The following is a 115,343-nucleotide window of genomic DNA, read 5'->3' as shown; positions in this document are numbered from 1 at the left end:
TGTAACTCCGGCATTCTTTGTTTTTGGAGTTGTGCTTTTTAATCAATTTATTAAAAAACAAACTATATTGTACGGACTGCTATTTGCAGTTATAGCCGGCTATCTCAACTGGATTCATATCAGGATGCTTCCTTTCACAATTATATCTGTGTTCTTCTTGATTTCGCTGGTATATTACAAAAGAATTCCTATCTTCCAGACAGGAATTGCAATTGTAACCATGTTAATTATGATACTACTTGGTATTATAATTGGTGACCATTTGACTTATGCAATTTCAGGTGCCTTGGAAAAAAGTCAGAGAATTACAGTCAGCCTGATTCAGGTTGCTGAAGTCTTGTTAATTTTTATGCTTTTGGGAAGTTCACTTTACTTTATGCTTCGTAAGTATTACCTTCTTATGCTTTTTACAGTACTTGGTTTGCTGGGCGGTATTCTTGCATCAACCAGTTTTTCTTCCTTGTGGCTCTCCAGTACTTTCGGCTTGGCAATTTTGATTTTGTTGATGATGACAAAAAGGGTCAAATTCAAACAGGCGTTTTGGGCTTTTGGAATAATGATGTTTGTAGCATCATTCACTTATTTTGTTTTGCCCGATTTTGGTTATTATACAATTGTAACAGAGCGAATAATGATATGGTTTGTCAACGCTTCAGGTTCATTATTTTATGCACTGTTTTCGACATACAGCTTGTTTTTGATGGGATTGATTTTTATGATTTTCCAGATTTGGAGCAATGCAATTATAGAAGTGCCTGCAGTTGAATATACAGATATATTTTCCGAAGAAAAGACAAGCGTATTTAGTTTTTATAAACTGCTTGATAATCCTACAAGTCTGACATTGCTTTTTATTATATCATCAGCATTTTTGATGATATTCATAACAATATTCCCGTCTAAATTGCAAATATCACATTACCGTGCTGATCATTTATTCTATGGAAGATATGTAGAGGTAGTGCTTGCATCATTTATGGCAATAGGTATATACAAATTAATTTATGCAGATGCTAAAGAATTTCTTGTTTCCACTCTTGGAGCATGGTTATTCTTTATAATTCTGACATTTACAATGATTTTAACTTATGATAATATTATACCTTCGGAGCTGTCATTCAGAAGCGTTCTAAGCTTTTTCCCTTTGCGTGCCGTTCTTGGCAATATTAATATAATGCTGTTTTTCTTAGCTTCATTGATAGTTTCTATTGTAACTGTGTTATTATTCAGATTCAATACCTCTTGGGGTAAATCTGTTCTAGCCCTGGCATTTCTGTCTTTTACTACTTTTACCTATATATATGTTAATTATTATCATCAGGCAGAGAAGAAACAAAGAAATAAGCTCATAGGATTTGTTAATGAGCACTTTCCGGATATTGATTCTTTAAGCTATGATAGAAGGATATTTACTGAAGCATCTCAGAATGGTTTGAGTTATGTATGGCTAATGCCCCTGAAGCGGTTTAACTTCTTTACCTCAAAATCTGCTAAGCCTAAGTCGGATTTGATTATTGCCGGCTCGGATTTCGGCGGCAAAAATAATGCTTTATTACTTGATATTGAGCATGATGGAAATGACCATCTTTGGATTCAGAGGTCAGCTATAAGCAGTAAAATGGAGGAGAATCTATTCCCTTCTTTTTACGATTTACCCCTAAACGCCAAATATGTAGGAGGCGTTCTGAGAACAGGACTTCATAACGGAAAATGGATAAACGGTAAAACTGAAATAATCACAAATCTCAGTAAGCCTGATTCAATTTTTACTGTTGAAATCGAAATTGCATCAAGCAGTACTAAACCGCATAATCTTATTATATGGCTGGATAATAAAGAGTTATTTAATAAAGATATTCAAAATGGCGGTTGGAGATATACATTAAGCATAAAAGCGGATTCATTGATTGATAAGCTGGATTTCAAACTATTCAGCGATTTAACGCGAGACAAATCAAATAACAACAGATTATCAGGGATTGTCATAAATTCATTTGTATTGAAAAGCCCGAAAATATATGAAACTTCAATTTCTGAAAGCCTGCTTCCAAACTATGAGCCAAGCTTATATGAAGACATTGATTATGTGATATATCCAAGACGAAATATTGATTTTTCACTACTTGAATTTTCTCCCGGTGATACAATTATTATTCCTATGAATATTAAAAATCAAGGCATAAAACCAATTGTTTTCGATGATGATGAGGATAATCAGTTATATATCGGGTATTTTTGGCACGATTTTGTATTGAAAAGTGAAAAGTTTCAGTACATTCATCCTGAATTTCTGAGCGGAGTAATTCTGCCCGGACAGGAAAAAGAGGTATGGGTTAAAATTATTGCTCCTGATTTTCCGAAAAAGTTTTTTATGGAATTCAAGCTTCTAAGTAAAAAACAAGTAATAATAAACCCAAAACTGAAACGTAACTACCTTTTTGATGTAAAAAGTAATTTTTTGTAGAATAAATCAGGAAAGAAATATAAGATATTTCTACATAATCTAAAATGCTTAAAAACAAAACAATTGCAGTTGTTATACCATGCTATAATGAAGAAAAGCAGATTGGGATGGTGATAGAAACCATGCCCGATTTTGTTGACAGAATTATTATTGTTAATGATAAATCAAAAGATGACACTGCAAAAGTCGTAGAGTCATACATAGAAAAATATAAATTTTCTGGTACAGTACTCAGAAAGTCAAAAAGTAAACTAAAGAAAACAAGATTTAACCGAGCGGAATTTGTTCTCGAAGAGCAAAGCAAAACAGAAATCAGCTTTTTTACAGATTTTGAGGTCATAAGCGAAGAAGAAGCCGCCGATACCTGCCGTATAGTTCTTATTAATCATCTACAAAATGGTGGTGTAGGAGCAGCAATAGCAACCGGTTACAAGTGGGCAAAAGACAATGACATCGATTGTACTGCTGTGATGGCAGGCGATGGCCAGATGGACCCTGATGAACTTGAATCAATCTGTATGCCGGTTATTGATGAAGGTGTTGACTACGTAAAAGGCAATAGATTGATTCACAGAAGTGCCCTGTTGGTTATTCCAAAAGTTAGATATTTCGGAAATTCCGTTTTATCAATACTCACGAAAATTGCATCAGGATACTGGCATATTTCTGATACACAAACCGGATATACTGCGATATCGAACAGGGCTTTGAACGCTATCAGACTACATCAGATTTATAAGCGTTATGGTATGCCAAATGATATGCTTGTCAAACTTAATATAGCAATGTGCACGATAAAAGAAGTTGAGATTAAACCTGTTTATGATGTCGGTGAAAAATCCAAAATGAAAATCCATAAAGTAATTCCGACTGTATCCTGGCTTTTAATTAAATTATTCTTCAAACGCCTTTGGTTTAAATATCTGTTCAGGGATTTCCACCCGCTTTTTTTGCTTTATCACTTTACATTTTTGATTGTATTAATCAATATCCCCCTTGGAATTGATATTGCATACAGCTACTTTGTAGAAGGTTCGAGAGTTTCTCCTCAATCGTTGATTGCATTTTTATTTTTCTTTATCAGTGGATTTCAGTCATTGCTTTTTGCAATGTGGATGGATATTCAGGATAACGAACGTTTGTATAAGTCTTAGAAATCAAAAATAAAATATTATTATGAAAAATTTTGCTATATTAGGTGTTGCGGGATATATAGCTCCGCGCCATCTTCAAGCTATAAAGGATACAGGTAACCGGCTTGTTGCTGCAGTTGACCCTCATGATTCAGTAGGCATTTTGGACAGATATTTTCCTGATACAAGTTTTTTCACAGAAATTGAACGATTTGATCGTCATCTCGAAAAATTAAGACGACAATCGCCGGCTGAAGCAGTTGATTTTTTATCTATTTGCTCACCAAACCATCTTCACGACGCGCATATAAGGCTTGCATTCAGACTTCGGGCAGATGCCATTTGTGAAAAACCTCTTGTTATCAAACCTTCAAATCTTGATGCAATTCAGGAATTGGAGGAAGAATATAGCCGGAAAGTATATAATATTCTTCAACTGAGAGAGCACAAAAAAATAATTGAGCTTAAAGAGAGAATAAAAAAGCTTTCGAGTAATTCAAAGCACGAAGTTCTATTAACATATATTACTTCACGAGGACCATGGTATAAATATTCATGGAAAGGTGACATCGAAAAATCAGGTGGAATTGCTACCAATATCGGAATTCATTTTTTTGATATGTTGATGTGGATTTTTGGCAAACCACAAAATTACGAAGTTCATATATATCAGGAGAATAAAGCATCAGGATTTATTGAACTCGAAAATGCAAATATCAAGTGGTTCCTTTCAATAGATGATAATGACCTGCCGGAAGAAGCCAAATCCAAAGGACAAAGAACTTATCGCTTGATTAGTATTGATGGTGAGGATTTTGAGTTTTCAGAGGGATTTACTGATTTGCATACGATCGTATATGATAGAATTCTTAGCGGAAATGGCTATGGAATTGATGAAGCAAGACATGCTATTGAGTTAGTTTATCGTTTCAAAAATTCTCATTCAAAAATTAATCCTGAGACTGCACATCCTTATACTTTATCTGTTTCCGGCTACTAAGCAATGACTGAAAAAAAAAACATTAATTTTACAAAAAGGATTCTGGGGATAGATCCGGGCTCAATTATAACCGGTTATGGTGTAATTGATTATGATGGCAACAAAATGACTCTTGTTGAATATGGAGTAATAAGTGCCGCAAAAAAAGAAGAAACTTTTCCATTAAGACTGAAAGCAATTTACGAAAGGTTATCTCAGGTAGTTGAGCGTACATTGCCTGACGAGAGTGCTTTTGAGGCTATATTCTTTGGAAAAAATGTTCAATCAATGATGAAACTCTCACACGCAAGAGCTGCTGCTATGCTTGCTGTAACTATGAGGGAGATTCCGATTGCAGAATATGCGCCCCGTGAAGTAAAAAAATCAGTTACCGGACTTGGTAATGCCGGAAAAGAACAGGTTCAGTTCATGGTAAAAAAACTTATGTCAATTCAGGAAGACCACCAGTTCCTTGATGCTACCGATGCTCTGTCTATTGCTATTTGCCATTGCCTGAGAAGTGGAATCCGGCGAAATAGCAACAAATCTTGGGAAAGTTTTATAAAAAACAATCCTGATAGAATTAAAAGTAGTTGATTTGTAAAAAATTACTCAGAATTTAGACTGACAAAACTATCCACAATTCAGAATATTTCTTTAAAAGTATAATATTTTTTATTACTTTTGTAAATATGCAATTATATTAACTGCATATACGTTTTTGAATTATTATCAATCAAAATCACAGCATAAAATGAATGAATTTGTAGTTACAGCAAGGAAGTGGCGTCCCTTATTCTTTAAAGATGTAGTTGGACAGGAACATATAACCCAAACCCTTAAAAATGCGGTTCTCAAAAACCGTATTCATCATGCATATTTATTCAGTGGTCCTCGTGGTGTAGGCAAAACTACAACTGCAAGAATTTTATCCCGCTCAATTAACTGTCTTAATCCTCAAGATGCTGAGCCCTGCAATGACTGTGATAATTGCCGTGCAGTAATGGAAGGTCGCTCAATGGATGTAATTGAAATTGATGGTGCTTCAAATAATTCGGTTGATGATATTAGAAAATTAAGAGAAAATTCAAAGTACCCGCCTTCAAACGGCAGATATAAAATGTACATAATTGATGAAGTGCACATGCTTTCAAATGCGGCATTTAATGCACTTCTGAAAACTCTTGAAGAGCCACCTCCACATCTTATGTTTGTTTTTGCTACTACTGAGGTTCATAAAGTATTACCTACTATTACAAGCCGCTGCCAGAGATTTGATTTCAGAAGAATGGAAATCGAAGACATCACCGGTCAGCTTGCATATATTGCCGAAAAAGAAGGAATTACTATAGATGAGGAATCTCTGGTAACTATTGCCAAGAAAGGTGATGGCTCTATGCGTGATTCTCAAAGTATATTTGACCAGGTTATATCCTTCTGTGGTAAAAATATTATTTATTCAGAGCTTGCTGATGCCTTGCACCTTATTGATGAAGAGTTTTTCTTCAGCATAACTAATGCCGTTAAAACTAAAGATACTGCTGCTATTTTTGAATTAGTAGGTCAAGTTGTAAGAAAAGGGTATGATTTTCAGGAAACATTACAAGGGCTTTTGGAGCATTTAAGAAATCTGACTGCCGTGAAAGTAACCGGAGACTCGTCAATTCTTGAGACATCAAGTCAGATGCGTGCTAAGTACCTGACAAACTCAGCTGATTTTGCCAAACTTGATTTAATCAGAATGATGAATCACATTGCTCAGGCTGAGCAATCTCTCAAATTTACACCACAACCGAGAATAAGATTTGAGCTTGCACTTCTCCAACTTGCGCATATTGATTCGACTGTTGATATCGCTGAGCTTATTTCAGAATTGAAAGTAGTTAAAAAAACTGGTTTAAAAAATACCGGTACTTTAAATGCAAATGTGCCGACTTTGAGTGCAGGTATAATTGCAGCTCCAAAATCAACTTCTAAGACTACGTCTGTTAATGAACCAAATTCTGTTTATAAAAAAATTCAAAAGAAACTTACCCCTGACCAGTTTTTTAAGGTATGGGATGAATTTATCGCAAGTGAAGAGGTAACCAAATCAGGTTTCAGGCTTGAAAACTGCTTCGTTGAGTTAGATGGCAGAACTATCATTTTAACTTGTAATACAGATTTCGAAAAGTCATATCTTGACAGCAGGTCATCAAGGTTGCAGGAAATTGTAGAAGAAATGTATGATTTATTCATCAAGTTCGAAATCAAACTAAAAAAAACTGCTCCGGCAACAAATACCGGTACACCAATAATCAATCCAAAAAACAACTATGTTTCAATAGAATCGTCTAAAGAAAAACGAAAAATAAACAGCTTAGACCCCAATTTACACCCTGTAGAAAAAATGTTAATTGAGGATTTTGGAGCTGAATTGCTAATGGATAATAGTTCAGAGAGATAAACATGGCACTTGAAATTGGAGTAATAGCACCGGAGTTTACTGCTGAAACAGATGGTGGTAGAAAAATTAGTTTATCTGACTTTAAAGGTAAATGGGTAGTTTTGTATTTCTATCCTAAAGATAATACGTCCGGCTGCACTAAACAAGCATGTTCTTTCAGAGATAATATGGAAAGAATAACGTCACTGGATGCTGTGGTATTAGGTGTCAGTCCTGATAAAGTGAAATCTCATGACAATTTCAAAGAAAAATTCAATTTAAATTTTGTGTTAATTGCTGACCCGGAAAAAGATATTTGTAACAGCTATGATATTATGGGCGAAAAATCAATGTACGGAAAAAAATATTTAGGCGTTGTTCGCTCTACTTATATCATTTCGCCTGAAGGAATTATCGCAGAAGTTTTCTCTAATGTCAAAGTAGATGGTCATGTAGATGCTGTGATAGCAAAATTACAGGAATTAAAAGGCTAATACTTGATAGATACACACGCTCATATTGATGCGGAGGATTTCGCCTCTGATTTGCCGAATGTGTTGGACAGAGCATTTGCTTCAGGGCTCGAATATATTATTATTCCTGCGATAGAGCCGAAAAGATATGATAATTTATTCAAGGTAGCCGATTCGGATAGTCGTATTTATTGTGGTATGGGTGTTCATCCGCATAATGCTAAAGAAGTAGATAATCATATTCTGAAAGTTGTATATGACACTGCGAAAAGCAATGATAAGGTTAAAGCAATCGGAGAAATTGGATTAGATTATTATTATGATTTTGCTCCTCCTGATGTTCAGAAAAAAGCTTTAAGAGAGCAGCTTGAAATAGCAAAAGATTTGAATTTGCCGGTTATAATTCACAATCGTGATTCTGATGAGGATTTAATAAAAATAATTCAAGAAGCTCAGGACGGAAATTTGAAAGGTGTTTTTCACTGTTTTTATGGTGATGTTGAATTTCTGAAACAAGTTTTGGACTTAAATTTCAATGTATCATTTACCGGGAATATTACATTTAAGAAATTTGATGCTCAGGAGACTATTCTTCAGGTACCTGATGACAGGTATATGATTGAAACAGATTCGCCTTATATGACTCCGGTTCCTTATCGAGGGAAACGAAATGAACCTTCATACGTCAAGTATGTAGCTGAAAAAATATCTGAAATTAAAAATATTGAAATTGAGGAGGTTATTAGAATGACGACTGAAAATGCAAAGAAGTTTTTTAGTATTTTAAGTTTAGGTTGCTTAATTTTGTTAGGCAATATAAATCTAAACGCTCAAATTGATGATGAAGTATATGAAGATGAAGGTCAATATTACAACAAGCTAATTGGAATTGGACCTGTATTGGGAACCAATACTATAGTGGAATCATTTACCCCACGCCCTAATAATGTATCTTATGAAGGTATAATTGCTTATGGTGGTACTGTTCACTTTGGGATATTCGATTACTTAATAATTGGCGGCACTTATCTGTATTCCAAGAATACTAAACTTCAGGAAGATTTTGATGATTTAGAGCCGAATATCCATCAACAAATAGAACTGACTGCTAACTTTATCGTCAACCCGTACAGTAGAATAAATTTGTATGGTTTTGTAGGTCCTTCATTCTTGCTCAACAGATATGGTGTACCCGGAAATTTGGGTGGTGGCAGTGAAGATAAGAATTCTTTGGGTTTAAATACAGGATTAGGATTTTATTTTAATTTACCCATCAATGGTGCTGGGGTTCTTACTTTTTCGGCAGAGTGGAAGTTGAACTTTATGTTTCAAAAGCAAAATTTCGAGTATGATTCACGGGAAAGACCGGAAAGTCCAAGAAGAAATGACCCGGTCGAGGTATCAACTTTCTTCTCGATTCCTCGTATGAATATTTTATTTTACCCAAGCTTCTAAGGTTTAAAAATTGTATGATAGAAATTTTGAATCATCCACTTGTGTTGAAAGATTTAACTATACTCAGAGATAAAAATTCCGGGACTGAAGCCTTTCGTAATGCGACGTATCGGATTGGTTTACACTTGGCTATTGCCGCTACATCAAATCTTGCTTTAAAGTCTGTTCAGGTTGATACCCCTATGGAAACTACTGCTGGCGCTGAAATTAGAGGAAAAGTTATAATAATACCCGTTCTTCGGGCTGGTTTAGGCTTGGTAAGTGCCTTTCAAGAGATTTTTCCTGACAGCGTTTTAGGGTACATTGGACTGAGAAGGGATGAGACTACATTCTCTGCAGAAGAATATTATTATTCTATGCCGGAAATACTACCTGAAGATAAGGTCATAATTCTTGAAATTATGCTCGCTACAGGTGGTTCAACCTCATCAGCACTCAGCAAACTTCAGCTTGAAGGGGCAGAAAATATGACGCTTGTCAGCATTATTTCAGCTCCCGAAGGACTTGAGAAAATCAGAACAGAATTTCCAAAAGTCAGCATTATTTCAGCTGCTCTGGACAGAGAATTAAATGATAAAAAATATATTCTGCCCGGACTTGGTGATGCCGGAGACCGCTATAGCGGAATGTGAGTTAATCGTACTAATCTTCTTAAATCAGATTTAAATGAAATTATGATGATTTGAAGAAATTTGTACTTTTAATTTGATTAAAACTTCAATTTTCTTAAAAGGCTCCCCTTGATATCGGAAGCCTTTTTGATTTCTGTGAATTATTATAATCTGATGCCGTGTTGTTCAACTATTGCAGTTCTGATATTTTCGATTCCTGCAATTGGCTCACTGCAGGAAGTTCCGCTACAAATATAAACTGTAACAAGATTATCAATACTTGCCATATTTTGAATATAATCAGGAAATTCAGATTTATCATCACTACCTGATAAAACTAAAATATTTACATTCGGATTATATTTTCTACGGATATTTTTACATAGTTCATTGGCTTCATATTGTTGTTGACCGCTCACAATCACTAAATCAATACTACCATTGAAGTATATGTCCAAAGATTTCAGCATATAAGTGTAAGCGCTTGGAACATTTGTAAGTGCCGAAGCAAACGCCTTGATAGATTTATCTGCAATATCATAATATCGGGCATTATGAGTATAAGCATAAAGCCTTAGCAGAACATCTGTAACAATTGAATTACCCGATGGTAAAGCCCCGTCGTATATTTCTTTCTTGCGTGCTATTAATTTCTCACCAATTGCTGAAGTAAAGAAGAACCCACCATTTTCATCAGCAAAAAGTTTATAAAATTTATCAAATATTTTTTCAGTTAATTCTAAATATTCTCTTTCTCCGCTGTATTGATAGAATTCAAGCAGTCCAAGCATAAAGCAGGCATAATCATCTATCATACCCTCGATTCCGGCTGTTGCTTCTGCATATCTGTGAAGCAGTGAGTAATCTTTTTTAAGCATATTCTTGCGGACAAAATCAATTATACCTGAGGCAATCTGACCATAAGAATCATCATCAAATGCAGAAGCCGCTTTTGTCAAGGTCGCAATCATCAACCCGTTCCAGTCAGTAAGAATTTTATTATCAAGATGTGGTCTGATTCTTGCTGCTCTAACATCGAATAATTTTTTAAGTGATTTATTTATTCTCTCGTCAGCATCTGATTCTGAAATTCCGTATTCATCAGCAATTTGGGATAAGGATTTGGTTAAATGCAAGATGTTTTTTCCGGTAAGAGTACGATGAATTTCATCATAGTAATTTCCTTTGTCGGTTACATTGAAAACATCGCAGAAAAACTCGACATCACCTATGAGAATTTGCCTGATTTCATCTATACTCCAGAGATAGAATTTCCCTTCCTCTCCTTCACTGTCAGCATCTTCAGCGGAATAAAACGCTCCGCTATTATCGAGCATATCACGTATTAAATATTTCAGAATTTCACGGGCAGTTCTCTTAAAGGATTCATCACTTGTAACCTGATATGTTTCAGTATATGCCATAGCGAGAAGTGCCTCATCATAGAGCATCTTTTCAAAATGCGGAACAAGCCATTCTGAATCAGTTGAATATCTGTGAAAACCGTAACCAACATGATCCCAAATGCCGCCACGCCTCATTTTTGTAAGTGTGTTGGCAACCATATCAATTGCTTCAGGCGAACTATTGCGAATTCCGTAATTTAAAAGGAACATAAAATTATGCGGTATCGGGAATTTCGGACGATTGCCAAATCCACCATTAAGCTCATCATAACTGCTTGCCAATTCGTAAAAGCCCTTTCTGAAAATGCCTTGATTGATGGTATCCACTCCAGCTTTATAATTTACAGAATTAAGCTGCTGAGTAATTTCGTCAGCCTGCTCAGTAATATCATCACGGAATTTCTCCCATACTTCTTTAGTTCTTGTGATGATATCCTTTATTCCCGGGCGTTCACCACGCTTATCTTTTGGAAAGTATGTACCGGCAAAAAATGGCTTTCCGTCAGGTGTCATAAGTACAGTGAGGGGCCAGCCACCGCTACCTGTCATCATTTGACAGACTGTCATATATATATGGTCAATATCAGGACGTTCTTCCCGGTCAACTTTAATTGATACAAAAACATCATTCATCAGATTTGCAACTTCAGGGTCGCTGAAAGACTCATGTTCCATAACGTGGCACCAGTGACAAGTAGAATAACCAACTGAAAGAAATACAGGTTTATTCTCTGATTTTGCCTTGCTGAATGCTTCTTCGCCCCAAGGAAACCAATCTACAGGATTATGCTGATGCTGCTTAAGATAAGGACTTTTCTCGTTTGCTAATCTGTTCACTTTCAAATTTTCAGAATTCAAATTATGCTCCAAATTAATAAGATATTTTAAATACGACGAATTAAATCGTATATTAATTTATTCCTCTGCAGTTGATAAATCGCCTGCATCTATACCAAGTTCACGGGCTTTATAGACCCGACGCATAATTTTTCCGCTACGTGTTTTTAGCAATTTATCAACAATTTCAATTTCATCAGGTACGGCAAGACTTCCGAGCTCACGACGGACTTTGAATTTTATATCATTTACAAGATGCTTATCTTGTTCGAATCCATCTTTCAGTACTACAAATGCTTTAATTGATTCACCCTTAATATCATGAGGCTTACCGATTACAGCAGCCTCAGCGACAGAATTATGGGCTACTAATGCACTTTCAACTTCTGCGGTGCCAATTCTGTGACCAGAGACATTTAGTACGTCATCGGCTCTGCCTAATATCATAATATAACCGTCTTCATCTATTGTGGCTAAGTCGCCTGCATAGTAGTAACCGGGTAATTCATTCCAATATTTTTCAAATCTTTGGGGCTCACCCCAGCAGGTTCTTAGTGCTGAGGGCCAGGGTTCTTTAATTACTAATAATCCAACAGAATTTGGTTTTGCCGGCGTTCCGTCCTTATTTATAACCTTAGCTTCAACTCCAAAAAATGGCAGTCCGGCTCTACCGGGCTTCTGAGGGACACTCGGAAGCGTAGTAATCATGTGTCCTCCGGTTTCAGTCTGCCACCAGGTATCAACAACGGAACAATTTTTTCCGCCGATATTTTCATAATACCACATCCAAGCTTCAGGGTTTATAGGCTCTCCGACTGTTCCGATGATTCTCAGAGATGATAAGTCATGCTTTTTAGGATATTCCGTGCCGTATTTCATAAAAAGTCGAATGGCAGTTGGAGCAGTGTAAAGAACATTTACTCTGTATTTTTCAACAATTTTCCACCATCTGTCCGGAGTTGGAAAGTCAGGAGCACCTTCTACAAGAAGTGAAGTTGCACCATTGGAAAGTGGTCCGTAAATCATATAGCTGTGTCCGGTTATCCAGCCGATATCAGCTGTGCACCAGTAAATATCGTCATCTTGAATATCGAAAACTGTCTTCATCGTAAAATGAGTAAAGAGATTATATCCGGCTGTAGTATGCAGTACACCTTTGGGTTTGCCTGTTGTTCCTGATGTATAAAGTATAAACAGCGGATCTTCAGAGTCCATAATTTCAGGCTCGCAAACAGGACTGCTTTCGTTTATTAAAGTATGAAAATCATATTCATTTTCGATTAGCTGATAATTATCACCATCTCTTTGTGCTACGATAATATCCACATTATAATCAAGATGGTCAACTGCTTCATCAACAATTGACTTAATCATTATTTTCTTACCACGTCTTTCAGTCCAGGTCGAAGTTATGACTACCTTTGATTTGGCATCTTCAATTCTCAGTTGCAGGGCGTGAGCGGCAAATCCGCCAAAAACTACTGAATGTATAGCACCAATCCTTGCAACTGCAAGTACCGCAATTACCTGTTCAATGGTCTGTGCCATATTTAATGTTACAGTATCACCTTTTTTCACCCCTAAGGATTTAAGGGCATTGGAAAATCTGTTGACTCTTTCTGAAAGTTCACCGTAAGTGATTTTGCAGTCGTCACCGGCTTCGTTTGTGTAGATGAATGCTACTTTGTTTCTTCTGCCATTTTTGACATGGCGGTCAAGACAATTATACGTAATATTCAGCTTTCCGCCACGAAACCATTGATAATCCGGATACTCCCAATTGCGTACTTCAGTGAATTTCTTAAACCAGTGCAATTCCTTCTCGGCAATATCAGTCCAGAATCTCTCAGGATTTTCGATTGATTCTCTGTACATTTCCTTGTACTTGTCATGACTTATTCTTGCATTCAGTTGAATATGCTCGGGTGAAAAAAAAGTTTCACCTGCTTTTGACAATACTTCATTACTAACATCTGACATAAATTTAAGTCCTGTAATTTGTTTGTATTATTAAGTAATTTATGACGTGTTAATCTTAAAAATAGGGGAAATAAAATAATATTACTTGAATTATTGCTGTAATATTCTATAATTCAATAATTATTTAATGACTGAAAACTAAATAAAAACTATGTATAATTTTTCAAGAATATATTAGAATTGTAAAACTCAGCCAAAATTAATAAATGTTCAAATAAATTATTCACTTCCTAATATTATTATCGTAAATACTTTGGTTTTTAATCAATTTTCCATTTTTTAATTCAAATTTGCATACGGCTAAAGCCGTATGTTTCGAACTCGAGCAACAAAGGGCTTTAGCCCTTTGTAAAATGGTATAGCTGATAAGTTACCATCAAAACTTTCTTTGTCAGCGTGATTTTTGATAACTTTACAAAATGATATAGCTGAATAGTTACACAGAATTTATGATATAAGCTCAAGGCATGTATTTTTATCTAATTTAATTTGATTTTTCAGTTCATCAATACCGGAGAATTTCTTTTCATCACGGATTTTTTTTACGAAATGCAAAGTAATTGTCTCTCCATAAATATCAAGATTGAAATCAAAAAAATTGGCTTCTATAGTCAGAATACGATTACTTGTAACAGTTGGTTTGTATCCAATATTAGCCATTCCGTAATACTTCCTGCCGTGAATAATGGAGTACACAAAATATACTCCCACAGGTGGAAGGAGCTTGTGCTCATCATCCGGTAACAAATTCGCTGTTGGGAAACCGATTGTCCTTCCGCGCTTGAGTCCGTGTATGACTTCGCCACGAAGACCGTAATGATGTCCCAGAAATTTATTTGCCGTGATTAAATCTGAGTTAAGAAGAGCTTTTCTTATAGCTGAACTTGAAATTGAGTGGTCTGCCTCGCCAATCCTTTCTAGTCTTTCAATCTCAAAATTATGGATAGGGGAGAGTTCTTTCAGAAGATTTTCATTGCCGTTTCTGTCTTTTCCGAATAAATGGTCATATCCAATTAAAATCCTCTTCATTCCAACTTTTTCTATAAGATAATCAACAACAAATTCGCGGGCAGTGATTTGAGAAAATTCATAAGTAAATGGGATTATTAAAACATTTTGAACTCTAAATTTTTTGAATAATTCCAATCTTTCTTCAATTGAAGTAAGCAAACTTACAGATGATTTTCCGGTTTTCTTCAGAACAATTTGAGGGTGGGGATGAATTGTAAGAATTAGATTTCGCAGGTGATTATCTTCTGAAATTTTTAACAATTTATTGATAATAAACTGATGTCCAAGATGAATACCATCGAAAGTACCAACAGTCAGTATGGTATCCTTCTGAAAATTTATTTCATCGAAACTACGAAAAATATTCATTATTTGCCGGAATAATTTGAAATAATATCAATAAAATCATTCATTTTGATAGCATCATCGGCTCTAAAATCGCCAATGGCAGTTCTTCTCAAAGATTTTAAGTAACCACCGACTCCCAATTTCTCGCCTAAATCATAAGCGAACGACCTTATATAAGTTCCTTTGGAGCATTTAATATAAAAATCAACGAGTGGTGGTTCATATTTTGCAATGACGTTGAAAAAATCAACTTCATTTGCTTTTAGCTCAATTTTAATATCTTTTCTGGCTAACTCATATAGCTTTTTGCCGTTAACTTTCTTGGCAGAAAACATAGGTGGAAACTGCTTATGCCTTCCGATAAAGCTTCTGGATGACTCAATGACCATTTCATCTGAAATGTGAGAAATGTCTTTGATATTCTCTTCCGGAAACTCAGAGTCATAAGATTTTGTTACAGCACCTATTTTAATTTCGCCGGTATATTCTTTGTATAAGTCCTGGAATTCGTTGATTTTTTTGGTGAATTTACCTGTGCATATTATCAGCAAACCGGTTGCCAAAGGGTCTAAAGTTCCTGCGTGACCAACTTTTTTTACTTTGAGTAAATTTCGAATTTTTGCAACGACATTGAAAGATGTCCAATCAACTGGCTTATCTATAAGAATTGCCGCCCCGGTTGAATGTGAAGCGGCAATAAATTCTTCGATATTATCTGTATTACTTTTTGAGAATATCATTTATAATATTTCAACATTTAATCTGATTGAGTAAAATTATCATCATCAGTGTTGCTGCTTTTTACGGAATTTAAGAGCGATTGAATATGTTCAATCTGGTCTAAAGTATCGTCGAGATAGAATTTTAGATCAGGTACTGATTTTAATCTCATATCTTTAGCGATAATATGTCTCAGCTCGCCTCGTTGATTTTCAAGTTCGTCAATTAGTTTACCCGGCTGACTATTTTTTCCAAAAAGACTTATATAAAGTTTAGCATTTTGTAAATCTTTAGAAATTCTGACAGCAGTCAAAGTAGCAAAACCGGCTTTGATACTATTTGAAATATCTACAATCGGTTGTGCAAGGATTCTTTTTATTTCATTAGCTACTTTTTCTGGTCTGTGTGGCATATTCGCAAATAATAATAATTATTTAAATTTTCTTTTAATTTCAATAAGCTTGAACGACTCAATTATATCGCCTTCCATAACATCGTTAAATCCGGCAAACTGGATGCCGCATTCGAATCCTGTATCAACTTCTTTTACGTCGTCTTTACCACGTTTGAGAGATGAAATGTTTCCTTCAAATTCAAGAAGTCCGTCTCTTAGTACTCGAACCTTGTCATTACGCAAAATCTTTCCGCTTTTGACAAAACATCCTGCAATAGTTCCTATTTTGGAAACTTTGAATGTCTTTCTTATTTCTACTGTTGAAGTAATTTCTTCTTTGTATTCCGGAGTAAGGAGTCCCTCTAAAGCAAGTTGAACTTCATTAATACAGTCATAAATAATGTCATAGTGTCGAACATCAACAAGTTCATTTTCTGCAGCTTTACGGGCTTTACCTGTAGGATTAACATTGAAACCAATTACAACTGCACCTGATGCCGATGCAAGCATGACATCTGTCTCAGTAATTGGACCAACACCCTTATGTAATATTGATACACGTACCTCATCCCGGGATAACTTGAGAAGTGAATCGCTGAGTGCTTCGACAGAACCGGCAACATCACCCTTTATAACAAGGTTAAGTTCCTTAACACCACCAATTTGAATTTGTGCTGAAATCTGGTCAAGTGTAAGATGTCGAACTTTTCTCATATCCTGTTCACGGCGAAGCTGTTTACGTTCATTTGCAATATCGCGGGCTTCGGAGTCAGTATGGGTTACTATGAATGTATCGCCAACTTCAGGTAGCCCGTCAAATCCAATAACCATAACCGGTGTGGATGGACCTGCTTCTTCAATTTTATTCTCTCTTTCATTCAGCAACGCTCTTACCTTACCTGAATGAATACCTGTTACGAATGCGTCTCCAACTTTGAGAGTACCTTTCTGAACAATGATAGTAGCAGTAGAACCCCAACCTTTTTTCATATTTGATTCGATTACAATGCCCCTTGTCATTCTTTCGACAACAGCCTTGAGTTCAAGAATTTCAGCTTCAATCAGTACTTTTTCCATAAGCTTATCAATATTTAATCCCTGTTTTGCTGAGATTTCAACTGATTGATATTTACCGCCCCATTCTTCAACAAGGATAGCATGATCAGCTAACTGTTGTCTTATACGGTCAGGATTTGCATCGGGTTTGTCAATTTTATTAATTGCCACAACAATCGGTACGTTTGCAGCTTTGGCGTGGCTAATTGCTTCAATAGTTTGAGGCATCACGCTGTCATCAGCAGCAACAACAAGTATTACGATGTCAGTTACCTGAGCTCCACGGGCACGCATTGCAGTAAAGGCTTCGTGGCCCGGTGTATCGAGGAAGGTGATAGATTTTCCTGTATCAAGAAATACCTGATAAGCACCAATATGCTGAGTTATGCCTCCGGCTTCACCCGCAACAACATTCGCATTGCGGATATGGTCAAGAAGTGATGTCTTTCCGTGGTCAACGTGCCCCATAATTGTAACAATAGGGGGTCTTTCAGTTAATAAAGTTTCGTCATCAAAATCATCTTCGACGATTTGAATTTCTTTTTCATCAAGGAAATCAACACTAAAACCATAGTCATCAGCGATTAAGGTAATGGTATCCTTATCAAGACGCTGATTAATCGTTACCATTAAGCCTAATTCCATACATTTAAGTATGATATCAGAAGTATTGATATCCATCATATTTGCAAGGTCGCCGGTTGTAACAAACTCGCTGAGTCTCAGCATTTTTGAATCTCTGTCTGCTGCCTCTTTTACTTTAAGTTCTTTTTCCTCACGTTCAATACGTTTTTTCATACGTAATTTAGCTCTTTGCGAAGTAAATGCAGAGCCATCCATACCGGATAAAGTTTCTTTAATTGCTCTGTCAACCTCTTCCTGGCTAATCATTTCACGTATTGATTTTTTGCGTTTTCTTTTCTTCCTGTCTTCTTTTTCGACTTCTTTTACTTTGACTTCTTTATCTTTGAATTTAGCCTTGTTATCAGCATCAGTAGTCTCAGTTGCTTTTAATCTGTCTTTTTCTCGAATTAAGCCGGGAATAACCCTTCCTCCACTTGTAGCCGGAGTTTGAGTTGGAGTTGAAGACTTACTCTGTTCTCCAGGACCATCAGCAGGCTTAATATGTTTTCTCTTTTTGAATTTTGAAGGTTTTGCCTCGCCATCCTTGACGTCGCCTCTGTTTCTTCTTTCAGGTTTAACAGGTTTAACAGGTGCAGGAGGTGTAAGGTCAATTTTTCCTAAAACTGTAAGACCTTTGAGATGATGTGCTTCACCCGGTTCGGTTTCAGGTTGAGCCGGCTTTTTCTTCTTACGCCTTTTTTCACGTCTTTTGTCAACTTGCGCTTGTTCTTGCTCAGATTCGGCAGGTTTATCTTCAGTCTTTGGCTTATCTATTTGGACAGGATCTGTAGTATCTGTTGGTTCTTTAGCTTTATCAATTACAGATGCTGTTTCTTGTTCGTGTTTGACTTCTTTTTGTTCAGATTTTTCTTTAATTTCAATTATTGGTTCTTCTTGCTTAGGTTCAACCTTTTTCTCTTCAGGTTTAGTCTCATGTTTTTTTTCTTCTACCTTAACTTGAGGCTCAGCAGACTTTGGAGTTTCTTTTGTAACTTCTTTTGGAATCTCTATTTCGGGTTGTTTGACTACTTCAACTTTCGGTGGCTCAGGTTTAGTTTCTACTTTAATTTCAGGTATTTCAGACTTAACTTCTTTTGGTTGTTCTATAGGCTTTGCTTGAAGTTCCGATGTGGGCTGCTTCAGTGGTTCTTCTATTTTTATTTCAGCCTTAGCATTTTCAACCGGTTTAATATCAACAACTTCCGGTACAGAAACAGGTAGTTCGGGCTCTGTTTTTATCTGGGGTTCAGCAAGAGGTTTTGCAACTGCGATGCTTTCAGCATGAGTTGTATGCTTTTCTTCTTTCTCATTATGAGGTTTAACAACATCAGCGCGAATTTCCTTATGCTTCTGGATTTTTTCGCGTTGGATTTCAGCAGCTCTTCGCTCCTTCTTGAACTTCTCCATAACAACATCAATCATCTTCTCTGTAAGAGTAGCTGTTGGTTTGTTCTGAATATCGAAGCCCTTTGACTGAAGATACTCTACTATAGCATCTTTGCCGATATTAATTTCAGAAGCAATTCTAAATAATTTGACTGAACCTGAACCCATATTATAATCTGTATATTTTAATTAAATTTAAATTATTAAATTAATTTACTCTTTTTCAAACGCTTTTATTCTATCTACGTATTCTTTGCTTTCTGATTCATCAAACTCAATGAGAATAATCAGTCGCAATTCAATTAATTTCTCTTTGGTCATACCTTCTAATGCAAGTAAATCTTCAGGTTCTGCCTCAAGGAATTCACGGGCTGTTTCAATACCTAAGGAAATAACTGCCGTGAATAATTCATCACCAAACTCTGCCTTAAATTCAGCAAGTTCGATGTCTTCCTCACCTGATTTACTTAGAATAATATTAAAACCGGTAAGCATTGAAGCTAAACGCACATTCTGTCCACTTTTGCCTACAGCGAGTGCAACCTGATCATCACCCACAATTACATTTGCAGTTCGTGTTTCCATATTTACTTCAATATCACTAACTTTCGCTGGTGATAATGCGCGGGATATATAAAGTTTTGGCTCGTCAGAAAATTCGATTAAGTCAATATTTTCATTATTTAATTCTCTGACAATTGAGTGAATTCTTATACCTTTCATACCAACGCAAGCGCCAACAGGGTCAACTCTGTCATCATAAGAAATAACAGCAACTTTTGACCTTTCGCCCGGGTCACGGGCAATAGATTTGATTTGGATAATTCCATCATAAATTTCAGGAATTTCGATTTCAAATAATTTTGCTAAAAATTCATTATTTGAACGGGATAAAACTATTTCGGGCTGACCACCCATTCCGTTGCGTTTAACTTCTTTTACAATAGCTTTTATCGTATGATTTTTCTTGTATTTATATGGCTCATTTGGAATTTGTTCTTCACGGGGAAGACGCATTTCGATTTTATTATGTAAAATAAGTAAATCGTGTCGTCTTATCTGGTATATTTCACCTACAATGATTTCGCCTACTTTTGATGCATACTCACGATAGATATTATCTTTTTCAACATCACGAATACGCTGATTTAAATTCTGAGAAGCAAGAGTAACAAGTCTTCTTCCAAAACTATCGGCAATATTATCAAGTGTGATTTCCTCGATAAAGTCGTCGCCAATCTCAACTGCCTCTTCGCTGTACTTCAATGCTTCATCAAGAGAAATTTGAAGAACGTCATCTTCAACAGTCTCAACAATCTCTCTCATAAGGTAGATTTCGATATCACCCTTGTCCATGTTGACTATTATCTCAAAGTTAGCATCCTGCCCATACTTCTTACGAATAATCATAGATAAAGTCTCTTCAAGAATACCCTGAAGAAGGTCCCTGTCAATGCTTTTATGCTTAGCCATTTCTGTAAAGGCTTCGACAATTACCCTTTTATCAATCTTATGTTTGGCTTTTCCGCGTGCCATAGTTTTGCATCTAAGTTTGTGAAAAAAATACTCTATAACAAAAATGGGCTATATTAGCCCAAACCCGTTTTAAAATGTTTACAAAAATACGTTATTTTTTCCATATAATCAAGAAATTTATGAATTTTAGTCAATTTCAAGCCACATATTAAAATATTGCAATAGAATTATTTGTAATAATTAAGCAACTATTGAAGAAAAGCAATTATTTGTGTCCTGCTAAATAATGAAATTACAATATTCCGTTCACACAGATTTATCAAAAAATTATTAAACCATTAAAATTTGTACAATCTCATCAATGCCTTTTCAAAATCGGATATCAATTTTTAATTATTTATATTTCTTCATTTTTTCTAATTATTCTCGACATTTCAATTTTATGTTAATTGTATTATTTTTAAATTATCATTATCAATAATTAAGCTAAATTGACTTTCACAATTTATTTAATATTTTTTACTAACTATAATTTTTAAACTTTTCGGCAATTTTTCACATTGATAAAATTATGATTGTAAAAAAATCATTATATTTACATTTTTGGAAATTGCATATTACAAAAATATATTATGATTGAAGAAATAAAGAAAGTTCGTCTTGAGGCAGAAGCATCTCTAAACAAGGTGAAGGATTTGAATTCACTGGAAGCTTACCGCATGGAATTTCTCATAAAAAAAGGGAAAGTTCAGGGATTACTTGAAAGAATGAAAGATGTTCCCAAAGAGGAAAAGCCCTTAATTGGTAAAGAGCTTAATTTACTCAGACAATTTGCCGAAGGTGAGTATTCACGTCTTAAAGAAGAATTTGAATCTGCAGCGGAAACAATTGCAGATATTGATTTGACGCTTCCGGGAAGACGTAGTTTCAAAGGCACGTTTCACCCCGTTTTGAAAACAATTGAAGATTTTGTCAAAATATTCGACACTATGGGCTTTACAGTTGCAGAAGGTCCTGACGTTGAAGATGGATTCCATAATTTTGATGCATTAAATTTTGCCCAGGACCATCCGGCTCGCGATATGCAGGATACATTCTTCGTCGAAAGCGATAAAGAACTGCTTTTGAGAACTCATACAACACCTGTGCAGGTTCGAATTATGATGTCACAGAAACCACCAATCCGCTCAATAATGCCCGGAAGAGTTTATCGCAACGAGGCAATAAGTGCAAGAGCCCTTGCTGAATTTCATCAGATTGACGGCATTTATATTGATAAAAATGTAACTTTTGCAGAGCTCAAAGCAACAATGATAGCCTTTGCAAAGCGTATGTATGGAGAAGATTTGAAATTCCGTTTCCGTCCATCATATTTTCCATTTACAGAGCCAAGTGCTGAAGTGGATATAACTTGCTATCTGTGTAGTGGAAAAGGCTGCCGCGTTTGTAAATATTCCGGCTGGCTTGAAATCGCAGGTTGTGGAATGGTGCACCCGAATGTGCTGACTGCATGCGGTATTGACCCTGAAGAATACAGTGGATATGCATTTGGTTTTGGTATAGAAAGAATCACTATGCTTAGAACCGGGATTGATGATATCCGGTATTTATATGAAAATGATTTGCGTGTTTTAAAGCAATTTTAAAAAATAATTTGCACAGAATAAAAAAAAGTATTATTTTTGTATTCTTGTAATTTTACGAATTGCAAACTAACCGGTCCCATCGACTAACGGTTAGGTCACCAGCCTTTCACGCTGGCAGTAGGGGTTCGAATCCCCTTGGGATCACCAAGACATATTTTTAGATATGACGCAAGCCCTTGAGAAATCAAGGGCTTTTTCTTTTTAGGAAAATGCTGAGTCTTTATAATAAGAAAAGTAAGCAGAAAGTTTAATTAATTTCTATTTTTTTGATTAAATTGATACTTTTTTTTAAGATGATATTCTTCATATTCTATTCTGTTGAAAAATACCAGAATGATTTCAAAGTATTCTCAATTTTATCATATACTTTTGGTGATAATTTGTTGTAGAATTATTAATATTTTCTTTTATGATACTAAATAATCAGACCCTTTTTTCGATTGGATACAATGCTTCATAATAATTAACTTAAAATTAATTTATTTTATTTATAAATATATTAAATAATAATACGTTAAAGGAGAAAGAGTTTAAAAATTTGTAATGACTAAAATATTAATTAGAAATATATATGGAGTTTATTATGAAGCATTTATACTGTTGTATTATCATTATCTTGGCTTCAAATTTGCTTGGAGCGCAAGAATATTGGGAGAAAATTTCTCCCGATGGTCAGTTTGTCAATTTCACCAAAGTACCTAATTCAGACATTTGTATTTCAATTACAGATGCCGGTGAAATTTTTAGAAGTACAGATGATGGTTATAACTGGACAAATTCTGAATTTAATCTTAACCATAATGTTTCAGAATTCAGATATATAAACGGAAATCTATATGCTTCAAATCCAGCTTCAACATCAAAATCAACGGATAATGGTATTTCCTGGGCAGGGATTTTTACATCTGATAACGAATCATCCGAATGGCATTTTGAGGGCAATAATAATGGAGAATTGATAAGGACAGTTTCAAAAAAAATTTATTATTCAAGCAATTCCGGTAATTCGTGGAATCTTGTACATACTTTATCAGAGGATTCCCCAACCATTTTAAAAGCTAAAATTGATGACAGCAGCAGAATACACATTTTTTTGCGTTTCAAATTAGGGAATACTTTTTTAAGGAAAATAATTCATTCAGAAGACTATGGAAATACATGGGAATTTCCGATTTTTGAGTACCCGGCAGAATTTTTTTATGATTTTGATTTATCTTTAAATGGTACAAGATATATATTAATTAAAGGTGAAATAAACTCTTATGATGTATTAAAATGGGGAGTTAATGATATAAGCTGGGATTATGTTTTTAATACTGATTTCAAAACTGCAAAAGTGTTTGCAGATGATTTTCATGCATTAGTTGCCGCGATTGCTACTACAGAACATGAATATAAAATATTCCGTACATCGAACAACGGATTAAATTGGGATGAAATACGACATCATTCAATCAGCAATTCAATTTTCAATCCGACTCATTTTGATTATAATTATGATGAAAAATTGCTATCTGTGCGGGATAGTGCAAATATCAAAGTTTTCTTCAAAAAAGCAGGAACCTTATTTGAGCCGGCTTCATGTCCAATATCCAGTTTGCAAAATTCAGTTTATGTTGATAATAACTTAACCCCATTTCGTGTTACCGGCTCATCCTCCGGAGAAGATGGTTCTGGTATCTTAAGATGCAATAAAACTGTAATTTGTAATCCGGTAAACTATATTTCAAATTGGGGGAATTATATAAAGTATATCAATTTTATTGATAGAAATGGAGAAATTTTATTCGGACCTTACAAGTACAAAGGCAACAAAGTATGGACTTTAGACGATTGGCTCGAAAACGTACCTTTGAATTATGCGGGAGGTTATGCAGGAGGTATAACAAATCAATTTTATGTAAATGGTAAATCATTTGTTGCAAGACATCGTGGAATATATATTTCTCATGATAATGGTGCCTCTTATCAAGCACTTCCAATTGAAAATATGTATTTACCAACATTAAATGTAGCACTTGACGAAATTAATAATGATATACTTTCAAGCGGAAATATATTTATCAAATTTTCACATTTGAGCTCATGGCCTCCAAACTCTTACGACAGACAATGGATTGATAATCAGGATACAATTAAGTGGAATGACTTTCCTAATAATTATACGCGATTCACAGACCATACCAAGAAACGTTATCATGTTGCTATATTAGGCTCTGATACAGTTTTTGCATCAGAATTTCCAACAGGTGAAAATTATAAGATGCTTAGAATATGGGATGGAAATTCTTATACTAACAGTGATTTTAAGATTGATGATGATTTTGCAGATATAAAATCAAATGGAGTTGATAAATTTTGGATAACACGTTCCAGAATAAACAATCTCACAGCCGGTTCAATTGTCGAGGTTAATGGAAGATTTAATAGTTTTGAAACTTTACCTGAAATCTATTTCAGAAATTTTTTGCAAAGCATTAATAATTTTGATTTTTTAAATGGGAAAATATATGTGTCGACAGGTAATGGTGTTTATAGAACATCGAAAAATTTAAACCTTCCCAAATTAACTCTGAATGTTAAAGGAAGTGCTGTAACTACTTCTATCGGCGATACTCTAACATTGGAATTTACCTTGTTTTCAGAAAACAGTATTATTGACGAGACAGTAAAAATTAATATTTTCAATCCTTTAATTGACTCAACTTTAAGTATTGCTGTTGATTCAACCGGTAAATTGTTTTATAACTTTATTATTAGTGACAGTGTCGCATTTGGAGATTATCAGCTATCTGCTTTTGCAACCGGTGATAATAATCAAAGCAGTAATACAGTTCCCGTCTTGATAAATGTCGCCGACTTTAATTCAAATCGTTATTATATACATGAAAATGAAGGTTTCAAAATTATATTTGATGCAGGATTAAATAATGAATTTATTAATAATGCAGGTAAATTGTCATTAAAAAATCAGCAGGAAATTCGAATAAATGATATATTGGTTTATAATGGCTCTGTCGAAATTGATATTAATTCATTTACATTTTCAGGTAATGGTGAATTATTTATAGAAAATTCTATTGTTCCCGGAAGTTTATTACCTGAAAAATTTGTATTGTTTAATGGAAATTTCAGTTTGAATTTCTTTAACCCTAATTTATTAATAATTCCACATTCATACAGTTCAGCTTTCGATAATGCTACTAAATTTTTTGGGGCTGTTCTTGAAATTGACAGTTTGGGATTCTTAAGAGACAACAAAGTTGTATCAGGTATCAAGTTTGATGCTGCTGTAAGAGTACCCGGAGTAAAGGGAAGTTGCGAAGCCGGAGTACAGTCTAAGCTCATTTTGAGAGAAATGGAATTTTCTAAGACAGGGATAAATTTAACAAATGCAAGTTTACAGAATATTGGCTTGATTCCAACTGTTTGTATAAAGGATTTATCTGTATCATACGAATCTGAAAAGGATTCACTATTCATTAGTGGTGAACTTTCGACTTCTTTTTTTGAAAGTATAGTTGCAGAATGTGGTTTAATAGGAGGGAATATTAATTTTATTGGTCTTAGCGTAACCACCACCCAACCAATACCTATAATTGGCACTCCAATCGGCTTAAAGTCTATTTCAGGAAGTGTTTCCGGTATTGTAAATCCACCGTTAATAATTGAAATAGGTGCAACATTATCAAGTATAAAAGAAGGTCTTTTTGAAATAAATCTTACTGGAGAATTGGAAATACCCAATCGAATTTCATTTTTAGCTAATGGTAATTTCATTAAAATACCGGGTGATGATAAATGGCAAATTGTGAGTAATATTGGTGGTGAACTGGATGTCCGAAGCCATATCAATTTGTTTGGAAATGTACAGGCACTTACTCTCGGAGGCAGCGACTATTTTATATCAGCATCTGCCGATTTGAATTATGTCTGGTCACCTTCTGAAAGACTTAGTGGGAATCTGAATGGAAATGTTACCATTCAGGAAGTAGAAGATTGGCAAGGAAATATTATTTACGATTTAGTTGATAAGTTTGTTGGTTTGCCTTATCAAATCGCAAATGGCGAATTAGCTTTTGAAGATGAAAGAATTGCAGGTCAATTTTCATCGCAACTGCCAATATTCGGCTCTGTAGATATTTTTATGACAGCTGATTTATCACAAAACTTTCCTGAATGCTGTGAAATAGGATTAGGTTCTGTAAACATAAATGAATTTGTTAAACAAGGAATTCCACCTGCTTTCAATTTGCCTTCGGGTGATGAAGGTTTGATTGACAATAAAAGAGATTCACCAATTGTACTTAAAAATATTCCTTATCTGCTAAGCAATACGAGAAGAGATACCATTCCCGTAGCTTACAATACATCAATGATTATTGCGATGATATCAAGCAGCAACATTCTGCCTGAATCTTCAATTAAGAATCCCGAGGGTAATACATTTACTCAAACTAATCAGGATACAACCATTGTTTATCATGAAAATGTTTCCAAAAAAGTTGCTGTTTGGCTATTAAAAAATCCGCAACAAGGTGAATGGATAATTGAATTTATTGATTCAGATGAAAATGATTCTCTTGATGTGTTTGCTTTTTTCAATCAGGAAATAGCAGATATTAATATTATTAAGAATGATAATGATATTCAATTTTTATGGGATGGAACACCGGCTGAAGATAGCACCGTATATGATTTTTATATTGATAACAACAATGAAGGTTTTAATGGTCTGTTTATTGGTTCCGCTTATGAACACAGCGAATTGTTTGAATTTACATTTCAGGATAATTTCCCCCATTGTGATAACTACTTCTATGTAGTAAAAAAGGAAGGTGGAATTTTAATTAGAAAATATCTTGATACAATAGTTCAGTTTGATAAAAATAATATTCAAGCTCCAAGTGATTTTTCTTTCTCCTATAACAGCACTACAGATTCGCTTACTTTTTCTTGGCAATCAAACATTTTAAATGTTAATGGCTTTATAATAAAGCAAGTAAAAAATTCAAATGACAGCACAATAGCCGTCTTAGACGCACAGACCATGCAATTTTCATTAAAATTGTCTGATTTTGAAGGTGAGTATTTTTATATGTATTCATTTTCAGAATCAGGCGATATTAGCTGTCAATCCAGCTTGTTTAGGTTAGAAAAGCCTGCTTTAGAAATGCATAATATCTCATTAAATCAGGGTTGGAACCTCATCTCCACTTATGTCGATCCGGAGAATACATCTATTCCGGTAGTTTGGGAAGATGTGAAGGAAAACGTGGTTATTATCAAGAATAATGCGGGTGCTACATATATTCCATCATTTGATATAGACGGAATTGTTAATTGGAATGTGATTGAAGGTTATCAGGTTTATGCATCTCAGTCAGATTCACTCATAATCACAGGGCAGCAAGTTGTTCCCGAAGATAATGATATTGCTCTTACTTCGGGTTGGAAAATTGTTTCCTACCTGCGTAACAGCCCGATGAATATCATAGATGCCCTCGTCACTCTTACTGATGATGAAGCACTCGTAATTGCCAAAAATAATTCAGGAGGCACGTATTTGCCTATGTTCGACATCAATACAATCGGCAATATGCAGCCCGGACAAGGCTATCAGATGTACCTGAGCAAAAATTCAACTCTGACTTATCCTGCTAACTCTTCAGGGAAGCGAGCTATGGCTGGTGAACCGTTTGTCAGATTACCGAAAATTCTGAAGCCTGAACACAGTCACACAGGGAATAACTCAACCCTTGTTGTTCTTGCAGATACTCCTGACGGCAATGAAATTGGCATATATTCCGAAAATGATGTGCTTATCGGCTCAGGCATATTCTTCGATGGTAAAGCAGCAGTTACAATTTGGGGTGATAATCCCCAAACGCCTGAAACTGACGGAGCGAAAGCCAATTACGAATTACGAATGAAAAATTACGATGTCAATACTGGTAGAATCAGCGAAGTTGAAATCTCAGAACTTACTGACATTATCAGTGGCGATGGATATTCACAGCTTACTTACAAGCGTGACGCTCTAATACTTGCTAAAGCAAAAGTGGAAAGTCAAGGTAGTGATTTATCGCTTTCGGTACGTCCGAATCCGTTTTCAGATGAACTTGCTATCGAGTTTAATCTGATGAATGAAGAAGAAGTATCAGTCAGAGTTTACGATGTAAGCGGTGGATTAGTTCGCTCACTTTACGCAGGTCAACTGAATGCCGGCTCGCAGAAATTCTCATTAAACGGCTCAAACCTTGCAAGTGGTGAATACACTATAATTCTCACAATCGGAAACGAAAGATTCATGCGGAAAATTGTGAGAGTGAAATAATCTTTCAACAACTAAAACCAGAGATAATTTATAAGCCCGATGCAGAGATGTGTCGGGCATTTATACCGAATGGAAAAAATCACTTGCCGGATATTAAAGTAAGCTCTACTCTCATATTTTTTTGGCGTCCGGCAGGAGTATCATTTGTACTTATAGGTCTTAATGAACCGTAGGCAGTAGAGATTAGGCGGCTTTGATTTATACCTTTCTGCACGAGATAGCCGACTACCTCCTTAGAGCGGCTGTGAGAAATATTAAAATTATCCTCAAGCGAGCCGAAATTATCCGAATGCCCTTCAATTCTCAGTGTAAATTTAGGATTAGAGTTCATAAACTCTGCTACCCTGTCGAGATAGCGTTTCATGCCCGGCGCTAAAAATGTTGTATTTGACTTTTGGAAGAACAGCGGTCTAAGCGTTCCGGGCTTTATCTCATCAGTTATTGCAGGGAAGTCAATCTCAGAGAATGAATCCAAATTGTTAATATTCAAAATTATTTCTTGGTCAGATTTATTTTTAAATAAAATTGTTTCATCAATTATTACTTCATTTTCAATGGAACTTTGTAAATTATCATTTTGTTCAGGACTGTCAACTATGCTTCCCTCAAAATCAAAATCAGAAACAATAAAATCTTTTCCATCGTGAATTTGGGTTGGTTCTTCTTTGTATAATTCAGTAATATTAATTAATTCAAAGTCTAAATTCGAAATATAATCACCGAATTCTGATGCTTTAATTTCAAAATCAATAACTTGCGGATTAGATTTTACTTTTAATATTGCAAGTTGCATGGAATCAATTTGAGCACTGTATTTTCCCGGTAAAAGCCCATCAAAAAAATATGAGCCGTCAGAAAAAACAAACACATTGGACCGGAACTTATTATCTGTACCTGAAATATGAATTCTTATACCGCCCTGACCGCGTAAGCCCGAATCATACTGCCGCCTTACATAACCTTCAATTACACCTCCCTGTTGACAAGGGATATTTATTGATTTATAACTATATGGCTTTGATATAAATGCAAGCTCAGTAATAGTAGGAATTAACGAATTACTTGGCAGTGATTCAGCTTTTACCCTTAAATTATATCTTGTTCCAGGTAATAAATTAGTTACAACATAATAATCTTTCAGCTTTGTCTTCTTGGCTAAAGCATCTAAAAGAACAAAATCAGCATCAGGTATTAAATCTTCATCATCATCTAAAATCCCGTTATAATTTTTATCAACAAAAAACTTAACAGCAACCGAACTTTTACCATTCAAATTAGATGAACCCATTGAATTAATAAATGCAAATGTTGCATTCTGTGAATCAAATTCAAGCGAGCCACTCATATCTGTTGCAAAAACCGGGTCTCTTCCATTCATTATATCTGCTGAGGAGTTACTTCTTAATGATTGTGTATTCAGATTCAACCCAAACCTGAAAGTAGAAGATCCATTGCTTGCATAATAAACATAGTTGCCATTGAAAGTCACATTTCTCATTACCTGAAATTGAAAACCTCCTGAGATTGAATTTATATTTAAATTGGAAGGCTCAATAAATGTAGAGGCATTTAGCGAAATTCTGTTAATGAAATCAATAAATTTTGGAATTCTGTTAATTGAATATGTCGCATTTATTGACATATTTTGATTAATGTTATCAATTTCCAATGCTCTGTCTCTTAGTGTCAGGTTGTGTCTTATTGATAAGTTAAGTGAACGATAGAAGTAATTCAGTGTTGAATAAAAGTTATTTGTGTTCCATTCTTTAAATTCGTCCCTCGAGCCGAATAGAGAAAATGTAAGTGGTATATCGCCAATTCTATTAATCGAACCAATAAAATTAATTGAACTTAACTGATTTGTACTTTGAATATTTCTATCAAAATATGTGTAATATACTTCGAAATTTCCTACTTTGTTATTGGGAAGCTTTATCCCTGCTTCATAAATACCACTATTTGTAGCTGTTAAGTTTAGCAATGTATTATTGAATATATTTATTGATGTTTGGTTTATAAAGTTAACATTGCTTGTTGTTTCTTCCTTAATAGCAGTGAAAGATGTTGAAAGCCAAGTAAAAACCCCACTGTTTAATGTGCCCTCAAGTAGTTTAATTCCGGTGTTTTCATCCTGACCCGCAGCAAAAGAGTACTTTAATTCTCCTGGTACGAGTATTTGATTTGGAATATTTAAAATACGCTCTTCGGTTACAAATTCACCTTTGGTGCCATAAATTTTTACCTTTATATTTGTCATACCATAAGTCACAGGTATCTCAAATCTGTAGTAACCGTTCAAGTCTGCCCTTTTAACTTCATACAACTGGTCAGCTAAATATAACTCGACAGTCCAGTCCGGCTCTATTACATCTTCAATTATATAATCTGTAAATACATTTGGCATTTTATAATTTTCATTTGTTAGCTGAACGCCTCTTAAATTATAAAACGGCCTTCTGAAACCCCGGCTGCCGGTCGTTCTTATGGACATATTCTGAATATTTCCAATGGAAATAGACTCAAGCCAATCAGAATTAATCAAATACCTCCATCGGAATCTATCCTGATAGGTTAATTGGTCTGATGAATGTCGTCCAAATATATTATACTGAAATTCTCCGTTTAGCAATTCAAGACCAAGATTACCACTAAAATTATAACTTTGGTAATTTGCAGATTGAGATGTTCCCAAATTATAATCTAATACACCGCCATTTAGTAGTGTAAATGTATTTGATGATATAAGCGGAAAATTATATACTTCTTTGCTTTTAGAGGTAAATGATTCCATCGTTTGATTTGTTCTAATCGCCCTCATAAATGGTAATTCATAATCCGATTGAACTAATATTGATAAACTATTAAATAACACATTGAACTGCAACTTGAAAATTTTTGCAAATATATCAGTTCTGACATATATTTGTAAGTCCGTTGCAAACCATAATTTATCATTTAAATCTGATTTATTTCCTGAAATATCAATTATTTCTTTTGTTTTAAAATCTATAGCAAATGAGCTGTCAGAGTTATTTACGTAGCCGCTGTATCTACGATTATCATTGACGTTATAGAATATTTTAAAAAATGATAAGGCTTCTTCAAATGGAATGTAAACACTGTCATTTTCCATAAATACTATAAATTCGGACGAGTATTTTTTATGTACCAATCCGAAGATTGCCTCTTCCCTTGATTCTTCAGCACTCAAAAAGTGACTTTGCAGAATTATAAAGGGCAGAAGTATGACAATATATCTGCCCGTTAATTTCATCAGATTCCGGTAACATCAACGGTGAATGTCTCTTTAACCGGCTTAAGTGATACCTTGAAATCACTCGGTACATCTTTGTGTTCGTTTGACATTGTCAGTTCGACGTTGTAGCGCCCATTGGCAAAAAGTTTTTTATCAAATTTGAATGAACGGGTTCCTGTAAAGTAAAATGGGGTCATGTCTTTACTTTGAGCGACTAATTTTCCATTCATATCATAAACTTTCATTTCTGAAGTACCTAAGAATGGAGCATTGCCCTCTTTGTTCACTTCAACCATTATGTTGACTTTTGCTGAGTCAGAATATGATCCTATTGGTTTTACATTTATTTCGCAGAATGTTTTGCCTTTATCTACAATTAAAGCTGAAACCAATGTAAAATGAATATCTATCTTTGCAGTAATTGTCTCTGAATAACTTGTATCAATTTCTTCCGGTGGATTTTTTGAAAGTACATGTATTCTTCCAAAATATGTTCCATCAGGTACATCGCCCATATTACCCAACATAAACTTGACAACCTGCTCTTCATTGGCTTTTAGAAGTAATCTTTTAGGAAACATTCTGACATAAGGTACTGCTGACCATTTAGCTCCGGGAAGTGTGTCTCCATAGACTAACGAATAGTTTCCGAGAGAATCATAATCCGGATATCCGAATTCTAAGTCAATTATTATTTCCTTAGTTTCATTTGTCATATTTAATACTTTCAGGTTACTTGCACGGTTCTTTTGATTCAGAAATACAGCCTGTGGATATATTCCCACTTGTGCAGACATATCACATAACAAAACTAAAAAAATTATCACGCAAAGTATGGATAATTGTTTCATAAAGATAACTCCTTTCAAAATATATAAAATTAATAAATTACTTTATTTGAATCAGTTATAAATCTGCATATTCCACAGCAATATTAGGTGATATTTCGTATTTGCCGGGTTGTGTGTGTTTTTTGACTTCAACTGATTTTATTTTAATTGTTACTAAAAATAAATCTTGCTCACTCTTGTATATTCCGTTGCCTTCAAACTGAAATTCGAATCCTGTAATCGGACCTGTTTTCCATTCTGCATCTATTATCAGAAAATCATTGCCTAATTCGCTGCTCTTTGTTATTCTGATTAATCTGTCCTTTTTGCATTTAATTGCAAATTTGATTATTTGCTCTTCGTAATCAAAATATTTTTTTGTACCAATTGGAATTAAGCCGATGTTTAAATCTAATATTGTATAGATTTCAATGGAATCATCTTTTTCATCATTACTAAAACTAACATATCCCGTTGAGAGATATGTCAGTACAATTAAAACCAATATGTTTTTAAATGATTTCATTTCTTTTTATAATGCACCCATATTGCTATGGGTGCATTAAGTTTAGTGATAGATATTACAGCCCTTGGTATGAATATTCTATACCAAGTTGGAATGTAGTGTTTCCCAAATCGGCTCCGGTAGCATCAATTCCTTCAAGTTCGTAGAATACATCAAAGAATGATTCTGCAGGGTAATCAGGTAATTGGTATGTCCCACTGGTTCCTTGCACAGACTCTTCATCAGGTCCGTACCATTGACCGGTTAGAGTCGGAGGAACACCGGTTTGTCCAACTGCTACAGGTCCCAAAAAATTGATGTTTACCAATCTTCCCGGTTCACCTTCAACAGCGAAAATCCAATAATTTTCATCATCTAATGTGCGTGTCTGATTTTGAATTACATCAAAAGTAAGAGCACTCTGGGGCACAGTTACACTTAATGGTGTAATGACTGTAGTTGACATTGAGCCTGTTTCACCTTCTACCGGATTATGTGTCTGTGCGAAAACACTGCCGGTCAGTAGCAAAACAAACAAAAAATATACTAACTTTTTCATGATTGTACCTTTAAATTAATTATAAACCGGTGTATTTACCTGTTGCTGTAGCTGTAAAAGTTTTCGGACCGGTAGTTACAGTACTTGCAGTAGCATCAATTTCACTTACAAGCAAGGCAATCCAACCTTCAGATTGTACGTCAAACCAATTAAATGTTCCACCAATTGCTTGCTTTGGAACATCTGGCCACGTAAATGTTTGAGGAGGTGCTTCTTCAAGGAAATACCACTGAGCCAACAGCTTAACTCCGCTGACCGGATTTGGTAGAGTTAATGTAAGCGATACAGTATAGTCGCTTTCTTTCTGCATTCTGAATAACATAACAGCACCGGTTGTCATTACATCGCCTGTTTCAGGTGCATCAGGGTTGAAAGTTCTTTTCTGTCCCTTGATTACATCCGCTAAGTAAGGAGTTGCATTTGGAGTAATGTCCCAAATTAGAAATGGCCTGATAACTTTTGCTATCATTTGACCGTCATCTGATACAGGTGTATTATGTTGCGAAAATGCAACTAATGTACCAAACAAGCCTAAAATAACCGATATAAAAATAAACTTTTTCATGATTTTTCTCCAATTAATTTTAAATGATTTTTGTTTTTGGGGGCACTTTTCAGCCCCCGTTTATACTATAAATTATGATATGATGCATTGATGGTTTGAACAAAGGTAACTTGTCCCGGTTCTGCACCATCGTGAGCCCATACCCAGTGATAAATTATATGCAGATAGTACTTACCTGTGGCACTTAAATTAACAATTTCCTTGCTGTCATTAAAATTTAGTTGAGGAATAGCGTTAAGTGGTTGACCGATTTGTGGAGCAGATATACCTCTGAAAGTAAAATATATTTCTACATTATTTTTCATTGTTTCAGTTTCCACATTAATTTCGATATCTCTTGCGGCTTCACCCGTAAATGTAAAGATGCTCCTTTTGTCCGAATCTTCATTACCGTTAGCACCAAATATATATTTTGATCCGACCGGTACAGTGGGCCAATTTAAAAAATCGCCATGCCAATTAGGCGTCACAGACAAAGGAGTAATAACTAAACAAGACAAATTGCCTGATTCTAATACCGGAGCATTGAAATTCATTCCTTGCGAAAGGAGTGTATTCCACCCGCATATAAGTATTATCAATATTACTATATATTTTTTCATATATTTACTCCGGTGAATAATGAGCTATTTTATGCCCATCTGCCAAAGAATTACAATCCTGTATATTTTGCTTCAACATCAAGACTGAATTTGTATGTACCAGTACCGGCATTAGTAGCATCTGCACCTGTGCAAGTCCATGTAACTGTTGCCTGACCACTTCCATCTAATGCTGTAGGAGCAGTTGATATTGTTTCTGCTAAAGTAAGAGCACCCGACGGATTGCCTGCATCAGCAGTAGGACCTGTTATTGTAACATCAATTGGATAATTTACTTCACCGGTGATTGCAAAAGTAAGTGATAATGCGTCCCAAGTACGAACTTGTCCTTGAATCACGTCCGGTAACTTAATAAGACCATTATTATCAACTGCTACTTCCAAAGGTTGAATTACTTTTACATCAAATTGAGCAGTTGCTGTTACAGGGTCATTGTGACCAGCGAAAGCGAAAGTTGTTGCAAGAATAGCAACGACGAGAATAGCTAAAAACTTTTTCATGATAAAACCCTTTTTAAAAATTAATAAAATATAGAAAAACAATTTTTACATCGAAAAACCGAACATGCCCGATTTTTGGCGCCTTCCTTAATGGGCGAAATCAGTTCCCGATGCTACTTGTTGCCGATATATAAATAATAAAAACATAATAAATACGTTTTTACTTGTGCTTTTAAAATTTTCATGATAAAAGCACCCTTTTTATGCCCGAAGTAGCTGCCACTCCTTTGGGCTTTTTATTTTTCATACTTTTCAAAGAACATTTTTAAATTCTGTAAATTTCTGCAGTGCTAAAATAACAAGACTTGATAATCTGTGCAATACCAAATACTACGCAATTTGCATTTTACGTGTTTCTACTGATAGGAATAGATTTGTTTTCATTGCAATTTTTCAAAGAACATTTTTAAATTCTGTAAATTTCTGCAGTGCTAAAATAACAAGACTTGATAATCTGTGCAATACCAAATCCTACGCAATTTGCATTTTACGTGTTTCTACGTATAGATGTATTCTTGAAATTGTATATTCCTGTCCTGCAAAACCCTGAGTTATACTGAGTTTTTCGAGACAAACTACTAAGCCGGAATGTGCAATAGTACAGTCTTCGACTTCGCTCATAGAGATTTATGAAGTATCATAATTCAATAAATCTTTATCAATTACGCATTATTGCATAACGCAGAATTGTATATTTATTTAAAAGATATACACAATTATGTTGTACATAGCCACAAGCGAATTATTTTGAAAACAATATAATAACAGAAAAAATGATAAAAATTTTTTTAAATTTAGAAATATTCTTTAGAAAATTATTATTATTTTGATTGTTAGAATGTTTTTTTGTATTTTTGTAGTCACTTTATTTTGTAATAGGAAAAATAAGATGTTAGCTTTACTTACAGTACTGATGCTTTTGATGTCGCTCTTATTGATTGGCGTTGTACTTTTGCAACCCGGTAAGGGAGATATGCTCTCAGGTATGGGAGGACTTGGCGGACAGTTTTCGAATATGCTTGGTTCAAGACGTGCGACCGACCTTCTTTCGAAGATAACAATCGGTCTTGCAGCAGGTATCCTTGTGTTATCTGTTGTAACCAACAAATTCTTTGTTGGTGGTGGCTCAGATGGTCCAAGACCTGTAACAGAGGGAGTTGTTATACCTAAAACTGTACCAACATCTGCCGAACAAACACAAATTCCTGTTCCTGTTCCACAGGAAGCTCCAGCAGAAACTGAAAATCCTGAGAAAAAATAATTTTTTGAAGAAAAATTTAAAATCAAAAAAGGAGGCTTGCAAGCCTCCTTTTTTTTTCATAATCAAGCATGAGACGGAATGTTATTTATTATTCTTAACAAATTCTTCCATAAATTTTGCAAGTGCCTGAGCAGATTCGATTGGGCTTGCATTATAGACAGATGCTCTGATACCACCAACCAGACGATGCCCTTTTAAGCCAATCATATTTAGAGCTTTGGCTTCATTTATGAATTTTGTTTCAAGCTCGGGTGTAGGCAGATTCCAAGTTATATTCATAAGTGAGCGGTCTTCTTTGTTTTTTACGGCGCCTTTGTAGAATTCCGGATAAGTGTCAATTACATCATAAATAACATTAGCTTTTTTGATGTTATTTTCTTTAATGGCAGCTACGCCACCTTGCTCAAGTATCCATTTGAATGTTCTTCCAACTGTAAAAATCGGAAGGCAGGGCGGAGTATTGAACATTGAATCATTTTCAACGTGAGTTTTGTAGCTCATCATTGTAGGAATGTTGGTCTTGCCTTTTTCTTCAAGCCAGGATTTTTTCAGAATAACAACAGTAACGCCTGAAGGACCGATATTCTTTTGAGCACCAGCATAAATCAAACTGCATTTGCTATAATCAAAATCCATTCCGAGAAAATCAGAGGACATATCAGCAACTAATGGTACATTTCCTGTATCAGGAAGAGATTTGAATTCAGTGCCATAAATTGTATTGTTTGTAGTAATATGAACATAGTCAGCATCCGGTGAGATGTTGAATTCTTTCGGCAGATAGTTAAAATTAGTGTCTTCACTTGTAGCGGCAACATTTGAAGTACCAAAGAATTTGCCTTCTTTGTAAGCTTTTTTCGCCCAAACACCTGTAAGAATATAGTCGGCTTTGGTATGATGAAAATTATAAGGAACCATCAAAAACTGCATACTTGCTCCACCACCAAGGAACAAGACAGTATATTCGTCAGCTGATAAGTTCATGATTTTCAATAAGTCGTTCTTTGCTTCCAAAACCACTGCGTCAAAATCTTTTGAGCGGTGGCTGATTTCCATGATTCCCATACCGAGATTATTGAAATCAATTACTGCTTCTGCAGTTTCTTTTACAACCTGAACAGGTAATATAGCCGGTCCGGCATTGAAATTATGTGCTCTTGCCATTTGAATTTCTCCTTTAAAAAATTATTATTTACCAATTTTAAAATTTATAAATCAGCATAAGAAAACGTTTTTTTCAAAATGCTGTATTACAATTACAAAATTAACTCTTTTAAAGATAATATCATAATTATTTAAGGAAATAATGACTTTTTTATCATTAAGTTTTAAAATATTGCTTAAGATTATTTTTTTGTATAAATAGCATGAATATCACCACCGCTTTGGTCAAATGAAATTAGTTCAAATTCATAAGCATCGGATATACTTTTTAAATCAATAAATTCAAAGGAATTTTTACAATTTCCAAAAATTTTTGGAGCGATAAATATCTGAAGCTCATCAGCTAAGTGTTGTTTAATGAAAGATGAAAAAAGAATGCTCCCACCTTCAACCAAGATAGAACTTATTCCGAAACTTTTCTTTAGCGATTCAACTGCATTAGATAATTCCAATCTACCGTCCTCGCCTGTTTTGACAGTTAGGATCTTGATGCCTGAAAGACCGAGATTTCTTGCTTTTCGGGATTTTGAAGCTTCTTCACTACAGCAAATTATAGTCATAGCATTATCTTCAAGTTTGAATACAGATAAATCAAGCGGTAATGATAAATTGCTGTCGCAAATCACTCTCATTGGGTTTCTACCCGAAACAGACCTGACTGTAAGCAATGGATTATCTTTGATTACAGTATTTTTCCCAACCAGAACTGCATCCAAACCACTACGAAGTTTATGAGTTCTGAGGCGGCTTTCTTCGGATGTTATCCACTTGGATTGTCCGTTTTTTAAAGCGATACAGCCATCAAGAGTCTGACCAATTTTTAATATAATATAAGGCTTTTGAGTTGTAATATTTTTTATAAAAACTCTGTTGCACCATTCTGATTCCTTCATGCAGATATTTGTTATGACTTCAATTCCTGCAGCTCTTAATTTTTCAATTCCCTTTCCGGCAACAATTGGGTTTGGGTCAGTGCAGCCGACAACTACTTTTGAAAACTTTTTCTCAATTATCAAATCAGTACAGGGTGGAGTCTTTCCAAAATGAGCGCAGGGCTCAAGATTTACATAAATTGTACAATCGGAAAAATCAATATCACCAGCATTTTTTATTGCTTCAACCTCGGCATGAGGCATACCGAATTTTGTATGCCAGCCCTCAGCAATAATTTTATCATTTCTTACAATTACAGCACCTACTTTTGGATTCGGACTTACAAAGCCGGAGCCGTTTTCGGCTAATTCGATTGCTCGAAGTATATACTTTTCATGTTCCATATTTACAGCTTGAATGGTAATATTATATGATAATCATCCGGCACGGAAGGTATGCTTAATCTTGCTTTATAGTCACCGGAAGGAACTTGTTTTTTCCAATTGTTTTTCTTGTTCCAGATAAATTCGTATTGGGTACTTTCACCAATTTGTTTAGGCTCGACATCCATTATGACCATCAAATAATTCATTTCAAAATCAGAATTAAAAATTAAATTATTCTTTTCATCAAATATTTCAACTCTGAAATTTTCGGAATTGGGAAGATATTCGCCTTCTCTTGGGCTTAGTCTTTCTGCAGTCATTAGGAATTTTATTTGTTCATTATCAGTAATTTCATACTTGGCTTTAAGTAGCATAAATTCACCCTTGCTTTCAATTTCTTCTGTTTCCTGTACAGATTTGCAGGATAACAATAGAATTGATACAGACATTAACAGCAATATATATCTTTTACAAATAATCATTATTATTTTGTCGAAAAATTAATGTTTGATAATTTACAAAAATAGCTAATTATAAAAATTTTAAGAAATATTATTTCCTTTTTTGATTAATTTAAGTCGAATATTATTATTTACTGCAAAAAAAAGGTTGACTCATTATGACAGCTATATCATATTTATGAGACAACCTTGTATTAATAATCATTTCAAAAAAATCAAATTCTGATTGGTCCTGCATTTATAACATCTTCAGGACATCCATCGGAGAATAACTTGAAGTTTTCTATATAGCGGGCTGCTAAACTGTCGTACTTCTTCCAGTATTCATCTTTATTGCCCCATGAATTTGACGGCTCAAGAACATCGGTCGGTACTTCAGGACAAGATAGTGGCACTTTGAAACCGAAAATTTTATCAGTACGGTATTCGATATTATCCAAATCACCATTGAGAGCTGCATTGAGCAGATTTCTTGTGTGACGTATAGAAATACGCTTTCCGACGCCGAATTTTCCACCGACCCAGCCGGTATTTACAAGCCAGCATTTAGTGCCGTATTTTTCCATTTTCTTGCGTAACAAATTAGCATAGAAAAATGGATGATGTACCATAAACGGCGCCCCAAAACAAGCACTGAAAGCTATTTCCGGCTCAATTCCAAGTCCCATTTCAGTACCTGCTATTTTCGATGTGTAACCGCTTATGAAATGATACATTGCCTGATTTGTATCAAGAAGTGCTATTGGAGGTAGAACGCCCGTAGCATCGCAAGTCAGGAATATAATATTCTTGGGTGGAGTTTTTGCCATCTTATCTTCCACAACATTCGGAATGAAATCGAGTGGATATGATGCACGTGTGTTTTCAGTCAGTTTGTCATCATCAAGGTCAATTTTGCGGGTAGTCGGGTCATAAACTACATTTTCGAGAATTGTACCAAATCTGCGTGTACATTCATAAATCTGTGGCTCATGTTCTCCTGATAAACGAATGACTTTTGCATAACATCCACCTTCAAAATTAAACACGCTTTCATCACTCCAGCCGTGCTCATCATCACCGATTAATCTGCGTTTAGGGTCAGCAGACAGTGTTGTTTTACCGGTTCCTGAAAGGCCAAAGAATAAAGCAACATCACCGCCATCGCCAACATTAGCAGAGCAGTGCATTGCCATAACATCTTGAATTGGAAGGAGGTAATTCATTACTGTAAATATTGACTTTTTAATTTCACCACCGTAACTTGAGCCAAGGACTAAGCCGATTCTTGCCTGAAAATTAAGTACAATTGCAGTTTCGGTACGGGTTCCATCAATGCGTGGGTCGCATTTGAATCCGGGAAGGGCAATCATAGTAAATTCCGGTATATGTTTTTTGTATTCATCACGTGTTTTTGGAAGAATAAACATATTACGTGCAAATAAACTCTGCCATGCTTTATCGGTTACAACTCTGATTGGTAATCTGTAATCAGGGTCAGCACCGGCATAACAATCCTGAACAAATAGTTCCTCGCCCTGCAAATATGACTGAACGCGGCTGAATAAAACTGCAAATTTATCTTCCGGAAGCGGACGGTTATAAACTCCCCACCAGACGTTATCATCAGTGCTGCCTTCTTTCACAATATACTTATCATTAGCGGCGCGGGCAGTCCATTTACCAGTATGAACCACAAGTGGACCACCTTCGGAAATATGAGCTTCGCCACGGAAAATTGCTTCTTCATAAAGCGCACTTGATGATAAATTCCAATAAACTTTATCTAATCCAAGCAAACCCATATTGGCAAGTTTAAAATCGCTTGCAAGTTCTCCGGCTTGCTTCGATGCAGGAGTTTCAAATTCTAAATATTTCATAGCCAATCCCTCACAAGTTTTCTTTCACCAATAAATATTTCGTTTGGAGCATCAGGGTCTAATGCCCATTTAATTCTTTCAATACCTTCAGTAATGTCTTTGACAGTTCCGCAGGTTGATAATCGCAGATATCCGTCCATACCAAATTCTATACCCGGTACAGTCAGAACTCTTACTTTATCGAGAAGCATTTTGCTTAATTTAGTAGAATCCTTTTCGTAGTAGCTGAAATCTGCAAAACAGTAAAATGTGCCATCCGGTTTGTATGCTTTGACTCCATTAAATGAATTAAGCCTGTCTATCATTATATTACGTTGATTTTCAAGAGTTTGCCTTAATGCTTCTACTCCGGACTGCACTCCATTGATTGCCGCCGCTGCTGCAACCTGCGTAATTGCTGAAGGACCTGAAGTCTGATGCGCCTGAATATTTGTCATAACCTCAACTAAAGCTTTATTAGCAACTGTCCAGCCAATTCTGAAACCTGTCATAGCATATTGCTTTGAAACGCCATTGACAACAATCAGTTTAGAACTTTCAGACAAATCTTTGGCATATTTATAACAATTAATTGGCTTCTTGCCGTCAAAAATCAAACGGTGGTATATGTCATCCATTATCAGCCAGATACCGCGTTTTTCGCAGAACTCAACTATTTCGGCAATAAACTGCTCTGAATACATTGCACCGGTCGGATTATTTGGGCTATTAATAATAATGCACTTTGTATAAGATGTTACTCTTTGCTCAATATCCTGCATACGCGGATAGAACGAGCCATCTTCTGCATAGACAGGCACAGGAACAGCACCAAGCATCTTCGCCATTTCGGTATAGCTTACCCAGTATGGAGCGGGGAAGAGGACTTCCTCCTGTGGATTAAGAATTGCCGCCAAAGCAACCATAAGAGATTGTTTGGCGCCACCGGATGCGATAATATTTTCCGGTTCGACTTTTCTGTTATAAAATTCTTCTGTATAGCGGATAATTGCTTTTTTCAAAGCCGGTATTCCATCGGCGGGAGTATATCTTATCTCACCGCTGTTGATTAATCCGGCCGCTGCAATTAATGCTTCAACCGGTGCTTTTGTCTTTGGCTCACCGCCACCGAGATGAATTACCGGCTCTCCTTTTTGCCTGAGAATTGCCGCCATCTCGTTTAGTTTTAGCGTCGCTGAAACACTAATGGACTTTCCGATTAAGCTTAAACTCATAATTTACCTAATTGTTTTTTCAAAAATCAGAGATTTTTTCTCTATATTAAATTATTAATTACTTCTTATTAAATATTGTTATATATATATTTTTCAATATTTGACAAAAACAAAAAGTAAAATTAATAATATTTTTAACTTTATGCAAATAATATTTTAATATTTTCACATAAAATTAACATTTTATGTTACAAAATACATTTAAACTTTAAAAAAGCATCAAATTTGACTGAAAAATATAGTAAACAATGTTTTTATTCGTTTCTAAAATTTTTTGAATTAATTTGATATTAAAATGCTAACAGACGATAATTTTGATGATAAAATGATTGCGGAAGTCGCTGCTTATGCAAGCGTACTTTCAAATCCTATGAGATTAATGATAATCAGAAAAATAGCTCTTGAAAATGAATGTATCACAAGTGACTTACAGTTGGATTTACCAATCAAACGAACAACAATTATCCAGCATCTTCAGGAACTAAAGAATATTGGAATTCTTCGGGGAAATATAAAAGGCAAAAAGCTATATTACTGTATTGACTATGAGAAGCTACATCAAATAAAATTGTTTTTAGATTCGGCACTATCGCTTCCTACTCCCGAATTTAATTGCTGTGTAGATTTGATTGATACAAATTCTATTTTACCTGTAAAATCCTGAAAGTCTCATTAAAATAAGATCTTGCAGATTTGTAGCCATTGTAATTGGAACGGTAAAATTTTGCATCATGATAGAGAAAGAAAATATTTCCCCGTCACCTGATGTTACATAGCCGCAAATTGCTGATACATTATTCATCGAGCCTGTTTTTGCAAGAACACTTTTTTCGGCTTTTGAGCGCGTCATCCTTCGTTTCAAAGTTCCCGGGTCACCCGGTTTTGCTAATGAATTCATGAAGTTCTCGCTGTATGGCGAACGATATATATAATTTAGTACTTTCACTAAATTATCAGGAGAAATTAAATTCAGACGCGAAAGCCCGGAGCCGTCAAGAATTCGGATTGTCTGGGTGTTCACTCCGGCTTTTTGCAAGTAAGACATAACAAATTCACTGCCTGACTCGAATGAGCCTGTTCCCGAGCTCTCTTTCCCCAATGTCTTAAAAAGCATTTCAGCCGCTAAGTTATGACTTTCCTGATTTACTATTGGAATTATATCTTTAAGAGATGGTGAATAAAATTCAATAATTGGATTAATTTGTGTATAATCAATATTTTCATGAAATGACGATTTTTGAAATACACCGCCTGTAAAACGAATATTATGCTCAATCAACTTGTTTTTAAATTGGTCTAATAGAAAATGAGTAGGATTATCAATGGTTATACTTACATTTTGAGATGTTTTTCGGCTTAATTCATAAGGTACTGAGCCTGTAAGATTAAGAATATTCCCATTTGGAGTTCTCGAAATAATAATTTTGTTATAATTGTCAGATACCGTTCTAATCGAATTAATTATCCGATAATAAGATGAAACAGGATATGGAGTCAAGCGTGCTGTAGCTCCGGCGGAATCTCCCGAAAATATATAAAAATCAACTCTGTTATCATTAAATGACAGCGCCGATACTTGTGCTGAGTAATAAAACGTGAAGTCATCCCAGGACCAACCGGGACCATAATATGTATCGTCGAAATAGCTGTCATCACCTATTAAATTACCATTGATGGATGTTATACCCAATGAATCCAACTTTCTGACCCAGCTATCAATTATTTCAAGAGGTTCTTTGTAAAAATATTTTGAAATTGTCGGATCACCAAGTCCGCGTAGGATTAAATTTCCTGCAAAAATGCCGTTTGGACTTAAATTGCCATCTAAATACATTTTAGTTGAAAACCGAAAATCTTCACCAAGCAAATCCAAGCCGGCGGCTGTAGTGATAATTTTCTGAGTTGAAGCAGGAATGAAATTTTTCGATTCATTATGCTGATAAATATATTCTCCTGTTTCCAGCGATTGTACACATATTCCTATATTGGCATTAGCAAAATCAGAACTTGAAATCAACGCATTTAAATCACTTCTCAGTACTTCAACAGGAATTGATTTGATTGAATCAGATTGAGCATTTGCAAGATTAAGTATTGAAAATAAAGAAAATGCAATTAATAATAATGATTTGCTGAGTATTGCAATATTATATCTTTTACCTGATTTCATTTATCTAAATTACTTCAATTTCGTTTTTCTGAATCCATCCAATATCACCATTTTCAACACGGATTTGAAGCCAACTGTCAATGCTTTCCCTGATATAAACTTTCGTGCCTTCATGAAGTATGAATAAGTCTGTCGAGCTTGGGTCAGGTGCACTTTTGACATAAACACTTGGATTAAATATTATTGCTTCGACTTTCGAATTTTCAAAGTGATATGCTTCATAGCCGAAATATACTGATATAAATATTGAGAAGAATGAAATAATTGTGATCAAAGATAAATATTTTCGGAAAGATGGCAAATTTGAGAAAAACAATATTAGAAGCGAAGTAAAAAATACCCATGAACTAATGACTGAAATCGTGCCCCAGACACCTGAATAGAAAAATCTGACAATAACTTCATACCACTCAATGAGAAATAATTTCGGTACCGGTTCAAATTTATCAACTATTCGCAAGTTTGCAAGTTTAAGATTGAAATTAATATCTTCATCGCCCGGATTCAGTTTTCTTGCTCTTTCATAATTCAGTATCGAAAGTGGGATTTTTTCAAGTCGGAAATAAGTATTTGCCAAATTGTAATATACTTCACTTTCGCGATAGCCCTCTTCAATTAACTGATTGTATAATTCAGCTGCTTCAAGAAAGCTGCCTTGGTTAAAAAAGTCATTCGCTTTCTTGAAATCATCGTCAGGTGCAGAAACCAAGAAACTAATACTTGCTAAAAATATTAAATTGAATATAAAAAGTTTAATTTTCATCTTAATACTCCTTCTAAATCAGTAATTGATTTTACTGCTGATTTATAAATTGAATTCATATCGTGATTTGATGCACTTGGAGCGTATCTTGCAAATTCAGCAGAATCGAGTGCATTTAAGAATTCATCAATCATAGATTCACTCACTCCTGATTCATTTAGAATTCTTCTGGCATTGTCTTTAGTAAGCTCGGAGGTATTTATAGCAAGTTTATCGCCTAAATAGCCCCACATCGCTTTGTTGATTTCTTCATAAAATTTATTCTGCTCAGATTTTGCCATATATTTTTTTGCAGTAGAAAGTCTTTTTCTGGATATTTTGGTTGCTCGTTTATTTTTAAATAATAAAATATCTGATTGTAACTTCTTACGTTTTCTGAGCCAGAAGAATATTATAAAAAAGATAAGAAGGGGTAATAAAAGCATAAGCCAAAACAAATCGGAGAACATAAAACTAATACGGTTTTTCTGCAAATTTCCGCTTGTTAACTTTATAAATCTTATGTCTTTTCCGATTAATTGCACTTCTTCTTTTCTAACACCTGAAACCACATTTCCGGAAATAGTTTTCTCGCTTTTGTCAACTGATATTTCAAATTCTGCTGAGCGAACCGAATTATATGAGTTATTGGTTAAATCAAAGTAGCTGAATATAACAGGCTCAATTTTATAAGTGCCTGCATTTCTTGGAATAAATAAATATTCGTAGGTTATGTTACCTGTCACCCCGCCTGCAGAAACTGATATATTGTCAATAGTTTTGGGGTCGTAAACCTCGAAATCGGGTGGAAAATTTACTTTAAGCGGTTCAATCAGTTTCATATTTCCTCTTCCGGAAATTTTGACTTTCAGAGTTAGAGGTTCACCGGCTTTTACACTGGATTTATCCAGCCAGGCATCCATTCCGAGATTACCGACAGCGCCTGCAAAATTATCGGGTTGGTTGCCGGGAAGGGATTTTACGTTAATACTGGAGGATTCTGATTTTGGTTTATATGGAAAGTCTCTGTAAGAACCTCCGAAGAACGGGTCATCAAAAAAAGAACTGAAAGGGTCGTTTCTTCGGCGAGATTGCACTTTCAAACGAGCAATAATATCAAATTCATAAGGTTCAATAGATAATTGCCCCGATCTCTGTGGAAATAAAACAACCTGCTTAATTACTGCAGCATTAAAAGGTACTCCGTTTACAATTTCTCTTTGCCAATTTACTTTGTCAATATTTAATTCCTGAGTCCAAAATCCGTTGAAAGATGGAATTTTAGAGGGATTAATCTGGACAATATTTAATTCCGGATGTATGAAAAGCTTATAAGTCGCAGTAATTTGTTCGCCCTGATAAACATCTCTTTTTGATACACTGAGTTTTACAAAAATATTATCTTTTAGAATTTGCATTGCCTGATCACCAAGAGCTTTCTCCTGATCGAGTTCTTGCTGACGTCTTTGTTTTTGCACGTCAGTTTCCGGAAGTACCTTGACCAAAACAGTATTTGATTTTAAAGTATTTCCATCGCTTGTGATTGTGGCTGAGCCAATAGTGAATTCTCCGGTTTTGTCAGCTGCAAGAACATAACTAAATGCAAGAGAGCGTTTCATAGCTCCATTAATAATTTGTATGTTTTGAGACTGACTTGGACCACTCATTACAGTAAATCCCTTGAAATCAGGTGCTTTGAAATTAGAACCTTCAATATTTAAAGTAAATGTAACCTGAAATCTTTCGCCTACTGTAACAGGATTCTTGCTGACAGTAGCATCGAAATCCTGTGCAATGGCAATGAAAGTGCCGGCAAATATTAGAATTAATGCTAAAGTTATGTTTTTCATATTCGTCTTTCAAATAGTAATACAAAGTAAATACTACCAGTTCCTTTCTATTTTGGCTCGCTCGCCTTTTTGTTTTTTTAGTTTCTTCTGCAATTCTTTTTCGTCTTTTTGTATAGCATTCAGCATTCTTTCGGCATCTTCCTTCGAAATTTGATAAGGTCTCGATTCGCCTTTATCCTTAGGTTGCTTATCAGATTGCTTTTCTTCACCGGAGTCGCCTTGGTTTTGCTGTTGTTTATTATCCTGATTTTGCTGATTATCTTGATTCCGGTTTTTATTTTGCTGCTGTTTATTATCCTGATTTTGCTGATTATCCTGATTTTGCTGCTGCTCTTGATTATTTTGGTCCTTGTTATCCTGATTTTGCTGATTATCCTGATTTTGCTGCTGCTCTTGCTGCTGTTGTAAGTATCTGCGTGCAAGTTCGAGATTATATCGTGTATCGTTATCCTCAGGGTTCAACTTGAGCGCATTTTTAAATGCTTTAATGCTTTCCTCGTAATTACCTTCCATAAATAGCGAGTTACCCAAATTATGGTTAACCGAGGCGAGGGTATTTTTGTCGAGGTTCATAGAACTCAGTTCTTGAAATTTTTGTTTAGCTTCCTCGTAATTGCCTTGTTTATAAAGTGCATCGGCAAGATTAAAGGTTGATTTAAGACTGCTGCCAATTTCCTGTGCCTTACGATACTTAATTTCAGCATCGTTGAATTTCTCTTCCTTGTAAAGCTTATTGCCTTCACGAATGAGGCTCTTTGAATCTTTAGAGCTTGCAAATTCTGTTAAGGAAAATATTAATAATATTATCAATAATAATAATCTCATTTTTTTGCTCCCATAAAATTCACGATTGAACTAAAAATACGATTTTTCTTTTCGGAAATAAAAAATTCAAGAGTCAAAAATATGACAACAATTAGCAAAAATATTTGAAATTTTTCATCAAATTCAGTAAACTTTTTTGTACCGAATTCTTCTTTTTCCATAGATGATAATTTATTGATAAGTTCAGATAAATTAACGTCCGATACATCTGCAAATACAAACTCGCCTCCGCTTGCAACCGCAATTTGCTGTAGGATTTCCGGGTCGAGCTTAGACATAATAGTATTTCCCTGACGATCTTTTCTGTATCCTGACATTCTTCCACCTTCGTAAACAGGTATTGGACCGCCGGAACTACTTCCCATACCAATTGTATGAATTACAATTCCCTTGTCTATAGCTTTGTTTGCTGCTGATATGGCATCATCTTCATGATTTTCGCCATCTGTAATAATAATCAGTGCTTTACTTTTTGTGTCATCATCAGTGAATGTTTCAATGGCAAGTTCTATAGCAGAACCTATTGCAGTGCCCTGAAGACTAACAAGATCAGGGCTGAGAGTTGATGTTATAAGCTTAGCGGCTGAATAATCAGTGGTTAGCGGGAGCTGAAGATATGATTTTCCGGCAAATATGATTATACCAAGCCTGTCATCTTCGAGTTTGTCAATAAGTCGCATGATTGCTTGTTTTGAGCGTTCCATACGATTGGGTTTTATATCTTCGGAGAGCATACTGTTTGAAACATCAACAGCAATAATAATTTCAACTCCCATTCTCTTGACTTCTTCAAGCTTTGTACCAATGCGTGGTCCTGCCAATGCGAGAATTACTCCTGTAAAAGCAACAATCAAAAATAAAAATTTCAATAAAGGTTTAAATCCTGTAAAATCAGGAATTAATGATTTGACGAGCTCCATATTGCCTATCGAAGAAAGTCTTTTACGCCTCCATCGCCTGAAAAGATAATATACGATAAACAAAACCGGTACTCCGGTTAGCCCGTAAAGATATTCAATATTTTCGAATTCAAACATTCATTATTATTTTAATTTTCCTACATCAATTAAAATTAGACGTTTTTTTTCTTTGCAAAGTGTAATTTGAGTATGTTGTTGTTGGGCTGTTTAATGATAGTCAATAAACCAATATTATCATTATAATTTCAAGTGAACTTTGTTATGATATTTAAATATTAATTTCTGTTTCAAAATAAAAGTATTATATTTGTAAAATATAATATTTATTTAAAAAATATTTTTAGCCTTTTGTAACAACAGGTTAAGTACATTTGCAAAGTGGTGTTAATTTTTATAATAATGGAGGGCTGTCATGTATACGGGAAATTTTGATTTTAGAAATTTTTTCAAGATTATATGGATTTTGATATTACCATTATTCCTGATTCCGGTGAACGTATTTTGTGATACTCTGAATGTAACAAGGTATTTCAACGAACTTACAGACTTTACCGGTATATTTGATTCTCCTAAATACGGATTAATAATATCAAACAGCACCGGAACATATATTTTAGATAAAGAAACAGGAAAGTCTGATAAAATACCCGGTTCTAATAATGGAAATTTCAGCAATTCTACAGTAATATTCGAATTCGAAGGAAATTTGTATTTTAATGACAAATGGAATAAATTATATATTTACGATGGAGACTATGCAAGGGAAATATCCTCAGGTTTGAAGTCTTATCTTATTTATAATGATAAACTTTATATGTTGTTTGATTTTGAACCAAGAATTCAGGTTCATACAAAAGATGAGATATTTTATACAAGTATAGGGGAAACCAATGATTCACCCATATCTGAATTAAAAATATTCAATGGGACAGTTTATGGGTATATGTGGCTTAACTGGTCAGGGAATGCGTATTTATTCAAATTTGTTGAAAATAGCCCTGAGTATCTGATTCATCCATCTTTCCAAAATTTTCCAATAAGTGGAAATTATGATATGGTAAGGGATTTTGTTGTTGTTGTTAATAATGAGATTTGGTTTATGTCATTTCAGGGGCTTTTTAAATTTACTCCTCCTGCCGGATTGAATACTGAATTTGATGAAAATATGACACTTGCCCGAATAAGGCATAATTCAATTGAACTGATTGATGAATATTTTGTCGGATATACACAAAACAATATATATTCATTCAATTTGAATACAAAAGAAGAAAAAATATTACTCGAATTCAGTAATTCAAACTGGAGATATAAGAAAATAATGGATTCGATATTCTATTTGATTGATAATGATATTTATAAACTGAATAAAAGCACAATGCAGGTAGAGCAAGTACTGCAAAGTGAATATGAAATCAAAACCTTTCATGTTTCAGATAATGGGTTGTTTGTGGCATATCAGGATAGAATAAACTGGTATTTTGGAAATGGAACTAAATCATTTGGTGGAGATGGCTTATATACAAATACATTTTACAGTTTGGCTCATGACCGTAAAAATGACAAGATTGTTGCACTTGGTAAATCAGGAAATCATTATTTATATCAAAGTTATGAAAATAACAAATGGAGCCACAGTTTTGTGCCTGATTCTGTAGTTCGTACAAGTTATAATGATAAATCAAATCTTGAAATAGACTATGATGGCAGGTACTTTTTCTCATTTAGAAATATTCTTGCTGTTAAAGATGGAAATATCTGGACCAAGCATAGTTTTCTAAGGGACCCGGACAGCGATAATCCTAATCAGAGAGAGAGCTATTATATTATTCTTACTGACTCTGCCGGAAATGTATGGATTAATTCAAATTTATCCGAATATAAATCAGATGGTAAGCATAGTCAAGAAAATTCATTATGGTATTATTCCAACAACAAATTCAATTTCCAAATAACTTCAATTTCAGATAGAACTGCAGGAAGACTTAAAAATGGAATTTGTATGCCAAATGGAACAATATATTTCGATGTATCAGAAAAATATTTTTTGAAATTCATGAACAACAGATTCTTTATTACTAAAGTGTCCGACGGAATAGACAAGCCATTTACCAATGATAGTAGAAGATTAGGGATATCAGCAAGTAACGAGCTGATTACTACTTATGATTATGTTAAAGGGTGGCAGATGGGCTATGGCAATTACACTTTGGAAGCAGGAGTTTCTGCACTTCGTTCAGATGATACCTGGGATCACGATACTTATATGGAAATTGCCCTCAAATACTTCAAAACTGCTGATTGGATGAGTGTACTGACTGATAAATACAATAATACTTGGTTGTACAGGAATGATAAATGGCTTAGGTTTAATGGTAATAATACATTTAAAAAATTTACTCCAAGCATTTCATCTCCTACTTTTAGTCCGGTTGGCAAAAAAGTTATTTTATTTAAAGGTGATATGTGGTTTGCAACAGATGGGAACGGATTATTTAAAGTCGAAGTTCCTGACCCGGTTACTTCTGTAACCGAAAACCATCAGGAATACAGGAAAGTTATTCTCTCTATCGAAGATAATTCAAGTATTCTACGTTTGCAGGATAAATATGAAAAATATTCTATTTGTGGAATTGATGCATCTCCAATTATTACCGGAGAATATAATAATTTAATAAATATTAGCACATTACCAAGTGGAGTTTACTTTATTGTTGTGGAATCGGACAATAATTATATTTTTGAGAAATTTGTTGTATTGAGATAAGTTTAATTAAATCAATAAATTATAATGACTTTTATTTGTGTGTGGCTTTGGCATTAAATCAGAGTTTTAAATTTATGATTTTCTAAATTTTGAGATAAACTTTAATGAGTCATTAACAGAGCGGAAAAGATCTCTAAATCGGAGTTCGACTATTCCGCTTCTGTTTACATAATTAAATGCTAATATCGAAAATGACATGTAAAATGCCACGTATCCAAATGGCATTAAAAACGGATTTCCAATTAAGCCGACTATGATAAATGAAATTACTGCTACAATAAAAGAAACGCTTACAATTTTCATTAAATCAAAGTGTTTTCCTGATGCAGTTATTACAAAATATAGAATATTAAATGGCAAAAACAGCGATGCAATAAGCATTATTTTGAAATATACAGAAGCATCGATGAATTTGGATTTCATCAAAAATCCTATTAGAAAATCTGCAAGTCCAAATGTAAGGATAGTTGACAGAATGATAAAGCCAACTAAAGTAAATGATACTGCTTTGCTGACTATTGATTTAAGTCCTGCTGCATTTTCTTCTGTAACATTTCTCACTGACGCCGGATAAACAAGTCCGTTTACACCATTCATTCCTTCCTCGAAAAACTTGAAAAGCGACTTAGCAGCTGAGTAAACTCCTATCTGGTCTAATGGAAAGAATAATTTCAATATTACTATATCAAGATATTTTGGAATTGTATTTATGGCATTTGTAAATGTAAATGGCAGACTAAAATTTACAATCTGCTTAATTCTGATATTTCCGGACAATGAAAATCTCAATTCTTTCAAAGATAACAACATTGCCACAACCGAACTTGCTGCAGTTCCTTTGAGATAAATTATTATAGCTTCATTAAGTGAAATTGAACTTTGCGAAAATTTATAGTTTAAAATTTCAAAAACCATAACACCAAAAAAAACAAAATTTGATATAAATATTTTGTAAATTTTGTGGTCACGAAGCATTAGTTTCAAGGCGTAAGTGCGGGGTAACATAAAAAGTGATAAGAGTGGCAGATATGGGGTAATCTCCATAAATCTCGGTTCGGACAGTACTGCAGAGAATACACTGCCAAGCATATATACAATCAACGACAAGCCACCTACAATTGCGATATGCAGTATAGCAGCGTATAGATTAACTTTGCTGCGATTCTCCGGTATGAAACCATACTGAATAATAGATTGCAAAGCAAAAGAATCACTTATTACAAATATCCATGTATTAAATGCAATTAAAAAGCCGAAAAGCGCCAAGTCTTCAGTGCCAAGAAGCGAAATTTGTATTAAATATACAAAACCATAAACTACATAAAGCACTTTATCGGCAAGAGTCCAACTTATTTTTCCAATATGATATTGTAATTGCAAATTATACCTTAAATATTCTTTGGCAGAGTGTTTCCGACTTCAATGATAGCTTGACGGAAATTAATTTTCATCAATAATATAAAACCCACTACAAAAAGGATACCAAGTGATAATATAGCAAATCTGTAAGAGCCGGTGAATTGCAATGAAATTCCAAATAGAAGTGGACCTATCCAGCTTGTGCCTCTTTCGCTAATTTCATAAAGGCTGAAATATTCCGATTCTTTTCCTGAAGGAATCAGATGTGAATAAAGCGAACGACTGAGTGCCTGAGTGCCGCCCAGCACTAAACCGATTACTGCACCAAGCCCATAGAATCCCGCTTCGGAATTCAGAAATAAATATGCGTAAGAAACAGCAATTATCCAGATAACAATACTAATAAGCAGTGCATTTTTTGTATTGATTTTTGAAGCCAGATAATCAAAAAATTTTGCTCCGCCAAATGCTACAAACTGTACCATTAAAATAACAGTCGTGAGAGTTCCGATATCCAGATTCAGAGCCTCCTGCCCAAATTGTGAAGCGACAACAATCACAGCCTGAACACCGTCATTATAAAATATATAAGCGACAATAAAAAGTAATGTTTTGGGATATTTCAAAGAATCCTTTATAGTTGATTTAATCTGTTTAAATCCAAAAATAAAGGTATTTTCTCCCGAAGGAATGCTCCTAAGAGGTCGAAATGATTTCAGTCTTAACATTGGAATAATAGTAAACACAGCCCACCACAATCCGGCTGATGCCATTGATATTCTGACAGCCATTCCGATTGTAAGACCGAATTTTTCCGCCTGCATGACAAGCACTAAATTTATGGCTAAAAGTAATCCGCCTCCTACATAGCCTACCGCAAAGCCATTTGATGAAACTCGATCCCGCTCATCGGGCTCTGCAATTTCATTCAAAAAGGCATTATAGAATATCATAGAAGCACCGAATGATAGGTTGGAAATAATCAACAATAACCCGCCTAACAGATAATTTGTCCCTTCTAAGAAATATAAACCCATAGCAGCAAAGGCTCCGATATAAGCAAAAATACCCAAAAGTTGCTTTTTACGGTTTGAATAATCAGCTAAAGCTCCCAGCCATGGTAGAAATACTACTTGTAGAATAACAGATAATGATACACAATAAGAAAAAAAAGATCCTGCAAATATCTCCATACCTAAAATACTGAGGTATCCGTCAATAGCGGCATTATCAGCAATAGTTGTAAGATATGGTCCAATGAAAACTGTTATTACACTCGTAGTAAAAGCAGAGACTGCCCAGTCATACATATACCAGCCACGTTGCTGTTTTAATCTATTTTCCATTTTGAGTATTTGTGATTTTAAAAAACAGTTAACGTAAGGCTAAAATATGAATTGTTACAAACAATGAATTTTGCCTGAGAATTTATTTACAAATCTAAATACTTGCCGTTATCTTTAAGCCATTGCCTCTTTTGTTTGTAGTCCGGAATAATATTCTCAACTATTTTCCAAAATTTATGAGAGTGATTTGCTTCAACTGTATGTGCCAGCTCGTGAATTATTACATAATCAATCACATCTTCAGGTGCCATAACCAGTCTCCATGCAAGATTAATATTGCCATGATTAGAGCATGAGCCCCACTTTGTCTGTGCCGAGGAAATTTTAACTGCTTTAAATTTAAAATTATACTGTTTGGCTAAATAATGTATTCTTGGTGCAAAATGATTCCAGGCAAGGTTTTTGAAAAGTCTTGAAAGATATTCCTTAGCCTGAGGTTGAATATTACTACTCAAATTGAATTTCCCATCCAAAAATTCGGCAGCATACTTGTAATTAGGTAATATATTAATTCGCCTCTCAATTCCTAAAAAGGGAATAGTGTCCCCATCATTAAATAATCTTTTTGGAGCTTGATTTTCTATGATTTTTTGCCGGGTTTTCTCAATCCAGTCTCTTTTCTCATCAATAAAATTATTGATATCCGAAATTGCCATTTTCAAGGGAGCAGATATAACCACATTTGCCTGTTTATCAATTCTGAGAGTTAATCTTGAGCCATTTACTCTCTTAAAGCTACTGACAATAGGGTCTATTTTTCTAACTATCATATTAATTTGTTCGGTAAAGCTCTTGGATTATGCTTGAGTAAAAAAGACTCAATTGTATCTCTAAAATTTGCAAATAACTTCATTTTGCCTTCATCTGACTTAAATTCAGCCACAGAAATTGTATGTTTACTTGAATTAAAGGACATTTTTAAATATTCCTTGTCTTCATTAGTATGCTTTGTACTTCCAAATTTGAATAGCTCAACATCTTCCCATTTAAAAAATACTTCTTTGTTATTTTTGAGATTTTTTTCGAGTATTCCTTCATTGCTAAGAGTAAATTCTGAATCATAAATCAAAAAATATTTCAATAATGACATATAAACAGCTATTATTAACATCAGAATAAAAATTGCAGAGAGTACATAAGGGAAAGCGGAATAAGAACTCAGAAAATAAAAAGTAATCAGGACAAGTGGTATCGCTGTGATTACCATTGCAAAAAGAAATTGGGAAATCCTTTTGTAATCTGCAACTTGAAATCTGAATACGTTCATTGAATTATTTTTTATTAAATACAAAATAATAATTAAAACGAATTGTTATATTAATATTGTTAATAGTTGTTTATTCTGCAATAATATTTATATATTTTAACAAATGAAGTCATCATATCTTCTAATTTTGGTGTTGGTATTAACAAGTTCCGGCTTTGCAAAAAGCGAGACAAAGGATTCTGTTATTTCGGCAATAATAAACTTGCATAGTCCCGCAGGTCTTCCTTATGATACTGACACAACAGATGATTACATTATATATCGGAGTCAGTATATCGTCAGCTATAATCCAAATTTCAATACCACAAACTGGGTTAGCTGGAACCTGAATGCCTCATGGTTTGGAAAATCAGGCAGATTCAGCGGCAAATTTGTTACAGATATGACCTTGCCTGATTTATTTATGCGAATAACACACGATGATTATACAAATTCGGGCTATGACCGCGGCCATCTTGTACGCTCGCACGAGAGAACCGTTAATGCAGATGATAATCGCTCAACTTTCTATATGACAAATATCGTAGCTCAAACCCCTGACTTAAACCGTGGAGTATGGCTAAAATTTGAGCGGTATTGTGAAGAACTTGCTATTAAGGAAAATAAAGAGCTATATTTATATGCAGGTGGTGTCTATAAATCCGACTCGACTATTGGCAGAGGTGTGAGAGTTCCCGACAGTTGCTATAAAATAGTTGTAGTACTGGAGAGAGGAGAAGGCGCCGAATGTATAGATTATAATACAACAATTTATAGTGTAATGATGCCGAACATTCAAGGAATAAGAAACAGTGAATGGGAAGAATTTGCTGTATCAGTCAGCCATATAGAGCAAAGCACAGGTTATAATTTTTTACCGGGGGTTCCTGAAGAAATACAGGGAATAATTGAGCAATATATCCATAAACCAAAATAATTTTCAAAATAATTTCCAAAATAAAAAAAATATTTTGTCAATTCAGAAAAAGTTCTTACTTTTGTAATCTCTTAAGATTCCCAAGTAGCTCAGCTGGTTAGAGCATCTGACTGTTAATCAGAGGGTCGGGGGTTCAAGTCCCTCCTTGGGAGCGTAGAAATGAAAGGGTTTCCGGCTGGAAACCCTTTTTTTATTGATTACAATATGCTTTACTCTCCATATTCTTTAAGGTCTGCGGCTCAGAATATCTCGGAAATTCAGGAGTTCAGAAGCTCCCAATTCCCTTAAAAATTGACAAATCCCGATCCCCGATTTGTGGTGGCTTGGATTTTCATTCTGCTATAAAGATTTAATCTCTTCGAGATTATTTCCTGTAATTCGTAATTGTTTTTAGTCTCTTCGAGATTATTTCCAAAGACAAAAATTTATCCATATTTCTCCTCGTACGAAGTTGTCAATTTGTTGTCGTGGGTATGATTTAGCTATTAATGGTACTCAATTACGTAGCTTTTTCCTAAACTCAGAGCCCAAAAACAATAAAATCTATATTCTGTTAATGACTACAAGTTTTCCGATTTCTGTGAGTTTTTGTGAAATTAATGAAATGATTTTAGCTCTTGGAATAAGTCCTCTTTGTTTGTAACTTATATCGTTGTTAGCCGGATTTATTGCACTACCCATAAAAATATTTACTCTGTCTGCAATCATCAGATAGTCATATAACTGCGTAACGGGGTTAGCGTCATCCATATCCTCGCGGTCTTCATCCATAATATTGAATAGCTGATTTAAAGTAACCAAGCCCTCAGTAACCAGATTTATACCATCAATTGTTGAAGCCGGAGGTGTTATACCATCATAAGAACTATTCTCAATTTTAACCGGCTTTTTTAAAATATCGGCAACGAGCCGTGCCGAAGTTGCACCGCATATTAACTTAATTCCTCTGGAATTGAGAAATGTCATAAGCTTTTCTTTGGTTAAGCTCTTATCTTCAGGTGGTCCTGTAAGCAGATTTACTATTACACCAAGTCTTAACGAAGCGCTGATTGTAGTAACATCATCACTTCTTTTTAAGTCTGATAGCTCAAAAGACTTATCCGTGATAATTTTAGGTAATTGCTTAATTGTGGCTTTCTTATGTAAATTAGAATTAATAAATTTGCAGATATTATCCACTCCCCATCCGTAGTCAAAATTAACTCCTAAACCTGCTTGTGTTACTCCATCGCTATATAATATTATCCCTTCATGTGGCTTCAAATAGCAACTTGATTCAGATATTATTGAAATTTCGCTGATGATTTTTCTCTGTGTTAAAATATTTGCCTGTCGGTTTGAAATAATAATTGACGGAGGCATCTCATAAGATAATATATTAACATAACCATCAGATTTGAACCTTGCAATTAAAAAAACAGAATATGGCAAATCTTCTTTAATGGCATTTTCCATAGTTGCAGCAACTTTTTCACAGCAATTTCTAAGTGAAAAACCTCTGCTTAATAATCCGGCAATTCGGGAGACACAGGTATTTGCGGCGATATTTGCTTTTATTCCGCTTCCTTTACCGTCTGCTATAATCAGGAGAGTTTCATTTTCATTCCTAATAACCTCAATCACATCACCACAAGGCAAACCTGTGTATTTTGGCATTTGGTTTTTTGTTATTTCAACATAGTAATAGTCCATAATGAGTACTTATCCTGCTTTTTGTCCTTTGAATCTTCTGAAATAAAAAACGTTATTAATCATTAGTCAATTTTAGTAAATTGTTTATTAACTCCTCGCTTTGAGCTGTGCTGTCACCAAGCAATTTTGCAATTCTTTGAGACATAATAATCTGGTGGTCAAGTAATTCAGTTGCTTTCAGAATAGTTTCTTTTTTTAGTGAATCAATTTTTTCCTTATTTGATATAACATTTGTAATATTTACAAAAACTCCAACAAGTTTCTTTTCTTCTTTTAGTGAATAGATAATATGATGGCAGATAATATTAAAATTATCATATTTTTTTGTAATTTCAAATTTATCATTCTCAGCTGAATTAAATTTGATGAAGGGCTCCGGGTCCATAATCATCGAAATTGGTTTTCCGATGTTGGAATTTGAGCACATAAACATCTTTCTGAAAGCTTGATTCATAGCAATAATATTATAATTATCATCAACAATTACAATACCATTGGGGCTTTGCTGTAAAATCTTATCAGCTTTAGTTTCGGAACGTTTTCTAATAAATGAAACGCACATTTCAGGTTCAGCCATTCCACTTAGTACAGCAATAGCTTTGTCGCGGCATGAATCGTAACCGCAGGAAGTACAATCAAGTCTGTCTTCAGGATTTGATTTCCCAATTTTTTCAAGAACATTCAAAATCTCATCTTCTGTATAAATTGGCTGCTTGATTGATAAATTATTGTTAAATATGGTTCTCAATTCAGGTTTTTCATGCTCGACACTGTTTAATTCAAATTCTTTTTTATTGAAATAATTAATCAGATTGTTTTTTCTTTGATAAATATTGGTTTTTGTACTGCATCCGGGACCATTGATACAACCATGCTTACAGAATAACGCTTCCACAATTACAGGTTTTTGAGTTTCAGCCACGTAATCAATAATATTTTTTATTTCTTCAATACCGTCAGCACTTAAAAATTCATTTGAAAAGCTTTCAGTTTTCATATTTGCTGCTTTAAGGAAACCGCTAAGAGCAGGGAAAAGTTTTTCATTATCGCCCGCAGTTAAATCAAAACTACTTTCTTCAAAACGTGCCTGTTCAATTGAAAATTCATTGAATAAATCATACATTTCATCAAATGTTAAAACAGCATCAAAAAGATTACGATTTTCAATTCTGACGGATTCATATTTTTTAGCTATGCAAGGTCCGATGAAGACAATATTCCAATTGTTACCTAAATGATTTTTCAAATACTCTGCAGTTGCCACCATGGGAGATTTTACTTTTGCGAGATTTCCAATCGCATGGGGCTGATATTTTTCAACATAACTGACAACAGCGGGACATGATGATGTAATAACAGAAGATTTACTTTCTTTGTGATATTCCAAAGTAGCATAAGCAACATCTGAAGCAAAAGATGCAGCTTCAGCAATATACTTAAAACCGATATACCTTAAAACTGAAGCTAATCTTACAGACTGCCATGGTTCCATTATAGCAGCATAAGCCGGAGCAACAATTACAGCAGTTGGTTTATCTGATTTAAGCAACTCCTGAACAGTAAAAATATCATTTCTGTAGGTTTTTGCTGATTGTGGACATTCATTAACACAATTACCACACACAATACACTTTTCCCAATCAACAAATGCCTGCGAGTTTTTGATTCTGATTGCTTTTACCGGACAAACCCGAACACAACGATTACAGTCAAGACATTTTGCCTTATTTGTATATACTATTTGCAGTGAACTTTCTTTTTCCGATATCATAATAATGCTCCATTTTTTTATAAAAGTCGGCAGGGCTGAACATAAATGACAAACCCTACCTACTTATTTCTTTTATGATTTTATAACAAAAAATTATCTTTGATTTAATGAGCTAATTCAGAATTGCTGATAACCAACTCCGAAATTTGCTTATTCATTACATCAACCGCTCTTTCAAAAGTGCATTTGCCGATAACTTCACTACCTATTGTTACTGTAGGTCCTTTATCGCAATTTTCCATACAGAAACCTGCCTTAACATTCACAATGTCAGTTAAATCATTTTCACTTATGTAATTAAGCATCTTCTTCATAATGCTTTGAGAACCTTTTATAAAACACGAAGTTCCAAAACAAATATGAACATTCACAGTATTTTCGGACTGCTTTAGTAAAGTCAATTGTTCAATTTCAATTCGTTTGCGTTTTCTGTAAGAAGTATGTAACAGGTCATGTACAAGTTTGTGGCTGTCCTTCTGTTTTTCCCATTCCTTATATATTTTATTAATATAAGGATTATCCTGCGATTTGTGTAGTTGCAGCATTTTATCTGTAGCATACAGGGCATTTTTCCTGTTATCCAATGTATCATTATTAAAATAAACCGGTTGTCCTGCTCCGCCGACACATCCGCCCGGACAAGCCATAATTTCAACAAGGTCGTAATTGGCTTTACCTGATTTAATTTCGGAAATAATCTCCTTCGCATTCTTGAGATTCTGAACTACTGCAATTCTTATTTCCTCTCCATCAATATTGATAGATGCGGTTTTTATACCTTTGTTATCTCTGACTTCACTGAACTCCACATATTCGAGTTTCTCTTTTTTCTTAAGCTCATAAGCATATCTTAGAACAGCTTCAGACACACCACCTGAATTACCAAAAATAATACCTGCGCCTGTTTTGAATCCAAAAGGCATATCAAACTCTTCAGGTGTCAGTTCATTAAATTTAATACCGGATTGTGTTATCATTCTTGCCAATTCCTGAGTTGTAATAACAATATCAACATCGGGAATACCATTTACTTTAAATTCATCTCTTGATGCCTCAAATTTCTTTGCAGTACACGGCATAACCGATACCATAACTATGTCCTCACGTTTGCAGTTAAGCATTCCGGGTAAACTGTCTTTTACTACCGAAGCCATCATTTGTTGCGGTGATTTGCAAGTAGAAAGATTATCAAGAATTTCCGGATGATATTGTTCTGCAAATTTTACCCAGCCCGGACAGCAGGAAGTAAATAACGGTAAATTCTTTTGAGATTCTTTTCTTTTAATAAACTCACGGGTTTCTTCAATTACAGTTAAATCGGCACTGAATGCAGTATCAAATACTTTATCGAATCCTAACATTTTCATAGCCGATACCATTTTTCCTGATTCAATTGAACCAGATTCCGAACTAAACATCTCACCGATAGCAACTCTGACGGCAGGTGCTATTTGTGCCACCACGATTTTTTTATTATTATCAAGTTCAGCCCATAACTTATCAATATGACTTTTGGGTACAATTGAACCGGTTGGGCAAACTCTTGCACACTGTCCGCAATAGACACAATCAACCTGCGACAAACTTTTCATAAATGCTGGTTGAACGCTCACATTTGAGCCGCGGGATACAAAATCCAACGCACCAATCCCCTGAATTTCCTCACAAGCTCTAACGCAGTCTCCACACAAGATACACTTATTCGGGTCCCTGACAAGCGATTCAGAAGAGTTATCAATTGGTAACTGTTTGTCAAACTTTTTAAACCGTATTTTATCAACTCCAAGTTTGAAAGCTATATCCTGCAATTTGCAACTTGAATTTTTTGAACAACTTGGGCAATTATGATTATAACTTGCCAATAACAGTTCAATCGTTACTTTTCTCATTTCACGGATTTGTGATGTATTTGTCTTTACAACCAAACCGTCTTCAGGTATTACAGAGCAGGACGATAAAATTCCTCTACCCTCTACTTCAACAAGACAAAGTCTGCATGCACCATATACGCTAAGTTCTGAATGATAGCAAAAAGTTGGGATTTCAATTTTTGCTTTTCTAACTACTTCAAGAATATTTCTTTCTTTATCAAAATTTATCTTTTTTCCGTCAATTATCATACTTTTCATTTTCTATACTCCAATTACTGCGTTAAACTTACAAGCTGACTTACAGGCACCGCATTGAATACAAACTTTTGTGTCAATATAATGCAAAGATTTCTTTTCGCCTGTAATAGCATTTACAGCACATACCTTAATACAGGCACCACAGCCCTTACATTTGTCAGCTAAAATCTCGGGGTCTATAAGCGACAGACATTTTTTCACAGGACATCTTTTTTGCTCAATATGTGCAAAATACTCTTCTTTAAAATTCTTAAGTGTCGAGAGAATCGGATTAGGTGCTGTTTTACCAAGCCCACATAAAGAACCTGCTTTTACGGCATTAGCTAAAACCTCAAGTAATTCTATTGTTTCAGCAGTTGCACGTCCTTCTGTAATATCATCAAGTAAAGCAAGCATTTGTTTAGTTCCTTCACGGCAAAGAACACATTTCCCACAGGATTCATTTTGTGTAAACTGCATAAAGAATTTTGCAATCTGAACCATACAGGTACTGTCATTCATAACGACCAGCCCACCTGAACCAATCATTGCCCCAATAGATGTTAAGGAGTCAAAGTCCAGAGGCATATCCAGTTCTTTTTCTGTAAGACAGCCACCCGAAGGTCCTCCTATTTGCACAGCTTTAAATCCGTTGTTGTTTAATTTGCCTTCTTCATCTGTAACACCACCACCAATATCAAAAATTATTTGTCTTAATGTTGCCCCAAAAGGAACTTCAATAAGACCGGTATTAACAACGTGTCCTGTTAATGCAAATGTTTTTGTACCGGGACTTCTGTCAGTACCCAATCTTCTGAAATTATGGTGTCCATTTCTTAATATATAAGGCACCATTGCTAATGTTTCAACATTATTGATTACAGTTGGTTTTCCATTAAGACCGGATTGAGCAGGAAATGGCGGTTTAGGCATTGGCATACCTCGCTTACCTTCAACCGAACTAATCAAAGCAGTTTCTTCGCCACATACAAATGCACCGGCACCTTCCATTACTATTACTCTGAATGATAAACCTGAACCAAAAATGTTATCACCAAGAAGTTTCATTTCTTCTGCTTTTTTTACTGCCTGCTTGATTCGTTTTACAGCCAAAGGATATTCGGTACGAACATAAACATAACCTTCCTCAGCACCAATTGCTCTTGCAGCAATCATCATACCTTCAATAACAGCGTGGGGATTGCCCTCCATCAAGCTTCTATCCATAAATGCACCGGGGTCGCCCTCATCACCATTACAAATGATGTACTTTTTATCGCTTTCATTTTTTCTTGCAAATTCCCATTTAACACCGGTTAAAAATCCACCACCGCCTCTCCCCCGCAGTCCGGATAATTTAATAATTTCGCAAACTTCTTCAGGATTTAATTCTGTAAAAGCTTGTCTTGCCCCCATATATCCGTTATGTGAAATGTATTCATTAATATCACCGGGAGCGAGCTTGCCGCACTCTTCAAGCACTATTCTGGACTGCTTGTTGTAAAATGAAATCTCCTTTCTGCCTTTACAAAGCTGACCTGTATTAATATCTTTGAATAAAAGTTTATCCACAACCTGATTACTTTTAATTGTACGCTCAATTATAGAATCTACGTCACGTGGCTTTACCTGCATATAAAGAATACCTTCCGGCTCAATATTTACAAGTGGTCCCATTTGACAGAATCCCTGACAGCCACTTTCAGAAAGATACACATATTCACTTGAATTACTTTCGTGCTTTAATTCAATCTGAATATCAATTCCTTGTTCTGCAATTTTGCGTTTTAACTCATCATAAACTATTAGAGCACCATTTGCTACGCAACCTGTACCGGCACAAACAGTAATTCTCTTACTTACTGATTTATAATCATATTCATAAGCTGACTTGATTTGTTCAAGTTCAATTATATTGTTACGCATATTCCACCTCCGACTCCATTATCTTGTTAATTTCTTTAGCAATTTTTTTTGGTGTCATCAATGAATGAACAACTTCATTTATAACAACAACGGGTGCTAATCCACAAGCACCAAGGCAAGACACGGTTTCCAATGTGAACATCATATCGGGTGTCGTTGGTTTTTCTGGAGTTAAGTTTAATTGTAAGCGAATTTCTTTGATAATAGGTTCAGAATTCTTTACATGGCACGCAGTACCGTCGCATACCTTTATCACATATTTGCCTTTTGGCTCAAGAGCAAAATGACTAAAGAATGTTGCTACACCATAAACCTTTGCGGGTGAAATATCGAGTGAAGATGCTATCAATACCATAATTTCTTCAGGTAAGTATCTGTATTCATCCTGTACCGCCTGTAAAATAGGTATCAACTTACTTTTGTCGTAATCATAAAATTCCAAAATTTCACAAACCTTTTGAAATTTTCTTATGTTTTCATTACTACTGTTACACATTTTGATTATCCTTTTTAAGAAAAATATTACTTTGATGTTAATTGTGGCAATTTGTTTGTAAGTAATGCAAGACTTTGCGAAAACTGTGCATGAACTACATAAACGTTTTCAGGTACTTTTATCTGATAGGAAGCAAAGTTCCAAATTGCTTTAATCCCACCTTCTATCATCATATCCGTAACATTCTGAGCGGCAGAAGCCGGTACAGTCAGTACACCGATATGAATGTGCATTCGACTTACTAAATTGCTAAGTTTATCTATATGTAAAACTTTAATTCCATTAATTTCTGTATTTATATTTTGGGGGTCATTATCAAAAGCAACTGCAAATGACAAACCGTAATTTTTAAAACTATCATACATTAAAAGTGATTTACCAAGTTTGCCTGTGCCTGCTAAAACAGCTTCCTGGTAATTATTCCAGTTCATCGTTGTTTCAATAGCTGATTTAAGTTCACTTATACCGTAACCGCTTTTTGGTTTACCATTTATTCCGGTATATTGAATGTCTTTTCTGACTTGAATTGACTCCAAGCCAAATTGTTCTGCTATCCAAGCACTGGATACAGTTTCATTTTGTTCCGACTGAATCCCTTTTATAAGATGGTAGTATCTTACAAGTCTTCTTAGCGATGGCTCCGGTATATTCTGTATTTGTTTCACTTTAATATACAATTTTATATTGATAAAAAATTATCAATTCAAAAATAACAAGTTTTTACCAATTAACAAAATTTAATTGATAAAAAATTATCAATTAGTGTGAAAATTTTAAAATATTTGGGATAATCTTAAATTTATCGAACTGACTTACGAGGAAGTTAAAGTAATAAAGCCGGAGTTTGAAATGACAGAAGAAGAGTATAAAAATTATGAGATACTTTCGCAATAATTACGAATATTGAGGATTTTACGAAACAGCAATAATTGTTAATCATTCATACCTAATACTACATAGTTTAGGTGGTTATAAGAATATTTATAGTTAATATTTTGTAGAATTGCAAAATATTTGTAATTTTGCATATCATTTAATGAGAGTACGTAAATAATTGAGTTAGCAGTAATAGTATGACAGACCAACAAGCGATAGAACTTATTGAAAAGGAATTCAAGGAAAAGACACTTGGAATGACAGAGCAGTATCTTGAAATTCACAGTCCAATTTATTCCGACAACAAATTGAAAGTTGACCGTATTGACCGTGATAGAAAAGACGAAATAATTATTGCCTACTTACCTGTATTTGACGAAAGATTTTATTTTGCAGTTTATATTGACACAAAGAAGAACGAAGTTATTGGTGTTGATACCGAAGCATATCATCGTGTTTATTTCATAGCGACTTCAGAAATATTATCTGCGGACACATTAAAAGCTATGACACATTTGAAACCAACTGAATATTGGAGTAAAGGCGACCTTAGAAAAAGCGGAAAGTCAAATCATACGTTTAGTTGTCTAATATTTTTACCTAATCCAGAACCTGACGAATTTGAAGACAAGTTAAAAAAACTGCTTAGTTTATTGGAGCAAGATATGATTGGCATAAAACAACTTGCTGAAAAAACAAAAGGTTTTATATCGGTTGCAATGGACATTCATAACGGCAACGGAATGATTGGCGGACATACAATTGACATTAACGACATAAGGAGAATGAACGAATTAGGACTTTCAATCAGTTTTGACCTTTATGTTGTTGGAAATAACTTTATATCATAAAACTACTACTGCTAACACGGGTTTTGCGTCAGGCGGGGTGACGTGCAAACTTGGAGCTTTGTGCTTCTATTCAAGTTCAGTGCAGGTTGACAGTTTTGTGCTCCGAAATCCGCTTCTTCGCAAAGCCGCAAAACGTTATCTAATACCATAGGAAATCCAACATAATGGAAGAACAAATATTCATATCAGCTATAACCAATCATTGGTAGAATTAAATGAAATTGAATTCTTGACTGAAAGACAGTTCCAAGAATTATTAGAAAACTATCCGAAACTTATCTCTGGAAGTCAAATTAATCCTGAAAATCCTAGAAATTTGAATTCCTAATGAAGAACAAAGAAATAATATTAGACCATTTATTTATTGACCAAGATGGAATTTCTACACTTGTTGAAGTAAAATGAAGCACTGATACAAGGATAAGAAGTGAAGTTGCTGGTCAAATACAACATTTTTAGCGCCGGGCATGAAACGCTATCTCGACAGGGTAGCAGAGTTTATGAACTCTAATCCTAAATTTACACTGAGAATTGAAGGGCATTCGGATAATTTCGGCTCGCTTGAGGATAATTTTAATATTTCTCACAGCCGCTCTAAGGAGGTAGTCGGCTATCTCGTGCAGAAAGGTATAAATCAAAGCCGCCTAATCTCTACTGCCTACGGTTCATTAAGACCTATAAGTACAAATGATACTCCTGCCGGACGCCAAAAAAATATGAGAGTAGAGCTTACTTTAATATCCGGCAAGTGATTTTTTCCATTCGGTATAAATGCCCGACACATCTCTGCATCGGGCTTATAAATTATCTCTGGTTTTAGTTGTTGAAAGATTATTTCACTCTCACAATTTTCCGCATGAATCTTTCGTTTCCGATTGTGAGAATTATAGTGTATTCACCACTTGCAAGGTTTGAGCCGTTTAATGAGAATTTCTGCGAGCCGGCATTCAGTTGACCTGCGTAAAGTGAGCGAACTAATCCACCGCTTACATCGTAAACTCTGACTGATACTTCTTCTTCATTCATCAGATTAAACTCGATAGCAAGTTCATCTGAAAACGGATTCGGACGTACCGAAAGCGATAAATCACTACCTTGACTTTCCACTTTTGCTTTAGCAAGTATTAGAGCGTCACGCTTGTAAGTAAGCTGTGAATATCCATCGCCACTGATAATGTCAGTAAGTTCTGAGATTTCAACTTCGCTGATTCTACCAGTATTGACATCGTAATTTTTCATTCGTAATTCGTAATTGGCTTTCGCTCCGTCAGTTTCAGGCGTTTGGGGATTATCACCCCAAATTGTAACTGCTGCTTTACCATCGAAGAATATGCCTGAGCCGATAAGCACATCATTTTCGGAATATATGCCAATTTCATTGCCGTCAGGAGTATCTGCAAGAACAACAAGGGTTGAGTTATTCCCTGTGTGACTGTGTTCAGGCTTCAGAATTTTCGGTAATCTGACAAACGGTTCACCAGCCATAGCTCGCTTCCCTGAAGAGTTAGCAGGATAAGTCAGAGTTGAATTTTTGCTCAGGTACATCTGATAGCCTTGTCCGGGCTGCATATTGCCGATTGTATTGATGTCGAACATAGGCAAATACGTGCCTCCTGAATTATTTTTGGCAATTACGAGTGCTTCATCATCAGTAAGAGTGACGAGGGCATCTATGATATTCATCGGGCTGTTACGCAGGTAGGAAACAATTTTCCAACCCGAAGTAAGAGCAATATTATTATCTTCAGGAACAACTTGCTGCCCTGTGATTATGAGTGAATCTGACTGAGATGCATAAACCTGATAACCTTCAATCACATTCCAATTAACAATTCCGTCTATATCAAATGATGGAATATATGTAGCACCCGCATTATTCTTGACAATAACCACGTTTTCCTTCACATCTTCCCAAACTACCGGAATAGATGTATTCTCCGGATCGACATAAGTGGAGATGAGGTTCCAACCGAATGCGAGATTAATAATTTGTGTAACAAAATTAGTTTTACCCATTTTGTACCAAAATCCGGAACCGACAACGTTGTCAAGATTTTCAATTTTGCCAATTGCGGGCTGCCCAACTGTGCTTCTAAAAGTAAATTCGCTATTGGAAACTGTGGCAGCTGAATTACCCATCACGTGATTTTTAATTTGATAGGTTTGAGATTGCAAATTAATTGCAAAAAGTAAGAAAACGAATAATATGTTTTTCATATTTATTTCCTGTTTTACTTGATATTTGAAACTTGTTGAAATAGAATTTCAATTTTTTTCTCTAAGTTTTCTATTCTTTTATTCTGTTCATCAATTATGGTTTGCTGCTCTTTCATAGCTTCAACTAATACTGCAGTCATCTCAGCATAATTAATTCCCATATAGCCATCTGTAGGATTGGTAAAAGCAAGTTCAGGTATGACTTTTTCAAATTCCTGTGCAATAAAACCAATGCGAGTGCCGTATTCGGGATTGCTTGTCCATGTGAAACTTACTCCGCGTAATTGCTTCACTCGCTCAAGACTATTATCTAAAGTTGCGATATTTTCCTTAAATCGTAGATCTGAAGTAGCAGTGGTGAGCGTTCCGTCGGAAGTACGGTTAACAACACCTGAATATGCCCCTGAGCCTATACTGCGAAAACGTGCGTTGCCATTAACATCGAGGTTTTGGGTTGGACTGCTTGTGCCTATACCAATATATGCGTTGGACTGTTTAGCAAACAGAGCAACAGAGTATGCACTGTTATTGATAGAAAGCCCTGCAGCGCTTGAGTTATTAAATATATGCCATTTTACAGTATTTCCTTCATAGAACCGGAAACCTGTATCTTCGTCTTCGTCAGACTCAAGGTAAATAAAGCTACTTGGGTGCAATGAACCTTTAAGGTGCAATCCTGCACCCGGGCTATCAGTTCCAATACCAACACGACCATTTTTTAGTACCGTTAAGGCATTACTTCGGGTAGAATTTCCCGTACCGTTGCCGATTACAAACAAGCGGTCATTTACATTCCATGATACACCGGATGAAGGAGTGTATGTTGTGTTATATCTTCCTATAACAGTTTCATAAGCTGATGGAGATTGTATTTGATTACCTAAAACAAATGAGTAATCACCTGATGATTCAGAATAAATCCCCAAAGCCGTGGAGATATATCCTGATGCTATTGTAGAATACCCCATGGCTAAGGAATTATATCCTGATGCTTTAGAAGAATTCCCCAAAGCCGTGGAGATATATCCTGATGCTATTGTTGAATATCCCAAAGCAGTAGAGTAAACATTTAATGCTTTTGTGTTGTATCCCATAGCGACAGAATAGTCACCTATGCTATCTTTATCCCATTGAGTAGAACTTACTCTTCCGACTCTGAATGATGCCTTATCAGGATACCACATCATGCGGGTACCTGCACCAGATGTCGGCGGGTCACTTGGACCAGAGCCTTTAAATTCACCTTCAAAGAGTATATTTCCTTCATCTGTGTCGGTAATATGGAGAAGAGCAACAGGAGTTGCAGTTCCAATTCCAATTCGACCGTTTTTCAAAATCGTCATTGCATTACTTCGTGAAGTACTTCCGGTGCCGTTGCCAATTACAAAAAGTTGGTCATTTACATGCCAAGCTGAAGGCGTAGTGGGAGTATAATCAACATTCCATCTTCCCAGAACTGTTTCATATCCTGACCTTGCCTTTGTATTTGAACCCATCGCTGTAGAAGCATAACCCGAAGCTGTTGAGTTCTCTCCCATAGCCGTTGAAAATGTACTTGACGCCGTTGTACCTCCACCCATTGCAGTAGAAACATCTCCTGAAGCGATTGTATTCCCTCCCATTGCAGTAGAAATACCTCCTGAAGCAGTATTAGCATAACCTATTGCAGTAGAATAATCCCCATGTGCTGAATTATGACTTCCCAATGTAGTTGAGTTATCCCCATATGCAATTGTGTTATGTCCCATTGCATTGGAAAAATCTCCCGATGCGGTATTATTATAGCCCATAGCTACAGAATGGATTCCAATATTTGCTTTGTCCCATTGAACACCTATTACAGCGCCTGCCCTGAATGCCGCTTTATCCGGATACCACATCATACGTGTACCCGCACCACTTGCAGGAGGGCTACCGGGATCAGTTGATTTATATTCTCCTACAAATAGAATATTGCCTTCGTCTTTTCCCGTACCGTTGGTATGGAGTAGTGCAGTGGGGGTTGAGGTACCAATACCTGTACTACCATTTTTCAGTACTACCAAAGCATCCGTTCTTTCACCTCCTGATGACCCGTTACCAATCACAAACAAACGGTCGCTTGAATTCCACGATGAGATTGATGTAGGAGTATATGTTGTGTTATAAACTCCAATTGCAGTTTCATAAGCAGAAGGAGATGAAACTCCAAATCCCAAAGCAGTAGAGTAAAACCCTGATGCTATTACATTTATCCCCATGGCGGTTGAATAGTTTCCTGATGCTGTTGTACTGGCACCTAAAGATGTTGAGTAATGCCCTGATGACGTTGTGTTAAACCCCAAAGCAGTAGAGTGATTTCCTGATGCATTTGTGTTATAACCCATAGCAACAGAATAATTACCGATGTTATCTTTATTCCATTGGGTACCGGTTACACCGCCAGCCCTAAAGGCACCTTTATCAGGATACCACATCATACGAGTACCTTCTCCTGATGTGGGTGGGTCGCCCGGGTTAGTTCCTTTGTATTCACCTTCGTGCAAAACATTGCCTTCTCCCTGCCCGAGGCCAAGAGTATGCAAAAGTGATGTTGGTGTGGAAGTTCCGATGCCTATATGGCCGTTTTTCAAAACTGTTAATGCATCTCTTCTTGAATCGTTTGCAGTGCCATTACCGATAACAAATAAACGATCAGTTTCACTCCAATCTGCTATTGAATTCGGAGTATAATCTGTGTTAAATCTTCCGATGACTGTTTCAAAACCTGATTTAGCAGTTGTTTCTGAACCTAATGCAATAGATTTCGAACCGGATGCGTCGGTAGAAGACCCAATGGCAGTTGCACTATATCCTGATGCTGTTGAGTACCAGCCCAATGCAGTTGAAGAATTACCTGATGCAGTTGTATTTATACCCATTGCACTTGAAAAATCTCCGGAAGCTATTGTATTTGAACCAATTGCTACGGAGAATTTTCCAATATTATCTTTGTCCCATTGTGTACCAGTCACACTCCCAGCCCTGAAAGCAGCTTTATCAGGATACCACATCATACGTGTGCCTGCTCCTGATGTCGGTGGGTTACCAGGTGTATCTTTGAATACACCCACATGTAGCACATTACCTTCTCCATCACCAAGTCCATGAGTATGTAACTGAGCGGTAGGAGTATAAATGCCGATACCGACATTTCCGAGACGACCGATATTATTTGATACATTGCCACCGTTGTCCCATGTTGGGTCGCTTTCTGAATATTCTGTTAAATATCCTTCTACTGCATGGTCGCCCCATGAGTGGGCTGCATTCCAGTTTGTAATATCAGTATTTAATATGCCCGATGCCGGACTTGCAGAAAATAGCGGGTCTGTTTCATTTACAGATTCAGCCGTCTTTGAATGCAGTGCATAAGGCACAGAACTGAGTTTAATCCTCGGAAGCGGAGTGCCACTCCCTACGGTGATTTCAAGCCAGTATTCGTCACTGAAATTTATACCAAATGGCGTAACGCTACCAAGATTAAGATTAACAAGTCCGTCAGCGATAACTACGCTGCTGTGTGTTTCGTTCCAAATAGCGGTGCCGCCCGTAGCGACATCGTATAATTTGACGGTAATATTATAATTTCCGTCGAGCAAATTGCCTTCTGAATCTTGCAAAACCCCTTGCCAACTAATTTGGTTTGGGATTTGAGCTGTTAAGGTATTAACTGCAATTAAAAGTAGAAATAATACAAAAATGTTTTTCATTTTTCATTTTCCTTTTTATTTATTTTGAATCTCTGAAAATTGTTGCAAAAGTTGTTCAAGTTTACGCTTAAGTTCATCTATTTCTGTTTGTTGAATATGAATTTTGTTGTTCTGTTCATCTATAATAGTATGCTGTTCTTTTATTGCTTCAGCAAGTACAGCAGTCATTTCTGCATAATTAATTCCCATATAGCCATCTGTAGGATTGGTAAAAGCAAGTTCAGGTACAACTTTTTCAAATTCCTGTGCTATAAAACCAATACGAGTGCCATATTCAGGATTGTTTTTCCATGTGAAACTAACCCCTCGAAGTTTTAATACTTTTTCAAGACTATTCTCTAAGGTTTCGACATTTTCCTTGAAACGAATATCAGATGTGGCAGTGGTCAGAGTGCCATCGGATTTACGATTTAGCACTCCATGATAAGCATCAGAGGCAATACTACGAAATCGTGCGTTCCCGTTTACGTCAAGGTTTTGGGTAGGAGATGAAGTGTTTATTCCCACTTGTCTGCCTTTTACAATCATAGCGACAAACCAGTTAGGGTCATAGCCATCACAACGTAAAGTATAACCTGAACCTTCCTGAATAGAAAGAATAGTCCCGTCGCTTGAGTTAGTTGTAGCTCTTAGAGCCAAGCCAGAACCATTTGTATTTTCAAAATAGCCCGTAGAATTGGTTCCGCCTGAGGCGTTTGATACTACCCTGAGCCTATTTCCAGCCGGATTAATTGTACCTATTCCGATATTTCCATTCTTTAAAACAGTCATAGCATTTGCTTTGTTCGATTCATTGATTCCTATACCTATCTCAAATATTGGGTCGGTTGAATACCAGTTTTGGGAATCACCAAATCCAACATTATACTGACCAATTGCTGTTGTGGAAATGGATTTGGCATTTAATTGATACCCAATTGCTGTAGAATATTTACCTGAAGCGGTTGTATATGCACCTAAAGCAGTTGAATTAGGGGCATTTGCGATGTTCCCGGCACCTATGGCGACCGCACTGAGTGATTTTGCTATGGCACTATAACCAAAAGCAACTGAATAATCACCAATACTATCTTTGTCCCATTCTGTAGAGGTTACTCTTCCAGCTCTGAATGCCCCTTTATCGGGATACCACATCATTCTGGTGCCTGCTCCTGTAACCGGTGGACTGCCCTGATTGGCAGTTGATTTATATTCGCCAACAAACAGTACATTACCTCCACCTGTACCAGTGCCACTTGTGTGAAGTAAAGCTGTAGGGGTGCTCGTACCTATACCTGTATTGCCACTCTTCAAAACTGTCATAGCATTGCTTTGCGAAGCGAGAGCTGTACCATTACCAATCACAAACAAACGGTCATTTGCATTCCATTCAGTTGCTGAGACTGGTGTATAATCTAAATTCCATCTACCTACAACAGTTTCAAAAGCTGATTTGGCACTTGTTCTTTCGCCCATTGCAGTGGAGGCATATCCCGATGCAGAATTATTCGCTCCCAATGCAGTGGAAACAGTTCCAGAAGCATTTGCCCAATATCCTATTGCTGTTGAAAAAAGTCCGGAAGCGGTAGTATTTTGTCCTATTGCAATTGAATTAGCACCCTTTGCTTTGCTATTATAACCCATAGCAATAGAATAAATTCCAATACTATCTTTATCCCATTGCGTTCCTGTCACACTCCCAGCCCTGAATGCCGCCTTATCGGGGTACCACATCATACGTGTACCTGCTCCGCTTGCAGGAGGGTCGCCCGGGTCATATACTTTGTATTCACCCTCGTGCAAAACATTTCCTTCTCCCTGCCCTTGACCAATAGTATGCAAAAGTGCAGATGGTGTAGAAGTTCCAATGCCTATATGACCATTTTTCAGAACTGTTAATGCATCTCTTCTTGAATCACCTGCGGTACCATTTCCAATAACAAACAAGCGGTCGTTTGCATTCCATGAAGTGATTGAACTCGGCTCATAATCAGTGTTCCAACCTCCCACTGCTGTTTCAAAGGCAGATTTGGCTATTGTTCCGTGTCCCATTGCAGTGGAATAATTTCCCGAAGCTGTTGTACCGCTTCCCATTGCCGTGGATCTATGTCCCGAAGCGGTTGTTCCGCCTCCCATTGCAGTGGAAGTAGTTCCCGAAGCTGTTGTAATGAATCCCATTGCAGTGGAATAATTTCCCGAAGCTGTTGTACCGCTTCCCATAGCCGTGGAATACAATCCCGAAGCGGTTGTTCCGTCTCCCATTGCCGTGGAGCTCTCTGCCGAAGCGGTTGTGCTGCTTCCCATTGCCGTGGAATACAATCCCGAAGCGGTTGTACTTTTTCCCATTGCTGTGGAATTTTGTCCCGAAGCTGTTGTGCTACTTCCCATTGCCGTGGAATACCATCCCGAAGCGGTTGTAATGAATCCCATTGCAGTGGAACGAGAACCCGAAGCGGTTGTGCTGCTTCCCATTGCCGTGGAATAGATTCCTATACTATCTTTATCCCATTGCGTTCCGCTTACACCACCAACCCTGAATGCTGCTTTATCGGGATACCACATCATTCTTGTTCCTTCACCTGAAGCAGGTGGGTCGCCTGGATTGGAAGTCTTATACACGCCTTCAAGCAGCACATTGCCTTCTCCCTGCCCGTGGCCATGAGTATGTAAAAGTGCTGATGGTGTAGAAGTACCAATACCTATATAACCATTTTTCAGAACTGTTAATGCATCTCTTCTTGAATCACCTGCGATACCATTACCAACAACAAACAAGCGGTCGTTTGCATTCCATTCCAATGCTGAGACAGGAGTGTAATCAGTATTCCAATTGCCTATTACCGTTTCAGAAAATGATTTGGCAGATGTGCCATATCCCATTGCCGTGGAATTACCTCCCGAAGCGGTTGTGTAGCTTCCCATTGCCGTGGAATTACCTCCCGAAGCAATTGTGTTATCTCCCATTGCTGTGGAATTTTGTCCCGAAGCGATTGTGTATCCACCCATTGCGGTAGAAGCCAATCCCGATGCGGTTGTAACCATTCCCATTGCAGTTGCGTACCAATCCGAAGCTGTAGTTCTTTGTCCCATAGCCGTTGAGGAAAGTCCAGAAGCGGTTGTATTGTATCCCATTGCTGTGGAAGCCCATTCGGAAGCAGTAGTACCTTCTCCTAATGCCATAGAAATCCATCCTTTGGCTTTGGTATTGTAACCCATTGCTACAGAATATTCTCCAATACTGTCTTTATCCCAATCTGTTCCGCTTACACCACCTACTCTGAAAGCACCTTTATCAGGGTACCACATCATACGTGTTCCTTCACCTGAAGCAGGTGGTTCGCCTGGGTTCGAAATCTTAAACACGCCTTCATGCAGCACATTGCCCTCGCCCGTGCCTGAGCCGTGGGTATGAAGTAGGGCACTGGGAGAGGAAGTCCCTATGCCCACATTGCCGGTTCTGCCAATATTTGCTGTTTCATTTGCTGTGCCTGACCAAGTTGGATCGGTTTCATTTACAGATTCAGCCGTCTTTGAATGCAGTGCATAAGGCACAGAACTGAGTTTAATCCTCGGAAGCGGAGTTCCAATCCCTACGGTGATTTCAAGCCAGTATTCATCGGCGAAATTAATACTAAATGGCGTAACGCTACCAAGATTAAGATTAACAAGTCCGTCAGCGATAACTACGCTGCTGTGAGTCTCGCTCCAAAGTGCCGTCCCACCGGAAGCGACATCGAATAATTTGACAGTCAAATTATAATTTCCATTGAGCGGATTACCGCTACCGTCTTGAAGAATTCCCTGCCAGCTTATGGTTTGGGGAATTTGTGCTAACAAATATGTTGTAGAAAACAATAATACTAAAACAATAAGTATAGTTTTTTTCATAAATCACCTTATATTTATTTATTTGATAATAATTGAAACAATTTTTCATATTTAAGTTTTAATTCATCTATTTCGTTTTGTTGATCAAGAATTCTTTTGTTTTGTTCGTCAATTATTGTTTGCTGCTCTTTCATGGCTTCAACTAATACAGCAGTCATCTCTGCATAATTAATTCCCATATAGCCATCTGTAGGATTGGTAAAAGCAAGCTCAGGTATGACTTTTTCGAATTCCTGTGCAATAAAACCAATGCGAGTGCCGTATTCGGGATTGCTTGTCCATGTGAAACTTACTCCGCGTAATTGCTTCACTCGCTCAAGACTATTATCTAAAGTTGCGATATTTTCCTTAAATCGTAGATCTGAAGTAGCAGTGGTGAGCGTTCCATCGGAAGTACGGTTAACAACACCTGAATATGCTCCAGAGCCAATACTACGGAAACGTGCATTACCGTTTACGTCAAGACGTTGAGTTGGTGTTCCGGTGCCTATACCAACCTTGCCATCCGGATTGATGCGAAGCAATTCGGCACCTTCTGCTCCGGCATAAAATCGAGTTTCACCGGTACCACCATCAAGGTTAAAATACAAAATACCTGTATCGTAAGCATTAATGATTAAATTGTCATTTGATGAAGCCCTGATAGATGGACGTGTAGGTACATTAACATAACCTGAGTAAAGGTCGAGATAATCGCCTACACTTAATTGCTGTCGTGGAGTTGTTGTTTGAATCCCCACATTTCCGGCTTGATGGATAGTCAATCTTGCCATTCTATTAGTTCCCAAGTAGAGAGGACCGTTTTCAAAGTTCACCAACCAACCGATTAAATCTTCCATTAACAGGTGTAAGCCATCTCCTTGGCTTAATCCTGTAGTGCTGGTTATTAGGTTCATTCCACAATTATTGCCGGATTGTGCAAGTGTTAACTTTCGTGAAGGAGTATTTATTCCCAATCCGAAATTCTTGCCTGAAGTGCTGTAAATGGCTGTTTCATTTTCTACCCAGGGATCAGTAACAGGGTTAGCCCATAATACACCGCCTGTCCCACGGGTAAGCACCTGCCCAATGGTACCTGAGGTATTATTATAATCGAAAAGGTGATTTCTTAGGCGTGCAGACCCATTAACATCGAGGGCTTGGGAAGGGGCAAAAGTGCCTATGCCTGTATTTCCGTTTTTTAATATAGTAAGTGCATTTTTTCGTAATTGCTCAGACGTTCCGTTACCAATGGCAAAGAGTGGGTCAGTTTCTAACCAATTATTTGCATCTCCGCCAATTATATTATAATGCCCCATTGCAGTTGAAGCGTAAGCATCTGCTCTTGTTCCCGGACCAATGGCAACAGATATTGTTCCGTCTGCTCGAGCAAGGTCTCCAATAGCAGTGGAGTAATTGCCTATTGCTTTACTCCAAAAGCCAATAGATGTTGAATTCGAGCCGGTAGCAGATGAATGGAAACCCATTGCAGTGGAGTAATCCCCATCTGCCGTAGTTGAAGCTCCTGTTGCCAAAGAGTAATCTCCGGTAGCTTGTGTAGTTCTTCCAATTGTAGTTGAGTATGCTCCCGATGCTATTGATTCACGAGCTAATGATACAGCATAATTACCTGTTGCATGACTTTCGCTACCTAATGCAATTGATGCAAAAGCCGAGGCAGTACTAAAACTACCTAAAGCAACTGAACCCTGTCCGGATGCTGTATTATTATCACCGATTGCTATTGAGCCATATCCGCTTGCTACTACATTGTTTCCAATAGCAGTGGAATAGAAACCTATATTATTTTTATTCCATTCATCAGCAGTTGCTCTTCCGGCACGGAAAGCTGCTTTGCTCGGATACCATAATAAGCGAGTTGCACTTGTGTGTGTCGGTGGGTCAGATGGATTAGTTGCTTCTAAATTACCCTCGAAAAGAACATTTCCGCCGGAAAGATTAGTACCAATTATGTGAAGCAATGATTTTGGGTTTTCAGTTCCAATTCCTACTTTTCCGCTTTTTAAAACTGTCATAGCATTGCTCGGTGCAAAATCGCCCATCCCATTTCCAATTACAAATAACCTGTCGTTTTCACTCCAGCCGTAAGCATTTATGGGCACATATTCAGTATTGAATGAACCTAAAGCCATTTCATAGCCTGAATAAGCAGTAGTGTTTTTTCCCATTGCTAATGAAAAATCACCTTTTGCATGCGTTTCATAACCCATACTAAATGAATAATCACCGGATGCTTTAGTATGTGACCCTGTGGCAGTTGCTGTTATACCGGATGCAATAGTATTACTGCCAAAAGCAGTAGCTATATTTCCTGATGCAAATGTCAGGCTTCCTAATGAAGTAGAAGCGTATCCTGACGCAACTGTAGAAGAGCCCAAAGCGACAGCCATATAATTGCTTGCAATAGTGTTACTACCCATTGATATTGAAGATACACCAATATTATTAATATCCCATTGATTTGATTCTACTATACCCGCCCTAAAGGCACCTTTATCAGGATACCACATCATACGTGTGCCTCCACCTTCGGCTGGCGGGTTACCGGGTGACGATGGTTTATATTGCCCTTCAAATAACACATTACCTTCGCCTGTACCTGAGCCGCTTGTATGGAGAAGGGCATTGGGAGCAGTGGTTCCAATTCCTACATTGCCTGATCTGCCAATATTTGCTGTTTCATTTGCTGTGCCCGACCAAGTAGGATCTGTTTCATTGGCAGATTCTGCCATTTTAGAATGTAATGAATATGGTACTGAATTTAGTTTTATTCTTGGAAGTGGCGTACCACTGTCAACCGTAATTTCAAACCAGTATTCATCAGCGAAATTTACACTAAAAGGCATAAAGCTCCCAAGTGTAAGATTAACAAGTCCGTCTGCAATTACTACATTGCTGTGAGTCTCGCTCCAAAGTGCGGAACCACCCGAAGAGACATCGTATAACTTGACAGTCAGGCTATATGTGCCTGATAGATTTTTAGCATCGGCATCCTGCAAAATTCCTTGCCAGCTTATGGTTTGGGGAATTTGAGAATAAGCGGAAACAATACTTATTAGTATTACTGCGAGTAAAGTAAATTTTTTCATACCAAAACTCCCTAATTGAAAATTCTGAAATCAAAGAACATCTTCTTGATTTTAAAATAAACCAAGTATCATATAAAAATAATAAATTTTGGGATATAATTATGAAATTATTTCATTAAATTAATGATATACCTCATATTGAAGTGACATTTTATTACTTAGATGATGCTATGTAAAACTATTATAATTATTAGGTTTAAATAAATAATCAAAACAAATCCTCCAGACACAACTCTGCATCGGGCATATAAATTACTTCCGGTATGAGTTGTTGAAAGATTACTTCACTCTCAAAAATTTCATCATAAGTCTTGAGTTGCTGATTGTGTTGTTGTCAAACATTGGTATATAAGTAATATATGAATTATGATTTGTAATCATAAAAAAATTTCTCTTTGTTAGTTCTGTTATACAAATTTTAATGTTTATTTTTGAAAAAATTTCGTCTTTAGATTATTTTTATTACCCACCAAACATCATTGTTTTTTTTTGCTGAATATCATGAATTTAATATTTGATTTGAGGCAGTATTTTATACTTTTTTTTGCTAGAAATGAAAAGGGTTTCCTTGTGGAAACCCTTTCTTCATGAATTTATTATTTGATAAATATCAATGTTTGTGGATATGTTTGTGCATAATTCTGCGGGATTCGATATACTTTTCTTCGTCAGGCATTGCCATTAGTCGTTTATTAAGATTTCTGTCATTTTCCTTTTGAAGAACTTCAGCAATATAGTCAATAACTGCAGCAGGGAATATATTTTGTCTTTCGAATAAAATTCTATGCTGAAGCAGCATTTCAGATGATTCGACGCAACTTGTAGCAAGTTCGGCGAGTTCGTGTATGTTCGGATTGTTGTGTATATTTGTATCAACATAACTGCTTTCTGTCAGTTTTAGAGCATCTTCGGGATTAGTTAAGCCCCACTCTGTCGCCATAGTAATTCCTGCAAGCAGCAAATGAGCGTTGGCGCTACCGTCCGGCGACCTTAATTCAACGGTTTGAAGGCTTTCATCATGAACAAGTGGATCTTTTTGTTGCGGATTTACTTGCATAGCGAGATTTTTGTGTTTAGTCCACGCTAAGGGTACGCGTATAAGTGCACTACGGTTTGATTCGCTCCAGCATACTTTAGTTGGTGCTTCATGATGAGGGACAAGCCTTAAGTAAGATGATGAGCACATATTTCCGAAAGCTGTAAGCGAAGGAGCATAATAGCATAAACCGCCAATAAGTTGCTTTGCTTCTGCTGAAAGTTCACCCAATTCGTCCGTCATAATATTTTTACCGTTGCGCATTAGAGCATTATGGAAATGTAGACCGTTTCCGGCATGTTCGAAATCAATTTTTGGGAAGAAAGTAGCTACAAATCCGTGTTTGTATGCAACATTTCTAACCAGCCAGCTTGCCAGCACCATAATATCTGCAGTTTCATCAATCGGGGTTGGTGAAAATTCAAGTTCCACTTGTTCTGCGGTTTTGCCTTTAAGTTCAGAATAATCACTTTCAACAGATTGAATATAACCCACTTCGCTATGAGCATATTTTATATTGCCGGTAATTTGAGACATATAAGTCATCATTTCGTTGAGTATATCACCTGTTTTAACGAATGGAGAAGCTGCGTGATAGCCTCTCTGTTTTGGCAATGAATAAGTCTGATTTGCAATGTTGCCGATTAAATAAAATTCGAGCTCACCAAGTGAAAATAATTCTAATCCTGTCTTCTCCGTTAGCGAACTTGAGGCACGGGATAAAATATTATCAGGTGTAAATATTGCAGGTTTGCCGGTTCTGTCCATAAATCTGCAAATTATATTTAAGCTCTTTGTATCAAATGGGTTAAGAAATGCTGTTTTATATATCGGAACGACATATAAATCTGACTTGCCGGCATCAACCATACCCTTGAAGAGTGAAGAACCATCGCAGCGTTCACCTTCGGCTAAGATTAATTCTGCCTGGCGACGACTTGTGATTGGGATTTTTAGTTCTTTTATTTTTCCGTCAATTCCGGTATAGTTGAATGTAATACGTTCTAACTGTTTTTCCAATATTACTTTAATCAGGTCTTCCCGGGTCCAATCATTTTTTGGTTTTCCTGTCAGCCTGATAATCGGGCTTTCAAGTGCGAAATGTTCAATTTTCTGAGTCATAAAATCTCCGTTTATTGTTATTATTTTCCTAAATTAATTTTAGATTAATACATTTTAAGTAAAATTTAAGTGTTGCACTTTCACAATATTCAAAGATAATAAAACATAAGCATATTAAAAAACTTAGAGTTAATTTTTACGTTTTTTTTCAAATAATTTCAATATATTTGCATATTGTAAATAGTCAGGAATATAAAAATGAATTCTTTAGTGAAGAAGTATCGTATTATGAAAAATATTGGAATAACTCTGACATCAATATTCGGAGCGTTATTCATATTCGGCTTTTTAGGTGCAGCAACCATGGTTGGTGGGGCTAATATTTTGTTGGGTTCACTTATTTTATTCGGTCCGCCGCTTGCAATCGGATTGTATTTATTGATTGCAGGGAACAAAAAACTAAAAAAAAGCCAACTTAATGACCGAGAAAACCTCGTACTTACTATGGCAGCACAAAACAATGGCATATTAACTCAAGCAGGGCTTGCTAAGGGTACAGTTCTTACTATAGCTGATTCAGGCTTTTTGCTAAGTGAAATGGTTACAAAAGGCATCGCTTCGGTAGAAGTTGATGATAATGGAGTAATTGAATATCATTTCCAAAGCTTGAAGAGATAATGAAATTAATTATTAATTTACAGTAACTTATAATAGGTATTATACACATAAAATTATTCATGGCATATTAGTGGAATACGCTTCTGATTATGTGAAATATAGATAATCTTTATTCGTGAAACAAAAATATAACTACTTAAGTGCATTGTAATGAAAAGTTTAGTATTAAATATTCCTGATAATGTTGATTTGGAGATAACTGAAACTGATTTGCAGATGCTCGGCTTCCGAATGTACTTTTCAAATTGAAAATTAACAATTAACAATTGAAAATGAAATCAAATAAAAATATATTGCTTATAATTACTAATAATTGTCAATTTTCAATTATCCATTGTCAATTTGGAACGTGGAGCGCCTTCCCTGCACAGACGCCTTACCACTATGCGTACAACTCACCCCTCACCTACCGTGACCCAAGTGGACTTGCGCCTGAGAAGGAGAAGGAAAGAGAGGAGTTGCTGAGTTGGGAGACTAACTGGGCTGAATTATATCCTTTATATGCAGCTTTGTATGAAGAGAGTGAAAGAAGATCAAATCAGGGAATGACTAACGCAGATGGTAGTCGGATGGTGAATCTGATTGAAGAATCAGGTGGTTATGGTTTTTCAAGATATAAGCCCGATAGAACAGGATGTGCATCCGGTGCTGCTAATGGGCAAGAAACCAAGAAGGGACAAGCAATGTATTTAAGTGATATTCTCATTGGATTTACTGGTCTCAATATTACTGATGGTAAAACTTGGTCAAAAATGGATAAAGCCCAGAAAGAAACCGCACTTTCATCTGCCAATAATCTATTGCGATACTTGCAAAAACAATCTGGCTTTGAATGGTCTTATTCAATTTTTGAAGTAATGAATGAAGACGGTACTACAAGCATTATTGCCTCCAACTTTAAAACTGATGGGGAATCAAATAGTGTAATGCCTGATTTTCAGTATAAGGGAAATGGTAATCTTGTTAATGTTTGGGGATTTGGACATTCACATCCATGGAATTCTCCTCATTCTGCCCCAGATTTAGGGTATATGGCAGAAAGCAATCACAGAAAAGATGGGTTTATTATGGTAGTTGTATCTCCAGACTACAATGATTACTTAGAAGTAGTTAATAATAATTTGCTTTCAGAAAGCTGGATAGATGTAAAAGGTAACTATGGGAAGGAAATAGCGAAACAATACATTAATTTTATGATTAATAATCAAGGTAATGAATGGACAGATGTGTTTTTAATGGATAGAGATACAGAACAATGCATAAGTTGTGGGCTTCATTTTCAAAGATTTACTCCTAGGGTAATGAGAAGGAGATGATAACCATGTTATTCAGGATATTTTATTTTTTAAAAATTAAAATGAGGAATTTATGAAAGTTTTTGTTTGTGTTTGCTGTTTGTTATTTAGTCAAATATGCTTTGCTTATAACGATGAGTTTGAGCCCTATTTCTTTAGAAATAATTTTAATGATGATATTCATGAGAATACAAGTTTTTTCAAGTTATTTGGATTAGATAATAGATTTAGGGATGTCAGAATTGAAGTACTTAAAGATTTAAATACTTGTCATTATAAGGGAAAGAGTCTTGAATATATTTTAAAGGATTTATCAAAAAAATATAAATTTTTAGATGGAATGGCATTCAATGGTGTACTTGGGCTTGATCAAATTGATTTCTCATATCGTACCCATTTTATTTTCACTTTAAAGTTTAATGATTCACTAAGTTTAGGGGTTGTTGGTATGCTCGCAAAATCTGAAAGGTTTTATGAAGAATCAGATTCTACAGCTTTTAATCGAATTCTTGATATTGACAAATACATTTTGCTACCTACAATACAGAATATGAGAGATACCTATCATAGTATTATTGAGAGAATGAAAGCAAACAATAGTCCAATGTTAAAAGAACAACTTGATGAAATATTAAGAGATTTTCCGAAGGTAGCAAAGTAATAATTCATTACAGGACTTACTCACGATGAGTCTTTCACTCCAGACAAATGGACTTGGGGCTATAAATATAATCATGCCGGAGTGCGTGAGCAGAAGCGTTTGCTTACCAGTCCGCATTGGGATGGTGAGTAGTATCAATGAATATCAATAATGCAATATAGATTGTTAAATTACGTAAATCTTTTTATTTGAGAGGTGTTATGCCGGAAGTATTTAGAGTTGAAGGATTCGTTTTTTTCTTTTATGCAAATGAAGGAAATGAACCAATACATATTCATGTAAGGAAGGCAGGCGGCTATGCAAAATTTTGGATTATGCCTGTAGAGCTTGATTCTTCAAAGGGCTTTAAATCATCCGACTTGATGAAAGCTGAAAAGTTGATTAATGAAAATATTGAGAAGATTAAGGAGAAATGGTATAATGTATTTGGATATTAAATATGATGTTCAAGCTGAAAATGTTTTTGTTGATAACAGAATTATATGTATTAAACTAGCGAATAATTCCGAATTCAGATTTCCTGCTGAAAATAACAAGAAGTTAGCAAAAGCAACCGATAAGCAGTTATCAAATGTTGAATTAATCTGCGACGGCACCGGACTTCATTGGGAAGACCTTGATGAAGACCTGTCCATAAGCGGCATTTTAGATGGTAGATTTGGGTGAAAATCATAAGTGCTCATTAACAATTGTAAACAAGATATTATCAGATTTGCAGATGATGGGCTACAGAATGTACTTTTCAAATTGAAAATTAACAATTGACAATTGAAAATGAAATCAATTAAAAATATATTGTATATCATAACAAATAATTGTCAAATGTCAATTATCAATTGTCAATTTATTCGCCACTATGCGTATAACTCACCTCTGACTTATCACGATCCGAGCATTAGCATGATATAATAAAATATATTACAAGTTATTTCTTCATTGTCAGATATTAAATAATTTAGGATTGAATATGATTTCTGATAAATTAAGTCATAAAGAAGCGGCTATTAAATTGATTTCTGAAGCTCCAGGTGATGCTACAATTGAGGATATAATGTATCTTTTGTATCTGCAACAGAAGGTTAACAGTGGTTTAGATGATTTCAAAAACGGTAAAACTTTTAGTCAGCAAGAAGTTGAAGCGGAATTTGAATAATGTTTCAAGTAATCTGGTCAAATACGGCGCTTCAGGATTTAAGAGCAATTCGCAAATTCATTGCTATGGACTCAGACCATTACTCGAAATTATTTGCTGAAAAAATTGTTAAATCAGTAAAAAGATTGGAATTATTCCCGGAAAGCGGTAGAAAATCAACAGAGTTTTCATATCTTGGATTTCGTGAAATTTTGATTACCCCATATAAGGTTATATATCATCTTGATGATAATATCGTTAAAATTTTATCAATTGTACATTGTAAACGTGATATATGAAATAGATAATGATACCTCATTTATACTCTGTTATGGACAAATGCTTCACCACACCTGACCTATTGTGGTCTGCCTTCCCTGCATAAACGCCTTACCATTATGCGTACAACTCACCACTGACTTATCGTGATCCGAGTGGGTTAACAAAAAATAATTAGTTGTTTATCCATAAAATACTTAATATGAAAGAGCGTTATATTTTTATATTATATTACAGGTGATTTTATGATTTTAAAAGATGATTTGGTTGAATTTGCAGAAACACTCCCACAGGAGATAGAACTTGATGACATTTTAGATTCAATAATACTTTTGAATAAAATAGAAAACGGTATCAGCCAAGTTGAAAATGGCGAAGCTTACTCTTTAGAAGAAGTTAAGGAAATTGTATCTAAATGGTAACGATTGAATTTTCAAAGCAATCATTAAATGACTTAGAAGCCATTTTTGATTTTATCTCCAAAGATTCATTAAAGTATGCCAAATATCAGATAGATGTACTCATAAATCAAACGGAGTTAATTTCTGAATTTCCATTAATAGGGCATAAAATTCCTGAAAAGAATGACGAGTCAATAAGAGAAATTGTTAAAGGTAATTTTAGAATTATATATAAGATTCATCATAGCAAAATAAGTATCCTTACTTTCCACCATGTAAAAAAACAACTCAATATTTAAGCTTTGAAACCTTCATTCTGTGATACTTTGTGGACTTCCGGTAGCACTATGAGCCGTGACAACTTCGATGGCAGTACGTATGATTCTGAATCTGATTTGCAGATGCTCGGTTTCCGTATGTACGATAGCGCAAGAGGGTTCGATTTTATATTATAGTGTTCATTTATTATATTTTTCAAATGACTACAGAATATTTTTCTGTCAAAAAAATATAAAATATAATTTCCATTTTCAAATAATTTTATAATTTCATCTAATTTACAGTATTTTTTTTGTATTTTTAAATTTGAAAAGTAGTGTAGTTTAATTATTAAATATCGCAAATGAATATTTTAAAATACCAATTGACATATATTTGTTTAATTTTTATATTATGCAGTTGCATTTCATTTAGCCAAAACGCTATATTTGGCAATGAAAATTTTGCTTTGCACCCAAAAGCAGGTTTGATGAGCAATCATTATACTTCAGACTACAGTAGCTTTCAGGGAAGCGTGGACTGTGGGATTTTCACTCACGGCAAAGGCTTAGGTTGGACAGGTGGTCTTTTTGTTGAAAAAGACTTTGGAGGTAGTATTCAGCTTGGATTAGGTGCTTTCTATGCTGATAGAAGCGGTGTTTCGACTTTAAACAATACTTATCAGTCCCGTGACCAGAATACGGGCAGAACTACATTTGTTACACTTGAGAATAGAATGGACGCAGTGGTTTCATATTTGGAATTTAGCCCTGAAGCAAGAATAGTTCTTACTCCAAAATTTATCAATGGTCCTTTAAGATTCCTGACCGGCATTCGAGTTGGGATACCAATTGGAAGTGATTTTAATCAGTCTGAAAGTATTGTATCTCCTGCTAATGCAACTTTTGTAAATGCCGGCGGCATTAGAACAACCAGCCGACCTATGGCTTCCGGAAATATAAATGATATGACTACTCAATTCGGAATTAGTGCAGGTTTGGAGAATATGTTGAAAATTGGCAATCATAATTTTCTTACTCAGCAGATTGTTTTTGATTACAATTTGAATAATATGATCTCAAATGTTGATTGGAAAGCTCTTGCAGTCAGATTTGAATTAGGTTTGAGATTCAGCTTCCAGAAAAAGGTTGAAAAAGTCGAAATCCCTGAAATCAAGCCGGAGCCTGAACCGGAGCCTGAAATTGCTGTGATTGAAGAAGCTCCAAAACCACTTCCATACTTGAATTTTGAATCAGCTGTCAGCTCAGACACCAAACTTGAAACCGGTAATGAACTTCTTGCAACATTACCACTTGTAAACTGTATATTTTTTGATGAAAATTCATCAGATATTCCAAAATATTATAATTTGTCAAGCCAGTCTGTTATTGATATGTACAAAGGTGATGCAGTAAATTATCACAAGAATATTCTACCGGTCATCGCGAAAATTGTCAAAGAGAATCCAAACTCGAGGATTATGCTTGAAGGTGCGACCAGCGGCAAGCAAAATGAGCCTAAAGGTCTTGAACTTTCAAAAGCAAGAGCTGAAGCTGTGAAAAATGCTTTGATTGATTTGGGAGTTCCTGAGCAGGTGATTTCATTCAGAGCCCTCCAAAGCCCGAGATACCCTTCAAATCAGCAATATCCTGAAGGCATTGAGGAAAATCGCAGAGTTGATATTATTGTAACCAATGCACCTCTTCAGGAGTATGTCAGTCTCCAGAATTATGCCGAAATTAGCGGTGTGGTAGGGCTGAATCTGGATTTCGGCAATTATCCGCCAGAAACAAAAGCGATGGTAGGTGTTAATGATACAAAGCTTACATATGATAAGCCCGGAAAATACAGAATTCCTTTCAGAAAGCGTCTTTCAGATGATGTAGAGGAATTTGGTATTCTTACATCTATAAATGTTGAAGGCAACGAATTGAAGGAAGCCCATAATATTAAGCTGAATGAAATCGAAAAGGAAGTTGTTGAGCTTTCGCTCAAAAATTTTGAGGCGTTGTTAAGGTTTAATTACAATAGCAGCGACCTTACAGACGAAAACAAGACTCTTCTTCGCCAGTTAGTTGAAAAATTGCCTGACGGCTCGACAATTTTAATTATTGGTAGTGCAGATATGCTTGGTACAGCTGAGCACAATCAGCAATTAGCAGGCGACAGGGCAAGAAAAACAGAAAACTTTATAAAAGGTATCGCAGGCTCGAGAATTAATATTGAAACTACGACAAACCTTGATAAATTCTCAGATGCAACTTCTCAGGGCAGATTTCTGAATCGTTCAATAAAAATAAGGGTTAAATAACTATGAATAGAAGTGTTCAATCAATATATCCACCACCTAGCTATCACTGGGTTGGTAATGGTTTTAGAGTACATAATTTTTTCCCGAGTAATTCCGATATAGGCATTTATCGTATGAGTCCTTGGTTTTTGATGGATTATGGAAGCAAGTTCGACTTTCCGCCCGGTAAAGAACCTAGGGGTGTTGATGTACATCCTCACAGAGGAATCGAGACTGTTACAATTGCCTATCATGGAAAGGTTGCTCACCACGATAGTGCCGGCAATGGTGGTGTAATAGGTGAGGGTGATGTACAGTGGATGACTGCAGGCGGTGGTATCCTGCATAAGGAGTATCACGAAGAGGAGTTCAACAAAAAGGGTGGTACTTTTCAAATGGTACAACTTTGGACAAATTTGCCCAAAAAATACAAAATGACAGAACCGAAATATCAGGAACTTACATTTGCGCAAGGTAAGAAATATCAAATTCCAAACGATGGTGGTTATGTACATGTTGTTGCTGGTGAGTATGAGGGCATTCAGGGCAATGCAGAGACTTTTGTTCCAACTTCATTTTTTGATGCTCATATTAAATCAGGGAATGAACTTCTGTTTAGTTTTCCAAAGAATCACAACACAGGATTGCTTGTCATCGAGGGTAATGTAACAATTAACGGCAAGGACGAAGTTCCGGCAGACCATTTCGTACTTATGTCTAATGATGGAAGTGATTTTACTGTCAAAGCTGATGGCGATGCAATTGTATTAATTCTCAGCGGCGAGCCTATTGAAGAAACGATAGTTCCTTATGGTCCTTTTGTTATGAATACTAAAGAGGAAATTCAGCAGGCTTACGAAGACTATCGAAGTGGCAAGTTCGGGCATCTGGATTAATTTTAAAAGCAAAATTAAAATTGTTGAGCGAAGTTGAAATTATCTTATTTTTTATTTTCAGCTTCGCTCAAATTTTATATGCTACCAGATTATTTATCAGAATTTACCGAACTTGAACATAACATTACCTGAAAAACCGCTCAGGTCTTTATTTTCGGTATTTGGTAATTGCAGTCCGGAAATAAATCTGTAACTTGCACTGACTTCCATTCTCATAAATTTCAGTAAATTTAGTTCAGCACCAATTTGTGGCTCAGCAATGAAAAAGGCTGACCTTTCGAATGTTTTGAGGTGGTCATCAAATTCGCCTACATTGTGCATATAAGCAGATGTGTACATAGCGCCGCCTGCACCAATTAAAACTCCTGCAGTAATATGAACAATCTTGTTTGGCTCTACAATAAACCCAAGATGCAAGCCACCGTAACCCATTCTAAGGTATGCATTAGTATCTGATGTTCTATCCCAAATATTTGGAGATACATAATAATCATCAACAGGATGACTTGTTACAAGACCATAACCGCCAACACCGACAGTAAAGACACTGTTCACAATTATTCCTGCTCGTCCACCGACCAAAACTCCAAAGTCATTATTAAAGTTGGTGAATTTTACTTCAGGACCACCATATCCGCCAAATTCGATGTCACCATTTCCGAAAAGGGTTTCCGGTTCTTCAGCCTGCGCAAATAATGATGTTGTGAATAATAATGCTAAAGTTGATAGTGCTGCAAATAATTTTTTCATAATTTTAAAACTCTATATATTGTGATAAAAATAACTTAATACATTGTTAATACGTTGTTAATTTTTATAAGTTTCATTTTTAAATGACAATATTTTAAAAATAATATCGTTAATTAATAAAAATATTTTTAAACAAAACAAAGTTAAGGAAAATTATGAAACAAGTTATTTTAGATGCATTAAACAAGCAAATTCAGAGAGAGATGTATTCATCAAACTTATATCTGGCAATGTCAGCTTATTATGCTTCACAGAATCTTAGTGGCTTTGCAAAATGGATGGAACTTCAGGCAAAAGAAGAAATGATGCACGCTATGAAATTCTTCCAGTACATTCTTCAGCGTGGTGGTAAACCCGTTATAATGGAAATTGCTGCACCAAAATTGGATTGGGAATCTCCGCTTAATGCTTTTGAAGATGCTTATCATCATGAAACACTTGTTACAGGTTGGATTAATGATTTAGTTGAGCTTGCAAAAGCCGAAAGAGACTTCGCAACAGACAATCTTCTTCAGTGGTTTATTGCCGAGCAAGTAGAAGAAGAAGCTACTGCAATCGAAATCGTTGAAAAGCTCAAAATGATTGGAAACAATCCACACGGTATTTTCATGATGGACACTAATCTTGGTGGTCGTGCTGCTACACCACAAGCTGAATAAACCAACGGTTTAATTTGATTTGTATCAAAAGGCTGTATCTAATTTAAGACACAGCCTTTTTTTCATTAAGAATTTTTGTGGCTTTACTTATACCACCGTAATTGACCGCATTAACGTATCCCATTTCCCTGATTGTTCTCAATGCAACTGATGATCTGTTGCCACTTCTGCAGTAAAGTGCTATTGGTGCATTTTTGTCTTTTGTAATTTTTGGCAATTCCTGTGATATTAAATTGTAAGGAATTAGAACCGCATTTTCAATATGACCGGAATCATATTCTGTTTTGGAACGGTTGTCAATTATTATCAAATCAGATTTGTTATATTCTTCATGCATAATCAGATCTTTGCTCTTGCCAAATCCGGAAATTATATCCATAAGTGTTTTTATAATATTATTCATTAGAAATTATAATCCTCAGCAATGTTTTTTTGTTTAATTTTATAAAATTTGTCTAAATTCACTTGCATATATTCTAAAGCATCATTTTTTGGTGTATTCCTGAAATCTATAATGAAACCGTTTTCGTTTTGCATATCAATCCATTTGTGTATGAGAGTAAGTTCATATTTATCTATTTCGTTTAATAGTAAATTCCCATTTGAATAAATCTTACTCATAAGTTTAGCCAGGGGCTTTGTTGAAGCCATTCTTCCGAGCCCTTCGATTGCTATCAGCTTGCCACCCTTTACAAAATATATATCAGCTAAGTTCATTCTGTCTTCCGGATAATTGACGTAAATAAAATCTGAAGGAAGTTTGCTAATATAATCTTCTTTTTCACTATCTTGAAATAATTCAGAATAATTCTGCCCTGAACTGGAAAATTTCTCCCTCATAATAAGTGTGCTAAGCTCAGAATCAGCAGTCTGCCAATCAATTCGGTAAAGGTTACTCATACCTTCAAAAATCTTCTTTGAAGTGAAATGATAGGAATTGATAATTGAATCCGCTTTGCTGTTTAGATTGTAAGCATAGTCACGGTAAATTATTCTACCATTTTTGTCGTAAAAATTTAGAATTCCGGGAAAATAAGGAATTTCAGATATTACATCCTGAAACTTTGCAGAAACAGAATTAGGAATTTTATAGTAACTTACTGCCTTGTTCTGAAATTGCAGAAGTTCGCTTAGATTAGAGATATTATGCTCGCTTTCGGCGATACGCAGCAGCTCTATTAGGATATGTGCAGTAGCTCGGGCATCAATCAACGCGCGATGGCGATTTTTTAGTTTTACACCGAAATATGCTGCTAAATCACCAACATTTTTTTTAATATCACGCGGAAGTAGCTTTCTTGCAAGTTTCAGTGTGCAAAGCTGAGGGTAATCAAAGCTAATAGAACCGCGTTTGAAGAATGAACCTACGAATCCATAATCGAATGAAACGTTATGAGCAACAAAAACAGGATTTTTTATTTGAAAAAGTGACCTTACTCTATCAATGATTTCAGATTCGTCGGGAGCAACTGAAACCATAGCTTGAGAGATTCCGGTCATTCTGGCTACATAAGACGGGATTTGCTGATATGGATTCATCAAAGATGAGTATGATGACATAATATTGCCGTTTCTAACTGTAACGCAGGCAATTTCTGTCATACGGTTTTTCACATTATGCGAACCCGTAGTCTCGACATCTGTCACTATATATGATGCATCCCAAATACTAATCATAAACTTTTCTGTGTGAAATATGTTAAATAGTGTGTAATAAGTCTGACAGTGTTAAATTTTCTGAAAAGTGAATAGTAGCCAATCCTGCTGATTTTGCCCCATCAATATTTACAATAGAATCATCAATAAATAAGGTTTCTGAAGCATTTGATTGAATAGTTTTCAGAGTATAGTTATAAATTTCTACATCAGGTTTCCTCATTCCGGTATTATGTGAGAATATAACATAATCAAAAAGGCTAAGAACTCCTTTACATTCATCATTGAAGTAGTTGTGATGGATTTCATTCGTATTGCTGAGCAAAGCTAATTTATACTTATATTTAAGCGACTCAACAAAATCGTAAGATTCTGCTTTAAGTCCAAGCAGCATTGCATTCCAGGCATTATCAATGGCATCATCATTTGCTGAAATTTTGTATTCATATCTCAAAAAATCTCGAAATTCCTCGGATGAAATATTACCTTTTTCATATTCTCCGGGTAGCTCCAATATCTTAAGATGGGGGAGATTACTCAGAATATCCGGTTGCGATGATAATTCTGCCAGTCTACGTGTTGCCGCAAAATAATCTATATTATACAAAACCCCGCCAAAATCAAAAATAATTGTATTTAAACTCATAATAATATAATAATTAAAAAGATAATTATAAAGACGTTTATTCTATTCTTTTCATACGTGCCATATAAAATCCATCGGTTCCGTGTATATGCGGCATAAGTGAAACGCTGTAATCATCAGGCTTCATGCCAATAGGACTTATACCCTGCTCATTCAGAACATCGTACAAATTGTCTGTAACAAAATCAAGATTACTTTCCAAAAATTTAGTAACAGTTTCCTGGTTTTCAGTTGTAACCAGAGAGCATGTTGCATAAACCATTATACCACCGGGTTTTAAAAGCTTAGAATATGCTTCAAGTATTTGTAATTGTCTTGTTTGCATTTTTTCGGCTAATTTTTGAGTAACTCTTAGTTTTTTAAGAGGGTCACGTCTTGCTGTACCAAGTCCTGTGCAAGGAGCATCAATCAATATATAATCAAACATCATTCCACCGAACAAATTAGTTAAATGATTGATATGCATAGTTTTGGCATGTTTGATATTAATATCTCTACGATTATATCTTCTTAATCTCTTTGCAAATTCTTTTATTCGTAAGTATTCGGCATCAGAAGCAGTTATCTGAGCAAGTGGGTTAATCGAAGCAATATGCAGTGTCTTACCGCCGGCTCCTGCACAGGCATCAAGAACAGTAGATACTCCCTTTGGTGCCAAGGCATAAGCTATTAGCTGGCTGCCTTCATCCTGAATTTCAATCATACCATTTTTGTATTCATCTGTGTCATCAAGCTTCGCTCTTTTATCTAATATTATGCAATCAGGAATCATTTGAGACTTATGATATGGTATAGCTTTAATATCAAGCATACTGTGTATTTTATCTTCAAATCCTTTTTCTGTTAGACGCAGACAGACTTTAGCGGGCAGTACAAGAGATTTTGCAAGCTCTGATGGGTCATAGCCCTGATTGTGAACATTTTCCAAAATCCATGGGGCACATGAGTAAAAATTTGATATAATATCATAGTATTCAGGTAATTTGAATATATTTAATGATTTTGCTAATTCATTCACAACATAATCTGTATTTGTTATCCAATTAGTTACATCATCTATCGTCAACTCAAAATTATTCAACATTAATTCTGTAATTAGTTCTTTGATAATAATATTTTTATTCGGGTAAATTAAACTTAGAAGTTTTTGAGCTGAATAACCGGTGTCAATGTAGTCTGAATCAGATATTAACAGCGTATTAAGAATCATAGATACACTTGAGTTCGGATTTTCAATTTGAATCGGTTTGTTGCAATTTTCCAGAAGTGTAAGATTTCGTAGAGATGCAAACACAGTCTCAGAGATGAATTTGCGCTCTTTGCTACCTATAAATTTCTTTTCCCTAAGTATTTTGGAAACAATCTGGTCTGTGGGTTGTGAAGACTTGATTGCAACCTTCAATATTTCAGCAGTAGTATTTATTAAGTTTGATATAATCATTATTTATTTCGTAATTTATTCGATAAAATATCCTCAAAAATACTAATTATTTGATAAAATTTGTTCAAAAAGTAAGAAAAAAGCAAATTTTATTTGTATATCTAAAAAAAAGCAATTATTTTTAAACTGCAGTTTAAAGAAGAAGTTTTTTTACTTATGAAAATTTACAAAATTTATGATATTGGAAGATGATTTTAGTAATACGACCTGTATGGGAAGTGTTGAAGTCATCTTTTTTGCGTTATAATGATATTTATAAGTTTGTAAATGTATGATTATAAATGTATTAAGGAAATATTCGATATACATAAGATTAAGAAATATCAGCTGAATTAATATGTTCAGGGATTTGACGAACTATCATTTTATTACTCAAATGACGTTTGTGGAAATTTCTTTTTTGATTATTTGGATATTTTGTTGTAATTTAGTTTGCTTGAATGGTGCAATTTTTAAAAAAGTATAAAATTGTACCCAATTTAGTAATATTGGCATATTTTTTGCATTGTGTTCTTTGTTGAAATAGACAGAAAGAAAATTATTTTTGATATATTTAGTTATTTAGGAGTTTTGTATGAAGAAATCGTTAACTTCGCTGGTGGTACTAGTAGCAGTTGCTATACTGACAACAGTAGGCTCGATTGCTCAGGATACCAAGCTTGTTAAGTCGGTAGTTGGTGCCGGGGGGACAGTAGTTTCCCAAAATAACACCGAATACTTTCTTAATGGAGTTACAGGTCAGGCTGTAATCGAAACAAAGTCTGATCAAACACCGGGATCCGGTTCTTATGACCTTAACCAAGGTTTTTGGATTCCAAAAGGTAAAGACGGTACAAGTGTAAATGAAGAACTTTTTGTTAGCAATAACAAAATCTTCAATTATCCAAACCCGGTTAGAAATTCAACTACTATTGAATACAATCTTGACCATTCTGCTTATGTAACGCTCAGGATTTATGATATGGTTGGTAATGAAATTCGTGTAGTGCAGGATGGCTTTCAGTCAGCCGGCAGTCAGAGAGTTGAGTGGAATGCAAAAAATGAGTCAGGCATTGATGTAGGTGCCGGTACTTATTTATATGAGCTTCAGGTGCGTTCAGCAGCTGTAGCAGGTTCAGGATCATTCGACAGTTTCAATCTTCGCAACGTAATGGTTGTTGTAAGATAATTTTAAAGAAATCAAGTTTTTAAATAAATGTATATTTTGTGTAACAACATCCAGGAGTTATTGTAATGAAGAAATTGATTCTTCTCAGTATTGTCCTATTATCACTGTTGATTGCTCCGCTCAGCGAAGCTTTCGCTCAACAGAGACTCATCAATTATCAAGGTAACATCCTTAATCAACAGGATCAACCTTACGAAGGACCAGTCCAAATCACTTTTGAGTTATACTCAGCTGAATTTGGCGGTTCACAGCTTTGGAGTGAAATCCAAAACGTAACTATGAACAAAGGATACTTTAATGTATATCTTGGTTCCGTAACACCTTTCCCTGCTCGTTTTAATTTTAACCAGGATCTCTGGTTACAAGTAACAGTAGGTAAAGGTTCACCTTATCAAAGAACTATGCTTTCAATGGTTCCTTATTCAGGATTTTCAGACAGAGCTGCTGTTGCTGCTTTTGCTGAAGACATTGAAGATGGCTCAGTAACTTTGGTTAAATTAGCAGACGAAGTTATCAATATGGGTGGCGACCTTACCGGTCAGCTTCCAAACCCAAGATTGAGACCAGGTGCTATTTTGGAAAATATTCCTGATGGTTCAATCACTCAGGTTATGTTAAATCCAAATGTAACTACAAGACCTAGTGGTCTTGCAAGTGGCGACCTTACCGGTTCATATCCTGATCCGTTAATCGCTCCAGGCGCAGTTAAAACTGATCGTTTAGCTGATGGTGCTGTTACTAACGATAAAATCGCTGACTTTACTATTATGTATAACAAACTTCAGAACGCAAACGGTCCAATCGGTACTATCCTCGGATGGGACGGAACAAAATGGATTGAAACAAATGTTCCTGACTGGGAAAAAGGCAGAATTAAATCTGTTGTTGCCGGTGATGGTGCTTATGTTAATAATGTAACTGATTCTGAAGGTTTCCTTACTACTACAGTTGGTATTGCTGATGCCGGTGTAACTACTGCTAAAATTGCAAACCAAGCTGTAACTTATGGTAAATTCCAAAACGCAGTTGGTCCTGTTGGAACTATCCTTGGTTGGGATGGTACAAAATGGATTGAAACAGACGTCCCTACTTGGGAAGCTGATGCAGTAATTGGTAATGAAGTTTTAAACGCTACTCCTAACCGTGGTCTCGTAAGAGCTGGTGCCGGTACTGCAGCAAGCCCATTTACTTTAGGTATTGCTGAAAATGGCGTTCAAACTGATATGATTGCAAATCAGGCAGTAACATTAGACAAATTAGTTAATGGTACTCAAAATGGTCAAATAACTTGGTGGAATGCTGTAACTAACAGCTGGAACTTCTCAGGTGGTATGGCTCCTGTTGACAATCAAGTTGTTCGTTGGGTTGACAATGGCGTAACTCGTCAGCCAGTTTGGTCAACTGATGACGGTGTTGTTGGTAATGAAATCACTGACGTTATCGTTGGTGGCGGTCTCGAAAGAACCGGTATGGGTACTGAAGCTGATCCTTACTTAGTAGGTGTTGCTGTTGACGGTATCATCACTCCAATGATTGCTAACGATGCTGTAACTTATGAAAAATTACAAAATGCTGCAGGTCCTATTGGAACTATCTTAGGATGGAACGGCGGACATTGGATTGAAACAGATGTAGCTACTTGGGAAAAAGGTAAAGTAATGGCTGTTACTGCTGGTGCTGGAACTACAGTTACTAATACTACTGATGCTGAAGGCTTTATCACTGCTGAAGTTGGTATTGCTAACCAAGGCGTTACTAACGCTATGCTTGCTCCTGGTGCAGTTTCTTTAGACAAACTTGCTCCTGGCACTCAAATTGGTCAGATTATGTGGTGGGATAATGCTGCTAACCAGTGGAGATACTCTACAGGTGCTGCTCCTAACCAAGATCAGGTTATCAAATGGATTGATGCCGGCGGTTCATTAACTCCACAGTGGGCTAATGATGATATGACTATTCCTTTCGAAAAAACTATTACTGAACACGTTCAGACTTTATTCTCTCTTACTAATAATGGTAACAGTGATGTTATGTCATTAAACACTACCGGTGACGGTAATGGTTTAGTGATTACTCTTCCTGTTGACGAAGTTGGCAGCGGAAGCCCACTAATTCTTAACGGTGGCGGATTCGAACAACCTTCACTTCAAGTAAACAGAACTTCAAACTATGGTTATCCAGAAGGCGTTATTGCTGTTGATGCTGAAGTAAATACTTTAGATGCTGAAACTGCAGGTATTAAAGTTGACCTTACTATCAATGATGATGGTAACAATGCTTACGATGTAGATGGTATCCGTTCAAACTTAGTTGTTAATAACGGCGTTAACGGCGTTAATTACACAGGAGTTTGGGGTGATGCAACTTCAGACAACGGTAATGCAATTGGTGTTTGGGGTGATGCTGGTGGAATGAATGCTGGCATTAACTTTGGTTTACTCGGCGATGCTGAAAATGGCAATATTAATATTGGTGTTATGGGTGCTGCTAATGCAAATTCAATCGCTTTTGCTGAAGCTTTACCTGCCGGATTCACTTTTGGTGCTATTACTTTGAATGAAGGTGACGGCGCTTCTGACTTTGGTCTTTGGTCAAATGTTGGTGGTATGGCTACCGGTATTCAAACTGTCGCTGAAGATGGTTCTGCATTAGTTGCTTTAAATGCAAGCACAACTGAACCTACTATTTGGGGATTCAACCAAGATGAAGGTCCTGCATTATGGGCTGTAAGTGGTAATCCTGATGACTATACTGCAGTTGTTGAAAACTTCAACGCCGGTCGTGGTATGGCAGTATGGGGCGGTAAAGAAAACAATGAAAATGGTGGTTTCCCATTCTTACTTGATCCTGCTGATGATGATGATGCAGCATTAGTTGTATATAATTCTGAATCATTAAATGGTGCTACTTGGGCTACTGCAATTAAAACTTATGGTGATATCTGGGCTAACTCAGCAATCGGTGCAAGCCAAATTATTGGTCTTGACAGTGTTGTTGTTGGTAATCCTTTCGGATTATATGTTGCTCTTTATCCTCCTGCTTTCCCTGGTGCTCCTCTTGTAATCAATGGCGATGTTCAAATCGTTGGTGATTTATTGGTTGAAGATATTACTGCTGATGATATCGTTGCTACAAGCGTAACTGCTGACAATGGCGAATTCGATTTCTTAACAGTTAATGTTTTAGCTGATATGTTCCAAGCTGACATCTTAACTGCAAATATTGATGTTGCTAACGTAAATACTGCTAATATTAATAATGCAAATATCGTTGCTGCTGACATTGATGATGCAATCATCAACAATTCACTTGAAATCGGTGTTAATGCTGAATTAATCGCTGACCAAGGTGGTGTTCAGGGTGCCGGTAATATCGGTGATCTTTTAATCAGCAAAGGTCCTGGCGTTAATCCAGAATGGACTAACACTATTCCTTTACTTAATGTAATCAATCTTAACGTACTTAACGATGCTACAGTTGGTAATGACTTAACAGTTGGTAATGATGTTGCTATTGGTAATGACCTTGTGGTTGCTAATGATGCAAACATTCAGAACGACTTAGTAGTTGACAACGATTTATTAGTTGTTGGCGAATCTGTATTAGTTGGTGATGTTGAAGTTTTAGGTGATACTTACTTATTCCAAGATCTTGAAGTATGGGGTAACACTGAAGTTTTAGGCACTACTACTTTACAGGATATGTTGACTGTTAACGCTAATACTGCTCTTAATGGTGACTTAGCTGTTTCAGGTACTACAAACCTTAATGGTCCAACTAATGTAAACAATAACTTAGTTGTAACAGGTACTTCAGATTTAAGAAATACTATCTTCAACTCTTCAGCAAATAATGGTGGTGCTGTATTTGTTGGCGATTTATTCACTGTTGGTGCTTTTGCTACTAATTTAGGTGGTACTCTTACAGTTACTGGTGCTTCAACTCTTAATGGTGCTACTACTGTAAATAATAACTTTACTGTGACAGGCACTTCAAACCTTAACGGTCCTACAAATGTTAATAATAACTTAGTTGTAACAGGTACTTCAAACTTACAAGGTGCTGCTACTTTAGACAATACTTTGACAGTTGCTGGTGCTACTACACTTAATGGTGCTACTCAAGTTAACAATACTTTCACAGTTGGTGCATTCGCTACAAATCTTGGTGGCACACTTACTGTAGCCGGTGTTACTAACCTTAATGGTGCAACTAATGTAAACAATAACTTAGTTGTAACAGGTACTTCAAACTTACAAGGTGCTGCTACTTTAGACAACACTTTGACAGTTGCTGGTGCTACTACTCTTAATGGTACATTAACCGGTAATGATGAAGCTACATTTAATGATAATGTATTCTTCAATGGTTCTTTCGTTGAATTATCAAATGGTACACAAGTTGTTGCAGGAGCTACTCCTGGTAACATCGGTGAATTATTTGTATCACGTGGTGCTGCATTGTCTCCTGAATGGACAACTACAATACCTACTTTAACTGTTACAGGTTTATTAACAGCTCAGGATGTAGTTGTAAACAACGACGCTACAATTGGCAACGATTTGACAGTTAATAACGAAACATTCTTAAATAATAATGTTTATGTTGTTGGCGATGTTGATGTACAAGGTTTAGTTGCTACTGATGACTTATTTGTAGGTAACAATACTCAGTTAGTTGGTGATATTGATATGTTATCACCATTCAATCCTATAACAATTGATGCTCCTTCTATTGACCTTACAGGTGATATGAATGTTGACGGTGACTTAGATGTAACCGGAAACTCTACACTTGGCGGTACTTTAGCAGTTGCTGGTGCTACTACTGTAAATAATACTCTTAATGTAACTGGTGTTACTACACTTGAAAATAACTTAATCGTTGAAGGTACTACTGATCTTCAAAATAATATCTTCAACTCATCATTGAATAATGGTGGTGTTGTTCATATTCTTGATGATGCTCAGGTTACTGGTAACTTAGTTGTTACAGGTGGTCCCGGTCAAGGTTCTATTACCGGTATCAATTTACAGATTCAGCAAAATGCAACTATCAATCAGAACTTAACTGTAAACCAAAACGCTACTGTTGACCAAAATTTAACAGTTGGTGGTTTGACATCAGTTAACGATATAAATATTACCGGCGACATTGTTAATCCAACAATTGGTCAGCCTGTTAATGTTGAAGATGATTTAAGAGTTGCTAATGATTTAGATGTTGTTGGTAGTGTTACTATCGGTGGCGGTCTTATCGTACTTGGCGATATAACTGCAACTAACATTACTGCTACAAATAATCTTGCTGCAGGTAATGACTTAAATGTTACTAACAATACTACAATCGGTGGAACACTTGGTGTAACCGGTGCAACGACTCTTGATGGTGCAACTGTAATCAACAATACATTAAATGTAACCGGCTTAACAACATTAGCTGACTTAGATGCGGTAAATGGTGATTTCAGCGGTACATTAAATGCTGACGGTGCAACTACACTTGGTTCAACACTTGGCGTAACCGGTGCAACTACAATCGGTGGTGCAACAGTAATCAACAATACATTAAATGTAACCGGTTTATCAACATTAGCTGACTTAGATGCGGTAAATGGTGATTTCAGTGGTACATTAAATGCTGACGGTGCAACTACACTTGGTTCAACACTTGGTGTAACCGGTGCAACTACTATTGGTGGTGCAACTCAGATTAACAATGACCTTACTGTAACCGGTACTACTTCACTTCAAGCTATGAGTGCTACAACCGGTACTTTCAGTGGTGCTATCACTGCTGCTTCATTAGGTACAACCGGTGATGTAACTGTAGGTGGTAATCTTTCTGTTACTGGTACTATTACCGGACAATTAGTTAATTCATTAACTGAAGCTGTAGGTGGTGGTTTAACTGCTTTCACTTATAACAACTCAGCTGCTGCTACTGTTGGTATCGCTAATGATGGTGTTACTTCAGCTATGATTCTTGATGGTACAATCGTTAATGCTGATGTTGATCCAGCTGCAGCAATTGACGGTACTAAGATTAATCCTAACTTCGGTGCTCAGAATGTATTAACAACTGGCAACATTACTGGTAATGACGTTACTGCTAACAACAACCTTGCTGTAACTGGCAATGCAACAGTTGGTGGTGACCTTGGCTTAACTGGTGATGCAAACGTAACCGGTGATGTTAATGTAACTGGTGTAATTAATCAAACTACTGCTGCTGTACTTAATACAATGTCAGGTAACTTACAAGTTGGTGGAACTACTACACTACAAGGTTCAGTAACTGCTCAGCAAAATATACTTTCACAGAGAAGTATCACTGTTGTTGAACAAATTATTGCTGATCCTTTCGTTGAAAGTGGTTTAGACTGGAGTGAAGCTACTCTTGGACAAAGAACATCATTCATTATTTATGATGGTTTAGCTGGTGGTGCTGTTGCTCCAAATCCAAATGCTAATGAAGGTGCTGTTCTTTATGTATTTAATGATGGTGGTGGTGCTTTAACATTCACAACTTCATATGGTGTTGTAAACATTGGTGTTGGCCAGATGGCTATGTTCATCAATATTACTGGCAATCCTGGTAACTGGAAATTAGTTTCTATTAACTAATATTTAGTTATCTGATGATTTTTCTAAGGGGCACATTTTTATGTGCCTCTTTTTTTTTGGATATATTAACTAAAAAAAAAGCGACTGAATAGTCGCTTTAAAAAATTACATACTAGCAAAAAATCATGCTACTGCACAATGTTCAATACAGTTGAACAAAGCCAGTAAATCGTGCATAGCAATTTCATAATAAACATTTTTGCCTTCACGTGAAGACTTCAATATACCTTTATCTTTTAGTTTAGTGAGATGATGAGATATTACTGATTGTTCTACATTAAGTTTTTCAACAATATCACTAACACATAACCTTTGATATTCCTCTAATAATTCGATTATTTCGAGTCTAAGTGGATGTGCAATACATTTCAGTAATTCAGACATCCTTTCCAGTTGATCTGCTTTTATTCTACGTTTCATAAAAATTTTATTTTTTAAATTAACATACGATGTTACAAAAGTAACAAAATAATTACAATTATCAACATATTTATATCAAATATTATGAAAAATATATTATATTATATATATAAATATAACAATAAAACAAAAAAATTGTAAATTATCATAACATTATCTATTTTTATACCAGTTGACTGCACGTTTGACAGCTTCATCGAAATCTACCTTAGGATAATATCCAAGAATATTCTTAGCTTTTTCAATTGAAAAGGTATAGTCTTTTCCACCATTGAATATACGATATCTGGTTAGAAGAGGCGGCTCTTTTGTATCGAGAGCAGTGTAGATAAATTCCATAACAGTGGCAACTGCATAAGCTAAAAAGTACGGAAAAGATGATTTAGTTCGAGGAATTCCTAATTCATCAGAAAATTTATCAGTGAAATCTTTCCAGTTAATATCAAGTCCATCAGTTATAAAGAATGTCTCGCCTATTGCTTCTTCTTTTTCTGATGCGAGTAATATTCCATCAATCAAATTCTCGACATACACAGGACAAGTTTTACGCAGACCACCATCAATATACCCGGCTTTGCCTGCAATGAGGGCATCTAAATATTTTTCAATAAATGTATGGTCTTTAACACCAAATACGTTTCCTGGCTTTACAGCAGTAAGTCTTAATCCTGATTGTCTGGCAAACTCGAATACTTTTTCTTCTGCAATTTTTTTGGTTTCGCAATAAGGGAAATCGGTATGAAGTTTTTCGTCAGATTCTTTTACATTTAGTCTGCCAAATCCATACATAGCAACAGTACTGATGTAAATCATTCTCTCAACACCCGCCAAATGAGCAGCTTTAGCAACATTTACTGTTCCTTCAACATTTATGCGATAGAACTTCTCGAAATGCCCCCAATCTGAAGACAATGCAGCTACATGAAACACTTTGTCAATACCGTTCATCGGCTCCGTTAGTGTACTTGGCTCTGTAATATCTCCGTAATAATATTCTATATCCATACCTTCTAAAAATTTCAAATCGGAAGACTTGCGAATCAAACCTCTTACTTTCCATCCTTCTTTTAACAGTCTTTCGGCTAAATTACTACCAATAAAACCATTGATACCTGTGATTAATGCAGTTTTCATTACGCTCCATGAATAAATAAAATATACAAATCAGTTGATAATCCCATAATAATATGTAATATAAATACATACCAAATTGAACGGGTTCTAATTGCGAAGAAACCAAATAAAATACCCACAAAAATAGCCCCTATTGTTTCGCCTGCCGGTTTGCCGAGATGAATCAGACATGATGATACAGTTTGAATTAAAATCGCATTAAATATCCCGAAACGGTCTTTTAAGCCAAAGAGTAAAAAACCACGAAAGAAAAATTCCCATGCAATGTAATATAGTAAAACATAAGATAAGTGATACCAAACAAGCATACTTCTGTCCTGATGCAAGCTTTTAGCAAGAGGATATTCTGATTTAACATCAGGTGCATCTGTACCAAAATACAGAACAACAATTATAATAGGGATACATATTGCTAAAAGCTTTAAACCTGACCTGACATTGCCCAATCCTAATCCAAAGTCGCTAAAATCTGCATTCATTTTCAATTTCAGATATGCTGCCGGAATAATAAACATTAATATGAAAAATATTCCAAACTGTGACATATAAGCTAGTATATCCCCATGTAGAGTTTCCGAAAAAAAAGGTACATTTGCTTTTAAAAAGGAGCCGTAACCGAAATAATAATATATAGAAAGCAATAGCGGAGTGACACCAAGCATCATATACACATCAAAGTCTTTTGACTCAATTTGAAATTCGTTAAAAATTTTCTTCATAAAATTCAAATATGTTTAAGAATAATTTGTAAAAATACTGAAAAATAACATTTTATACAAAGTAAATATTCTTACAATATATCATTTTTTGAAATAATATAATAATTGATAGAAAAATTTAAAAAATATATCAGTCTTAAAATTAAATTAAATAAAAATCTTTTTGTTATTAAGTAAAAAAGTATTATTTTTGTAATCCTTAAATTTTCTAATTTTGGGACGTCGCCAAGTGGTAAGGCATCGGGTTTTGGGTCCGACATTCGCAGGTTCGAATCCTGCCGTCCCAGCAATAATAAAGGACATTATATCAATTATGCACGATTTCAAAGTCGCTTCAGGTAGATCTAACGTAACATTGGCAAAGAATGTAGCCGGTCATTTAGGTATTGAACTAACTGAAACAAATATCAGAAATTTTAGTGATGGTGAAATTTGGGCAAAATACGAAGATAATGTCAGAGGCGTTGATTTGTTTCTGGTTCAATCAACATTTGCTCCCAGTGATAATCTCATGGAGCTTTTGATAATGATTGATGCTGCAAAGCGTGCGTCTGCAAAGCGTGTTACAGCTGTTATTCCTTATTACGGGTATGCAAGACAAGACCGCAAAGACCAGCCGAGGGTATCAGTTACTGCTAAATTAATAGCAAATTTAATTACTCGAGCCGGTGCAGACAGGATTATCACAATTGATTTGCACTCTTCGCAGATACAAGGTTTTTTTGATATACCTTTAGATCATTTGTACGCTTCACCTGTTCTTTTAAGAGCTGTTAGAAGGCTTGGTCTGACCAATTTGGCTGTTGCTTCGCCTGATGTAGGAGGTGTGAAAACTGCACGCTCTTACGCCAGAAGAATTAATGCAGATTTAGTTCTGGTTGATAAAAGAAGACCTGAGCACAATGTATCTGAGATTATGAATATCATCGGTGAAGTTAGTGGAAAGAACATATTGATTGTTGATGATATGATTGATACAGGCACTACTTTTGTTAAATGTGCTGAAGCTCTGAAAGATAAAGGGGCTGAACAAATATTCGGTGTTACCGTACATCCTGTATTTTCAGGTCAGGCTCTTGAAAAAATTGAAAATTGTGATGCTGTCGAAAAAGTATATGCTACTGATACAATACCTTTGAAGCGTCCTTGTGAGAAAATTGAAGTAATAAGTATTGCAGAACTATTGGCTGAAGCGATAATCAGAACACATGACAATCGCTCGATAAGTTCGCTTTTTGAAATTGAAAGATAAAATAAACTTTGTTTTGAGGATATAAAAACAATGAAAGAAATAGCATTAGTTGCTGAAAAACGCGAAACCGGTAAGAAAGCTACAAAAGCAGTCCGCAACAGCGGTTATGTTCCGGGTAATTATTATGCCAATGGCGATGAGAATATTAGTATTAAAGCAAAGCCATTGTCCCTTCGCCCGGTTGTCTATACTTCACTTACAAGATTAGTAAATTTAAAAATTGAAAGTGATAATATTGATAAACTATGTTTCCTTAAAGATGTCAAATTTGACCCTGTTTCAGATCAAATTGTGCATTTTGATTTACAAGGAATCAAGCAAGACCAAAAGATTTCAGTAGAAGTTCCTTTCAAGCTAACAGGTGGTCAACCTATTGGTGTAAGACAAGGCGGTAAACTTATGCAAGTACTTCATAAGATTAAAATTAAATGTCTTCCTAAGGATATGGTTGAATCAATTGAAGCACCTGTTGGAAAATTGGAAATGGGTTCTGTTTTGTATCTTAAAGATTTAAATACGGAAAATCTTGAAATAGAATTACCTGAAGATGCAGTAATTGCAAGAGTTTCTAAGCCACGTGGTGGTGCTGCTGCAACTGCAACTTCGTAAATAATATTTTAAAATTTCATTCAAGTAGAGTAGATTTGTTGTTTTCAAATTTACTCTATTTTTATATTTATACGAATTTAATAAATGGGTGATGTATGAATAAGTGGTCTGAAAAAGCAGAAGCGATGACTGATAAATATATCTCTGAGTTTGGATCTTTAAGTCTTATCGAGCTGAATTTCAAGCGTAACAGTAAAGAGTGGAGTATCGGGCAGATTATTGACCACCTGATAGTCATAAACAGTTCTTACTTCCCAATATTCGATGACCTTCTCACAGGTAAATATAAGACCCCATTCATCGGAAATATCAACTTTATCGTAGATTATTTGGGCAATATGATTTTGCGATCAGTTTCACCGGACAGAGCAAAAAAGGGAAAGACTTTTCTTATATGGGAACCTACTAAAAGCAGTCTGGATAATTCAATTTTTGAAAAATTTAAATTAGCTCAATCCAGACTTTATCAATATATTGTCAGTCTTGAAAAATTGTCAGCAGAAAATACAGTAATATCATCACCTGCCAGTAATCTGGTTGTATATAAATTACCTGTAGCTCTTGATATTATTCTTCTGCATGAAGAAAGGCATTTTAATCAAGCTTTGGAAATTAAAGATGAAATGAAAATGCAATAGTTACTCTAATGGAGTTTGTACCTCAATAAGAACAGTCCTTGAGTAAAATCTACCTTCGGGTGTGTTATTGTCAAATTTAAGAGCTGAGGAACCTAAACCCTTTATTTCTTTTATGTTAGGATTATTTGCAAGAGTTTTCAGTAGTCTGTTTACGTTTTCAGCACGGGATTGTGACAATTTCAAATTATAATCAATTTCGCCCAGCCTGTCAGTCGAACCGGTAATTGCAATTTCCGAATTATTTTTTACAGCTTTAAGAGCAAAATTTTCAATCATCTGTTTATTCATATCGTTTATTTCTGATTTATCAAAATCGAAAACAATCAAATTCAATCTGCCAAGCTCAAATTTATTTCTATTTATATTCACTGGTATTGATCTGCTTAGCTTCTCACTTGTGCCTTTGATATCCTTAACATTAAGATTAAATCTCAGCAGATTGTCTGATGTGATGTCATTTGTGTTTATAATATCATTAATTGAAAATGATGATGGAATATTACCCTTGCCCTGATATCTTTTAACATCTTTACCATTAAATATAAATTGGATATCCCACTCTACTAAATCAGAATCTAATGTTGGGCTGATTATAATATTATTAGTTGAAGGTTTGAATTCTGAAAATTTTGTATGCACAACAGGTTCGAAGATTCTGATATCATCAGAAGCTAATTCAACTCTGCGATTTTCTTCAAATCCTTCCGGGTAAACTTCGCTTGTGGGTAGAGTTGCCTTTCGCAAAGTATTAACTTTCAATCTGCTTTTTTCAATTTTCCAATTTTTATTCAAGTATTCTGCAATATTATCAGCTCGATTTCTTGCTATTGAATTATCTCTGTATTCAATATTCTCAGATCCATCCTGAGTGCCACTGATAGTAAGTTTCGCATCAGGATACTTAATCATTCTGCTTCCGATAATATTCAAAATGTTGTAATAAATCTTTAAATTGTCTTTAGGTAATTTTGCTTCATCGAAATTTGAAGGTGAATTAAGAGTGTAAACATTTTTAATATCAGCTGATAAAGAATTGAAAAAGATATATGGCAATATAGGATAAGTCTGTGTTACAATGGTTTCCTGAAGAATTACTTCTCCAGTTGATATACTTCTGACTATTGGTTTGGATTCTTCGTCAGGCGCTTCGATTATAGTTTCTTTAGGCTTTTCAGGCAATCTGCCCGGTGCTTTATCTCCACCAAAATTCATTCCAACAGAAATTGATAATCTTACAATATCCTGATTCCAATCACTTGATGAAACTATTGAATTAAGTGATTTGCGATATGTAAGTGAAGGTTCTAATATCAAACCTGAGTTGAGTTTGTAGCTGTATGATGCTGATAAACTTGCGGCAAATGCAGTTCCGGCATCGTTGATATTGCCTGAAGCGACAGTATTCTTAAGTGTCTCATCAGGAAATAATACACCCTGAGGGCTTACTATCTGTTCTGTATTTTCATAGTTTGCAGAGACAATCGGATTTCCTGCTTCTATTCCAATTCTCAGAGAAGCAGGAATTTCCATTATGGGTTGAACTTTTACTCCAAAATCAAAGGCAATATACTCAAGCGAGCCTGAGTAATGGTGCTTTCTGATAAGAGGCTCGTAGAGATTACTAACGGGGCTCAGGACTTGGTAGCCGCTTGAGTTTGCAGTCAGGTCAACGGGCCTTTTTTCATAAAATAATCTGGCATCTAAATATATATAATCAGGTATATATGTATAGGTATAAAATAATCCGCCCCAAAATGCAATTGCGTTCCCATTTTCAAATACTCCGCAGTCATCAGTGCCTGGTATCAAAGGAATTCTACTGTTATTAAAAATTAAATTCGGACCAAAAATTGCTCCTGCCTGATGTGGTGCGTTACCTTCTGAATATGTATTTTCATAAGGTAGTAAAAATAATAATGATATTATAAAAAAGTATATTCTTTGCATTATTTAGATGTGTTATTTAATTATCTCGAATAAACGAATAATTTGAAATTATGTTATTAAGAAGTCTTTCAAAATTGAATATTTTTACATTGAAATCAAATTAAATTAATAGATTTGCTTATATTTGCGTATTGATTTTACTAAATTTGAAATTAGTTTTTAGTTAAGTTATGAGAAACAGAATATTATCTAATGATAAAAGTTCAAATTATCAAATCGGATTGATTATATTTGGTATATTTGCATTTTTGTCAGTTGTACTTTCCGGTTGGTTTTATTATCACAACATTGAAGATGATTTAATTGCAGATAAAACTGAGCAGCTAACATCAATTGCAAATTTGAAAATTAATCAGATTGAAAGTTTGTTGCTTGAGAATATTAATGATGCCCGTGCAAAAATTTATTTACCTCAAAATTATAATGATTTGAATTTATATATTGCAAGCAACGATTTGAATGCCAAGAAAAGACTCATTGATGCCTTTAAATTTGATATAATTCACAATCTGTATAAATCTGTATTAATCTGTGATAGCACAGGAAGTGTATTGCTAAGTACAGATACCTTAAACCAAGATTATTTAAAAGAGCACTTAAAGTATAAACTGCAAAATATGAAAAGCCTTGATAAGGATTATTATATCTATATCAGTAATAACAATCCTGAGCAGAAAAATCAGCTTGAAATGCTTCTACGTGTGAGATTGTATGATTTGGATAAAACTATCTATGCAGTTATAATTGACAATCCGGATAATGATTTATTTAGAATTGTAGAAAGCTGGCCCATAGAGAGCCAAACAGCCGAATCAATTATAATCAGGCAATATGCTGACAGCATTTACCCGCTAACAAAGTTAAAGCATGAACCTTATTTCAAAGACCAAAAATCTGTGTCAGTAAGTATGACACAATTGCCGGCAGCAAAAGCATTAAAAGGTGAACTTGGAATAGTAAGGACTAGTGATTACCAGAATAAAAGGGTTCTTGCACATACTTCTAAATTGAAATATACTGATTGGTATATAATTACAAAGATAGATGAAGTCGAAATTTTTAAAGACTTGAAATTTAAGACTTTATCAATAATATTATTTGCTTCTCTTTGGATAATATTAATTATAGTTGTGATTATTCTTCTTAATCAGATGCTTAAGAAGAAACTTATCTCCCAAAAACTGATTAATGAGCAAAAAATATCAAAAGCCAAAAATATATTTATGACAACTGTTTACAGTATGAATGAAGGACTGATTATCACCGATGAAGAAAACAAAATAATTCATCTTAACAGCAAAGCGGAACTACTGACAGGCGATACTGAAGAAAATTTGAAGCATAAATTAATTTCTGATGTTCTTGCATTTGTAAATACTAATGACGAGAGCCTTAATTTTGATGGAAATAATAATTATGATGTATTGATATCCGATTCTGAAGGAATTGTCAGAAATATCAATATAGTTTCAAATATTATAAAGGACAATTTCAACAGAGTATTGGGGTATGTCTATTCATTGGTAGATAAAACTCAAGAAATATTAGCACAAAATTCAATTTTGGAATCTGAGAATAAATTCAAATCTATCTTCAATGGTTCAAATCAAGGAATTATGATGGTTGAGCTTGAAGAAATGAAGATTGAAATTGCTAATGAGAAGGCTTGCGAATTATTCTGTTACAGCTGTGAAGTTATGCAGAAAATGACTTTGAATGAAATAGTAAGTGATAATTCGAGAACAAAAATTGAAGACTTATTTACAGAGATAATTGACTCAAAAAAAGCTGAAATACATGGTCTGGAATGTATTACCGGTCAATCTGAATTTATTTATTGTGATGTAAATCTTGGTCTTATAAATACCAAAGACGGACATTTTGCAGTATGTTTCTTTAATGACGTAACAGAAAAAATATTTGCAAATAAAAAATTATATGAAAGCATAACGAGATTTACTCAGGTTACAGAAATTAGTAATGAATTAATTTGGGAATTAAACACAGAGGGTTGCTTTACATTCATAAATTCCGTAAGTGAAAATATGCTCGGTTACAAGCCTGAAGAGATTATTGGCAAAAAATATTTCTTTGATTTTCATCCTGAAGAAGACAGAGAAAAGTATATTGTATTTGCTGAATCTGTTTGGAAAAGTGGGCAGACTTTCAGAAATTTTGAAAATGTGATGATTCATCGCGATGGAAGTTTGCTTTATGTATTATCAAGCGGAGCTCCTTACTTTGACGAGCATGGAAATATTCTTGGGTATCGTGGCTCGGATACTGACATTACTGAGCAAAGAAAGTATCAGGATTCGCTGAAATTCAGTGAAAGCAGATTCAGGAATATATCCGAGTGTATATCAGACATTTCTTTTTCTTGTAAGATGGACAGTCTCAACAAGCCAAAGATTGTATGGATGATTGGCGCTACTGAGAAAATCACAGGCTATACTATTGAAGAATTAATAAAAATGGAATGCTGGGGTAAAATCGTACATCCGGAAGACTTGCAGACTTTCGATTTAAATGTTGTAAATATAAAGCGCGGTGAAACCGGATTTTGCAAGATTAGATTAATTGCTAAAGATAACAGTATTGTTTGGGTAGAATCATTTGTAAAATCATCTGTGTATAATTCTGATAGCAATAATCACATAATTTTTGGTGCTCTGCGTGATATAACTCATTCGCAAGTAGCAGAGGAATTACTCGAAAGAGAACGCACTTTCTTTGAAAACTTGTTCAGATTTTCACCTGAAGGAATTGTCCTCCTCGATAATCAGGATAGAGTGTTGGATTGCAATATTGAATTTGAGAAATTATTCGGATTTAAGAAAGAAGAAATTAAAGGTTTGCAAATAAACGATTTGATAGTACCTGACAATTTTAAAATTGAAGGTCAGAATCTCACAAATGCTGTAGCGATAGGCAAGAAAATTGCATTTGAGACAAAAAGGCAAACTAAAGACGGCAAACTTATAGATGTTTCGATTTTAGGAAAGCCAATAATTCATACCGATGGCAATCAACTGGCTGTTTATGGGATTTACCGAAATATTTCCGAACAGAAATTGTTTGAAAATGCCCTCAAACAAAGCGAAGAAAAGAATCGTGCTATTGTTCAGGCAATACCTGACTTGTTTTTCATTATTGCTAATGACGGCACTTTCAGAGATTGTCTTGTTCACGATGAGAGCAGGCTTTATCTTCCAAAATCTCAATTTATGGGAAAAAATGTCTCAGATGTAATGCCGGAGCATGTTTGTAAATTATTTTTCAATGCATTAGACAGACTCAACCAAACAAACCAAATACAAATATTTGATTTTAACCTTGTACTGAATGGCAGTAATTTATGGTATGAAGATAGAGTTTTGAGGATTAATTCTGAAGAAATATTGATTATTTCAAGAGATATAACCGATAGAAAGCAAATTGAAGATGAGCTTATAACTGCTAAAGAAAAAGCCGAACAAAGCGATAGGTTGAAAACATCATTCTTAGCTAATATGAGTCATGAACTGCGAACTCCTATGAGTGGAATAATGGGTTTCACGCATCTGCTTGCAGACCCGAATATTACTGCAGAAGAACATTCAGAGTTTTTGTCACTTTTAGAAAGAAGCAATAAGCGACTATTGAATCTGATTAATGATATTCTCGACCTTGCGAGAATTGAAGCCGGTAAAGTAGACATAGTGGAGGATAACTTCAATATCAACTATTTAATAAATGATATTGCTCAATTATATTATCAGTCAGCAGCTGCTAAAGAGTTGAATCTTGAGGTTTTCTGCTCACTTATTGAAGATGATGCAGTTATTTTCTCAGACCAAAACAAACATCATCAGATAATCAGCAATCTGGTAAGTAATGCAATTAAATTTACCGAGAAAGGCAGAATTGTAATTGGTTATGAGCTCATTGATGATTTTGTTGAAATTTATGTTTCAGACACAGGAACCGGCATTTCAGATGAATTTCTACCGAGCTTATTTGATAGATTCCGTCAGGAGGATACATCATTCAACCGTACTTATGAAGGCGCCGGTCTTGGTTTATCTATCGTGAAGGGCTTAGTTGAAATCTTAGGTGGAGAAATAAGAGTCGAAACTAAAAAAGAAGAAGGAACAAAATTTTCATATACGATACCATACAAAAAAAGCAACGAAAAATTTGAGATAGGAGCGAAATCAGTTTTTGAAGATGATTTTGGAAATATTATTGATGAAAGCAAGATTTTTTCAATTTTAGTTGCTGAAGATGATTTGGTCAACTTTCTTTACATTCAAAAAACTTTAAAAAGAATAAAAAATGTAACACTAATTCATGCTGAAAATGGAAGAATGGCAGTTGATTTATTCAATCTCCATAGTGATATCAAGCTTGTTTTGATGGATATAAAAATGCCTGAAATGGACGGTCTTACGGCAACCAAAGAGATACTAAAGCAATCGCCTGATGCCAAAATTATTGCAGTCACTGCTTATGCTCAGCCTGACGATAGAGATGATGCTTTGGATGCAGGCTGCATTGATTATATTGCAAAGCCATTTCTTCCGGAAAAATTACTCGAAATAGTAGCAAAACATTTAGATGTTGATTAATAAAGTACGGTTGATAAATTGAATTATATTCTATCAATAAGCTGTAATTGGTTGAGTAGAATAAATATGATGTCTGCAAATGAGTAATATTATATGTCAAGATATACAATAAATTCATTTAGAGTTCATTCAAATGGCAATATATGCTAACTTTTCCTGCAATTTCAAATTGTTTTGAATAATATTTAAATTATTTAGCATTTAAATCAATTTAAAGTTGAATTGCTAATATTTTATTATTATTTTTGGGATTGTGATATTTTCAAACTTTTAAAATTTATTTGTCAATTAGTGTCATGGGCAAAAAAAACTTTCAAATCAGGAATTTTATAACACCGGGTGATATACTTGCCGTATTTATTATCATTGCAGGATTATTTGTAGCAATGTTTTTTGAAGAGATAGCTATTCGAATAATCGGTGTCTGTATATCAATTTTAGGTGCTGTATTTTTATTTATACTTATATCTCAGAGAATTTCCGATGTGGTAGAGACTCGCTATACCAAAACAGGTGCTCCACCGCCAGATTTTAAGGTAACGACTACAAAGGATTCATCAGCTAAAAGACTTCAGGTTGAGGATTTCGGTCAGTCATTTGGTGATGATGTGGATTTTCCGACTCCCCAGCCAGCGATTCCTAAGAATGAAACAGCCGAAAGTGAGAGGGCTAAAGTTAATGCCACTTCTGATACAAAGTCAGGGAAAATCACAGATAATGAATTTAATGACAGTTTCTCAGGTATGAGAATTGTCGGTAAAGTAAAAGCTTCGCATCAAGAGTTGTCCAAAGAGAAAGACGAACCAATCCGTCTGCAGACTTTAGGTGCTAAGGCTACAACCAGATACAGAGATTCACAAACTCAAAGACCTGAAGCCATTCAAACTGCATATACCGCACAACCCGGAAAAATTGAGCAAGAAAGTAGAAAATCTGACTGTGCAGAGAAAACGCAAATTCAGGAAAATGAAGTAATAAAAATAATTGAAAAAGAGAGTCAGACCGGAAAATACAGTGGAAAAATTATTGATTTACCTATAAATGTTTTTACTGAAACCGACCAGCTTCTTGGTGACGAGCCACGAAAAGAGTTTGAGTATTTTATGACACGAGTTCTTACTATTATCCGCTCATCAACAGATACAAGAACCGCTCTTTTTATGCTCTTTAATTCACAATCCGATGAACTTATACTCGAATCTTATGTTACAAGTGCACCTCTTGCAATAAAAAACAGACTCAAATTTCAATTGAACAGCGATATAATTAGTCAGATCATTACCAACGGGAAACCTCAAATCCTTTCTGAAATTAATCCTGCTGCAGAGTTGGATTTAATTCCATATTACAAAACAGCAGCATCCACAGGTTCGTTGATTGGTGTTCCTGTTTTTTGGGGAGATGGTATCGTTGGTGTATTGATTGCTGATTCTGAATCAAAGAATGCGTACGATTCATCAACAGTTGCATTTCTTGGGCATTTTACCAAGCTTGTTGG

86 protein-coding genes and 3 tRNA genes (2 of these 89 cut by a window edge) are annotated in these 115,343 nt (G+C 35.5%); 40 read left to right on the top strand and 49 right to left on the bottom strand.

The window, feature by feature from the left end:
* The 8 genes from KF896_06760 to upp form a co-directional block, all read left to right on the top strand.
* Positions 1-2,464: the 3' portion of a hypothetical protein gene (locus KF896_06760; protein ID MBX3043399.1), read on the top strand. It extends 428 nt beyond the left edge of the window; 2,464 of the gene's 2,892 nt are visible here — the last part of the coding sequence; its start codon lies off the left edge, out of view; its stop codon occupies positions 2,462-2,464.
* 44 nt (positions 2,465-2,508) lie between these two features.
* A complete protein-coding gene (locus tag KF896_06755) occupies positions 2,509-3,618 on the top strand; it encodes a glycosyltransferase family 2 protein (GenBank protein ID MBX3043398.1) in 1,110 nt (369 codons plus the stop codon).
* Positions 3,619-3,640: 22 nt separating this feature from the next.
* Positions 3,641-4,597 (top strand): Gfo/Idh/MocA family oxidoreductase, encoded by a 957-nt coding sequence (locus tag KF896_06750; protein ID MBX3043397.1) that lies wholly within the window; start codon positions 3,641-3,643, stop codon positions 4,595-4,597.
* A 3-nt stretch (positions 4,598-4,600) separates the two neighbouring features.
* Entirely contained in the window at positions 4,601-5,173 is a 573-nt protein-coding gene (ruvC, locus tag KF896_06745) for a crossover junction endodeoxyribonuclease RuvC (protein ID MBX3043396.1), read from the top strand.
* A gap of 157 nt (positions 5,174-5,330) precedes the next feature.
* Positions 5,331-7,022 carry a DNA polymerase III subunit gamma/tau gene (dnaX, locus tag KF896_06740; protein ID MBX3043395.1) on the top strand — a complete coding sequence of 564 codons (1,692 nt, stop codon included), beginning with the start codon at positions 5,331-5,333 and terminating at the stop codon, positions 7,020-7,022.
* A 2-nt stretch (positions 7,023-7,024) separates the two neighbouring features.
* Entirely contained in the window at positions 7,025-7,495 is a 471-nt protein-coding gene (bcp, locus tag KF896_06735) for a thioredoxin-dependent thiol peroxidase (GenBank protein MBX3043394.1), read from the top strand.
* 3 nt (positions 7,496-7,498) lie between these two features.
* Complete coding sequence (locus KF896_06730) at positions 7,499-8,929, top strand: TatD family hydrolase (protein MBX3043393.1); 1,431 nt, start codon at positions 7,499-7,501, stop codon at positions 8,927-8,929.
* Positions 8,930-8,943: 14 nt separating this feature from the next.
* Positions 8,944-9,561, top strand: coding sequence for a uracil phosphoribosyltransferase (upp, locus tag KF896_06725; protein MBX3043392.1), 618 nt, complete (start codon positions 8,944-8,946; stop codon positions 9,559-9,561).
* 143 nt (positions 9,562-9,704) lie between these two features.
* Here upp and KF896_06720 read toward each other — a convergent pair whose 3' ends face one another.
* From KF896_06720 to nusA, 7 genes are all read right to left on the bottom strand, one after another.
* Complete coding sequence (locus KF896_06720; GenBank protein ID MBX3043391.1) at positions 9,705-11,804, bottom strand: thioredoxin domain-containing protein; 2,100 nt, start codon at positions 11,802-11,804, stop codon at positions 9,705-9,707.
* 57 nt (positions 11,805-11,861) lie between these two features.
* Positions 11,862-13,763 (bottom strand): acetate--CoA ligase, encoded by a 1,902-nt coding sequence (gene acs, locus KF896_06715; GenBank protein ID MBX3043390.1) that lies wholly within the window; start codon positions 13,761-13,763, stop codon positions 11,862-11,864.
* 447 nt (positions 13,764-14,210) lie between these two features.
* The gene (gene ribF, locus KF896_06710) at positions 14,211-15,143 is read right to left on the bottom strand and encodes a riboflavin biosynthesis protein RibF (GenBank protein ID MBX3043389.1); all 933 of its coding nucleotides are present in this window, start codon (positions 15,141-15,143) and stop codon (positions 14,211-14,213) included.
* Positions 15,143-15,862, bottom strand: a complete 720-nt coding sequence (gene truB, locus KF896_06705; GenBank protein ID MBX3043388.1) for a tRNA pseudouridine(55) synthase TruB — start codon at positions 15,860-15,862, stop codon at positions 15,143-15,145. The genes ribF and truB overlap by 1 nt, the downstream gene beginning before the upstream one ends.
* A 17-nt stretch (positions 15,863-15,879) precedes the next feature.
* The gene (gene rbfA / locus KF896_06700) at positions 15,880-16,254 is read right to left on the bottom strand and encodes a 30S ribosome-binding factor RbfA (GenBank protein MBX3043387.1); all 375 of its coding nucleotides are present in this window, start codon (positions 16,252-16,254) and stop codon (positions 15,880-15,882) included.
* Positions 16,255-16,272: 18 nt separating this feature from the next.
* Entirely contained in the window at positions 16,273-19,470 is a 3,198-nt protein-coding gene (gene infB, locus KF896_06695) for a translation initiation factor IF-2 (GenBank protein MBX3043386.1), read from the bottom strand.
* A 45-nt stretch (positions 19,471-19,515) separates the two neighbouring features.
* Positions 19,516-20,838, bottom strand: coding sequence for a transcription termination factor NusA (gene nusA / locus KF896_06690; GenBank protein ID MBX3043385.1), 1,323 nt, complete (start codon positions 20,836-20,838; stop codon positions 19,516-19,518).
* 572 nt (positions 20,839-21,410) lie between these two features.
* On the opposite strand from nusA, the gene pheS reads away from it, so the two are divergent.
* The 3 genes from pheS (at position 21,411) to KF896_06675 (ending at position 28,761) form a co-directional block, all read left to right on the top strand.
* Entirely contained in the window at positions 21,411-22,424 is a 1,014-nt protein-coding gene (pheS, locus tag KF896_06685; GenBank protein MBX3043384.1) for a phenylalanine--tRNA ligase subunit alpha, read from the top strand.
* A 72-nt stretch (positions 22,425-22,496) separates the two neighbouring features.
* A tRNA-Glu gene (locus KF896_06680) sits at positions 22,497-22,571 on the top strand.
* A 436-nt stretch (positions 22,572-23,007) separates the two neighbouring features.
* A complete protein-coding gene (locus KF896_06675; protein MBX3043383.1) occupies positions 23,008-28,761 on the top strand; it encodes a T9SS type A sorting domain-containing protein in 5,754 nt (1,917 codons plus the stop codon).
* A 79-nt stretch (positions 28,762-28,840) separates the two neighbouring features.
* Here the strand turns inward: KF896_06675 and KF896_06670 are convergent, their stop codons facing one another.
* From KF896_06670 to KF896_06635, 8 genes are all read right to left on the bottom strand, one after another.
* A complete protein-coding gene (locus KF896_06670) occupies positions 28,841-32,035 on the bottom strand; it encodes an OmpA family protein (protein MBX3043382.1) in 3,195 nt (1,064 codons plus the stop codon).
* Positions 32,035-32,868 carry a hypothetical protein gene (locus KF896_06665; protein MBX3043381.1) on the bottom strand — a complete coding sequence of 278 codons (834 nt, stop codon included), beginning with the start codon at positions 32,866-32,868 and terminating at the stop codon, positions 32,035-32,037. Before KF896_06665 ends, KF896_06670 begins: the two co-directional genes overlap by 1 nt.
* A 55-nt stretch (positions 32,869-32,923) precedes the next feature.
* Complete coding sequence (locus KF896_06660; protein ID MBX3043380.1) at positions 32,924-33,373, bottom strand: hypothetical protein; 450 nt, start codon at positions 33,371-33,373, stop codon at positions 32,924-32,926.
* A 55-nt stretch (positions 33,374-33,428) separates the two neighbouring features.
* Positions 33,429-33,911: a hypothetical protein gene (locus KF896_06655; GenBank protein ID MBX3043379.1), complete on the bottom strand. Its 483-nt coding sequence runs from the start codon at positions 33,909-33,911 to the stop codon at positions 33,429-33,431.
* Positions 33,912-33,930: 19 nt separating this feature from the next.
* A complete protein-coding gene (locus tag KF896_06650; protein ID MBX3043378.1) occupies positions 33,931-34,476 on the bottom strand; it encodes a hypothetical protein in 546 nt (181 codons plus the stop codon).
* 65 nt (positions 34,477-34,541) lie between these two features.
* Positions 34,542-35,078, bottom strand: a complete 537-nt coding sequence (locus KF896_06645; GenBank protein MBX3043377.1) for a hypothetical protein — start codon at positions 35,076-35,078, stop codon at positions 34,542-34,544.
* Between the two features lie 50 nt (positions 35,079-35,128).
* The gene (locus tag KF896_06640) at positions 35,129-35,578 is read right to left on the bottom strand and encodes a hypothetical protein (GenBank protein ID MBX3043376.1); all 450 of its coding nucleotides are present in this window, start codon (positions 35,576-35,578) and stop codon (positions 35,129-35,131) included.
* Between the two features lie 471 nt (positions 35,579-36,049).
* Entirely contained in the window at positions 36,050-36,199 is a 150-nt protein-coding gene (locus tag KF896_06635) for a hypothetical protein (protein MBX3043375.1), read from the bottom strand.
* A gap of 268 nt (positions 36,200-36,467) precedes the next feature.
* Between KF896_06635 and secG the strand changes: the two genes are divergently transcribed.
* On the top strand, positions 36,468-36,839 hold the full coding sequence (gene secG / locus KF896_06630) for a preprotein translocase subunit SecG (protein MBX3043374.1): 372 nt from the start codon (positions 36,468-36,470) through the stop codon (positions 36,837-36,839).
* An 81-nt stretch (positions 36,840-36,920) separates the two neighbouring features.
* Here secG and serC read toward each other — a convergent pair whose 3' ends face one another.
* The 5 genes from serC to KF896_06605 form a co-directional block, all read right to left on the bottom strand.
* Positions 36,921-38,003, bottom strand: coding sequence for a 3-phosphoserine/phosphohydroxythreonine transaminase (gene serC / locus KF896_06625; protein ID MBX3043373.1), 1,083 nt, complete (start codon positions 38,001-38,003; stop codon positions 36,921-36,923).
* 182 nt (positions 38,004-38,185) lie between these two features.
* Positions 38,186-39,280: a bifunctional diaminohydroxyphosphoribosylaminopyrimidine deaminase/5-amino-6-(5-phosphoribosylamino)uracil reductase RibD gene (gene ribD / locus KF896_06620; protein MBX3043372.1), complete on the bottom strand. Its 1,095-nt coding sequence runs from the start codon at positions 39,278-39,280 to the stop codon at positions 38,186-38,188.
* Positions 39,281-39,282: 2 nt separating this feature from the next.
* A complete protein-coding gene (locus KF896_06615) occupies positions 39,283-39,711 on the bottom strand; it encodes a hypothetical protein (GenBank protein ID MBX3043371.1) in 429 nt (142 codons plus the stop codon).
* A 227-nt stretch (positions 39,712-39,938) separates the two neighbouring features.
* Positions 39,939-41,582 carry a phosphoenolpyruvate carboxykinase (ATP) gene (pckA, locus tag KF896_06610; GenBank protein ID MBX3043370.1) on the bottom strand — a complete coding sequence of 548 codons (1,644 nt, stop codon included), beginning with the start codon at positions 41,580-41,582 and terminating at the stop codon, positions 39,939-39,941.
* A complete protein-coding gene (locus KF896_06605) occupies positions 41,579-42,796 on the bottom strand; it encodes a pyridoxal phosphate-dependent aminotransferase (GenBank protein MBX3043369.1) in 1,218 nt (405 codons plus the stop codon). The genes pckA and KF896_06605 overlap by 4 nt, the downstream gene beginning before the upstream one ends.
* Before the next feature lie 295 nt (positions 42,797-43,091).
* Here KF896_06605 and KF896_06600 point away from each other — a divergent pair, with 295 nt between their 5' ends.
* Positions 43,092-43,460, top strand: a complete 369-nt coding sequence (locus KF896_06600; protein MBX3043368.1) for a helix-turn-helix transcriptional regulator — start codon at positions 43,092-43,094, stop codon at positions 43,458-43,460.
* On the opposite strand, the gene dacB is transcribed toward KF896_06600, so the two are convergent.
* Genes dacB through KF896_06575 form a run of 5 tightly spaced genes read right to left on the bottom strand, consistent with a single transcriptional unit; the run spans position 43,443 to position 49,420 of the window.
* Positions 43,443-44,966, bottom strand: coding sequence for a D-alanyl-D-alanine carboxypeptidase/D-alanyl-D-alanine-endopeptidase (gene dacB / locus KF896_06595; protein MBX3043367.1), 1,524 nt, complete (start codon positions 44,964-44,966; stop codon positions 43,443-43,445). The genes KF896_06600 and dacB overlap by 18 nt on opposite strands.
* Positions 44,967-44,970: 4 nt before the next feature.
* Positions 44,971-45,729, bottom strand: a complete 759-nt coding sequence (locus KF896_06590; GenBank protein ID MBX3043366.1) for a hypothetical protein — start codon at positions 45,727-45,729, stop codon at positions 44,971-44,973.
* Positions 45,726-47,558, bottom strand: coding sequence for a protein BatD (locus tag KF896_06585; protein MBX3043365.1), 1,833 nt, complete (start codon positions 47,556-47,558; stop codon positions 45,726-45,728). Before KF896_06585 ends, KF896_06590 begins: the two co-directional genes overlap by 4 nt.
* Positions 47,559-47,591: 33 nt before the next feature.
* Complete coding sequence (locus tag KF896_06580; protein MBX3043364.1) at positions 47,592-48,383, bottom strand: tetratricopeptide repeat protein; 792 nt, start codon at positions 48,381-48,383, stop codon at positions 47,592-47,594.
* Positions 48,380-49,420, bottom strand: coding sequence for a VWA domain-containing protein (locus tag KF896_06575; protein ID MBX3043363.1), 1,041 nt, complete (start codon positions 49,418-49,420; stop codon positions 48,380-48,382). Before KF896_06575 ends, KF896_06580 begins: the two co-directional genes overlap by 4 nt.
* A 295-nt stretch (positions 49,421-49,715) precedes the next feature.
* On the opposite strand from KF896_06575, the gene KF896_06570 reads away from it, so the two are divergent.
* On the top strand, positions 49,716-52,070 hold the full coding sequence (locus KF896_06570; GenBank protein MBX3043362.1) for a T9SS type A sorting domain-containing protein: 2,355 nt from the start codon (positions 49,716-49,718) through the stop codon (positions 52,068-52,070).
* Positions 52,071-52,142: 72 nt separating this feature from the next.
* Here KF896_06570 and KF896_06565 read toward each other — a convergent pair whose 3' ends face one another.
* From KF896_06565 to KF896_06550, 4 genes are all read right to left on the bottom strand, one after another.
* Positions 52,143-53,450 carry an oligosaccharide flippase family protein gene (locus KF896_06565; protein ID MBX3043361.1) on the bottom strand — a complete coding sequence of 436 codons (1,308 nt, stop codon included), beginning with the start codon at positions 53,448-53,450 and terminating at the stop codon, positions 52,143-52,145.
* An 8-nt stretch (positions 53,451-53,458) separates the two neighbouring features.
* Positions 53,459-54,775 carry an MFS transporter gene (locus KF896_06560; protein MBX3043360.1) on the bottom strand — a complete coding sequence of 439 codons (1,317 nt, stop codon included), beginning with the start codon at positions 54,773-54,775 and terminating at the stop codon, positions 53,459-53,461.
* Positions 54,776-54,861: 86 nt separating this feature from the next.
* The gene (locus KF896_06555; protein MBX3043359.1) at positions 54,862-55,545 is read right to left on the bottom strand and encodes a M48 family metallopeptidase; all 684 of its coding nucleotides are present in this window, start codon (positions 55,543-55,545) and stop codon (positions 54,862-54,864) included.
* On the bottom strand, positions 55,542-56,042 hold the full coding sequence (locus KF896_06550) for a hypothetical protein (GenBank protein ID MBX3043358.1): 501 nt from the start codon (positions 56,040-56,042) through the stop codon (positions 55,542-55,544). Before KF896_06550 ends, KF896_06555 begins: the two co-directional genes overlap by 4 nt.
* Before the next feature lie 103 nt (positions 56,043-56,145).
* On the opposite strand from KF896_06550, the gene KF896_06545 reads away from it, so the two are divergent.
* Both KF896_06545 and KF896_06540 read left to right on the top strand, forming a co-directional pair.
* Positions 56,146-56,958 carry a DNA/RNA non-specific endonuclease gene (locus KF896_06545; GenBank protein MBX3043357.1) on the top strand — a complete coding sequence of 271 codons (813 nt, stop codon included), beginning with the start codon at positions 56,146-56,148 and terminating at the stop codon, positions 56,956-56,958.
* Positions 56,959-57,036: 78 nt separating this feature from the next.
* Positions 57,037-57,110: transfer RNA gene (locus tag KF896_06540), tRNA-Asn, on the top strand.
* Between the two features lie 391 nt (positions 57,111-57,501).
* Here the strand turns inward: KF896_06540 and KF896_06535 are convergent.
* The 6 genes from KF896_06535 to KF896_06510 all read right to left on the bottom strand — a co-directional run bounded on the left by KF896_06535 (position 57,502) and on the right by KF896_06510 (position 65,622).
* Complete coding sequence (locus tag KF896_06535; GenBank protein ID MBX3043356.1) at positions 57,502-58,650, bottom strand: SpoIIE family protein phosphatase; 1,149 nt, start codon at positions 58,648-58,650, stop codon at positions 57,502-57,504.
* Between the two features lie 55 nt (positions 58,651-58,705).
* Positions 58,706-60,421 carry a 4Fe-4S binding protein gene (locus KF896_06530; protein ID MBX3043355.1) on the bottom strand — a complete coding sequence of 572 codons (1,716 nt, stop codon included), beginning with the start codon at positions 60,419-60,421 and terminating at the stop codon, positions 58,706-58,708.
* Positions 60,422-60,525: 104 nt separating this feature from the next.
* Complete coding sequence (locus KF896_06525; protein ID MBX3043354.1) at positions 60,526-62,550, bottom strand: [FeFe] hydrogenase, group A; 2,025 nt, start codon at positions 62,548-62,550, stop codon at positions 60,526-60,528.
* Between the two features lie 3 nt (positions 62,551-62,553).
* Positions 62,554-64,455, bottom strand: coding sequence for a 4Fe-4S binding protein (locus tag KF896_06520; protein ID MBX3043353.1), 1,902 nt, complete (start codon positions 64,453-64,455; stop codon positions 62,554-62,556).
* Positions 64,448-64,951, bottom strand: a complete 504-nt coding sequence (locus tag KF896_06515; GenBank protein ID MBX3043352.1) for an NAD(P)H-dependent oxidoreductase subunit E — start codon at positions 64,949-64,951, stop codon at positions 64,448-64,450. Before KF896_06515 ends, KF896_06520 begins: the two co-directional genes overlap by 8 nt.
* A 26-nt stretch (positions 64,952-64,977) precedes the next feature.
* Positions 64,978-65,622, bottom strand: coding sequence for a redox-sensing transcriptional repressor Rex (locus tag KF896_06510; GenBank protein MBX3043351.1), 645 nt, complete (start codon positions 65,620-65,622; stop codon positions 64,978-64,980).
* A gap of 402 nt (positions 65,623-66,024) precedes the next feature.
* On the opposite strand from KF896_06510, the gene KF896_06505 reads away from it, so the two are divergent.
* The 3 genes from KF896_06505 (at position 66,025) to KF896_06495 (ending at position 67,430) form a co-directional block, all read left to right on the top strand.
* The gene (locus KF896_06505) at positions 66,025-66,678 is read left to right on the top strand and encodes a DUF4279 domain-containing protein (protein ID MBX3043350.1); all 654 of its coding nucleotides are present in this window, start codon (positions 66,025-66,027) and stop codon (positions 66,676-66,678) included.
* Entirely contained in the window at positions 66,650-66,829 is a 180-nt protein-coding gene (locus tag KF896_06500) for a hypothetical protein (protein ID MBX3043349.1), read from the top strand. The genes KF896_06505 and KF896_06500 overlap by 29 nt, the downstream gene beginning before the upstream one ends.
* A gap of 316 nt (positions 66,830-67,145) precedes the next feature.
* On the top strand, positions 67,146-67,430 hold the full coding sequence (locus KF896_06495; protein ID MBX3043348.1) for an OmpA family protein: 285 nt from the start codon (positions 67,146-67,148) through the stop codon (positions 67,428-67,430).
* Positions 67,431-67,509: 79 nt separating this feature from the next.
* Here the strand turns inward: KF896_06495 and KF896_06490 are convergent, their stop codons facing one another.
* The 5 genes from KF896_06490 to KF896_06470 form a co-directional block, all read right to left on the bottom strand.
* A complete protein-coding gene (locus KF896_06490) occupies positions 67,510-68,895 on the bottom strand; it encodes a T9SS type A sorting domain-containing protein (protein MBX3043347.1) in 1,386 nt (461 codons plus the stop codon).
* A gap of 14 nt (positions 68,896-68,909) precedes the next feature.
* Positions 68,910-72,626, bottom strand: coding sequence for a tail fiber domain-containing protein (locus tag KF896_06485; GenBank protein MBX3043346.1), 3,717 nt, complete (start codon positions 72,624-72,626; stop codon positions 68,910-68,912).
* 15 nt (positions 72,627-72,641) lie between these two features.
* The gene (locus KF896_06480; GenBank protein MBX3043345.1) at positions 72,642-76,493 is read right to left on the bottom strand and encodes a tail fiber domain-containing protein; all 3,852 of its coding nucleotides are present in this window, start codon (positions 76,491-76,493) and stop codon (positions 72,642-72,644) included.
* A gap of 14 nt (positions 76,494-76,507) precedes the next feature.
* Positions 76,508-79,582 carry a tail fiber domain-containing protein gene (locus KF896_06475; protein ID MBX3043344.1) on the bottom strand — a complete coding sequence of 1,025 codons (3,075 nt, stop codon included), beginning with the start codon at positions 79,580-79,582 and terminating at the stop codon, positions 76,508-76,510.
* Positions 79,583-80,192: 610 nt separating this feature from the next.
* Positions 80,193-81,740 carry a glutamine synthetase gene (locus KF896_06470; GenBank protein ID MBX3043343.1) on the bottom strand — a complete coding sequence of 516 codons (1,548 nt, stop codon included), beginning with the start codon at positions 81,738-81,740 and terminating at the stop codon, positions 80,193-80,195.
* Between the two features lie 198 nt (positions 81,741-81,938).
* On the opposite strand from KF896_06470, the gene KF896_06465 reads away from it, so the two are divergent.
* The 12 genes from KF896_06465 to KF896_06410 all read left to right on the top strand — a co-directional run bounded on the left by KF896_06465 (position 81,939) and on the right by KF896_06410 (position 89,570).
* Positions 81,939-82,358, top strand: coding sequence for a hypothetical protein (locus KF896_06465; GenBank protein MBX3043342.1), 420 nt, complete (start codon positions 81,939-81,941; stop codon positions 82,356-82,358).
* 293 nt (positions 82,359-82,651) lie between these two features.
* The gene (locus KF896_06460; GenBank protein ID MBX3043341.1) at positions 82,652-83,674 is read left to right on the top strand and encodes a hypothetical protein; all 1,023 of its coding nucleotides are present in this window, start codon (positions 82,652-82,654) and stop codon (positions 83,672-83,674) included.
* A gap of 52 nt (positions 83,675-83,726) precedes the next feature.
* A complete protein-coding gene (locus KF896_06455) occupies positions 83,727-84,314 on the top strand; it encodes a hypothetical protein (GenBank protein MBX3043340.1) in 588 nt (195 codons plus the stop codon).
* Between the two features lie 200 nt (positions 84,315-84,514).
* Positions 84,515-84,751, top strand: coding sequence for a DUF4160 domain-containing protein (locus KF896_06450; protein MBX3043339.1), 237 nt, complete (start codon positions 84,515-84,517; stop codon positions 84,749-84,751).
* Positions 84,735-84,980: a DUF2442 domain-containing protein gene (locus tag KF896_06445; protein MBX3043338.1), complete on the top strand. Its 246-nt coding sequence runs from the start codon at positions 84,735-84,737 to the stop codon at positions 84,978-84,980. Before KF896_06450 ends, KF896_06445 begins: the two co-directional genes overlap by 17 nt.
* Before the next feature lie 301 nt (positions 84,981-85,281).
* Positions 85,282-85,467 carry a hypothetical protein gene (locus KF896_06440; GenBank protein ID MBX3043337.1) on the top strand — a complete coding sequence of 62 codons (186 nt, stop codon included), beginning with the start codon at positions 85,282-85,284 and terminating at the stop codon, positions 85,465-85,467.
* Positions 85,467-85,745, top strand: coding sequence for a type II toxin-antitoxin system RelE/ParE family toxin (locus KF896_06435; protein ID MBX3043336.1), 279 nt, complete (start codon positions 85,467-85,469; stop codon positions 85,743-85,745). Before KF896_06440 ends, KF896_06435 begins: the two co-directional genes overlap by 1 nt.
* Positions 85,746-85,970: 225 nt before the next feature.
* Complete coding sequence (locus KF896_06430) at positions 85,971-86,147, top strand: hypothetical protein (protein MBX3043335.1); 177 nt, start codon at positions 85,971-85,973, stop codon at positions 86,145-86,147.
* On the top strand, positions 86,141-86,425 hold the full coding sequence (locus tag KF896_06425) for a type II toxin-antitoxin system RelE/ParE family toxin (protein ID MBX3043334.1): 285 nt from the start codon (positions 86,141-86,143) through the stop codon (positions 86,423-86,425). Before KF896_06430 ends, KF896_06425 begins: the two co-directional genes overlap by 7 nt.
* Positions 86,426-86,428: 3 nt before the next feature.
* Positions 86,429-86,581 (top strand): hypothetical protein, encoded by a 153-nt coding sequence (locus tag KF896_06420; GenBank protein MBX3043333.1) that lies wholly within the window; start codon positions 86,429-86,431, stop codon positions 86,579-86,581.
* A gap of 293 nt (positions 86,582-86,874) precedes the next feature.
* Entirely contained in the window at positions 86,875-88,695 is a 1,821-nt protein-coding gene (locus tag KF896_06415) for an OmpA family protein (protein ID MBX3043332.1), read from the top strand.
* A 2-nt stretch (positions 88,696-88,697) separates the two neighbouring features.
* Positions 88,698-89,570 carry a pirin family protein gene (locus tag KF896_06410; GenBank protein ID MBX3043331.1) on the top strand — a complete coding sequence of 291 codons (873 nt, stop codon included), beginning with the start codon at positions 88,698-88,700 and terminating at the stop codon, positions 89,568-89,570.
* A 96-nt stretch (positions 89,571-89,666) separates the two neighbouring features.
* Here the strand turns inward: KF896_06410 and KF896_06405 are convergent, their stop codons facing one another.
* A complete protein-coding gene (locus KF896_06405; GenBank protein MBX3043330.1) occupies positions 89,667-90,320 on the bottom strand; it encodes an outer membrane beta-barrel protein in 654 nt (217 codons plus the stop codon).
* A gap of 152 nt (positions 90,321-90,472) precedes the next feature.
* On the opposite strand from KF896_06405, the gene KF896_06400 reads away from it, so the two are divergent.
* On the top strand, positions 90,473-90,979 hold the full coding sequence (locus KF896_06400; GenBank protein ID MBX3043329.1) for a ferritin: 507 nt from the start codon (positions 90,473-90,475) through the stop codon (positions 90,977-90,979).
* A gap of 43 nt (positions 90,980-91,022) precedes the next feature.
* On the opposite strand, the gene KF896_06395 is transcribed toward KF896_06400, so the two are convergent.
* The 4 genes from KF896_06395 to KF896_06380 all read right to left on the bottom strand — a co-directional run bounded on the left by KF896_06395 (position 91,023) and on the right by KF896_06380 (position 94,722).
* Positions 91,023-91,316 carry a rhodanese-like domain-containing protein gene (locus KF896_06395; protein MBX3043328.1) on the bottom strand — a complete coding sequence of 98 codons (294 nt, stop codon included), beginning with the start codon at positions 91,314-91,316 and terminating at the stop codon, positions 91,023-91,025.
* A 65-nt stretch (positions 91,317-91,381) separates the two neighbouring features.
* Positions 91,382-92,656, bottom strand: a complete 1,275-nt coding sequence (locus KF896_06390) for a hypothetical protein (protein ID MBX3043327.1) — start codon at positions 92,654-92,656, stop codon at positions 91,382-91,384.
* Between the two features lie 22 nt (positions 92,657-92,678).
* Positions 92,679-93,281: an HAD family phosphatase gene (locus KF896_06385; GenBank protein ID MBX3043326.1), complete on the bottom strand. Its 603-nt coding sequence runs from the start codon at positions 93,279-93,281 to the stop codon at positions 92,679-92,681.
* A 37-nt stretch (positions 93,282-93,318) separates the two neighbouring features.
* On the bottom strand, positions 93,319-94,722 hold the full coding sequence (locus KF896_06380) for an RsmB/NOP family class I SAM-dependent RNA methyltransferase (GenBank protein MBX3043325.1): 1,404 nt from the start codon (positions 94,720-94,722) through the stop codon (positions 93,319-93,321).
* 574 nt (positions 94,723-95,296) lie between these two features.
* Here KF896_06380 and KF896_06375 point away from each other — a divergent pair.
* Both KF896_06375 and KF896_06370 read left to right on the top strand, forming a co-directional pair.
* On the top strand, positions 95,297-95,890 hold the full coding sequence (locus KF896_06375; protein ID MBX3043324.1) for a T9SS type A sorting domain-containing protein: 594 nt from the start codon (positions 95,297-95,299) through the stop codon (positions 95,888-95,890).
* A 65-nt stretch (positions 95,891-95,955) separates the two neighbouring features.
* Positions 95,956-102,516, top strand: a complete 6,561-nt coding sequence (locus KF896_06370) for a hypothetical protein (GenBank protein MBX3043323.1) — start codon at positions 95,956-95,958, stop codon at positions 102,514-102,516.
* A gap of 123 nt (positions 102,517-102,639) precedes the next feature.
* Here KF896_06370 and KF896_06365 read toward each other — a convergent pair whose 3' ends face one another.
* The 3 genes from KF896_06365 to KF896_06355 all read right to left on the bottom strand — a co-directional run bounded on the left by KF896_06365 (position 102,640) and on the right by KF896_06355 (position 104,789).
* Entirely contained in the window at positions 102,640-102,936 is a 297-nt protein-coding gene (locus KF896_06365; GenBank protein ID MBX3043322.1) for a winged helix-turn-helix transcriptional regulator, read from the bottom strand.
* A 153-nt stretch (positions 102,937-103,089) separates the two neighbouring features.
* On the bottom strand, positions 103,090-104,070 hold the full coding sequence (locus KF896_06360) for an NAD-dependent epimerase/dehydratase family protein (GenBank protein ID MBX3043321.1): 981 nt from the start codon (positions 104,068-104,070) through the stop codon (positions 103,090-103,092).
* The gene (locus tag KF896_06355; GenBank protein MBX3043320.1) at positions 104,070-104,789 is read right to left on the bottom strand and encodes a CPBP family intramembrane metalloprotease; all 720 of its coding nucleotides are present in this window, start codon (positions 104,787-104,789) and stop codon (positions 104,070-104,072) included. Before KF896_06355 ends, KF896_06360 begins: the two co-directional genes overlap by 1 nt.
* Before the next feature lie 215 nt (positions 104,790-105,004).
* Here KF896_06355 and KF896_06350 point away from each other — a divergent pair.
* The 4 genes from KF896_06350 to KF896_06335 all read left to right on the top strand — a co-directional run bounded on the left by KF896_06350 (position 105,005) and on the right by KF896_06335 (position 107,288).
* Positions 105,005-105,076: transfer RNA gene (locus KF896_06350), tRNA-Gln, on the top strand.
* A gap of 26 nt (positions 105,077-105,102) precedes the next feature.
* Positions 105,103-106,041: a ribose-phosphate pyrophosphokinase gene (locus KF896_06345; GenBank protein ID MBX3043319.1), complete on the top strand. Its 939-nt coding sequence runs from the start codon at positions 105,103-105,105 to the stop codon at positions 106,039-106,041.
* Between the two features lie 30 nt (positions 106,042-106,071).
* Positions 106,072-106,650, top strand: a complete 579-nt coding sequence (locus tag KF896_06340) for a 50S ribosomal protein L25 (protein MBX3043318.1) — start codon at positions 106,072-106,074, stop codon at positions 106,648-106,650.
* Positions 106,651-106,745: 95 nt separating this feature from the next.
* Positions 106,746-107,288 (top strand): DinB family protein, encoded by a 543-nt coding sequence (locus tag KF896_06335; protein ID MBX3043317.1) that lies wholly within the window; start codon positions 106,746-106,748, stop codon positions 107,286-107,288.
* Here the strand turns inward: KF896_06335 and KF896_06330 are convergent, their stop codons facing one another.
* Positions 107,289-109,235, bottom strand: coding sequence for an OmpA family protein (locus KF896_06330; protein MBX3043316.1), 1,947 nt, complete (start codon positions 109,233-109,235; stop codon positions 107,289-107,291).
* Between the two features lie 170 nt (positions 109,236-109,405).
* On the opposite strand from KF896_06330, the gene KF896_06325 reads away from it, so the two are divergent.
* Together KF896_06325 and KF896_06320 are read left to right on the top strand one after the other, a co-directional pair.
* Positions 109,406-113,845, top strand: a complete 4,440-nt coding sequence (locus tag KF896_06325; GenBank protein MBX3043315.1) for a PAS domain S-box protein — start codon at positions 109,406-109,408, stop codon at positions 113,843-113,845.
* A gap of 296 nt (positions 113,846-114,141) precedes the next feature.
* Positions 114,142-115,343, top strand: partial view of a GAF domain-containing protein gene (locus KF896_06320; GenBank protein ID MBX3043314.1) — the 5' portion only. 1,033 nt of this gene lie beyond the right edge of the window; the window shows 1,202 of its 2,235 coding nt (coding positions 1-1,202); the start codon lies at positions 114,142-114,144; the stop codon falls past the right edge of the window.

Source organism: Ignavibacteriota bacterium (assembly GCA_019637995.1).
Lineage (GTDB): Bacteria > Bacteroidota > Ignavibacteria > Kapaibacteriales > UBA2268 > JANJTB01.
The sequence above is the reverse complement of the archived record's forward strand: the minus strand, read 5'-3'. Positions and strand labels throughout refer to the sequence as shown.

What these genes read in the sequence shown, in the direction of transcription:
- KF896_06755 (MBX3043398.1), top strand. Translation starts at nt 2,509, where the DNA reads ATGCTTAAAAACAAAACAATTGCAGTTGTTATACCATGCTATAATGAA.
- KF896_06750 (MBX3043397.1), top strand. Translation starts at nt 3,641, where the DNA reads ATGAAAAATTTTGCTATATTAGGTGTTGCGGGATATATAGCTCCGCGC.
- ruvC (MBX3043396.1), top strand. Translation starts at nt 4,601, where the DNA reads ATGACTGAAAAAAAAAACATTAATTTTACAAAAAGGATTCTGGGGATA.
- dnaX (MBX3043395.1), top strand. Translation starts at nt 5,331, where the DNA reads ATGAATGAATTTGTAGTTACAGCAAGGAAGTGGCGTCCCTTATTCTTT.
- bcp (MBX3043394.1), top strand. Translation starts at nt 7,025, where the DNA reads ATGGCACTTGAAATTGGAGTAATAGCACCGGAGTTTACTGCTGAAACA.
- upp (MBX3043392.1), top strand. Translation starts at nt 8,944, where the DNA reads ATGATAGAAATTTTGAATCATCCACTTGTGTTGAAAGATTTAACTATA.
- acs (MBX3043390.1), bottom strand. Translation starts at nt 13,763, where the DNA reads ATGTCAGATGTTAGTAATGAAGTATTGTCAAAAGCAGGTGAAACTTTT.
- ribF (MBX3043389.1), bottom strand. Translation starts at nt 15,143, where the DNA reads ATGAATATTTTTCGTAGTTTCGATGAAATAAATTTTCAGAAGGATACC.
- truB (MBX3043388.1), bottom strand. Translation starts at nt 15,862, where the DNA reads ATGATATTCTCAAAAAGTAATACAGATAATATCGAAGAATTTATTGCC.
- rbfA (MBX3043387.1), bottom strand. Translation starts at nt 16,254, where the DNA reads ATGCCACACAGACCAGAAAAAGTAGCTAATGAAATAAAAAGAATCCTT.
- infB (MBX3043386.1), bottom strand. Translation starts at nt 19,470, where the DNA reads ATGGGTTCAGGTTCAGTCAAATTATTTAGAATTGCTTCTGAAATTAAT.
- nusA (MBX3043385.1), bottom strand. Translation starts at nt 20,838, where the DNA reads ATGGCACGCGGAAAAGCCAAACATAAGATTGATAAAAGGGTAATTGTC.
- pheS (MBX3043384.1), top strand. Translation starts at nt 21,411, where the DNA reads ATGATTGAAGAAATAAAGAAAGTTCGTCTTGAGGCAGAAGCATCTCTA.
- KF896_06675 (MBX3043383.1), top strand. Translation starts at nt 23,008, where the DNA reads ATGAAGCATTTATACTGTTGTATTATCATTATCTTGGCTTCAAATTTG.
- KF896_06670 (MBX3043382.1), bottom strand. Translation starts at nt 32,035, where the DNA reads ATGAAATTAACGGGCAGATATATTGTCATACTTCTGCCCTTTATAATT.
- KF896_06665 (MBX3043381.1), bottom strand. Translation starts at nt 32,868, where the DNA reads ATGAAACAATTATCCATACTTTGCGTGATAATTTTTTTAGTTTTGTTA.
- KF896_06660 (MBX3043380.1), bottom strand. Translation starts at nt 33,373, where the DNA reads ATGAAATCATTTAAAAACATATTGGTTTTAATTGTACTGACATATCTC.
- KF896_06655 (MBX3043379.1), bottom strand. Translation starts at nt 33,911, where the DNA reads ATGAAAAAGTTAGTATATTTTTTGTTTGTTTTGCTACTGACCGGCAGT.
- KF896_06650 (MBX3043378.1), bottom strand. Translation starts at nt 34,476, where the DNA reads ATGAAAAAGTTTATTTTTATATCGGTTATTTTAGGCTTGTTTGGTACA.
- KF896_06645 (MBX3043377.1), bottom strand. Translation starts at nt 35,078, where the DNA reads ATGAAAAAATATATAGTAATATTGATAATACTTATATGCGGGTGGAAT.
- KF896_06640 (MBX3043376.1), bottom strand. Translation starts at nt 35,578, where the DNA reads ATGAAAAAGTTTTTAGCTATTCTCGTCGTTGCTATTCTTGCAACAACT.
- KF896_06635 (MBX3043375.1), bottom strand. Translation starts at nt 36,199, where the DNA reads ATGAGCGAAGTCGAAGACTGTACTATTGCACATTCCGGCTTAGTAGTT.
- secG (MBX3043374.1), top strand. Translation starts at nt 36,468, where the DNA reads ATGTTAGCTTTACTTACAGTACTGATGCTTTTGATGTCGCTCTTATTG.
- serC (MBX3043373.1), bottom strand. Translation starts at nt 38,003, where the DNA reads ATGGCAAGAGCACATAATTTCAATGCCGGACCGGCTATATTACCTGTT.
- ribD (MBX3043372.1), bottom strand. Translation starts at nt 39,280, where the DNA reads ATGGAACATGAAAAGTATATACTTCGAGCAATCGAATTAGCCGAAAAC.
- KF896_06615 (MBX3043371.1), bottom strand. Translation starts at nt 39,711, where the DNA reads ATGTCTGTATCAATTCTATTGTTATCCTGCAAATCTGTACAGGAAACA.
- pckA (MBX3043370.1), bottom strand. Translation starts at nt 41,582, where the DNA reads ATGAAATATTTAGAATTTGAAACTCCTGCATCGAAGCAAGCCGGAGAA.
- KF896_06605 (MBX3043369.1), bottom strand. Translation starts at nt 42,796, where the DNA reads ATGAGTTTAAGCTTAATCGGAAAGTCCATTAGTGTTTCAGCGACGCTA.
- KF896_06600 (MBX3043368.1), top strand. Translation starts at nt 43,092, where the DNA reads ATGCTAACAGACGATAATTTTGATGATAAAATGATTGCGGAAGTCGCT.
- dacB (MBX3043367.1), bottom strand. Translation starts at nt 44,966, where the DNA reads ATGAAATCAGGTAAAAGATATAATATTGCAATACTCAGCAAATCATTA.
- KF896_06590 (MBX3043366.1), bottom strand. Translation starts at nt 45,729, where the DNA reads ATGAAAATTAAACTTTTTATATTCAATTTAATATTTTTAGCAAGTATT.
- KF896_06585 (MBX3043365.1), bottom strand. Translation starts at nt 47,558, where the DNA reads ATGAAAAACATAACTTTAGCATTAATTCTAATATTTGCCGGCACTTTC.
- KF896_06580 (MBX3043364.1), bottom strand. Translation starts at nt 48,383, where the DNA reads ATGAGATTATTATTATTGATAATATTATTAATATTTTCCTTAACAGAA.
- KF896_06575 (MBX3043363.1), bottom strand. Translation starts at nt 49,420, where the DNA reads ATGTTTGAATTCGAAAATATTGAATATCTTTACGGGCTAACCGGAGTA.
- KF896_06570 (MBX3043362.1), top strand. Translation starts at nt 49,716, where the DNA reads ATGTATACGGGAAATTTTGATTTTAGAAATTTTTTCAAGATTATATGG.
- KF896_06560 (MBX3043360.1), bottom strand. Translation starts at nt 54,775, where the DNA reads ATGGAAAATAGATTAAAACAGCAACGTGGCTGGTATATGTATGACTGG.
- KF896_06555 (MBX3043359.1), bottom strand. Translation starts at nt 55,545, where the DNA reads ATGATAGTTAGAAAAATAGACCCTATTGTCAGTAGCTTTAAGAGAGTA.
- KF896_06550 (MBX3043358.1), bottom strand. Translation starts at nt 56,042, where the DNA reads ATGAACGTATTCAGATTTCAAGTTGCAGATTACAAAAGGATTTCCCAA.
- KF896_06545 (MBX3043357.1), top strand. Translation starts at nt 56,146, where the DNA reads ATGAAGTCATCATATCTTCTAATTTTGGTGTTGGTATTAACAAGTTCC.
- KF896_06535 (MBX3043356.1), bottom strand. Translation starts at nt 58,650, where the DNA reads ATGGACTATTACTATGTTGAAATAACAAAAAACCAAATGCCAAAATAC.
- KF896_06530 (MBX3043355.1), bottom strand. Translation starts at nt 60,421, where the DNA reads ATGATATCGGAAAAAGAAAGTTCACTGCAAATAGTATATACAAATAAG.
- KF896_06525 (MBX3043354.1), bottom strand. Translation starts at nt 62,550, where the DNA reads ATGAAAAGTATGATAATTGACGGAAAAAAGATAAATTTTGATAAAGAA.
- KF896_06520 (MBX3043353.1), bottom strand. Translation starts at nt 64,455, where the DNA reads ATGCGTAACAATATAATTGAACTTGAACAAATCAAGTCAGCTTATGAA.
- KF896_06515 (MBX3043352.1), bottom strand. Translation starts at nt 64,951, where the DNA reads ATGTGTAACAGTAGTAATGAAAACATAAGAAAATTTCAAAAGGTTTGT.
- KF896_06505 (MBX3043350.1), top strand. Translation starts at nt 66,025, where the DNA reads ATGACAGACCAACAAGCGATAGAACTTATTGAAAAGGAATTCAAGGAA.
- KF896_06500 (MBX3043349.1), top strand. Translation starts at nt 66,650, where the DNA reads ATGTTGTTGGAAATAACTTTATATCATAAAACTACTACTGCTAACACG.
- KF896_06495 (MBX3043348.1), top strand. Translation starts at nt 67,146, where the DNA reads ATGAAACGCTATCTCGACAGGGTAGCAGAGTTTATGAACTCTAATCCT.
- KF896_06490 (MBX3043347.1), bottom strand. Translation starts at nt 68,895, where the DNA reads ATGAAAAACATATTATTCGTTTTCTTACTTTTTGCAATTAATTTGCAA.
- KF896_06485 (MBX3043346.1), bottom strand. Translation starts at nt 72,626, where the DNA reads ATGAAAAACATTTTTGTATTATTTCTACTTTTAATTGCAGTTAATACC.
- KF896_06480 (MBX3043345.1), bottom strand. Translation starts at nt 76,493, where the DNA reads ATGAAAAAAACTATACTTATTGTTTTAGTATTATTGTTTTCTACAACA.
- KF896_06475 (MBX3043344.1), bottom strand. Translation starts at nt 79,582, where the DNA reads ATGAAAAAATTTACTTTACTCGCAGTAATACTAATAAGTATTGTTTCC.
- KF896_06470 (MBX3043343.1), bottom strand. Translation starts at nt 81,740, where the DNA reads ATGACTCAGAAAATTGAACATTTCGCACTTGAAAGCCCGATTATCAGG.
- KF896_06465 (MBX3043342.1), top strand. Translation starts at nt 81,939, where the DNA reads ATGAATTCTTTAGTGAAGAAGTATCGTATTATGAAAAATATTGGAATA.
- KF896_06455 (MBX3043340.1), top strand. Translation starts at nt 83,727, where the DNA reads ATGAAAGTTTTTGTTTGTGTTTGCTGTTTGTTATTTAGTCAAATATGC.
- KF896_06450 (MBX3043339.1), top strand. Translation starts at nt 84,515, where the DNA reads ATGCCGGAAGTATTTAGAGTTGAAGGATTCGTTTTTTTCTTTTATGCA.
- KF896_06445 (MBX3043338.1), top strand. Translation starts at nt 84,735, where the DNA reads ATGTATTTGGATATTAAATATGATGTTCAAGCTGAAAATGTTTTTGTT.
- KF896_06440 (MBX3043337.1), top strand. Translation starts at nt 85,282, where the DNA reads ATGATTTCTGATAAATTAAGTCATAAAGAAGCGGCTATTAAATTGATT.
- KF896_06435 (MBX3043336.1), top strand. Translation starts at nt 85,467, where the DNA reads ATGTTTCAAGTAATCTGGTCAAATACGGCGCTTCAGGATTTAAGAGCA.
- KF896_06430 (MBX3043335.1), top strand. Translation starts at nt 85,971, where the DNA reads ATGATTTTAAAAGATGATTTGGTTGAATTTGCAGAAACACTCCCACAG.
- KF896_06425 (MBX3043334.1), top strand. Translation starts at nt 86,141, where the DNA reads ATGGTAACGATTGAATTTTCAAAGCAATCATTAAATGACTTAGAAGCC.
- KF896_06415 (MBX3043332.1), top strand. Translation starts at nt 86,875, where the DNA reads ATGAGCAATCATTATACTTCAGACTACAGTAGCTTTCAGGGAAGCGTG.
- KF896_06410 (MBX3043331.1), top strand. Translation starts at nt 88,698, where the DNA reads ATGAATAGAAGTGTTCAATCAATATATCCACCACCTAGCTATCACTGG.
- KF896_06405 (MBX3043330.1), bottom strand. Translation starts at nt 90,320, where the DNA reads ATGAAAAAATTATTTGCAGCACTATCAACTTTAGCATTATTATTCACA.
- KF896_06395 (MBX3043328.1), bottom strand. Translation starts at nt 91,316, where the DNA reads ATGCATGAAGAATATAACAAATCTGATTTGATAATAATTGACAACCGT.
- KF896_06390 (MBX3043327.1), bottom strand. Translation starts at nt 92,656, where the DNA reads ATGATTAGTATTTGGGATGCATCATATATAGTGACAGATGTCGAGACT.
- KF896_06385 (MBX3043326.1), bottom strand. Translation starts at nt 93,281, where the DNA reads ATGAGTTTAAATACAATTATTTTTGATTTTGGCGGGGTTTTGTATAAT.
- KF896_06380 (MBX3043325.1), bottom strand. Translation starts at nt 94,722, where the DNA reads ATGATTATATCAAACTTAATAAATACTACTGCTGAAATATTGAAGGTT.
- KF896_06375 (MBX3043324.1), top strand. Translation starts at nt 95,297, where the DNA reads ATGAAGAAATCGTTAACTTCGCTGGTGGTACTAGTAGCAGTTGCTATA.
- KF896_06370 (MBX3043323.1), top strand. Translation starts at nt 95,956, where the DNA reads ATGAAGAAATTGATTCTTCTCAGTATTGTCCTATTATCACTGTTGATT.
- KF896_06365 (MBX3043322.1), bottom strand. Translation starts at nt 102,936, where the DNA reads ATGAAACGTAGAATAAAAGCAGATCAACTGGAAAGGATGTCTGAATTA.
- KF896_06360 (MBX3043321.1), bottom strand. Translation starts at nt 104,070, where the DNA reads ATGAAAACTGCATTAATCACAGGTATCAATGGTTTTATTGGTAGTAAT.
- KF896_06355 (MBX3043320.1), bottom strand. Translation starts at nt 104,789, where the DNA reads ATGAAGAAAATTTTTAACGAATTTCAAATTGAGTCAAAAGACTTTGAT.
- KF896_06345 (MBX3043319.1), top strand. Translation starts at nt 105,103, where the DNA reads ATGCACGATTTCAAAGTCGCTTCAGGTAGATCTAACGTAACATTGGCA.
- KF896_06340 (MBX3043318.1), top strand. Translation starts at nt 106,072, where the DNA reads ATGAAAGAAATAGCATTAGTTGCTGAAAAACGCGAAACCGGTAAGAAA.
- KF896_06335 (MBX3043317.1), top strand. Translation starts at nt 106,746, where the DNA reads ATGAATAAGTGGTCTGAAAAAGCAGAAGCGATGACTGATAAATATATC.
- KF896_06330 (MBX3043316.1), bottom strand. Translation starts at nt 109,235, where the DNA reads ATGCAAAGAATATACTTTTTTATAATATCATTATTATTTTTACTACCT.
- KF896_06325 (MBX3043315.1), top strand. Translation starts at nt 109,406, where the DNA reads ATGAGAAACAGAATATTATCTAATGATAAAAGTTCAAATTATCAAATC.